Origin of the sequence: Kitasatospora sp. NPDC058444 (assembly GCF_042721415.1) — a bacterium.
Lineage (GTDB): Bacteria > Actinomycetota > Actinomycetes > Streptomycetales > Streptomycetaceae > Kitasatospora.
The window spans coordinates 57,672-172,228 of record NZ_JBHXLL010000003.1 but is presented as its reverse complement, the minus strand read 5'-3'; the positions used below and the strand labels follow the sequence as shown (position 1 = coordinate 172,228).

Here is a 114,557-nt window from a genome sequence, read left to right as displayed (position 1 = left end):
GTCGTCCTCTTCGTCTTCTTCATCTTCCCCGTCTACTGGATGTTCTCGACGGCGTTCAAGCAGAACAAGGACATCGTCAGCCGGGACCCCGTCTTCCTGCCGCTGGACGGCACCTTCGAGCACTTCGACCGGGCCGTGCACGTCCCGCACTTCTGGACGTACGTCACCAACAGCCTGATCGTCACCGTGGGCGCGGTGCTCGGCTCGCTGGTGATCGCCACCCTGGCCGCCTTCGCGATCGCCCGGATGCGCTTCCGCGGCCGCAAGGGCTTCGTCCTGGTGGTGATGGCCGCCCAGATGGCGCCCTGGGAGGTCATGGTCATCGCGGCCTACCTGATCGTCCGCGACAACGACATGCTCAACAGCCTGGTGCCGCTGACCGCCTTCTACCTGATGATGGTGCTGCCCTTCACGATCTGGACGCTGCGCGGCTTCATCGCCGCCGTGCCCAAGGAGCTGGAGGAGTCGGCCATGGTGGACGGCTGCACCCGCACCCAGGCCTTCGTGAAGGTGATCTTCCCGCTGCTCGCCCCCGGCCTGATGTCGACCTCGCTGTTCGGCTTCATCACCGCGTGGAACGAGTTCCCGTTGGTCAACATGCTGAACAAGAAGGAGATGGCGCAGACGCTCCCGCTCTGGCTCTCCTCGTTCCAGACCGCGTTCGGCACCGACTGGGGCGCGACCATGGCCGCGTCCACCCTCTTCGCCGTGCCGATCCTGATCCTGTTCATCTTCCTGCAGCGCAAGGCGGTCAGCGGAATGACCGACGGCGCCGTGAAGGGCTGAGTCAACGTGAGCATCCTCGTTCCCACCATCGCGGACAGCGACCAGCTGCACCGTGACGCCCTGACCGTCCTCCAGCCCGGCTTCGTCGGCACCGAGCCGCCGGAGTGGCTGCGCCGCCACCTGGCCGCGGGCCTCGGCTCGGTCGCGCTGTTCGACCGCAACGTGGTCGACCTCGACCAGTTGTCCGCGCTCACCGGGGCGCTGCGCGCCGAGAACCCCGACCTGCTGATCGCCATCGACGAGGAGAGCGGCGACGTCACCCGGCTGGAGGCGGGCTCCGGCTCGTCCTGGCCCGGCAACCTCGCGCTCGGCGCGATCGACGACCCGGCGCTGACCAGGGACGTCGCCCGCGAGCTGGGCCGGGCGCTGGCCGCGGCCGGCGTCAACTACAACTGGGCGCCCACCGCGGACGTCAACTCCAACCCGCGCAACCCGGTGATCGGCGTCCGCTCCTTCGGCGCCGACCCCGAGCTGTGCGCCCGGCACACCGCCGCCTGGGTCGAGGGCCTGCAGTCGGCCGGCGTGGCCGCCTGCTCCAAGCACTTCCCCGGCCACGGCGACACCGCGGTGGACTCGCACCACGGCCTGCCCGTCATCGACGTCGACCTGGACGTGCTGCGGGCCCGCGACCTGATCCCGTTCCAGGCGGCGATCGCGGCCGGCACCAAGGCCGTGATGACCGCCCACATCATGATCCCGGCGCTGGACCCGAAGCTGCCCGCCACCCTGAGCCCGACCGTGCTGCGCGACCTGCTGCGCGCCGCCCCGGCCGACGGCGGCCTCGGCTACCAGGGCCTGATCGTCAGCGACGCGATCGAGATGGGCGCCATCGCCGACACCTTCGGGATGGGCGAGGGCACCGTGCTGGCCCTGGCGGCCGGCGCGGACGCGATCTGCGTCGGCGGCGGGCTCGCCGACGAGGAGACCGTGCTGATGCTGCGCGACGCCATCGTGGCGGGCGTGCGCTCCGGCCGGCTGGCCGAGGAGCGGCTGGCGGACGCCGCCGACCGGGTCCGGGCGCTGGGCAGCTGGGGCCGGATCGCGGCCCAGGGCGAGCGGGTCGAGCCGGACCTCGCGGTCGGCCTGCGGGCCGCCCGCCGGGCGCTGCGGGTGGTCCGGGCGCCGGGCCTGGCGGTGGCGCCGGTGACCGAGCGCCCGTACGTGGCCTCGTTCTCGGACGAGCCGAACATCGCCGTCGGCGACGTCACCCCGTGGGGCGTGGCCGGGATGCTGGCCGACCGCTTCCCCGGCACCCGCACCCGCGAGGTGTCGGCGGCCGACGCCGCGCCGGAGCTGCTGGACGCGCTGGTCGAGGAGCTGCTGGCCGGCGCCGAGGGCCGCCGCCTGGTGCTGGTGGTCCGGGACGCGCACCGGCACGCCTGGATGGCCGCCGCGCTGGGCCGTCTGGTGGCGGCCCGGCCGGACGCCGCCGTGGTCGAGATGGGCCTGCCCCAGTCCGGGCCGGTCGGCGCGCTCCACATCGCCACCCACGGCGCCGCCCGGGTCTGCGGACTGGCGGCCGTGGAGGTCCTCACCGGGCAGCCGGGAGCGGTCGGCTGAACCGTTCGACGAGGCGTCACCGGCCGTGTCCGGTGGGCGTCGGCCGACGGGCCCGTCATGCGCATGTCGCATGGCGGGCCCGTTCCGTTTTCCCGGCGTTGACCTGCGGATCCTCCGGATGACGGTGTTCCCTCAAGTGGGCCTTAAATCCACCTTAAGTCCTACTTAGGGTGACGGAACGGCGACGGCCCGCCACGCGGTACAACAGCTCTGCAACGGCCGCCCCGAGTAAGGCTTTTGGTCGTTGACACCACCTATGGTCTAGGCCAGAGTCCAGTCATCCGGTTCGAGATTCAACCTCGCCGGATGTGGTATCGGCCCTCCCCCAAGCTCTTCGCCGCCCCCTGTCCGGACTCTCCGCCGCGGGCGCCAATCACGCTGCCGGCGGGCAACACGGCTCTACACCCCTCGGAGGATGGCGTGAAGAAGCGTCAGCTCATGTCGACGCTCGGGACCCTGGCACTGGCGGTCGGTCTGACGGCCTGTTCCTCGACCGCGAAGCCCGCGGGCGACGGCGGTGCGGGCGGTTCCGCGGACCCGAAGGCCGCCGGCGGCACCGTCACCGTCTGGCTGATGGACGACGCCCAGAAGAACTGGCCGGACCTGGTCCAGCGGGTCAACGACGAGTTCGCCGCGAGGTACCCGAACGTCAGCCTCAAGCTGGTCTACCAGGGCTGGGCCGACAAGGTGGGCAAGCTCGACAAGGCCATCGCCGACGGCAACGCCCCCGACGTCGTCGAGCTCGGCAACACCGAGACCATGAAGTACGTGCTCTCCGGCGCGCTGGCCCCGGTGGACCGCAGCACCTTCGACAACTCCGACAGCTGGATCAAGGCGCTCGCCAACACCTGCACCTACCAGGACAAGCTCTGGTGCGTGCCCTACTACGCCGGCTCCCGGGTCGCCATCTACAACTCCACCGCCTTCCAGCAGGCCACCGGCAGCGCCGACTTCCCGAAGACCGAGGCGGACCTGCTGGCCGCGCTCGACAGGATCGCGGACCGCAACAAGGCCGACCGGACCTACTCCCCGCTCTACCTGCCCGGCCCGTACTGGTACGCCGCGATGAGCTACGTGGCCGCGTACGGCGGCAGCATCGCCAAGTTCGACAGCTCCGGCAACTGGCACGGCACCCTGCACGACGCCAAGTCCCAGCAGGGCGTCAGCCACTTCGTCGACCTGGTGCGCAAGTACAACAAGGGCGACCTGGCGGTGAACGAGCAGAACCAGTACGAGGCGATGGCCCGCGGGCACGCCGCGTCCTTCTACGGCAACGGCTACGAGGCGGCCAGCGTCACCGCCCCGGTCACCGGCGACCCGAGCATCAAGGACGCCGTCAAGGTGGCCACCATGCCCGGCCCCGACGGCAAGCCGCTGCCGACCTTCATCGGCGGCTCCGACCTCGCCGTCACCGCCAAGTCCCAGCAGGTGGCGCTCGCCACCGACTGGATCCGGATGTTCACCAGCACCAAGTCCGAGCAGGCGCTGGCCGACAAGGACATCCTGCCGAACAACCTGACCCAGCTGAACCCGCTGAAGAACAAGCCGACCACCGCCGCCGCGGCCAACGCCGTCCCGGACGCCTGGTTCACCCCGCTGGCACCCGGCTGGGGCGCGGTCGAGAAGCAGAAGGTCATCCCGGACATGCTGACCGCGATCCTCAAGGGCAAGTCGGTGGACCAGGCCACCAAGGAGGCCGACGCCGCGATCGACCAGCTGATCAACAAGGCGTCCTGACACCGGCCGTGGTACGCCCCTCCCGACCCCGGGAGGGGCGTACGGGTGCCACGCCGCGGGCCCGCTCGTACGATGGCGGCAGAACCGCAGCGAGTGTGCGGACTCGCCGCCGTGGAGGTTCCCGCCGGGCAGCCGCCCGGCGGGGTCGAACCGTCTCATCGGAGGCAGACCCAGATGTCCGACCCGCAGACCGTTCCCGTGCCCGGCCGGATCATGGCGGCGGAGATGGCCGAGCAGCCGGCCGTCCTCCGGCGCATCCTCGACGAGGGTGCCCCGAAGATCCGTGAGGTCGCCGCGCAGATCGCCGCCCGCGGCCCGCGTTTCGTCCTGCTCACCGCGCGCGGCACGTCCGACAACGCCGCGCTGTACGCCAAGTACCTGATCGAGATCCTGCTCGGCAAGCCGGCCGGCCTGACCTCGATGTCCACCACCACCGCGTACGGCGCCAAGCCGGACCTCACCGACGTCCTGGTCGTCACCGTCAGCCAGTCCGGGGGCTCGCCCGACCTGGTGGCCTCCACCAAGGCCGCCCGCGAGGCCGGCGCCGTCACCCTCGCGGTGACCAACAACGCCGCCTCGCCGCTGGCCGAGGTCTCCGAGTTCCACATCGACGTGCTGGCCGGCCCGGAGAAGGCGCTGCCGGCCACCAAGACCTACACCGCCGAGCTGCTGGCGCTCTACCTGCTGGTCGAGGGCCTGCGGGGCGGTGACGGATCGGCCGCCGAGGAGCTGCCGGGCCTGGCCGCCGGGGTGCTGGCCCGCAAGGCCGAGGTGAAGGCGCTGGCCGAGCGCTACCGCTTCGCCCAGCGCCTGGTCATCACCTCGCGCGGCTACGGCTACCCGACCGCCCGCGAGGCGGCGCTCAAGCTGATGGAGACCACCTACATCCCGGCCACCCCGTTCTCCGGCGCCGACCTGCTGCACGGCCCGCTGGCCATGGTGGACAACGTCTCGCCGGTCATCGCGATCGTGCCGGACGGCAGGGGCGGCGAGGCCCTCCAGCCGGTGCTGGACCGGCTGCGCGGGCGCGGCGCGGACCTGGTGGTGGTCGGCCAGCAGGCGCAGGTGGAGGCCGCCTCGGCGGGCTTCGCGCTGCCGGCCGGCGTGCCCGAGGAGGTGCAGCCGATCCTGGAGATCCTGCCGCTGCAACTGCTGGCCCACGAGGTCACCATCGCCCGCGGCCAGGACCCGGACGCCCCGCGTGCCCTGGCGAAGGTCACCGAGACCAGGTAGGCCGCCCCGGACGCGATCCGGCCCCCGGTCCACAGGCGGTGGACCGGGGGCCGGATCGCTGAGCGGCCGGACGTGGTTCGGGGGGCCGAAAACACTACGGGCCACGGCGCCGACACGGGACCCTCAACCCATGCGGCACCGCAGCCCGGAGCTGTCGTCGGGCACCGGAGTCGACCGAGGACTGTGCGGGGTCCTCGCTCGTCGGCGTCCGACCGAGGAGGGGCCGCGCGCGGTCAGGGCAGTTGCGCGGGGGCCTCTCCTTGGTGCTCTTTCATTGTGGACTAGACCAATCTCGCTTGTCCAGGCCCCTCGGAAAATTGGTCTAAACAACTCAGGGGGCAGGCGGCCCGCGGCGCCCGCCCGCCGGTCCGCCGCGCTCCGTCCACCGGTCCGCCGCGCCCCGCCCGGACCGGCGGCGCTACCCTCGCCATGTGCCCTCGCTGAACGAACTCGTCCGCCGCCACACCACCCTCACCGGGGCCGACGTGGAATGGCTCCACAACCTGGTCTCGGAGTGGCAGCTGCTCTCCGACCTCTCCTTCGCCGACCTGGTGCTGTGGATCCCCACCTGGGACGGCATCCGCTACGTGTCCGTGGCGCAGATGCGGCCCAACACCGGGCCCACCTCCTACCAGGACGACATGGTCGGCCACCTCGTCCCGCGCGGCCGCCGTCCGCTGCTGGACGCCGCCTTCGACGAGGGCCGGATCGTGCGCGAGGGCGACCCGGAGTGGCGCGAGGAGGTCCCGGTCCGGGTCGAGTCGATCCCGGTCCGACGGGAGGGCAAGGTGCTGGGCGTGATCGCGCGCAACACCAACCTGCTGACCGTGCGCACCCCGAGCCGGCTGGAGCTCACCTACCTCCAGAGCGCCTCCGACCTGGCCCAGATGATCGCGGCCGGCTCCTTCCCCTTCCCCGGCGTCGAGCAGGCCGACATGGACGCGGCCCCCCGGGTCGGCGACGGCCTGATCCGGGTGGACGCGGACGGCGTCGTCACCTACGCCAGCCCCAACGCCCTCTCCGCCTACCACCGCCTCGGCCTCACCACCGACCTGGTCGGCAGCCACCTCGGCCGGGCCACCGCCGACCTCGCCCCGCCGTCCCGTTCGGCCGTCCACGAGGCGCTGGTGAAGCTGGCGAGCGGCTGGGCGCCCCGGCAGACCGAGGTGGAGGCCCAGGGGGGAGTGGTGACCCTGCGGGCGATCCCGCTCAAGCCCAAGGGCACCCTGACCGGTTCGCTGGTGCTCTGCCGGGACGTGACCGAGCTGCGCCGCCGCGACCGGGAGCTGATGACCAAGGACGCCACCATCCGGGAGATCCACCACCGGGTGAAGAACAACCTCCAGACCGTCGCCGCCCTGCTGCGGCTGCAGTCCCGCCGGATGGACTCGGAGTCCGGCCGGGCCGCGCTGGACGAGGCGGTGCGCCGGGTCGGCTCGATCGCGATCGTGCACGAGACGCTCTCCCAGGCGCTGGACGAGCAGGTGGCCTTCGACGAGATCGCCGACCGGGTGCTGGCGATGGTGATGGAGCTGTCCCAGGACGGCCGGGTGGCGACCCGCCGCACCGGCAGCTTCGGCATCCTCTCCGCCGAGGTGGCCACCCCGCTGTCGATGGTGCTGACCGAACTGCTCCAGAACGCCCTGGAGCACGCGTTCGGACCGACCGCCTCCGGGAACCTGGAGGTCAGCGCCCTGCGCGGGCGGGCGCCGGCGACCGGCAAGGGCTGGTCGGACAGCTGGACCGGCGGCGCCCGGCCGGAGGAGTACCTGCTGATCACGGTGCAGGACGACGGCCGCGGCATGCCGGAGGGGTTCGACCCGAAGACGGCGGGCAACCTCGGGCTGCAGATCGTCCGGACGCTGGCCACCGGTGAGCTGGGCGGCACCTTCGACATGGTGGCCGGCCCGAACGGCGGGACCAAGGTGATCCTGGAGATCCCGGTCCGCTGAGGTCCGCTGAGGTCCGGTCGGTCGGGATCCCATCGGGATCCGGTGCGCGGTCGGGTGTGAAGCGGTCGGGTGTGAAGGTGTGCGGCAGGGCGCGTGTCCGGCGGAAGCGCCGGGTTCGCGCCGCACGCGCCGGAGTGCGGAAGCGGAGCGCGCGCCGGAGTGCAGTGTCGGAGTGCGCAGCCGGAGCGCCCAGCCAGAGCGCCGAGTCCGAGCGCCGGGTCGGCGCGCGGAAACAGAAACGAGGCCCTGTCGACCGGGGGGGGTGGGTCGACAGGGCCTCTCAACCCGTTCCGGCCGTCGGGGGGAGTCGGCCGGAGCGGGGGCTCAGGGTGGTGCGACACCTCGCCGGTGCGTTGCACACGGTGAGCGCCACAGCTCCACGATATTGCTCTCTGTGAACAGTATCAAGTGTCCGGGCGGGTCCGGTGTCGCAGGACCCGGCTGGGCAAGGTCCTTTGTGCGGAAGGCTTCACCAGGAGGTGCAGGGAAGCCTTTGATCATGTGTCGATCGGTACTGCGGTCACTGCTGGTGCTACGGCGTGTGATCGCCGGGCGATCAGGCGGTGCGGGCGCGGTTGCGGGCGGCGCGGCGCTTCATCGCGCGACGCTCGTCCTCGCTCATGCCGCCCCAGACGCCGGCGTCCTGGCCGGTCTCGAGCGCCCACTGGAGGCACTGCTCCATCACCGGACAGCGGCGGCACACGGCCTTGGCTTCCTCGATCTGCAGCAGAGCAGGACCGGTGTTCCCGATCGGGAAGAACAGCTCCGGGTCCTCTTCGCGGCAGACAGCGCGGTGGCGCCAGTCCATGGTCGTCCAACTCCTCCTGCCGCGGGGGGTGGCCCGATCGGCATAATCGAATGGCTTGTGAATGTGAACGCTTTCACGAATCCCGCAACAGCAAAAGAGACCAAAGGCCCGTCGGGCCCGGGTGGTCTGTGCTGGGGGGGATTCGGCGATTCGAGGGACACCCCGCGGTCGGTGCTCCTGTGGTTCCGGAGTCGCCGTCGCTGCGATGTGTCCCGATCGCCATGTAGAGGTTCGCAAACCTCGGGCTCGGATACAACCCCCTTCGGGGAGGAATTTTGGATTCTTCGGTGTCGCCTAGCTCACAGCCAGTACTTCTATGGAGTGAAGGGGGCTTGTGCGTTCGAGAAGAAGGGGGAACCCCCCTTCCAGTCACACAATCACACGCAGTGCCCGCCGTACGCCTGTGAAACTGACGCGACTCCTGTCTCCAAGATGGTCCCCGTCGACCTGGAACGGCGCCGGTTCCTCCGAAACCAAGGTGAAGTGTCTGACGTCGTGATAGGAGACGACGTGCTTCCCGGAGGGGCCCTTCGGAGGGGTGCCGTCACTCGAAGGCGCGTACGACCGCAGGATCTGACGGACCGTTCGAGCCGTGCCGAACGCCGTCATCCGGGTGATGCCGAAGACGTCCAGGTCCGTGTCGAAGGAGGCGAGCGGTGAGGGGTAGACCGGACGGTTGCCGAGGAAGGTCCAGGGCGAGGTGTTGCTGACTATCGACAGGACCAGGCCCGGGACCCGCGCGTGGCCCGGAAGTTCCAGGGAGACCGGGCCGGAACGGCGCTGCTCACGCTGGGTGAAGTAGTGCCGCAGGGCCTGGCCGACGTACAGGGCGTGGGTGGACTTGCGCCCGGCCCGGCGCTGCTCCTCGACCCGGCCGACCACCCCGGCGTCGAAGCCGAGGCCGGCGGTGAAGGTGAACCAGCGGTCCGGCAGCCCGTCGGTCATCGCCTTGCCCAGCCCGATCGGCCGCTCCCGGCCGTGCTCCAGCGCGTCCAGCAGGACGCCGGTGGCCTCGACCGGGTCGTTGGGCAGGCCCAGCGCGCGGGCGAACACATTGGTCGAACCGCCCGGCACCACGGCCAGTCGCGGGACCTTCTCGCCCGGGCCGTGCGCCAGCAGCCCGTTCACCACCTCGTTGACGGTGCCGTCCCCGCCCAGCGCCACCACCAGGTCGACGGTGCCGTCCTCCGCCGCCTCGCGGGCCAGGTCGCGCGCGTGGCCCCGGTACTGGGTCTCGGCGACGTCCAGCTTGAGATCGCTGCGCAGGGCGTGGATCAGGACGTCCCTGGTCCGGCCACTGGTGGTGGTGGCCTTGTGGTTCACGACCAGGAGAGCGCGCATGGGGAAAGCCTACGGGTCGGTACGGACCGACCGGCGGCTACCCTGCTGGAGTGACCGCAGAAACCTCCGCACCCGCACCCTCGGCCGGCGCCGGCCGCCCGGCCTCCCTGACCCTGGGCGCCGCCATCACGGCCCTGGAGGGCGCCGCGCTCGCCGTCGTCGGCCTCTCGGACATGGTGGCCGCGCTGTCCGGCCAGGCCAAGCAGCTGGCCCTGAACGAGTTCGGCGGAGCGGTCATCGTGCTGCTCGGCGTGCTGCCGGTGCTGGCCGCCCTCGCGCTGCTCAAGAAGCGCCGCTGGGGCCGCAGCCCGGCGGTGCTGACCAACTCGATCTGCCTGCCGGTCGCCTACTACATGGTCGAGAGCGGCGGCGCGATGATCGCGGTCGGCGCGCTGATCGGCGTGCTCGGCCTGGTGGGCATCGGCTGCCTGCTGAACCCGAAGTCGACGGCGGCCCTGTACGCCCCGTCCGAGGACTAGGGGCACACAGGGCCGAAGGTCGCGAGGAACCGGTGTGCGACCGGACGGCCGCCGGCCGGAGCTGAGCGGCCGTCAGTCCTACTCCTCCACCAGGAGCTTCTCCCGCAGCTGGGCCAGGGTCCGGGCGAGCAGCCGGGACACGTGCATCTGGGAGATCCCCACCTCGGCGGCGATCTGCGACTGGGTCATGTTCCGGAAGAACCGCAGCACCAGGATCTTCTGCTCCCGGGGCGGCAGTTGGGCCAGCAGCGGCTTGAGCGACTCGCGGTACTCGACGCCCTCCAGCGCCTCGTCGGTCGCGCCCAGGGTGTCCGCGACGGCCGGCGACTCGTCGTCGCTGTCCGGCACGTCCAGGGACAGCGTGGAGTACGCGTTGGCGGACTCCAGGCCCTCCAGGACGTCCTCCTCGGAGATCCCCAGGTGCTCGGCCAGCTCGTGCACCGTGGGGGAGCGGCCGTGCCGCTGGGAGAGCTCGCTGGTCGCCGTGGTGAGCGACAGCCGCAGCTCCTGGAGCCGGCGCGGGACGCGCACCGCCCAGCCCTTGTCGCGGAAGTGCCGCTTGATCTCCCCGACGATGGTCGGCGTCGCGTAGGTGGAGAACTCGACGCCGCGCTCGTGGTCGAAGCGGTCCACCGACTTGATCAGGCCGATGGTGGCGACCTGGGTCAGGTCGTCCAGCGGCTCTCCCCGGTTGCGGAAGCGCCGGGCCAGGTGCTCGACCAGCGGGATGTGCATCCGCACCAGCTGGTTGCGCAGTTCGACCCGCTCCGGGGAGCCCTCGGGCAGTGCGGACAGCCGGACGAACAGCGCGCGGGCGGCCTCCCGGTCCGGGGCGCCGGTGCGGTGCGTGCCCTGGGTGGGCACGGCGCCGTGTACCTCGGCCCCGACCGCCGGGTCCGTCCCGTCCGCCGGGTCCGGCGGGGGCACGGAGGCAGGCGTCGGCTCGGACGTCGGCTCGGTGGGGTGGCTCATCCGCTGGGCGTCCTTCGGGTGCGCTTCGTCGTTGGCGGCGAGGCCGGGAACGCTCGCCTGGGTCGGTACGGCAGGTCCCGCCGTCGCGAGGCCGGTACGGTCCAGATCACTCACGGCCATTCCCCCGTTCCGTTCCGGGAGCACCGGGGCCGGCGGCCCCGGAATCGTCTCGTTGGTCGTACCGCGTGGGTGGCGGTACCGGGAGCCGTCCGTCGGACCCCGGGTCGGGGAGCGGCGGACGGCCCTTGCGCGGGTGGTGCTCGGTGCTGCTCGGGTCGTGCGGTTCGGTCCGGCGCCCGGCTAGTGGGCGGGGGAGCCGCCGCGCTTCTTGTTCAGGCTGATCGACACGGTGTTGTCCTCGCCGACCGAGGAGTCGACCTCGCCGGCCAGGGCGGAGAGCACCGTCCAGGCGAAGGTGTCCCGCTCGGGGGCCTTGCCGTCGGTGGTCGGGGCGGCGACGGTGACCTTCAACGAGTCGCCGACCAGCCGGAACTCGCAGGACAGCACGGAGCCGGGCACCGCCTGCTGGAGCAGGATGGCGCAGGCCTCGTCGACCGCGATCCGCAGGTCCTCGATCTCGTCGAGCGTGAAGTCCAGCCGGGCCGCGAGCCCGGCCGTCGCCGTTCGCAGGACGGAGAGGTAGGCCCCCGCTGCGGGCAGCCGGACCTCCACGAAGTCCTGAACACCGAGATCGCCGTCGATCTGGGACACCCTTGCCTCCTGGGTGGCGCGCTGTGCTTTCTTGGTACCCCGCTTGTTACCGCTTGCTACCCCCGAAGGGGGCCCGGCGTCACGGATCCGCCAACGCTCTGCCTTCCGCACCCCGGTTCGGGAGTTACTCATGGTAAGGCATTGCGACGCAGGGTGGCAGACCCTTTCCCCGGTCTCCGAACGGCCGTTCAGCGCCGGCCGGCCTCGGCCAGCGCGCCGTCGGTGAGCCGGTAGACCGTCCACTCGTCCATCGGCACCGCGCCGATCGACTTGTAGAAGTCGATCGAGGGCTGGTTCCAGTCCAGGACCGACCACTCGACCCGGGAGTAGCCGCGCTCGACGGCGATCCGGGCGAGCTCCAGCAGCAGCGCCTTGCCGTGGCCGCCGCCGCGCGCCTGCGGACGGACGTACAGGTCCTCCAGGTAGATCCCGTGGGTGCCGCGCCAGGTCGAGAAGTTGCGGAACCAGACCGCGAAGCCGACCGGCTCGCCGGTGGCGTCGTCCTCGGCGATCAGCCCGAACAGGGCCGGGTTCTCGCCGAACAGGGCGTCGCGCAGCTGCTCCTCGGTGGCCTCCGCCTCGTGCAGGGCCTTCTCGTACTCCGCGAGTTCGCGGACCATGGCGTGGATGACGGGAACGTCGGTGGTGACGGCGTTGCGGATCATGCCAGTGAGCCTACTGCTCGGGACCGGTCTCGTCCCAGGCCTGGACGGAGGTCTGGTCGACGATCCGGCCGTCCCGCAGGACGGCCATCGAGGACATCAGCACCCGGACGCCGTCCGGGTACCGGCAGGACTCCAGGAACGCGGCGTGGTCGCCCTGCACCACGACCTGTTCCAGCTTGTGGGTCATCTCGCGGCCGTAGATGTCGTCCAGCATGGCGCCGATCTCCTCCCGCCCGTGCATCACCAGGGGGTGGCTGGGCTGGGTCTTGCGATCGACCATGCGCAGTTCGGCGTCCTCCGCGTAGAGCGCCAGGAGGGTCTCGGCGTCGCAGCGCTCGATGCCCTCGCGCAGTGCGCGGGTGTCGAAGGCGGCGGGGGCCGCCATGGTGGTCATGATCTCGCTCCTCCGGTCGGGTTCCGTCGGCTCGTACCTTGAGCGTACGCCCGCGGCCTGCGGCCCGGAGGAGCGCGATCGGGGCGGTCGGGGCCGGTCAGCGGGGCGGCACGGTGCGCAGGTACGCGGCCAGCGCGCCGATCGCGGCCGGGTTGCGCGGGCTCTCCACCAGGTCGACGTAGTCCATGACGAAGATCCGGTCGTTCCTGATCGCGGAGACGCCGGCCAGCGGCGGGAAGGACGTGAGGAACTTCCGCTTCTCCTCGGCGCCGGTGTCGCCGTAGTTGTTGATCACGATCACCTCGGGGTCGCGCCGCACCACGGCCTCCCAGCCGGCCGTGACCCAGCTGTCGGCGAGGTCGCCCATGATGTTGGTCCCGCCGGCCTTGGCGATGATCTCGTCGGCGGCGGCGAACTTCCCGGCGGTGTACGGCTTGTCCTGCCCGCTGTCGTACAGGAAGACGGACGGGCGGCGCTCGACCGGGGGGACGGCGGCGATCTGCGCCTTGAAGTCCGCGATCAGCCGGTCGGAGCGGTCCTTGACGTCGAAGATCTCGCCGAGGTTGGCCAGGTCGGTGTAGAGCGCCTCCAGCGGGTCCATCACGCCGCGCTCGGTGCCCTTGCCGCTGCGGCAGGACTCGGTGAGCACGTACGAGTCGATGCCGAGCGCCCTGAACGCCTGCGGGGTGACGCCGGCGCTCTCGTCGAAGCCGTAGTGCCAGCCGGCGAAGACCAGGTCGGCCTTGGCGTCCAGCACGATCTCCTTGGTGATCCGCTGCTTGGAGAGCCACTTCGTCTGCTGGTAGCCGTCCTTCCAGGCGACCTGGTCGATCTTCCCCTTGTCGTCGGGCATCACGTAGCCGGCCATCCGGTCGGCGAGGCCGAGGGAGAGCATCAGCTCGGTGATGCCCACGTCGTAGGTCACCGCGCGGGCGGGCTTCCGCGCGAAGGTGAGCTTCTGCCCGCAGTTCTCCACCGTCACCGGGTAGTGGGCGGAGGCGCCGGCGGCCTCCTTCGGGGCGATCTCGGCGCCGCAGGAGGTGAGTCCGAGGACGAGCAGGGCGGCGGTGGCAACGGCCTTGGTGCGCACGGGGGTTCCTTCGTGGTCGAGCGAGGTCGTTCGTGGTCGAGTGGGGTCGTCGGGGTCGTCGGGGTCGTTCGAGGTCAGGGGAGCCGGTCGAACAGCAGCTGGAGGGCGCCGGTCTCCGGGTGCCGCACCGGGGTGGCGCGGACGCCGAACACCTCGGCCAGCAGGGCGGGGCGGAGCACCTCGTGGGGCGGGCCGGAGGCGACGATCCGGCCGTCCCGCAGCACGTAGAGCAGGTCGCAGTGGCCGGCCGCCAGGTTGAGGTCGTGCAGCGCGGTGAGCACCGTCGGTCCGGCCTCGCGGGCGAGCGCCAGCACCTCCAACTGGTGGGCGATGTCGAGGTGGTTGGTGGGTTCGTCCAGCACCAGCAGGCGCGGCTCCTGGACCAGCGCGCGGGCGAACAGCACCCGCTGCTTCTCGCCCCCGGACAGGCTCAGGAAGCCGCGTTCGGCGAGGTGCCCGGCCCGGACCTTGCGCAGCGCCTCGGCGCAGCGCTCCTCGTCCCCGGCGGACGGGGCGCCGAACCCGCGGCGGTGCGGCAGCCGGCCCATGGCGACCACCTCGGCCACGGTGAAGTCGAACCCGGCGGAGTGCTCCTGGGTCAGCGCGGCCACCCGGCGGGCGGTGTCGCGGGCGGTGAGGGCGTGCAGGTCGTCGCCGGCCAGCCGCACCACGCCGCCGGCCGGCCTGAGCACCCGGTAGACGCAGCGCAGCAGGGTCGACTTGCCGCTGCCGTTCGGGCCGATCAGGCCGACCACCTGACCGGCGGCGGCCGCCAGGCTCACCTCGTGGACCAGCCGGGTGCCGGCCAGCTCCACCGAGACGGCGTCGACCGCGAGGTCCTCGGCCCGCTCCGGGGCCGGTCCGGTCGGTCCGGTCGGTCCGGTCGGTCCGGTCGGTCCGGTCGGGTCGGTCAGATCGGTCGGGTCGGTCGGGTCGGTCAGGTCGGTCGGGTCGGTCATCGGGCACCTCCGAAGGACTGGCCGCGGCGGCGCATCATCAGCAGGAAGGCGGGCACACCGAGCACCGCGGTGAACACCCCGACGGGCAGTTCGGCCGGCGCCAGCAGGGTGCGCGAGGCGATGTCCACCCAGACCAGCAGCAGCGCCCCGGCGAGCGGCGCGATCACCAGCACCCGGCGGTGCCCGGCGCCGACCAGCATCCGCGCCACGTGCGGCACCAGCAGCCCGACGAAGCCGATCGCCCCGCTGACCGCGACCACGGTGCCGGTGACGGCGGCGGTCACCACGAACAGCTCTCGGCGCAGCCGGCCCGGGTCCACGCCGAGCGAGGCGGAGGTCTCGTCGCCCATGGCGAGCGCGTCCAGCCGTCCGGCGGCGCAGGCCAGGTGGACGAGGCCGGCCAGCACCGTGACGGCGGCGATCGGCACCGAGCCCCAGGTCGCGCCGCCGAGGCTGCCGAGCAGCCACATCATGGCGTCCCGGGCGGCCTCGCCGCGGTCGGCGGCGAAGACCATCAGGGTGGTGGTGGCGGAGAAGCCGTAGGACAGGGCGGTGCCGGTGAGCACCAGGCGCAGCGGGGTGAGCCCGTACGCGGTGCGGGCGGCGAGGTAGACGAGCGTCATGGCGGCCAGGGCGGAGCCGAAGGCGGAGACGGAGATCGCCCACACCCCGAGCGCGGCGAAGGCGCCGAACAGCAGGACGGCGTTGGCGCCGACGGCCGCGCCGGAGGAGATGCCGAGCACGAAGGGGTCGGCCAGCGGGTTGCGCACCAGGGCCTGGACGGCGACCCCGCAGGCGGCCAGCCCGGCGCCGACCACGGCGGCCAGCACGGTGCGCGGCAGCCGGATCTCCCAGACGATCGCGTACGCGGAGGCCTCGTCGGCGTCCAGCCGGCCGCCCGTCAGGCCGGCGCCCAGCAGCCGCAGGACGCGGGGCAGGCCGAGCCCGGAGGAGCCGAGGGCGACCCCGCAGACCAGCGACAGCAGCAGGGCGGCGCCGAGGCCGACGGCGAGCGGGACGACGGGTATGCGACGAGCGGGCGGGCCGACTGCGCGGTCGACGGTGCGGGTCACGGGTGCGCCTTGCCTCGGGCCGCGGGTGCGCCGGGGCGGGCGCGGGCCGCGGGCGTGGCGGGGCGCCGTTCCCCTCGCAGTCCACGGCGAGTTGTCGGGAGTTCGGCGGCCGAGGGCGATCGGGCTGGCGCGGCCGTACGGGGTGGTACGGGCCGTGCTCACCGTTGCGGGTCAGCGCCGGATTCACACCGGACTTCCCCCTCGGACGCCCTGGCAGCATAACAGCCACTCAGGGTAGGCAACCCTTACCGGGGTCGGGGCGGGGCGGGCCGCGGGCCGTGAACGCGCGACCGCCCCCGGCCGGCGGTGCGGACGGGGGCGGTCGGGTGGCGACGCGTCAGGCTCAGGCCTGCTTGGTCTCCCAGAAGATCTTGTCGACCTCGGCGATCAGGTCCAGCAGGGCCTGGCCGGTGGCCGGGTCGGTGGACGCCTTGGCGGCCGAGGCGGCCTTCAGGGTGTCGTTGATCAGCTGGTGCAGCTGCGGGTACTTCTCGAAGTGCGGGGCCTTGAAGTAGTCGCTCCACAGCACCGAGATGTGGTGCTTGACGGCCTCGGCGCGCTGCTCCTTGATGATGATGGCGCGGGCGCGGAAGTGCGGGTCCTCGTTGGCCTGGTACTTCTCCTGGGTGGCCTTGACCGACTCGGCCTCGAGCTTGGCCTGCGCCGGGTCGTACACGCCGCAGGGCAGGTCGCAGTGGGCGTGGGCGGTGGCGCGCGGTGCAAACAGACGAGAGAACATGGGAGTCCTTCCTTAGATCGTCTTCCCGCGCCCGAGATTACCCTTCCGGTCTTCCGGTTTCGCGATCGGGCGGTGGGCCTAGGGCAAAAGGCGGACCAGGAACCGGGGTAATCCGGACATCGGACCGGTGACGGTCCGTACGGCAGACTGGGGGGCGGACGGAGCGGGAGGAGGAGCCGTGGCGCGGAGCACGCGACCGGAGGGCGCCGGAGCCGGGGGGCGCGAGCGGGGCGGTGCGCTGCCGTTCGGGCTGGTCGACGTGGCGGGGCCGTCGATGGTCCCGACCCTGCGCGAGGGCGACCAGCTGCTGGTCCGCTACGGCGCGCCGATCCGGCCGGGCGCGGTGGTGGTCTTCCGGCACCCCTTCCAGCAGGACCTGCTGGTGGTGAAGCGGGCCGCCGAGCGCCGGGCCACGGGCTGGTGGCTGCTCTCCGACAACCGGCCGGTGGACAGCGACAGCCGCAGCTACGGCGCCGTGCCGGACGAGCTGGTGCTCGGCCGGGTGCTGCTGCGGCTGCGCCCGAGCCCGGTCTGGCTGGCGCCGGGGCGCCGGCTGGAGCGGCTGCTGCTCACCCCGCGGCTGGCCCGGGTGCCGGGCCTCTCCCGACGGCTCGGCGTCTGGGTCGAGGAGGTCTAGGCCCTGCGCCCGGGGTCCTGCACCCCGGCCCTGACCCCGGCCCTGACCCCGGCCCTGACCCCGGCCCTGACCCCGGCCCTGCGCCCGGCCCTGCGCCCGGGGTCAGTCCCGGGCCGCCGCCTCCGCCTCCTGGCGCTTGCGGGCCCGGTAGGCGGCCACGTTGGCGCGGGTCGCGCAGCGGTCCGAGCAGTAGCGGCGGGAGCGGTTGGTCGAGGTGTCCAGGTAGGCGTTGCGGCAGGGCGCGGCCTGGCAGATGCCGAGCCGGTCGGCGCCCAGCTCGGTGAGGTGGACGGCCAGGCCCATGCAGGCGACCGCGGTGAAGTGCGCGGTGGCGGTGGGGGAGTTGTCGGCCAGGTGCAGGTGCCAGCGCGGCCGCCCGGCGTCGTCCAGGTAGTCGTGCCCGGAGACCAGCGGGCTGACGGGGTACTCCATCAGCAGGCTGTTCAGCAGGTCGACGCCGCGGGTCTCGTCCCCCTCGGCGGCGGCCTCGAAGACGCCGCGCAGCCGGGTCCGCACCGCCCGCAGTCGGGGCAGGTCGGACTCGTCGGCGAGCGCGGCGGCCCGGGCGGAGTCCGAGAACAGGCCGCGCACGGCCTCCACGGAGGTCAGCGTGTCGGTGCCGCGCTCGGGCTCCTCGGTGTTCACCAGCCGAACGGCGAGATCGGCGTAGGCGGCGAGCTCCACAGGGGTCCTTCCAGATTCGGTAACGGGCTGACTGCATCCAGCCTATTACCTGGGCGGGGCAAACGTCGGCGCCCGGCAGGAGCGGCCTGCCGGGCGCCGACGGTTCGGGCTCAGAGCACCTTGGACAGGAAGGCCCTGGTGCGCTCGTGCTGCGGGTTGGTGAGCACCTCGCGGGGGTTGCCGGACTCGACCACCACACCGCCGTCCATGAACACCAGCGCGTCGCCGACCTCGCGGGCGAAGCCCATCTCGTGGGTGACGACCACCATGGTCATGCCCTCCTCGGCGAGGCCGCGCATGACGTCGAGGACGTCGCCGACCAGCTCCGGGTCGAGCGCGGAGGTCGGCTCGTCGAAGAGCATCAGCTTGGGCTTCATGGCCAGCGCGCGGGCGATCGCCACGCGCTGCTGCTGGCCGCCGGAGAGCTGCGAGGGGTAGTTCCTCGCCTTGTCGGCGAGGCCGACCCGCTCCAGCAGGACCATTCCGCGCTCGCGGGCCGCGGCCTTGCTCTCGCCCTTGACCTGGACCGGCGCCTCCATGACGTTCTCGATGGCGGTCATGTGCGGGAACAGGTTGAAGCGCTGGAAGACCATGCCGATGTCGCGCCGCTTGAGGGCGACCTCGCGGTCCTTGAGCTCGTGGAGCCGGTCGCCCTTCTGGCGGTAGCCGACCAGCTCGCCGTCCACCCAGAGGCGGCCGCCGTTGATCTGCTCCAGGTGGTTGATGCACCGCAGGAAGGTCGACTTGCCGGAGCCGGAGGGGCCGATCAGGCAGAACACCTCGCCCTGCTTGACCTCCAGGTCGATGCCCTTGAGCACCTCGACCGGGCCGTAGGACTTGTGCACGTTCTCGGCGCGGACCATGGGCTCGGCGGAGGCCGCGGCGCCGGCGGGGGTCTTGGTCAGATCGGTCATACGTGACCACCTCCCTCGAGCCCCGGGACGACGTCGGCGGTCGTCTTCGGGGCGGGCTTCCCGGCGAACAGGCCCCGCAGTCGCTGCAGCGGGGTGGGCGGGAGGGTGCGGTTGGAACCTCGGGCGTAGTGGCGCTCGACGTAGTACTGACCGATGGTCAGCACCGAGGTGAAGAACAGGTACCAGAGGCTGACCACGATCAGCAGCGGGATGTTCTGGTAGTTCCGGGAGTAGATCACCTGGCCGGCCCGGAAGATCTCCTCCAGGGAGATCACGGAGACCAGCGAGGTGGTCTTCAGCATCGAGATGGTCTCGTTGCCGGTCGGCGGGATGATCACCCGCATGGCCTGCGGCAGGACGATCCGGCGCATGGTCTGGAACCGGCTCATGCCGAGCGCGTGCGCGGCCTCGCTCTGGCCCTCGTCCACCGACTGGATGCCGCCGCGGACGATCTCCGCCATGTAGGCGGCCTCGTTGAGGCCGAGGCCCAGCAGCGCGGCGACGAAGGTCGGGATCAGCACGTTGGTCTGCTCGGACCAGAACTCCGGCCCCCACGGCACGCCGATCGACAGCTTGGCCCAGATCAGGCCGAGGAAGTTCCAGAACACCAGCTGCACCAGCACCGGGGTGCCGCGGAAGATCCAGATGTAGACCCAGGCGACGCCGGCCAGCAGCGGGTTCGGGGACAGCCGCATCACCGCCAGGACGATGCCGCCGACCACACCCATGAGCATGGCGAGCACGGTCAGTTCCAGCGTCACCAGCAGGCCGTGCATGATGCTGTCGTGGAACAGGTACTGACCGACGATGTCCCACTTGAAAGCGGGGTTGGTGAAGAGGGCGCTCAGCAGCATCGCCGCGAGTACGGCGATGACGACGGCGCCCGCCCAGCGTCCGGGGTGGCGGACGGGAACGGCCTTGATGGTCTCAGGCCGCCCCTTCTCCGCCGTCCCCTTGTCCAAAGAGTTCACGGTGTGGCCTCGGGGGAGAAGATGGAGCGGACGAGGGATCAGGCGGCGCCGTTGACGACCGACTTGTCGATGGCGCCGGCCTCGACGCCCCACTTGGTCAGGATCTGCTTGTAGGTGCCGTCGTCGATCAGCGACTGGACGGCGCCCTGGATGGCCGGGGCGAGCTTGGAGCCCTTGGCCAGGGCGACACCGTAGGGGGCCGTGCCGTAGGTCTCGCCGACCTTCTCCAGCTGGCCGCCGGACTGCTTGATCGCGTAGTCGACGACCTGGGAGTCGGCCATCATCGCCTGGTCGCGCCCGGAGACGACGGCGTTGGTGACGTCCGTCTGGAGGTCGAACTTGTCGCCCCCGTTCTGGATGCCCGGCTTGCCGGCCTTGGCGCAGTCCGGGTCGCGGGTGTCCTTGATCTCGTCGGCCTGGGTGGTGCCGGTCTGGACGGCGACCTTCTTGCCGCAGAGGTCCTTGGGGTCGATCTTCTCCGGGTTGCCCTTCTTCACCGCGACGGCGCTGCCGGAGTTGAAGTAGGTGACCATGTCGACGATCTGCTCGCGCTCCTTGTTGTCCGTGAAGGACGACATGCCGAGCTGGAACTTGTTCGACTGGATGCCGGGGATGATCGCGGTGAAGCCGGAGTCCTGGACCTCGGCCTTCAGCCCGAGCTTGGCGGCGATGGCGTTGGCCAGGTCGACGTCCATGCCGATGATCTTGCCGCTGTCGTCCTTGAACTCGTCCGGGGCGTACGACGCGTCCGCGCCCACCACGAGCTTGCCGGCGGACTTGACGTCGTCCGGGACGAGCGCGGCCAGCTTGGCGTCGGCCTTGACCTCGTTGACGGTGGCGGAGGCGTTGGGGGCGCCGCCGTTGTCGCTCTTGCTGCTGCTGCAACCGGTCAGCACCAGGGAGACCGAGGCGGCGACCACACCGGCTGCGAGGAGCCGGCTGCGCTGGGTACGGGTGGTCATGAGGGGGATCTCCATCCTGGGGGAGAGAGGTCGGGCGGAGCGCGCCGCGGGAGCGGCGCACCGGAACGGCGAGCCGCGCGGCTCGGTACGGGTGCGTGTCGCCGTACGTCGTCGTACGTGCGGGCCGGGTCGTGCAGTTGCCCGGGCGCGGGGGGAGCCGCCCGGGGTTGTACGAGGTACTGCTTCCGCCACCCTCCGCCGAGGTGGACGTTGACCGGACGGCCTCGGCCGGCGGCCGACTCGATCCGAGATGGGGGGAATCCTGCCATCTGATGACAGTCAGGTGGCCCTCATCCAGATCAAAATCGGATAACGAGGGGTCGCACTGTCCGCTATTCGGACTTATTTCGTGCCCCTGTCACTCTGCGCATAGGTATGCGGACCGGTCCGTGCCGTACCCGGCGCCCGCCCCCGACCGCTCAGATGCCCCCGTTGACCACCGCGTTCTGCGCCGCGCCCGCGCTCACGTTCCACTTGGCCAGGATCTTGTCGTACTCGCCGCTGCGGATCAGCTGGTCGATCGCCTTGGCCAGTACGTCGCGCAGCTGGTCGTCGTCCCTGCGCAGCGCGATCCCGTACGGGTTGGAGGTGGACTGCCCGCCGGTCACCTCGAAGCGGCCGCCGCCGTCGGTGGTCTTCGCCGCGTAGGCGGCCACCGGGAAGTCGTTCAGGCCGGCCGCGGCGGCGCCGGAGGCGACCTCGGCCAGCGCCTTGGCGTCGGTGTCCACCTTGTGGGGGGTCAGCGGGCGGCCGGCCCGGGTGCAGACGGACACCTGACGGGTGACGATCTCGTCCTGGGTGGTGCCCTGCTGGAGCGCGACGGTCTTGCCGCACAGGTCGTCCAGGGTCTTGATCCCCTTGGGGTTGCCCTTCGGGACGACGATCGAGGTGCCGGCGATGAAGTAGTCCACGAAGTCCACGCCCGGGCCGGCCTGCTTGCCGTTCTCGTCCAGGGCGTCGCGGCGCCGGCGGGTGTCGCTGAGCGCCGACATCGCCACGTCGTACTGCTTGGCCTGGAGGTTCGGCATCAGCTTGTCGAACGGGGTGTCGACGAACTCGACCCGCACGTCGAGGATCCGGCCCAGGGCGGCGGCGAGCTCCGGGTCCAGGCCGGTCGGCACGCCGTCCGGGCCGCGGAACTCCACCGGGGCGTAGTTGATGTCCATGCCGACCCGCAGCGCCCCGGCCGACCGCTGGGCCTTCGGCAGCTTGCCGCGGAGGTCCTTGACCGGGTCGTCCTGGGCGGCCTGGCCGCCGCCGCAGCCGCTCAGCAGCAGGGCTCCGGCGGTGGCCAGGGCGGCGGCGGCCGGGATCGGACGACGGGCATGGCGGACGTGAGGCATGAGGGAGGCTCCTGTGCGAGGGACGAGCGGCCGCCACTGTGACGCGCGGGTGTACGCGAAATGGCGGACAAGCGATCCTGCCATCCCGGCCTGCCGGGCCCGGCAGCGGGTGTGTCAGAATTCGTTACCGGGTGACCCCCGAACGCTCGAACCAGACCGGCGAGCCCCGACAGGCTCGGGGTGCTCGGGAACGGAAGTCCTCACGTGGCTCCGTATCCGGGGCACCGAATCCCCTCGGCTCTGCGTTCACTCCTACGGGTGCGCGTGCGCTCATGCCGTTGCCGCCGCCGGAGTCCGGTGCTTGTGACGCCCGGGCCCTGAGGCGACAGCGCGGCGATGAACCGTACGTGACGAGGACGAAAAGGCATAGGTGCGATGCCTCCGTCCGACCTACGCTCGGCCCGGAAGCACAAACGGACAACACAAGCCCCATAAAAACCCTCATCCGAGGGCGCCGCCCGACGGCAGCGCCCCGACCCTGACCCCGGGTCCGCTTCGGCGTACCCGGTTTCCGGTTTCCGGCCGGGTCGTCCTGCCCGTCGGCCGCGCGTCCTCGCCAGATCAATGACGAAGAGGTCATCGTGGCAGCGGAGATCATCAGCAGCACCCAGGACACCGACGATCCGGTCGACGCGGTTTTCGCGCTCCACCGCGGCGGCAAGATGGAGATCCGGGCGACCGTCCCGGTGCGCGACGCGGACGACCTGTCCCTCGCCTACACTCCCGGTGTCGCCCGGGTCTGCACGGCCATCGCCGAGCAGCCGGAGCTCGTCAACGACTACACCTGGAAGTCCAACACCGTCGCGGTGGTCACCGACGGCACCGCGGTGCTGGGCCTCGGCGACATCGGCCCGCAGGCCTCACTGCCCGTGATGGAGGGCAAGGCGATCCTGTTCAAGCAGTTCGGCGGCGTGGACGCGGTGCCGATCGCGCTCGCCTGCACCGGCGTCGACGAGATCGTCGAGACCGTGGTCCGGCTGGCGCCCTCCTTCGGCGGCGTCAACCTGGAGGACATCTCCGCGCCCCGCTGCTTCGAGATCGAGCGCCGGCTCCAGGAGGCCCTGGACATCCCGGTCTTCCACGACGACCAGCACGGCACCGCGATCGTCACCACCGCCGCCCTGTGGAACGCCGCCAAGGTGACCGGCCGTGAGATCGGCTCGCTGCGGGCCGTCATCTCCGGCGCGGGCGCGGCCGGCATCGCCATCGCCAAGATGCTGGTCGCGGCCGGCATCGGCGACGTGGCCGTCTGCGACCGCAAGGGCGTGGTGTACGAGGGCCGCGGCGACCTCACCGACGTCAAGGCCGAGATCGCCGCGCGGACCAACCGCACCGGTCTCAAGGGCTCGCTGGCCGACGCGCTGGCCGGCGCCGACGTGTTCATCGGCGTCTCCGGCGGCACCGTGCCGGAGGAGGTCGTCGCGACCATGGCCGAGGGCGCGTTCGTCTTCGCGATGGCCAACCCCACCCCGGAGATCCACCCCGAGGTCGCGCACAAGTACGCCGCGGTGGTCGCCACCGGCCGCAGCGACTTCCCGAACCAGATCAACAACGTGCTGGCCTTCCCGGGCATCTTCGCGGGCGCCCTCCAGGTCCGCGCCTCCCGGATCACCGAGGGCATGAAGCTGGCCGCCGCCAAGGCGCTGGCCGGCGTCGTGGCCGACGAGCTGACGCCGCAGAAGGTCATCCCCTCCCCGTTCGACGAGCGGGTCGCGCCGGCGGTCACCAAGGCCGTCGCCGAGGCCGCCCGGGCCGAGGGCGTGGCGCGGATCTGACGATCCGGCCGGGAATCCGCCGAACGGCCCGGGGCCGGGACACGCGTCACACCCGCGCGTGGTCCCGGCCCCGGCCGTCCGACGACAAAACGGCCCGGGGCCGGGACACGCGTCACACCTCCGCGTGGTTCCCGGCCCCGGCCGTCGCGGCTATCGTCCGGGGCATGTTCGCTGCCTACGCCGCACGTATCGACGCCGCCGACCCGCTGAGCGGGCTGGAGCTGGGCGACCTCCCCGAGCCGCAGGCCCGTCCCGGGTGGAGCGTGGTGACGGTCCGGGCCGCCAGCCTCAACCACCACGACCTGTGGTCGCTGCGCGGGGTCGGCCTGCCCGCCGAGAAGCTGCCGATGATCCTCGGCTGCGACGCCGCGGGCGTCGACGAGCACGGCAACGAGGTGGTCCTGCACTCGGTGATCGGCCAGAGCGGCCACGGGGTCGGCCCGGACGAGCCGCGCTCCATCCTGACCGAGCGCTACCAGGGCACCTTCGCCCAGCGGGTCGCGGTCCCCACCTGGAACCTGCTGCCCAAGCCCGCCGAGCTGAGCTTCGAGCAGGCCGCCTGCCTGCCCACCGCCTGGCTGACGGCCTACCGGATGCTGTTCACCAACGCCGGGGTCAAGCCCGGGGACACCGTCCTGGTGCAGGGCGCGGGCGGCGGGGTGGCGACCGCGCTGATCGTCCTCGGCAAGGCGGCCGGCCTGCGGGTCTGGGTCACCGGACGGGACGAGGCCAAGCGCGCCCGGGCGGTGGAGCTCGGCGCCGACGCGGCCTTCGAGAGCGGCGCCCGGCTGCCCGAGCGGGTGGACGCGGTGCTGGAGACGGTCGGCGCCGCGACCTGGTCGCACTCGGTGAAGTCGCTGCGCCCGGGCGGCACCATCGTCATCTCCGGGGCCACCTCCGGCCCCAACCCGAGCTCCACCGAGCTGAACCGCATCTTCTTCCTGGAGCTCAAGGTGGTCGGCTCGACCATGGGCACCAAGGAGGAGCTGGCCGGGCTGCTCGCGTTCTGCGCCAACACCGGCGTCCGGCCCGTGATCGACTCGGTGCTGCCGCTGGCCGAGGCCCGGGAGGGCTTCGCCCGGCTCGCCGAGGGCGACGTCTTCGGGAAGATCGTCCTCACCCCCTGACGGCCCGGCAGCCCGGGGCCCGGACCCCCCGGCGCCACGGCGCGCCGACGCCCCCTGACGCGCGGCGGCCCGGTGCCCCCCGAACGGGGCACCGGGCCGTCACCTTCCGGACCGTCGGCTCAGCCGAGCAGTCGCTTCAGCCGCTCGCCCGCGGCGCCCAGCACCGCACGGGCCTCGGCCAGCCCGTCCGCGCTGACCCCGCCGTCCCGGGCCGCGTCGCGGACCTGGTCGCGGAAGCGGTCGAGCAGCCGCTCCAGCTCGCGGGCCGGGTCCCCGGCCGGGTCGGTGCGGGTCCACGGCGGCAGGTCGGCCGGGGCGTCGGCCTCGGCCTTGTCCTTGTCCTTGTCCTTGTCCTTGTCCAGGTCGATCCTGGTCACGGTGATCCGCTCGGCGGACCCGGCGGGCGGCTCCTCCGCGCCGTGGCCCCAGCGGGCCGCGTCGGCCAGCCCGGCCAGGCCCTTGGTCAGCTCGGAGAGGCCCTCGGCCAGCCCGGTCGGCCAGTCGCCCTTCGCGGCGTGCTCGCGCACCTGCTGCTCTACCCGGCGCTTGATCCGCAGCGCCTCCTGCTGCGCGGCGGTGCGGGAGGCCTTGGCCTGCTCGCGCAGCCGGCGGGCCTCCGCCTCGGCGGCCTTCGCCTTGGCCTTGGCGGCCTGCTCCTGTTCCCGGGCGCGCTTGGCCTGCTCCTTGGCCTGCCGCTTGAACTGGGCGAACTCCTCCTTGGCGCGCTGCCAGGACTCGTTGTCGCCCCAGGGCCCGGCCCACGGGTCGCCGCCCTCGGCGCGCTCCGGCCGGGGCGCCTGCTTCGCGGCGTTCCACAGTTCCTCGCGCAGGTCCTTGGCGCTGTCCCGGACGTCCTCGCGGATCGCCCCGGCGAGCTGGGCCACGGAGTCGCGGATCTCCACCTCCAGCTCGTCCAACTCGCCCTGGCGGGCTTCGAGTTCGGCGCGTCCGGCGTCGGTCAGCCGGTACACCTTGCGGCCGCCCTCGGTGCTGTGGGCGACCAGGCCCTCCTGCTCCAGCTTGGCCAGCCGCGGGTAGACCGTCCCGGCCGAGGGGGCGTACAGGCCCTGGAACCGCTCCTCCAGCAGCCGGATGACCTCGTAGCCGTGCCGCGGGGCCTCGTCCAGCAGCTTCAGCAGGTAGAGGCGGAGCCGGCCGTGGCCGAACACCGGGGTCATCTCAGGCCTCCTTGGTGAGGTTCGGGGTGCCGGGGCCGGCCGGGAGTTCCTTGACCACCACCGGGCCCTCCTCCTCCGAGTCGGGGCGGCGCAGCACGGTGACCGCGCCGGAGACGGTGGTGACGTTGAGGCTGCCGCGGCCCTCGCCGAGCCGGCCGGAGATCTTCTTGGCGCCCCAGGTGCTGCTCATCTGGAGTTCCTCGAAGGTGCTGGAGACGTCGCCGCTGGTGGAGCCGGCCTCGACGGTGGCGTCGGCCAGCGAGGGGATCCGGACCACGACCGCGCCGCTGACGGTGTTGACCTTGACGTCGGTCTCGCCGGCCACGTCGAGGTCCAGGGTGACGGCGCCGGTGACGGTGTTGGCCTGGATCCGGTCGGCGGTGCCGGCGATCACGGTGAGCTGCCCGGAGACGGTGTTGACCTTCAGCCGGCCGCCGACGGCCTGGGCGTCCACGTCGCCGGTGACGGTGCTGGCCTCGATCCGGCCGGTCACCCCGGCGAGGGTGGTGTCGCCGTTGGCGCTCTGCACCGAGACGTGCCCGTCGACGCCGCTGACGGTGGCGTGGGCCGAGACGGTGCCGACCTTGACCTCGACCCCGGCCGGGACGGCCACGGTGACGCCCGCGATCCGCTTGCGCTTGAAGGAGCCGAAGAAGTTCTTCACCGAGCCGACCGACTTGAGCCAGTCGCCGAACTCGCCCCAGCTGTTGATGTCCTTGTAGGTGACCGTCAGGACGCCGTCCACCAGGGTCACGTGCAGGGGGTCGCCGACCAGTTCGGTGACCTCCAGGCGGGCCGGGCCCTCGGCCGCGACCACGTTCACGGTGCCCTCGATGGTCCGCACGTGCAGCGCGCGCACCGGCTCGTCGAAGGTGATCCTCTCGGTGCCCTCGACCGTCCACTGGCTCATCTCTGCCGCCTCCCGTTGCCGATCGCGATGTATCGCGTTCTCTTTTAAAGACGATATATCGCGTGCTGGCAGAGTCAAGCGTGCCGACCCGGATCCCGACCCCGATCCGTCCCCGATCCCTCCCCGAGTCCTCCCCTACGGGGACGGCCGGGCTCCGTGCCCGAACACGCGTGGGGCCCGGGAGGCGATCGCCTCCCGGGCCCCACGGCGCCGTCACCGGGTCACTCGTCGTCCTCGTCGTCGAGTCGCGCCAGCCAGGTGGCCAGCCGCTCGACCGGGACCTCGAAGTCCGGGTTGAGGTCGACGAACGTGCGCAGCTGCTCGGCCAGCCACCCCAGGGTGACCTCCTCCTCGCCGCGCCGGTTCTCCAGTTCCTCGATGCCTCGGTCGGTGAAGTACACGGTTCGCTCCGGTCCGATGGGGATTGACCTGGTCAGGATAGTCCGGTCAGCTGGCGCGCCAGGTGCTGACGGTGACCTTGGCGGCCCCGGTGGTCGAGTCCGCCTGCTCGATCGCCGCGATGGCGATGTTGCGGGTGACCCGGTCGCGGACGCACAGCAGCCGGCCCGGCGCGACCCGGTTGTACGAGAGGTCGGTGTCCGGCCGGGAGTCGATCGCGGCGGCGCACTGTTCGGCGGTGACGGACGGCTCGGTGATCACCGCGAAGTCCGACTTGTCGTCGCCGTAGCTGGTGAAGGAGTTGGCCCGGCTGCCGCCGGTGCCGCCGGCGTTGACCACGCCCAGGCCCCACTTGATGTCGTTGGAGCGGGGCACCACGGTGCCCGCGTCCAGGTCGATCCGGTAGGCGTCGGAGGAGTACTCGGCGCCGGGGATCGCCAGCGACTTCTTGTCCAGCATCGGGGAGTAGCCGGTCGGCCGGGCCGGGGCCGAGACGGTGCTCTGGCCGGGCTTCGGGGTCGAGGCCGTCACCGGACCGGTGGTGGCGGACGCGGAGGCGCTCGGGCCGGCCGACGTCGGGGCCGGGGCGGGCGCCGGCCCGCCGGTCGGCCCGGGGTTCTGCTGCGCGGAGGAGTTGGTGTCCGACTTCTTGTCGTCGCCCAGCTTCTTCATCAGCACCACGCCGCCCGCGGTGCCGCCGACCGCCATCACCAGGGCGACGGTGAGCAGCACCTTCCAGGACACCCCGCCCTTGCGGCCGGGCTCGGGCTCCGGCGCGGGCGCCGGGGCGGCCGTCACCACCGGGCCGGGCGGCGGGGTGTCGTAGGACGGGGGCTCCGGCTGGAGCCGGGCGGTCGGCGGGGCGGGCAGCACCGGTGCGGTCGGCGACTCGGTGGGCGGCTGCGGGGCGCCGTACGAGCCGACCGGCGGCGGGGTGAAGCCGGCCGGGGGCGTGGCCGGCTGCTGCGGCGGGTGCGCCGCGGTGGCCGGGTGGGTCGGGGCGCCGGCCGGCGGCGGGGGAGCGGCCGGCATCGCGGGCGGCTGGGTCGGCGGGGCGGCGGGCGCGGCCGGCAGCGGGGTGGGCGGCGTCTGGAGGAACTGCTGCTGCGGAAGGTCCGAGCGGCGGGTGATCTCGGTGTTGACCTCGCGCGGCAGCCAGTCGTCGCCGAACCGCAGCTGTCCGCCGACCTCCGGGTGGTTGCGGGCGACCTGGATGATCTCGGCGGGCGTGGGGCGGTCCTCGGGGGACTTCGCCAGGCAGCGCTGGACCAGCTCGCGCAGGTCCGCCGGGACGGCGGTGAGGTCCGCCTCCTCGTGCACCACCCGGTAGAGCACCGCGGTGTCCGGGCCGTCGCCGAACGGCGCGGTGCCGCCGGCCACGTACGCGGCCAGCGCGCCGAGCGCGAAGACGTCGGTGGCCGGGGTGACCGGGCGGCCCTGGGCCTGCTCGGGGGACATGAAGGCGGGGGAGCCGATCCGGTAGCCGGTGCCGGTCAGCGCGGTGGCGTCGGCGGCCCGGGCGATGCCGAAGTCGATCACCCGCGGGCCGTCCCCGGCGACCAGCACGTTGGCGGGCTTGAGGTCGCGGTGGACCACCTCGACGCTGTGGATCGCCTGGAGGGCCTCGGCGATGCCGCCCATCAGCAGCAGCACGGTGCGCACCGGCAGCGCGCCGTTCTCGCGCACCACCTGCTGGAGGGACGGGCCCGGGACGTACGCGGTGACCAGCCACGGGGCGTCGCCGTCCAGGCCGCCGGAGTCGATCACCTGCGCGGTGTAGAGCCCGTGGATGCGCTGGGCGCTGCTGACCTCCTGGGCGAAGCGGCGGCGGAACTCGCCGTCCTCGGCGAACTCCGGGCGCACCACCTTGAGCGCGACCGGGCGCCCGCCCGGGGTGTAGGAGAGGTAGACGCGGCCCATGCCGCCGGCGCCGAGGCGGGCGAACAGCCGGTAGCCGCCGACCTCCCGGGGGTCGTCCGGGAGGAGGGGCTGGAAGACCGGCGGGAGCTGGCCGGCGTCCCGAGGCGTGTCGGCGGTCATGTGGTGGATCCCCCTGGGAGAGCGGTGAGGCGGTACGGCCGTGGCGGCCGGGCGCGTCGACGGGCGCCGGGGCTGCCGACCGGCGAGCCATAACCTATCGATCTGTCAGGAGTGCGCGCACCGCGGTCCCGGATTGGTTGCAGAGCTGGAACCAAACGGGCGGCGGGCACGAACGCCCGCGGCCCCGCACGAACGCCCGTGGCCCCGCCCTCCCGGTGGGGAGGACGGGGCCACGGGCGTGGAGACCGCGGGGCTTCAGCGCGTCAGAGCGCGAAGACCTCCTCGACCAGCGCCTGCTGCTCGGCGGCGTGCCGCTTGGCCGAGCCGACCGCCGGGGACGAGGCGGAGGTGCGGGCGACGCGGCGCAGACGGGCGTCGCCGCCGGTCCGGCCGATGACGACCTGGAGGTGGTCCACCAGGTTCATCGCGATGAACGGCCAGGCACCCTGGTTGGCCGGCTCCTCCTGCGCCCAGACGAACTGGACGTTGTCGCCGTAGCGGGCCAGCTCCTCCTGGAGCTCGGCCACCGGCAGCGGGTAGAGCCGCTCGACCCGGACGATCGCGGTGTCGGTGACGCCGCGCTCGGTGCGGGCCGCCGCCAGGTCGTAGTAGAACTTGCCGGCGGTGATGACCACCTTGCGGACCTGCGCCGGGTCGACGGTGGTGTCGCCGATGACCGGGCGGAACGAGCCGGACAGGAACTCCTCGGTCGCACTCGCCGCGGCCTTCAGACGCAGCATCGACTTCGGGGTGAAGACGACCAGCGGCTTGTGGTGCGGGTTGTGCGCCTGCCAGCGCAGCAGGTGGAAGTAGTTCGACGGCAGGGTCGGCATGGCGACCGTCATGTTGTTCTGCGCGCACAGCTGGAGGAAGCGCTCCGGGCGGGCGGACGAGTGGTCCGGGCCCTGGCCCTCGTAGCCGTGCGGCAGCAGCAGGGTGACGCCGGAGTGCTGGCCCCACTTCTGCTCGGCGGAGGCGATGTACTCGTCCACCATGGTCTGCGCGCCGTTGACGAAGTCGCCGAACTGCGCCTCCCACATGACCAGCGCGTTCGGGCGGGTCAGCGAGTAGCCGTACTCGAAGCCCATGGCCGCGTACTCCGACAGCAGGCTGTCGTAGACGGTGTAGCGGGCCTGGTCCTCGGTGAGGTACTGCAGCGGGGTGTAGTCCTCGCCGGTCTTGCGGTCGATCAGGACGGCGTGCCGCTGGCCGAAGGTGCCGCGGCGGCTGTCCTGGCCGGCCAGGCGGACCGGGTGGCCCTCCATGAGCAGCGAGCCGATGGCGAGGGTCTCGCCCATCGCCCAGTCGATGGTGTTGTCCTCGACCGAGGCGGCGCGGCGCTGGAGCTGCGGCATCAGGCGCGGGTGGACGGTCAGCCAGTCCGGGTGGTTGACCTGCGAGGCGGCGATCCGCTTGACCATCTCCTGGGAGATGCCGGTCCGGATGGAGACCGGGAAGTCGGCGACCGGCTTGCCGGCGGTGGCGTCGGCCGGCGCCTGGGCCGCGTCGCGGACCTCGGCGAAGACCTTCTCCAGCTGTCCCTGGAAGTCCTGGAGCGCCTGCTCCGCCTCTTCCATGGTGATGTCGCCGCGACCGATCAGGCCCTCGGTGTACAGCTTGCGCACCGAGCGCTTCTTGTCGATCAGGTCGTACATCAGCGGCTGGGTGAACGACGGGTTGTCGGCCTCGTTGTGACCGCGGCGGCGGTAGCAGATGAGGTCGATCACGACGTCCTTGTGGAACGCCTGGCGGAACTCGAAGGCGAGCCGCGCGACGCGGACCACGGCCTCCGGGTCGTCGCCGTTCACGTGGAAGATCGGGGCCTCGATCATCCGGGCCACGTCGGTGCAGTACATCGAGGAGCGCGAGGACGCCGGGGCGGCGGTGAAGCCGACCTGGTTGTTCACCACGACGTGCACGGTGCCGCCGGTGCGGTAGCCGCGCAGCTGCGACATGTTCAGGGTCTCCGCGACGACGCCCTGGCCGGCGAAGGCCGCGTCACCGTGGATCTGGATCGGCAGCACCGGGAAGGTGGTGCCGCCCTGGTCCAGGATGTCCTGCTTGGCGCGGGCGATGCCCTCGACGACCGGGTCGACCGTCTCCAGGTGGGAGGGGTTCGCGGCGAGCGAGACCTTGATGGTCTCGCCGTCCAGGCCGGTGAAGGTGCCCTCGGAGCCGAGGTGGTACTTGACGTCGCCGGAGCCGTGCATCGACTTCGGGTCGAGGTTGCCCTCGAACTCGCCGAAGATCTTGCCGTACGGCTTGCCGACGATGTTGGCCAGCACGTTCAGGCGGCCGCGGTGGGCCATGCCGATGACGGCCTCGTCGAGGCGGTGCTCGGCGGCGGCGTCGATGGTCGCGTCCAGCAGCGCGATCAGCGACTCACCGCCCTCCAGCGAGAAGCGCTTCTGGCCGACGTACTTGGTCTGCAGGAAGGTTTCGAAGGCCTCGGCCGAGTTCAGGCGGCGGAGGATCCGCAGCTGCTCCTCGCGCTCGGGCTTCGCGTACGGCTTCTCCAGGCGCTCCTGCAGCCACTTGCGCTGCTTCGGGTCCTGGATGTGCATGTACTCGACGCCGACGGTGCGGCAGTAGGTGTTGCGCAGCAGGCCGAGGATGTCGCGGAGCTTCATCATCTTCTGGCCGCCGAAGCCGCCGACCGCGAACTCGCGCTCCAGGTCCCACAGGGTGAGGCCGTGGGTGGTGACGTCCAGGTCGGGGTGCTTGCGCTGCTTGTACTCCAGCGGGTCGGTGTCGGCCATCAGGTGACCGCGGACCCGGTAGGAGTGGATCAGCTCCATGACGCGCGCGGTCTTGTTGACCTCGTCGTCGTGGGTGGTGGCGACGTCGGTGGCCCAGCGGACCGGCTCGTACGGGATCCGCAGCGACTCGAAGATCTCGTCGTAGAAGCCGTTCTCGCCGAGCAGCAGGCGGTGGATCTCGCGCAGGAACTCGCCGGACGCCGCGCCCTGGATGACGCGGTGGTCGTAGGTCGAGGTCAGCGTCATGATCTTGGAGACGCCCAGGCGGGACAGGGTCTCCGGGGCGGAGCCCTGGAACTCGGCCGGGTACTCCATGGCGCCGACGCCGACGATGGTGCCCTGGTTCTGCATCAGGCGCGGCACGGAGTGCACGGTGCCGATGCCGCCGGGGTTGGTCAGCGAGACCGTGACGCCGGTGAAGTCGTCCATGGTCAGCTTGTTGGCGCGGGCCCGGCGGACGATGTCCTCGTAGGCCTGCCAGAAGCCGAAGAAGTCGAGCGTCTCGGCCTTCTTGATGGCCGCGACGACCAGCTGGCGGTCACCGTTCGGCTTGACCAGGTCGATGGCCAGGCCCAGGTTGACGTGCTCCGGCTTGACCAGGAAGGCCTTGCCGTCCTCCACCTTGTAGCTGTGGTTCATGCCCGGGGCGGCCTTGATGGCCTGGACCAGGGCGTAACCGATCAGGTGGGTGAAGGAGACCTTGCCGCCGCGGGCGCGCTGCAGGTGGTTGTTGATGACGATGCGGTTGTCGATCAACAGCTTCGCCGGCACGGCGCGGACCGAGGTCGCGGTCGGCACCTCCAGCGAGGCGTCCATGTTGGTGGCGACGGCCTTCGCCGGGCCGCGCAGCTGGACCAGCTCGGGGCCGGCGGCGGCGGCCGGTGCGGCCGGCGCCGGGGCGGCGGCCTTGGGGGCCGGGGGCGCGGCGGGCGCGGCGGCGAGCGGGGCCGGAGCGGCGGCCGGGGCCGGGGCCGGAGCGGCCGGGGCGGCGGCGGGCGCGGCCGGAGCAGCGGCGGCCGGGGCCGGAGCAGCAGCGGCGGCGGGGGCAGCGGCAGGGGTCGGCGTGGGGCCGGCCTGGGTCGCGGCCTGGGTCACTGGGGTCACCTCGGTACCGGGCTTGTAGTCGGCGAAAAAGTCCCACCAGGCTCGGTCGACCGAGTTCGGGTCCTGGAGGTACTGCTGGTAGATCTCGTCGACGAGCCACTCATTGGGGCCGAAGCCAGTGGAACTTGCCGAGCTGTTGGGGGTTTCAGGGGACTGTGGCGACACGGCGGCAACCGCCCTCTTCCGCTTCCTTTTGGGATGTTTGGACAGCGGGGATTAAGGCTACGCCCCTGACCGGTGATCGCGCAGTCCCCGGGGCCCAGGCGTCGCCCAGATCACAGTGCTGACCTGCACTTTGGCTGAAAAAGTGCGTTAGAAAGCCGCATCTGAGGGGAACCGATCAGCGTCGATCACGGTACATACCAGGACCAAAGCGGACAAAACTTCGGTCGAATCCTCTAACGATCTTCGTATGCCTCTGTGTCGGATCTGTGACAAATGTCCTGACCGTCGCCCTGGCGCTGTCCGGGCAGCCGGACCTCGATCCGGCAGCCGCGCGGGGACTCGGCCACCGCGATCCGTCCGCCGTGCAGGTCCACCGCCCAGCGGGCGATGGCCAGGCCCAGTCCGGTGCCGCCGTCCGCGCCCGGTCCGGCGGCGGTCGCGGTGCCGCTGCGGCCGAACCGCTCGAAGACCCGGGTGCGGTCGGCCGGCGGGATGCCGGGGCCCTCGTCCTCGACCTCCAGCAGCAGGCCGCCCGCCCCGCCCTCCGGTCTCGCCCGCACCGTCACGGTGCCACCGGGCGGGGAGTGCTTGCAGGCGTTGTCGACCAGGTTGGCGACCACCTGGTGGAGCCGTTCCGGGTCCGCCACGCCGGTCAGGCCGGTGGGGCTGACCTCCAGCGCCAGCCGGACGTCCCCGCGCCGGGAGAAGGCGCCGCCGGCCGTCGCGCCGTCCACGGTGACCCCGCGCAGCACGCCGTCCAGGAACTCGCGCACCTCGAACGGGCGGGCGTCCAGGTCGACCACGCCGTCGTCGATCTTGGAGAGGTCGAGCAGGTGGGTGACCAGCCGGCCGAGCCGCTCGGTCTGCTCCAGCGCCGCTCCCAGGGTGGCCGGGTTGGGCTGGACGACGCCGTCCACCACGTTCTCCAGCACGGCGCGCAGCGCCGCGATCGGCGTGCGCAGCTCGTGCGAGACGTTGGCGACCAGTTCGCGGCGGTGCCGGTCGGCGGCCTGGAGGTCGGCGGCCATGGCGTTGAAGGCGGCCGCCAGCTCGCCGATCTCGTCGCGCGAGCTCACCTCGACCCGGCGGCTGTAGTCCCCGGAGGCCATCGCGCGGGCGGCGGCCGTCATCTCGCGCAGCGGGGCGGTGAGCCCGTGCGCGAGGAACTGCATGAAGAGCAGCGAGGCGATCATGGAGAAGACCACGATGATCCGGATCTGGGTCTCGGACCGGATCGCCACGACCACCATCCCGGTGGCCAGGAACACGGAGACGATCACGAGCAGGGCGAGTTTGCCCTTGATCGAGCGGACCGGGTCGAGCGGCCGGATGTCGGCCCAGACCCGGCGGGCGGCGCGGGCGGCCAGGTTCTGCTGCCGCGTGCCGTCGGATTCCCCGTTGCGTTGCTGTGGAAAGGTCATGGTCCCCTGTGGTCCCCGCGTTGTCCCCCCGCGTGGTGGCACGGCGTCGTCCGGACACGGGCCCCCCGGTGGCCCGTCGCCCGCTCGGCGCCGTCAGGAGAGCGGGGCCTCCAGCGCGTAGCCGACGCCGTGGACGGTGCGGATCCAGCTGGCGCCGATCTTCCGGCGCAGCGCCTTGACGTGGCTGTCCACCGTGCGGGTGCCGGACGCGTCGGTCCAGTCCCAGACCTCGGCCAGCAGCTGCTCGCGGGTGAGCACGGCGCGCGGCTGGGCGGCCAGGCAGGCGAGCAGGTCGAACTCGGTCGGCGTCAGGTGGACGTCGCCCGAGGCCAGCCGGACCCGGCGCTGCACGTGGTCGATCTCCAGCTCGCCGAACCGCAGGCTGCCCAGCGCGGGCGTGCGGGCGGCCTGCTGGGCGCGCTCGACGCGGCGCAGCAGCACGTTGACGCGGGCGGCCAGCTCGCGCATCGAGAACGGCTTGGTCATGTAGTCGTCGGCGCCCACGCCGAGGCCGACCAGCAGGTCCGTCTCGTCGTCGCGGGCGGTGAGCATCAGCACCGGCACCGGGCGCTGGGCCTGGATCCGGCGGCACACCTCCAGGCCGTCGAAGCCGGGCAGCATGATGTCGAGGACCACCAGGTCCGGCTGCCAGGTGTGGAAGCCGTCGACCGCGCCGGGGCCGTCGTGGGCCACGGCGACCTTGAATCCCTCGGCGCCCAGCCGGGCGGCGATCGACTCGGCGATCGTGGGCTCGTCCTCCACCACCAGGACTCTGCGTTGGCTGCTCACAGTGCCACCGGTGTTGTGGTTGTCCTGCTGGATTTCTGTCACGGTCACGCCACCGCCCCCAGGGCTGCGGGCCGGCCACCTGTGGGGATGGCGGGGCTCCGCTCGTAGTCTTGTTCCGTCGTGGACTGTGCCGGGTCCGCCGTCCCGCCGCGCGATCGGGAGCCGAGGACGGATGGTCGGCCGCCCACTTCTCCCGCGCACTTCGCAGCGTACGGACAGCGGATGCTTCCCGGCAGGTGGACCGGACGTTTCCGGCCCGTGGGCCGGCTTTCGGGCCGCCCTCGGACCCACTGCACGAGTGGGCACGGGCCGATACCTTACCCGGCGAATTTTCACTGCGTAACGGTACGTATGCAGTTCAGTTGACGCCAAGTCGCCGGTCAGAGGCCCTACTGAGGGGTCAACCGGGAGAAGGTCTGGACCAATGTCGGGAATCCGGCGGTCCGCTACGGCGACGGTCTTCACGGGCTTTTCCCAGGTGCCTCTCAGAACCTCGACGTACCGTGGCCACGACAACATCCGACCGGGCGGAATCCGCGGTGCGCGCCCGTGCGTTGGGCACCTGGTGAGGAGCCGGCGGGCGTGGCGTGGAGCGGAGGCGGCATGGCGGGACTCGGGCGGGGCGCCGACGGGCGCGGAGCCGCGGGAGCGCCGTACGGAATGCTCCGCCTCGGGCTGCGCACCGGCGTCGTGGAGTGGCTGCTGGGACGGGTGCCGACACCCCGGACGACGCCTTTCACGCTCGGATACCTCGCCGTCGTGGGAGCCACCACGACCTTCGCGAAACTCGCCGATCCGGAACTCGTCCAGCGGTTGCAGGAGGCTTCCAGTTCGGACGGGCACAACCTGCTCCAGCACCCTTTGCGCGCTCTTGTGCTGAGCGGGTTCTGGGTGGCCGGCGAGGTGTGGATGCCCTACCTGTGGGGATTCGCCCTCACCCTCGCGCCGCTGGAGCGCAGGGTCGGACCGGCCCGGGCGGCGGCGGTGTTCGCGGTCGGGCACGTCGCGGCCACGCTGCTCTCCCAGGGGGTGGTGATCACCGCGGTGGAGACCGGGCGGATGGCGCCCGAGGCGATGGACTACCTGGACATCGGGGTCAGCTACGGCGTGCTCGCCTGCCTGGGCGCGGTGGCCGGGCTGCTCTCCTGGCGCGGGCGGCTGCTCGCGCTGGGCGGCGCCGGGCTGATGATCGCCCAGCAGATCGCCGCCGACAAGGACGTGATCACCGGGGTGGGGCACCCGGCGGCGGTGCTCACCGGGGTCGCGCTGTGGCGCTGGCTGCGCCGGATCGAGCGGCGCCCGCCGAGGCCGCGCCCGGCCGCCGCGACGGCCGCCGGCGGTGCGCCCGCGCGGGTGCGCACGGCGCGTTGACATCGTCGCCCGGCCGGAACCGTACGGACCCGGGGCCTCTTCCCAGGATTCTCCGAGGCGCGCCCGGGCCCGTTTGACGGAGCCGGGTGCGACGCGGTGGGGGCCGATCGGCGTTCGCTCACGGCGAACAGGGGGTCGGGAACATCCGGCCGCCGCCAGGCCTTAGTCAGGTCGACTCAAGTTCGCTGACTGGGGAGAGATCATGGCATCGACGTCCACTCCGCTCACCCTGCCCGTGCTGCCGCTCGACGACGAGGTCGTCCTGCCGGGCATGGTCGTCCCGCTGGACCTGAAGGACACCGAGGTGCGCGCCGCGGTCGAGGCCGCCCGGGCCGCCGCCACCGGCACCGGCAAGCCGCAGGTCCTGCTGGTGCCGCGGGTGGACGGCTCGTACGCGGCGGCCGGCACGCTGGCCACCGTGGAGCAGGTCGGCCGGCTGGCCGACGGAGACCCGGCCGCGCTGGTGCGCGCCGTGCGCCGGGTCCGGATCGGCGTCGGCACCACCGGCCCCGGCGCCGCCCTCTGGGTGGAGACCACGCCGTTCCGGGAGTCCTCGGTGGGCACCCCGGTGGCCGGCCGGGCCGCCGATCTGGTCAAGGAGTACAAGGCGCTGTCCACCCAGTGGCTGCGCAGGCGCGGCGCCTGGCAGATCGTCGACCGGGTGGCGCAGATCGAGGGCGTCGGCGAGCTCGCCGACAACATCGGCTACGCGCCCTTCGCCACCGCCGAGCAGAAGCTCAAGGTGCTGCTGGAGGCCGACCAGGTCGCCCGACTGGAGTACGCGCTCACCCTGCTGCGCGACCACCTCGCCGAGGAGGAGGTCAACGACACCATCCGCAAGGACGTCGAGGAGGGCGTGGCCAAGCAGCAGAAGGAGTTCCTGCTCCGCCGCCAGCTGGAGGCCGTCCGCAAGGAGCTGGCCGAACTCAACGGCGAGGCCGCAGACGAGGAGGGCGACTACCGCGCCCGGGTCGAGGCCGCCGACCTGCCCGAGAAGGTCCGCGAGGCCGCGCTCAAGGAGGTCGACAAGCTGGAGCGCTCCTCCGACCAGTCGCCCGAGGGCTCCTGGATCCGCACCTGGCTGGACACCGTCCTGGAGCTGCCCTGGAACGAGCGCACCGAGGACGCGTACGACATCGCCGGCGCCCGCGCGGTGCTGGACGCCGACCACGCCGGCCTGGCCGACGTGAAGGAGCGGATCGTCGAGTACCTGGCCGTCCGCAAGCGCCGCTCGGACCAGGGGCTCGGGCTGGTCGGCGGCCGTCGAGGGGGCGCGGTGCTGGCCCTGGTCGGCCCGCCCGGCGTGGGCAAGACCTCGCTCGGCGAGTCGGTGGCCCACGCCATGGGCCGTAAGTTCGTCCGGGTCGCGCTCGGCGGCGTCCGGGACGAAGCGGAGATCCGCGGCCACCGGCGCACCTACGTCGGCGCGCTGCCCGGCCGGCTGGTGCGGGCGATCAAGGAGGCCGGCTCGATGAACCCGGTCGTCCTGCTCGACGAGATCGACAAGGTCGGCTCCGACTACCGGGGCGACCCGGCCGCCGCCCTGCTGGAGGTGCTGGACCCGGCGCAGAACCACACCTTCCGGGACCACTACCTGGAGGTCGAGCTCGACCTCTCCGACGTCGTCTTCCTCGCCACCGCCAACGTGCTGGAGGCCATCCCCGAGCCGCTGCTCGACCGGATGGAGCTGGTCCGGCTGGACGGCTACACCGAGGACGAGAAGGTCGTCATCGCCCGCGACCACCTGCTCCCGCGCCAGCTGGAGCGGGCCGGCCTCGGCGGCGAGCAGGTCACCGTGGACGAGTCGGCGCTGCGCAGCCTCGCCGGGGAGTACACCCGGGAGGCGGGCGTCCGCACCCTGGAGCGCTCGATCGCCCGGGTGCTGCGGAAGATCGCCGCACAGGCCGAGCTGGGCGAGCGCGAACTGCCCGCCGCCGTCGGCGCGGAGCACCTGCGCGCCCTGATCGGCCGGCCGCACCACGTGCCGGAGTCCGCCCAGGAGCCGGCCGAGCGCCGTACCGCCGTCCCCGGCGTGGCCACCGGCCTCGCGGTGACGGGCGCCGGCGGCGACGTCCTCTACATCGAGGCCTCGCTGGCCGACGCCGAGACCGGCGGCACCGGGCTGACCCTCACGGGCCAGCTGGGCGACGTGATGAAGGAGTCCGCGCACATCGCGCTCTCCTACCTGCGCTCGCGCGGCGCCGAGCTGGAGCTGCCGGTCACCTCGCTGCGGGACCGCGGTGTGCACCTGCACATCCCGGCCGGGGCCATCCCCAAGGACGGGCCGAGCGCCGGCATCACCATGACCACGGCGCTGGCCTCGCTGCTCTCGGGCCGCAAGGTGCGCACCGACGTGGCGATGACCGGCGAGGTGTCGCTGACCGGGCGGGTGCTGCCGATCGGCGGGGTGAAGCAGAAGCTGCTCGCCGCCGACCGGGCCGGGGTCACCACGGTGATCATCCCCAAGCGCAACGAGGCCGACCTGGACGACGTCCCGGCCGAGGTGCTGGAACGGCTCACCGTCCACCCGGTGGCGGACGTGCGGGAGGTGCTGGAGCTGGCGCTGGAGCCGGCCGGGGCCACGGTGCTGGTGGCCGCCTGACCGGTCGCCCGGGCCGCCCGGAGCGGCGGCCCGGGCGGCGCACCGCGCACCGCGGAACCGTCGGCCTTTCGGGTCGCCGGCGCCCCGAAAGGGCCGTCGGCGGTCCGCAGGGCCGGCGGCACGCCCGCGTGCGAGACTGCGGAGATGCCGTCCCCCACGCAGCGCGCGCTGGCCCGGGTGCCCGACCGGCTGCGCCCCTTCCTGGTACGGCACCGCCGGCTGGTGAAGTTCCTGCTGGTCGGCAGCGGCTGCTTCGTGCTCACCACGGTGGTCGACGTCGAGCTCAAGTTCACCGTGCTGGAGCACAAACCGGTGGTCGCGCTGACCGTCGCCACCGTGATCGGCACCGTCGTCTCGTACGTGCTGAACCGCCGCTGGGCCTTCCGGGCCGCCGGCCGGCAGCGCGAGGTGCTGATGTTCGTCCTGGTCAGCGCCGTGGCGATCGCCGTCAACGACGTCCCCCTGGTGGTCTCCCGCTACCTGCTCGACCTGCGCGAGCCGTACGTCGAGCCCTTCCGGCAGGAGGTCGCGGACTTCCTCAGCGGAATGGTCGTCGGAACCTTCGCGGCGATGCTGTTCCGCTACTGGGCGATGCGGCGGTGGGTCTTCGCCCCGCCCGCCGGGCGGACCCCGGCCGAGCCCGCCCCGGCGCCGACGACGGCGCCGCCGGAACCCGGCTACGCTGCACCCGAGATGCCACGGGATGTGCCGTAAAGGGGCGAGGTGAGCCTTATGCACGAGCCGGACCCCGTCCGGACCGGGCCCGCCAGCCAGCAGGGGATGCGCCGGGCCAACCTGGCCCTGGTGCTCGGGACGATCGCGAGCGGACCGCGCTCGCGCGCCGAGGTGGCCGCCGGGACCGGCCTGACCAGGGCCGCCGTCTCCTCGCTCGCCGAACAGCTGATCGCCGTCGGCCTGGTGGTCGAGGAGGGCCCCGCCGCGCCCAGCGGCAAGGTCGGCCGCCCCGGCACCGCGCTCGGCCTCAACCCGGACGGGCCCGGCGGCCTCGGCGCCGAGATCGGGGTGCGCCACCTGGGCGCCTGCGTGGTCGACCTGCGGGGAGAGGTCCGCGCCTGGCGGCGCCGGGAGGTCTCCAACCACGGGCGCCGGCCCGCCGCCGTGATGGCCGACCTCGCCGACCTGCTGCGCGAGGCCGTCACCGAGTCGGGGCTGCGCCCGGCCGGGCTCACCCTGGCCGTGCCCGGGCTGGTCGGCGGCTCGGGCGGGGTGCTCCAGCGGGCCGCCAACCTGGACTGGGAGGACGTCCCGCTGGCCGCCGTACTGCGCCCGGCGCTGCGGGCGGCCGGCGGCGGACTGGCCGAGCTGCCGATCGAGGCGGACAACGAGGCCAACCTCGGCGGACTGGCCGAGCGCTGGCTGGGCGAGGGCCCGGAGGACTTCCTGTACGTCTCCGCCGAGGCCGGGGTCGGCGCGGCGATCGTGGTCGGCGGCCGGCTGCTGCGCGGGGCCGGCGGCTTCGCCGGCGAGTTCGGCCACGTGCCGGTCCACCCCGAGGGGCCGCGCTGCGCCTGCGGGGCGCACGGCTGCCTGGAGCAGTACGCGGGCGAGGCGGCGGTGCTGCGGGCGGCCGGTCTGACCGGTGCCCGGGGCGACTGGGTGACGCTGCTCGCCGACCGTGCCGGGGCCCGGGAGGAGGCGGCCCTCGCGGCGCTCGCCGGGGCCGGTGCCGCGCTCGGCACCGCGGCCGCCGGCGCGGTCAACCTGCTGGACCCGGCCGAGGTGCTGCTGGGCGGCGGCTACGCCCGGCTGGCGCCCTGGCTGCTGCCCGCGATGCGGGCCGAACTGGCCGCCCGGGTGACGGTGCGGCCGTGGTCCGAGGACCGGCTGACGGTCTCCCGGCTGGGCCGCCGGGGCCCGCTGCTGGGCGCGGCGGTGCGGGTCGTCCGGGCCATCGTGGCCGACCCGGGGCCGCTCCCGGCGGGGTGAGCGGGAACGGGCCCGGGAACGCGCCGAGCCCCCGGCCGTGGTGGCCGGGGGCTCGGTGACGAGTGGTGAAGAGGGGGCTCAGGCCTCGACGGAGGCCGGCTCGCGGTCCTCGGCGCGCGGGCCGCGCAGGACGGCCAGCAGGGCGACGCCGATGCCGAGCAGCGCCCAGATCACCAGGACCAGGATCGGCAGCCCCAGGTTGGTGGAGCCGAAGTAGGCGACCGACTTGGTGGCGCTGGTGCCGGCGCCGTTCGGGATCCAGGAGCCGATCGCCCGCCAGAACGGCGGCATCATCGGCGCCGCGTGGACCCCGCCCGCGCTGGGGTTGCCGAGCACCACGAAGATCACTACCGCGATGCCGATGCCGATGATGCCGAACAGGCACTGGAGCGCCATGGTGAAGGCGCCGACCGTGAACACCACCAGCGCGCCGACGGCGCTCAGGCCGAGGATCGAGCCCGGCAGGGCGTCCAGCACCGGCCCGGCGATCAGCGTGCCGAGCAGGCCGGCGCCGATCGAGTAGACCGCGAGCACGCCGAGGCGGATCAGCAGGCGGTGGACGTTGGCCGGCTTGGAGCCCGCGCTGATGCCCAGGATGGAGGCGACCAGGTAGCCGCCGACGCACCAGCCGATGACCAGGTAGAAGCCGGAGAGGCCGTTGGCGTCGCCCTTGTCGAGCGGCACCACGTCCTGGACCTTGACCGTACGGCCCTGGGTCTGGTCGATCGCGGTGGTGATGGACTCGGCGGCCTTGGCGGCCGAGGCGCCGCGGGCGCCGCCGACCAGCAGGGTGTCCTGGGTGGAGGTCGGGTCCACGACCAGCGCGGCGTAGAGCTTCTGGTCCTTGATCTGCTGGGTCGCCGTCTCGGCGTCCGGCGCGGTGACGGCCCGGACGGCGTCGTTCGGCACCGACTCCAGCGCGGCGACCAGCTTGGGGGTGACCTGCGGCGGGGCGACCACCGCGATGGAGAGGTTCTGCGGGGCGGGCTTGTGCAGCGCCCCGATGTAGGAGGTGATGAAGCCGAGCTGGAGCAGCAGCACGCCGATCACGAGCAGTGCCGCGCGCGGGGTGACCGCACTCTTCAGTTCGGCGACGAAACCCTGCCCCGGGGCTGCCATCCACATCTCCTTGCGTAACGGGGAAAAACGGTACTTCCAGAACCGATACTTCATACCATGAAGTAGTTGGCTTGTCGCACCTCCGCGCCGGACCGCGGCCGGGGCGGCTGCGCGATACTGGCGCGGTGAGTGACGAGGATGCCCTGGTGGCGGTGGAGCGCGAGGTCGCGCTGATGTTCCGGCGGGGCCGGGCCAGAGTGGCGGAACTCTCACGGCGGGTGCACCCCGGACTGGAGGGGATGGCGTACAGCCTGCTCGGCTACATCGAGCAGGCCGGGCCGGTGCGGGTGACGGACGCCGGCGCGCACTTCTCGATCGGCAAGGCGACGGTGAGCCGGCAGATCCGGACGCTGGAGGAGCTCGGCCTGGTGGCCCGGGAGACGGACCCGCTGGACCGCCGGTCCGCGCTGGTCTCGCTCACCGAGGACGGGCGGCGGCGCTACCTGGCCGCGCGCGACGCCCGGATGCGGCGGGTGCGCGAGGTGATGGGCGGCTGGTCGCCGCAGGACGTGGACCGCTTCGCGGAGCTGCTGCACCGCTTCAACGAGGTGCTGGAGGAGCCGACCGCCGAGTGATCCGGCGGTCGCCGGCGAGGCGATCGGGGTCGTGGGCGAGGCTTTACTTTCCCTTGAAGAAAGTTGCCTAATTCAACCATCTCGGCTTATGGTTGCTTACGGCAACGAACTTTCATGATCCGTGTGTCCCGCGCGCCCGCGCGCCGCCTCGCCGAAGGACCCAGATGACCGTGACCACCGAGGCCGCGAGCGGAACCGCCGCGGCCGACAGTCAGCAGATGACCCACCGGCAGGTGATGGAGGCGCTCTCCGGCCTGCTGCTCGGCCTCTTCGTGGCCGTGCTCTCCTCGACCGTCGTCTCCAACGCCCTGCCGCACATCCTCGCCGACCTGCACGGCGGCCAGTCCGCGTACACCTGGGTGATCACCGCGGCCCTGCTCACCCTCACCGCCTCCACCCCGATCTGGGGCAAGCTCTCCGACCTCGTCAGCAAGAAGCTGCTGCTCCAGATCGCCCTGCTGATCTACATCGGCACCTCGGCGCTGGCCGGCCTCTCCCAGAACACCGGCGAGCTGATCGCCTGCCGCGCGCTCCAGGGCATCGGCGCCGGCGGTGTGGTGGCGCTCGGCCAGATCTGCCTGGCCGCGATGGTCCCGGCCCGCGAGCGCGGCCGCTACAGCGGCTACTTCGGCGCGGTCTTCGCGCTCGCCACCATCGGCGGACCGCTGATCGGCGGCGTCATCGTGGACACCTCCTGGCTCGGCTGGCGCTGGTGCTTCTACGTCGGCATCCCGTTCGCGCTGGTCGCGATCCTGGTGGTGCAGCGCACCCTCAAGCTGCCGGTGGTCAAGCGCCGGGCGAAGATCGACTACCTGGGCGCGCTGGTCATCACCGGCTCGGTCAGCCTGCTGATGATCTGGATCACCCTGGCCGGCAAGAACTACGCCTGGCTGTCCTGGCAGACCGCGGCCATGGTCGGCGGCGGCCTGCTGCTGGGCGCCCTGGCCGTCGTGATCGAGCGCCGCGCCGCCGAGCCGATCATCCCGCCGAGCCTCTTCCGGTACCGCACCGTCGTCCTGGCCGCGCTCGCCAGCGTGCTGGTCGGCGTCGGGATGTACGGCGCGACCACCTTCCTCAGCCAGTACTTCCAGCTGGCCCGCGCCAAGTCCCCGACCATGGCCGGCCTGATGACGCTGCCGATGATCCTCGGCCTGGCGGTCTCCTCCGCGGTGGCCGGCCGGCTGATCACCAAGTACGGGAAGTGGAAGGCCTACCTGGTCTCCGGCACCGCGCTGCTCGCCATCGGCTTCGGGCTGCTCGGCACCGCCCGGGCCGACACCGACTACGGGCTGCTCTCCGTCTACATGGCGATCACCGGCATCGGCCTCGGCCTGACCAGCCAGAACCTGGTCCTCGCCGTGCAGAACACGGTGCCCCGGAACGAGCTCGGCGCGGCCAGCTCGGTGGTCACCTTCTTCCGCACCATGGGCGGCGCGATGGGCGTCTCCGCGCTCGGCGCGCTGATGACCGACAAGGTCGGCCACTACCTGGCCGAGAACCTGGCCGCGGCGCACGTCCCGGCCTCGCCCGCGGCCTCCGGCAGCGGCATCCCCGACCTCGCCAAGCTGCCCGCCCCGCTGGTGCCGCTGGTGACGGACGCCTTCGGCCACGGCGTCGGCACCGTCTTCCTGTGGGCCGCCCCGTTCGCGGCGCTGGCCTTCGTCACCGTGCTCTTCATCCGGGAGACGGTGCTGAAGACCACCACCCAGGAGGGCTGACCGGCCGTCGGGACACGCGAACGGGCCGGGGAGTGCGCAGGCACTCCCCGGCCCGTCGGCCTGTGTACGGCTACGGCTACGGCTCCGGCTACTTGCCGGCGATCAGCGACAGCCCGTAGAGGACGGCCCCGCCGCACAGCGCGAAGCAGACGCACGCGCCGGCCAGGGCGAGCCTGCCGCCGCCCGCGGCCCCGGCGCCCTCGCCGCCCTCACGGACGGCGGCCACCGCGGCCTCGCGGCGGGACAGCGCCAGGATGCCGAGCGCGAAGACGCAGACCACGGCGACGGTGATGCCGAAGCTGAACCCGGCGGTCTGGGCCAGGGCGTTCCACTTGATGTGCATGGTGAGTGCTCCTCAGTCGACGGCGCTCAGGCCGCGACCGTGGTCGAGGCGGGGGTGGGGGCGTTCGCGGCGGTGCCGGCCGGTGCGACCTCGACCGGGGTGACGTCGACGTCGTTGACGTTGTCCGCGCCGACCGGCTGGCGGCGGGAGATCAGCCACATCGCTCCCGCGCCGGCCACCAGCACGGCGCCGACCAGGGCGACGCCCCAGCTGCCCTGCTCGGCCAGCAGGGCCGCACCGCCGGAGACCACGGCGGCGGCCGGCAGGGTCAGGCCCCAGGTGTAGACCATGCGGCGGACCAGGCTCCAGCGCAGCTCGCCCTTCGGGCCGCCGAGGCCGGCGCCCATGATGCCGCCGGAGCAGACCTGGGTGGTGGAGAGGCCGAAGCCCATGTGCGAGGAGGTCAGGATGACGGTCGCGGCGGCCGACTCGGAGGCGAAGCCCTGCGGCGGGCGGATGTCCGCCAGGCCCTTGCCCATCGAGCGGATGATGCGCCAGCCACCCATGTAGGTGCCGAGCGCGATCGCGGCGCCGGCGGAGACGATCACCCAGGTGGGGGGCAGCGCGCCGTGCGGCAGGGCGCCGACCGAGACCAGGGTCAGGGTGATGATGCCCATCGTCTTCTGGGCGTCGTTGGTTCCGTGCGCGAGCGAGATCAGGGAGGAGGAGAAGACCTGGCCGGTCTTGAAGCCCTTCTCGGTGGTCGCGGCGTTGCCCTTGCGGGTGATCACGTACGCCAGCTTGGTGGCGCCCCAGGAGGCCAGACCGGCGACGAACGGGGAGGCGACCGCCGGGATGAGGATCTTGGTGACCACGGTGTCGAAGTTGACGCCGTTCATGCCGACACCGACGATCGTGGCGCCGATCAGGCCGCCGTACAGGGCGTGCGACGAGCTGGACGGCAGACCGCGCAGCCAGGTCAGCAGGTTCCAGAGGATCGCGCCCGCCAGGGCGGCGAAGATGATCTCCGGGTGGACGCCGGCCTTCTCGTTGACGATGCCGCCGGAGATGGTGGTGGCGACCTTCACGGACAGGAACGCACCCGCGAAGTTGAGCAGGGCCGCGATGGTGACCGCGACCTTCGGACGAAGGGCTCCGGTCGCGATCGCGGTGGCGGCCGCGTTGGCGGTGTCGTGGAACCCGTTGGTGAAGTCGAAGGCGAGCGCCGTGATGATCACAACGGCTACCAGGAACGAGATGTGTTCCATACCCAAACAATCGTCGTAGTTGTCGCACGGACGTTGGTGACGTCGTGACCGTAGGTCTGCTTGGTAAACAGAAGGTTAACTGGGCCGGGAATCGTGGTTCCGATGGTTGACTCGGGGTGACCACTTGCTTTCATCGAGGTGACGTGGGCCGCGCTGAGCTGGACATTAGCGGAGAACATCCCGGTTCCGCCCGGTTTGTTGAGAGCTGTCTCACAGATCAATCGAGAATTAACCTCCCAGTCCGCATGCGCCCTGTTTCCGGCGAGTAACCCGTGGGAGGATCTGCGGGATCCGGGAAGCCGGGACAGGGGCAGTGCGCGGCGGGGAGGGCCAGACCATGGGCGGGGCGGGACAGAGAGCCGAGACGGCACACGTACGGCCCTGGGTCCGGGCGGCACTGCGCTGCGGAGCCGTCCTCGCGGCCGCGGCGCTCGCGCTGCCGGTGGGCGCCCAGGCCGCCTGGGCCGCGCCCGACCCCGGGGCCGGCCAGGCCGTCACCGACGCCGACCCGCTCGCCGCCGCCAAGGCCACCCTCGGCCCGCTGCTCGACCGGCTGCACGCGCTCTACCAGAGCGCCGAGGCCGCCACCGAGCAGTACAACGGCGCCGTCGCCAAGGCGGCCGAGCAGCAGACCGCGCTCACCGACCTCCAGGGCCGGCTGGACCGCCAGCAGAAGCAGGTCGACGCCGGCACCGACATCGCCTCGCAGCTCGCCGCCGCGCAGTACCGCAACGGCGCCGCGTCGGCCTACGCCGAGCTGCTGCTCTCCAAGGACCCGTACGAGGCGGTCGTCATCGCCGAGCTGCTCGCCTCGGCCAGCCGCTCGCAGTCCGAGTTCCTGGACAAGCTGAAGAGCGACCGGGACGCGCTGGACGGGCTGAAGAAGCAGACCGAGGAGGCGCTGACGACCTCCCGGACGCTGGTCGCCCAGCAGGACGCGGCCAAGGCCAAGGCGACCGCCGACCTCGCCGCGGTCGAGCAGGTGGTCTCCTCGCTGACCGGCGCCCAGCGCACCGAGCTGGAGCAGCTGGAGAAGGCCAAGGCGGACGAGGCGCAGCTCGCGTTCCTCGCCTCCGGGGCGCTCGGCAAGGGCGAGCGCACGCCCTCCCTCCAGGGGCGCGCGGCCATCACCTTCGCGCTGGCACAGGTGGGCAAGCCGTACCTGTGGGGCGGCACCGGTCCGGACGCCTACGACTGCTCGGGCCTCACCTCGCAGGCCTGGCTGCACGCCGGCAAGCCGATCCCGCGCACCAGCCAGGAGCAGTGGGCGCAGCTGCCGCACGTGGCGCTCAACCAGCTGCGGCCCGGCGACCTGGTGGTCTACTTCCAGGACGCCTCGCACATCGGGATGTACATCGGCGGCGGGCTGATCGTGCAGGCGCCGCGGCCCGGTGCGTTCATCAAGATCTCGCCGATCGGCTCGATGCCGATCCTCGGGGCCGTCCGCCCCGACCCGTCCGGCACGGCCGACGACGCCGGCGGCGCCTGGAAGGTGCCCGACCTCCCGGCCGGCTGGGACTCCGTCACGCCGATCGCGCCGAGCCCGGTCCACCAGGTGCCGGCCCAGCCGGCCCCGGGCGGCGCGGTGACGCCGCCGGCCGTGCCGGAGACGCCCGCCACCCCGGGCGGCAGCGGTACCCCGACCGACCCGGGGACGCCGTCCGGCGGCACGCCGACCTCGACCCCGACCGGCACGCCGACCGGTCCGGGCACGCCGACCCCGACCGGGACGCCGGGCACCCCGAGCGGGACGGGCACGCCCACCCCGACCGGGACGGGCACCCCGACGCAGGGTCCGAGCGGCACCGGCTCGGCGACCGCCTCGGCCCCGGGCAGCGCGACGGCCACGCTGCCGCTGGGCACGCCGACGCACTGACGCCGCGGCACCGGCCGCCGTAGCACGGGGACTGAAACCCGGAGGCCGAAACCCGGAGGCCGCCCCACGTCACCGGACGTGGGGCGGCCTCCGTGCTGCCCGGGGCGGCCGGCCGCTACTCGCCGCTGTCGGCGGCGAAGCGGATCACGACGGCCTTGGAGGTGGGGGTGTTGCTGATGTCGGCGGTGGAGTCGAGCGGCACCAGGACGTTGGTCTCGGGGTAGTAGGCCGCCGCGCCGCCGCGGGCGACGGGGTAGTGGACGACCCGGAAGTGCGGGGCGCGGCGCTCCACGCCGTCGCTCCACTCGCCGACCAGGTCGACGTACCCTCCGTCGGTGAGCCCGAGCTCGTCGGCGTCCGCGGGGTTGACCAGGACCACCCGGCGGCCGCCCTTGATGCCGCGGTAGCGGTCGTCGAGGCCGTAGATCGTGGTGTTGTACTGGTCGTGCGAGCGCAGGGTCTGGAGCAGCAGCCGGCCCGGCGGGACCTCGGGGGCGGTCAGCGGGTTGACGGAGAAGTTGGCCTTCCCGGTCGCGGTCGGGAAGGTGCGGGTGTCCCGGGGGCCGTGCGGCAGGGTGAAGCCGCCGGGGCGGCGGACCTTCTCGTTGTAGTCCTCGAACCCCGGCACCACACGGGCGATCCGGTCCCGCAGGGTGTCGTAGTCGGCGGCGAAGTCCTCCCACGGCACGGTGTCCCGCGGCCCGAGCACGGCGCGGGCGAGCCGGCAGACGATCGCGGTCTCGGAGAGCAGCCCGGGCGCGGGCGGGCGCAGGCCGCCGCGCGAGGCGTGCACCTGGCCCATCGAGTCCTCGACGCTGACGAACTGGGCGCCGCGCGCGGTGACGTCCCGGTCGGTGCGGCCCAGGGTGGGCAGGATCAGGGCGCGGGCGCCGGTGACCACGTGCGAGCGGTTGAGCTTGGTGGAGACGTGGACGGTCAGCCGGCAGCGGCGCATCGCGGCCTCGGTGACCTCGGTGTCCGGGGTGGCCGCGACGAAGTTGCCGCCCATCGCGAAGAAGACCCCGACCCTGCCGTCCCGCATCGCGCGGATGGTGTCCACCGAGTCGAGGCCGTGCTCGCGCGGCGGCTCGAAGCCGAACTCCTCGCCCAGCGCGTCCAGGAAGGCGCTGGTGGGGCGTTCGAAGATGCCCATCGTCCGGTCGCCCTGGACGTTGCTGTGCCCGCGCACCGGGCAGACCCCGGCGCCGGGGCGGCCGACGTTGCCGCGCAGCAGCAGGAAGTTGACCACCTCGCGGATGGTCGGCACGGCGTGCTTGTGCTGGGTGAGGCCCATCGCCCAGCAGACGATGATCTTCTCGGACTTCAGCACCAGCCGGCCGAGCTCCTCGATCTGCTCCCAGGGCAGGCCGGTCGCGGCGAGCACCTCGGCGCGGTCGGTGGTCCGCGCCTGGGCCTCGAACTCCTCGAAGCCGTAGCAGTGTTCGGCGACGAAGTCGCGGTCGACGCCGTCCTGCTCCAGGACGATCCGGTTCAGCGCGCGGAACAGCGCGAGGTCGCCGCCGAGGCGGATCTGCAGGAAGAGGTCGGTCAGCTTGGTGCCGTGGCCGACCAGGCCGCGCGCGTGCTGGGGGTTCTTGAACCGCTCCAGTCCCGCCTCCGGCAGCGGGTTGACGCTGACGACGGTGGCGCCGGCCCGCTTGGCGCGCTCCAGCGCGGAGAGCATCCGGGGGTGGTTGGTGCCCGGGTTCTGGCCGGCCACGATGATCAGGTCGGCCTGGTAGAGGTCCTTCAGGCTGACGCTGCCCTTGCCGACGCCGAGCGTCTCGGTGAGTGCCGAACCCGAGGACTCGTGGCACATGTTGGAGCAGTCCGGCAGGTTGTTGGTGCCGAGCCGGCGGGCGAACAGCTGGTACGCGAAGGCGGCCTCGTTGCTGGTCCGGCCGGAGGTGTAGAACGCGGCGCCGTCCGGGGTGTCCAGGGCCTTCAGCTCCTCGGCGATCAGCGCGAAGGCGTCGTCCCAGGAGATCGGCGTGTAGTGGGTGGCGCCCTCGTCGAGCAGCATCGGCCGGGTGAGCCGGCCCTGCTGGCCCAGCCAGTAGCCGGAGCGCTCGGCGAGGTCGGCGACCGGGTGGGCGGCGAAGAACTCGGCGTGGACGCGGCGCTCGGTGGCCTCCTCGGCGACGGCCTTGGCGCCGTTCTCGCAGAACTCGGCGGTGTGCGGCTTGTCCGGCTCCGGCCAGGCGCAGCCGGGGCAGTCGAAGCCGTTCTGCTGGTTGACCTTGAGCAGGGTGGCCAGGGTGCGGCGGGCGCCCATCTGCTCGGCGGCCATCCGCAGGCTGTGGCCGACGGCGGGCAGCCCGGCGGCCGCGTGCTGGGGCGCGGACACCTGGGGGGCGTCCTGCGCCGGGTCGCTCTGCGGGGCCTGCTTGGCCATGGCCGCTCTCCTCGGGCTCTGCTGGTTCGCGCCGCCGCGTTCGTGCGGAGGTTCGATTCCATCCTTCCACCTGGCCGGGGGCCGGGGGGAGGGGGAGGAAGGGAGGGACGACGGCGGGGGAAGTCCGGTGGACGGCGCCGGTGGGGTCCGGGCGTCTTGGCGGGAGGGGGCGGCGTGCGAGTCGGGGACGTCCCGGACGGCCGGTACGAGCTGCTGCCCGGCCCGCACGCCGCCCGGGGCCCGACCTTGTGGAGGAGGTCTTGGGCCCCTGAACGGCGTCGCCACGGCGCTCACTGCGGTCACTGCCCTCAGGCCGCCAGTACCGGGGTCGCCGGGAGCGCGGCCAGGGCGTGGAGCAGGGCGCGGGCGGCGGCGTCGTTCTGCCGGAAGCCCGGGGCGTCGGTGCGCGGGCGGGCGAAGGCGGCGGCCGCGCGCAGGCTGGTGTGCGGGCCGAGGGCGGTGCGGCGGGGGTGCGGGGCGCCGCCGAGGGCCGGGTCGAGCAGCCGGCTGTCCGCGGGGGTGATGGTGACCAGGCCGGAGCGGTGGGTGTAGTCCGGGTCGGTGACCACCTCCTCGACGATCCGGCCGGTGCGGTGCAGCTCGCGCAGCACCGGGTCCAGGGTGCGGGCCAGCGCGTGCTTGGGCAGGTACGCCTCGATCAGCGCGGTCGCGGTGACGTGGTGGCCGGGCACGGTGGCGCCGCGGGCCCGCCAGGTGCCGCTCGCCTCGTCCCGTTCGACCCGGACGTCCGGGCCGAGGAAGCGCACCACCCCGGCCTCGGAGAGGGCGAGCAGCTGGCGCAGCCGGAAGCCGGGCGGCCCGGAGGCGAGGAAGCTGAAGTAGCCGAAGAACCACTCGTCCACCTCCTCGGCGAGCGACCGGGCGGTGAGCCGGCCGCTCGCCATCACCCGGGGGAGCTGGCCGAACAGCGAGAGCAGGGCGAGGAAGGCGCCGAGGTCGGCGCTGTGCGCGGGGTCGGCGCGGCGGTCGACGTCGGCGGTGACGTACCCGCGCAGATGCGCCTGGAGCTCCTCGTCGGTGCCGAGTTCGAGCCCGGCCAGCGGGTGGTCGAGCCGTTCGAAGTCGAGCCGGTCGGCCGGGTCGGGGACGGCCTCGGCGACCAGGGCGGCGAGTTCGGGGCTGTACCAGCCGTGCCGGTCGTAGCGGTCGAGGAACTCCGGCCAGGGCAGGGCGGTGCGCTCGGGGTGGGCGTGGAACAGCTCGTGGTAGTGCCCGAAGCCGACCTCCTTGGCCATCGACGGCCAGAAGTCGCGCCGTAGTTCGAGCTGCCCGCCGGTGGCGAGCACGGCGTCCACGGCGGCCGCGTCGAAGTACCGGGGGAGCGGGGCGGGCGGCCCCTGGAGCCGGTAGTCGGTCTTGGCGTGGTACGGGACGCCGCGCCGGGAGCCGAGGTGGAGCACCGGCTCGCGGCCGGACGGGAGGTAGCGCAGGGCGGGCCCGTCCCCGGTGGCCTCGAAGCGGCCGCCGCGGCCCTCGGTGAGCAGCGCGACCAGGTCCACCGCGGCGAGGCCGAGGCCGCGCAGCACCACCTGTTCGCCGGGGGCGAGGCCGGCGAGTTCGGCGGCCACGTCGGCGGAGTAGGCGGGCGGGAGGTGGAAGCGGCCGTGCCGGGCGGCGAATTCGGCGTCGGCGGCGTGGCGCGGGTGCGGGGCCGAGTCGAGGTGGCCGAGGGTGAGCGCGACGTGGTCGGCGGTGAGCGTCCGGTCGGTGAGGTGGACGGTCTGCGGGCCGTCGGCGGGGCCCTCGATCCGCCGGACGGTGTCGCGGTGGACGGTGACCGTGACGTGCGCCGGCAGGTCGGCGACGGCGCGGCGGAACACCCAGTCCAGGTAGGCGCTCTGGGCCCGGCGGGTGGGGAAGTCGGTGGGCGCGAGGGTGCGCAGCTCGGCCCGTACGCCCGGGTCGGCGACCTCCCGGTAGGGCGCGAACTCCTCCTGCCGCGGGGCCCATTCGGCCAGCGAGGGGCCGGGGCGGACGGGCCCCGCGAGGGTGGAGCGCTCGTCGGTGAACATGGTGACGTCCTCGGCCATGGAGTTCATCCGCAGCAGCGGGGACTGGTCGTGGCGCCAGATTCGGCCCGCGCCCGGCGGGTACGGGTCGACCAGGTGGATCGCCAACGGCCGGTCGGCGGGCAGGAGTTCGGCGGCGTTGGCGGCGATCCGCTCCAGCAGTCCGGTGCCGCGCGGGCCGGCGCCGACGATGACGAGCGTCGAGGTCATGCCTTCGCCACCTTCACGAAGGCGGCGCGGGCCCGCTGCAGCGGGGTGGGCGGCAGGCCGTCGCGGGTGGCACCCCGGGCGAAGCGCCGCTCCACGTAGTACTGGCCGATGGACAGCAGGGTGGTGACCACCAGGTACCAGAGGGTGGCGACCATCAGCATCGGGATGACCTGGTACGACTGGAGGTAGACCAGCTGCACCGAGTAGAGCAGGTCGGAGACGGCCAGCACGCTGACGATGCTGGTGCCCTTGAGCGCGCCGATCAGCATGTTCCCGGCGCTCGGCACGATCGCCCGCATTGCCTGCGGCACCACGATCCGGCGCAGCACCCGCCACCGGCCGAGCCCGAGCGCGGACGCCGCCTCCAGCTGGCCGCGGTCGACGGAGAGGATGCCGCCGCGGATCACCTCGGCGGCGTAGGCGGTCTCCAGCAGGGTGAGGCCGATGACGGCGGTCAGGGTGGGGCCCATCAGGTTGACGGTCCTGACCGTGACGAACTCGGGGCCGAAGGGGATGCCGAGGCCGAGGGTCGGGTAGAGCGCGCCGATGTTGAAGAAGAACAGCAGCTGCACCAGGGGCGGGGTGGAGCGGAACACCCAGATGTAGGCCCAACTCAGCGTGCGCAGCACCGGGTTGGCGGACAGCCGCATGGTGGCGAGGAGGGTGCCGAGCAGGAAGCCGAGGGCGAGGGTGACGGCCGTCAGCCAGAGGGTCAGGGCGAGCCCGTCGAGCACGGACCGGGCGGTGAACCAGTCGGCGACCAGGCTCCACTGGAAGGCCTTGTTGCGGATCACCGAGTTGACGGCCATCGCGGCCAGCAGCAGGGCGACGGCGGCGGCGGCCCACTGGCCGGGCTTGCGGCGGGCGACGATCCGGGCCTCGGCGGAGGGCGGCGCGGTGGGGCCGTCGAGGGCGGTGGGGGCGGGGGCGGGCAGGACGTCCTGCGGGGTGGCCATGGCGGCGGCTCCTGGGCGGAGTGCGGGCGGGGAGGGGTACGGCGGTGGTCACGTACGCGGGCGCGGCCCGCGTCCCTCAACACGGCCGGCGCATTGCACTGCACTCCGCGCCGATCGTACGCATGCGCGATCGACGGCTGTCAAGGGTGATCGGGGGTGGGGGAGGGCCCGGTGGAAGCGTGTCGGAGAAGTGACAGGAGATCGCAACAGTGCGGCAATGATGGACGGTTGACGGACCGATCGGCCGACTGCTCAACTTGAGGCCATGTACGCCGAGCAGCCCCTGGTCAGCCGCGACCACATCGACTTCGGTCGGGTGTGGTCCGCGGCGTGTCGCGGCTGACCCGGCAGCGGGCCGTCCGTCCGGCCTGATCTCCCGGCGGGGAGCCCTCCCTCGGTTCACCCCGTCGCGGCCCGGATCCGTCGTCGACGACCGGCGCCGCGTCAGGCCTTCGCTGCCACCGACTTCGCACTGCGCTCCGGCCCTCCCGTACTCCGGCTCTCCCCGCACTCCGGCTCTCCCGTACTCCGGCTCTCCCGTACTCCGGCAGTCCTCCCGCACTCCTGCGTCACCGTCACCCGTTCGACGGCCGCCCCGCCGCGGCCGCCTCCGGGCTGCCCACCCGCGGCCCACCGGAGTCCCGCCCACCCGAAAGGTTCCGTCATGCCCGTCGAATTCCTCGGCATCGCCGCCACCGGCGATGGCTCGGAGACCACCGCCCGCACCACCGCCGCCTTCGACCGCGACTACACCCTGCGGCTGGCCCGGGCGCACGAGGACCACGGCTGGGACCGGGTGCTCTTCGCCTACGCGGCCGGTGCCCCGGAGCCCGCGGCGGCGGCGGCCTTCCTCGCCTCGCACCTGGACCGCCTCCAGATCCTGCTGGCGCACCGGCCGAACGTCTCCTACCCGACCTTCGCGGCCAAGACCTTCGCGACCCTCGACCGGATCAGCGACGGCCGGCTGACCGTGCACTTCATCACCGGCGGCAACGACCACGAGCAGCAGCGCGAGGGCGACTTCCTGACCAAGGACCAGCGCTACGAGCGCACCCGGGAGTACATCGGCATCGTCAAGAAGGCCTGGACCAGCCGGGAGCCCTTCGACCACGAGGGCCCGCACTACCGCTTCAACGACTTCGTCTCGGACGTCTTCCCCGTCCAGCAGCCGCGCCCGGCGGTCTCCTTCGGCGGCTCCTCGGACGCGGCCTACGCGGCCGGCGGCGCCGAGGCGGACATCTACTGCCTGTGGGGCGAGCCGCTGGCCCGCACCGCCGAGCAGATCGAGCGGGTGAAGGAGGCGGCCCGGGCCGCCGGGCGCACCGACGTGCCGCGGATCCAGGTGGCGTTCCGGCCGATCATCGCGCCGACCGAGGAGCTGGCCTGGGAGAAGGCGCACCGGACGGTGGCCGCGATCCGGGCCCGCCGGGGTGCCGAACGGCCGGGCGCGGGCCCCGGGGCGGTGGCACCCGGGGCGGCACCCGAGAACACCGGCTCCCAGCGGCTGCTGGAGATCGCCGAGGCGGGCGAGCGCTACGACCGCGCCCTGTGGACCCCGACCGCCGCGGCCACCGGCGCGGCGGGCAACTCCAACGCGCTGGTCGGCACCCCGGAGACGGTCGCCCAGGCGCTGCTCGACTACTACGACCTCGGCGTGGACATCCTCTCCGCGCGCGGCTACCACCTGCTGGACGACGCGATCGACTTCGGCCGGTACGTCATCCCGATCGTCCGCGAGGAGGTGGCCAAGCGGGACGCCGCCAAGGCCGGGGCGAGCGCCAAGGCGTCGCAGGCGGAGCGCGACCGCCACCAGCTGATCGCGGTGCAGGCGTGAGCCCGTCGCCGGCGGCCGTCTTCCGCTCGGTCGCCATCGACGATCCGCTGGTCGAACCGCTGCTGCGCGAGCTCACCCACGAGTACGTCACCCGGTACGGCCCCGAGGCGCACCAGGAGATGACCCGCTACCCGGCCGAGGACTTCGCCGAGCCGCACGGGGTGCTGCTGCTCCTGCTGGAGGACGGCGAACCGGTGGCCGGCGGCGCCTACAAGCGCTACGACGAGCGCACCGCCGAGGTGAAGCGGATGTGGACGCACTCCGCGCACCGGCGCCGGGGCCTGGCCCGCCGGGTGCTGGCCGAGCTGGAGCGGACGGCGGCCGCGGCCGGCTACACCCGGCTCTACCTGACCACCGGCCCGCTCCAGCCCGAGGCCAGGAACCTCTACCTGGCGGCCGGCTACACCGCGCTGTTCGACGTCTCGGCCGACCCCCTGACCATCGGCCCGCTCCCCTTCGAGAAGCACCTGGCCGTCCTGGCCCCGACCTCCTGAAAGGCCCCCCGTGAGAACCAGCACCGTCCGCCGCCGCCTGCTCGCGACCACCGCCCTGCTGCCGGTCCTGGCCCTGGCGGCCTGCGGCTCGGACCCGAAGATCGCGGGCGCGGCGGTGGCGGGCGGTCCGGCCGCCACCGCCACCGAGGACCTCGTCTCCGGCCTCACCCGGTCGGAGGCCGCCGCCGCGCTGCTGCCCGAGGAGGTCCGCAAGGCCGGCACGCTGAAGTTCGGCTCGGCCTTCGGCTCGCCGCCCACCGCGTTCTACGTCGACCAGGTCGCCAAGAAGCCCGCCGGGATCGACGTGGACTTCACCGACGCGGTGGCCAAGCTGCTCGGCCTGGGCGTCCAGCGCGAGGAGGCCGCCTTCGAGACCATCCTGCCCGCCCTGGACAGCGGGAAGTACGACGTCGGCACCGGCAACTTCGGGGTCACCGCGACCCGGCTGAAGACCATCGACTTCGTCACCTACATCGACGACGGCCAGGGTTTCGCGGTGAAGAAGGACAACACCGCGGTCCAGCCGGTCACCGACCTGGTCCAGCTGTGCGGACTGACCGTCGGCACCGGCGCCGGCACCACCTTCGAGACCACCCTCAACAGCCGGAAGGGCGTCTGCGCCGACGCCGGGAAGAAGCCGTACGAGGTCAAGGCGTTCAGCGAGAGCGGCGCCCTGCTGACCAGCCTCCAGCAGGGCCGGGTGGACGTCGTGATGTCCACCATCAACGGCCTGCGCCACCAGGCCGCGCAGGAGGCCTCCGGGACCCGCTTCCTCGGAGAGTTCCACCGCCTCGACGTCGGCTTCGCCCTGAAGAAGGGCTCGAAGCTCGCCCCGGCCCTCCAGGCGGCGGTCAACCAGCTGATCAAGGACGGGACGTACGAGCGGATCCTGCGCAAGTGGGGGGTCGCCGAGTCGGCGATCAAGGAGTCGCAGATCAGCCCGCCCGAGCACACCTGAGCCCGAGCACACCTGAGCCCGAGCACACCTGAGCCCGAGCCCCCGCCCGAGCCCGCGCCCGCCCGCGCCCCCGACCGTCCCCCGACCGTCCCCCGAGCCCAGGGCCCGTCGAAGGAGTCCCGATGACCGTCAGCACCGAAGCACCACCCGCCCCGTCGAGACCGGCGGCCGCCGCCCTCGACCTCGACGCCCTGGCCGGCCTGCGGACCGTCCCCGCCCGGCACCCCTGGCGCTGGGCCGCCGGGATCGCCGCGCTGGTCGTGCTCGCCCAGTTCGCCCACGGCCTGGCCACCAACCCCGGCTGGGACTGGGCCACGTTCCGGCTCTACTTCACCGCCGACACCATCCTCCGGGCGATCGGCCGGACCCTCGAACTCACCGCCTACGGCACCGTGCTGGGCTTCGTCCTGGGCACCGCGGTGGCCGCGATGCGGCTGTCCCGCAGCGCGATCCTGCGCTCCATCGCCTGGGCCTACGTCTGGGTGTTCCGCTCGATCCCGCTGATCGTCCAGCTGGTGTTCTGGTTCAACCTCTCCTACCTCTACAAGCGGTTCGGGTTCGGCATCCCGTTCGGCCCGACCTTCGGCGACGTCGAGACGGTCGGGGTGCTCGGCGCGCTCGGTGCGGCGGTGCTCGGCCTCGGGCTGCACCAGGCCGCGTTCGCCGCCGAGATCATCCGCGGCGGCATCATCGCGGTGGACGCCGGCCAGCGGGAGGCCGCCGCCGCGCTCGGCATCCCGCGGTGGCGCCAGGGCTGGCGGATCGTGCTGCCGCAGGCGATGCGCGGCATCCTGCCGGCCGCCGCCAACGAGGTGATCTCCCTGCTCAAGGGCACCTCGGTGGTCTACGTGATGGCCATCGGCGAGCTCTTCTACCAGGCCCAGGTCATCTACGGCCGCACCGGCCGGGTGGTGCCGCTGCTGATGGTCGCCACCGTCTGGTACGTGCTGCTGACCACCGTGCTCTCGATCGGCCAGTACTACGTCGAGCGCCACTTCGCCCGCGGTGCCGAGCGCACCCCGCCGCCCACCCCGTGGCAGCGCGTCCGGGCCCTCGCCCGGAACCTGCCGGCCCGCACCCGGCCCGCCGCCGCCCGCACCTCCGGAGGACAGTCGTGACCACCCTGACCAAGCCCGGGCCGAACCCCGCCGGCCCGGCCCCGGCCGCCCCGATGGTGCAGGTCCGCGGCCTGCACAAGAGCTTCGGCCGGCTGGAGGTGCTGCGCGGGGTCGACCTGGACGTCCCGGCCGGCTCGGTGACCGTGGTGCTCGGTCCGTCCGGCTCCGGCAAGTCCACCCTGCTGCGCGCGATCAACCACCTGGAGAAGCTGGACCGCGGCCACGTCGCGATCGACGGCGAGCTGATCGGCTACCGCCGCTCCGGGGACCGGCTGTACGAGCTCAGGGAGCGCGAGGTGCTGCGCCAGCGCACCGGCATCGGCTTCGTGTTCCAGAACTTCAACCTGTTCCCGCACCTCACCGTGCTGGAGAACCTGGTCGAGGCGCCGCTGGCCGCGCTGCGCCGCCCGAAGGCCGAGGCCAGGGCGACGGCGCTGGCGCTGCTGGAGCGGGTCGGGCTGGCCGACAAGGCCGCCGCCTACCCCCGGCAGCTGTCCGGCGGGCAGCAGCAGCGGGTGGCGATCGCCCGGGCGCTGGCGCTGGAGCCCAAGGTGCTGCTGTTCGACGAGCCCACCTCGGCGCTCGACCCGGAGCTGGTCGGCGAGGTGCTGGACGTCATCAAGGACCTCGCCCGCAGCGGCACCACGATGATCGTGGTCACCCACGAGATCGGCTTCGCCCGCGAGGTCGCCGACACCGTGGTCTTCATGGACGGCGGCGTCGTGGTCGAGCAGGGCCCGCCCGCCGAGGTCCTGGACCAGCCGCGGCACGAGCGCACCCGGGCCTTCCTGGCCAAGGTCCTCTGACCGTCCCCTCTCCCCACCCCCTCTCCCCACCCCCCTTTCACCGAGCAGGAGTTCCGCCATGTCCCTACCCCGTCGCGCCCTCGTGACCGCCGCCGGCGCGCTCGCCGCCGCCCTCGCCCTGGCCGGCTGCGGCAGCACCGCGGGCGCGGCGGCGGACCTCGCCCCGGCCAAGGGCACCACCGCGCCCGACGGCACGGTGGTGAACCTCTCGCCGGACCAGAAGCGGGTCACCACGCCCAAGGTCGACGCGATCGCCGCGCTGGTCCCGGAGGAGATCCGGAAGAAGGGGACGCTGACCGTGGTCGACTCCATCGGCACCACCCCGCCGCTGGACTTCTACGCCAACGACGACAAGACCATCATCGGCGTCGAGCCGGACCTCGCCGCGCTGATCGGCAACGTGCTGGGCCTCAGGGTCGAGTACAACCCGGTGTCCTGGGAGAACATCTTCGTCGGCCTGGACAGCGGAAAGTACGACGTCGGCATCTCCAACATCACCGTCACCGAGGCGCGCAAGGAGAAGTACGACTTCGCCACCTACCGGCTGGACGTCCTGGGCTTCGAGACGAAGAAGGGCAGCGGCCTCAAGGTCGCCGGCCCGAAGGACCTCGCCGGGAAGTCCGTCGGCGTCGCCACCGGCACCAACCAGGAGAAGCTGCTGGTCTCCTGGAGCGAGGAGAACGTCAGGAACGGTCTCAAGCCGATCGACATCAAGTACTTCCAGGGCACCGAGTACTACCTGGCGCTCGCCTCCGGCCGGATCGACGTCTACACCGGCCCCAACCCCAGCCTGGCCTTCCACGCCGTGCAGACCGGCGAGACCGAGGTCGTCGGCACCTACTCGGGCGGCGGCGCGGACGTCCTCGGCAAGATCGCGGCGACCACCCGGAAGGACAACGGTCTGGTCAAGGCGCTGAACGGGGCGATCGACGAGGTGATCCGCAACGGCACGTACGGGCAGGTGCTCAAGCGCTGGGGCCTGGACAACGAGGCCGTGAAGAGCTCGGAGATCAACCCGCCCGGGCTGCCCAAGCCCAAGCCGTAGTCGGGCCGGCCCCGGGTCGTTCACCCGTTCGTCCCCGCCCGCCGCTATGGTGACCCCTCCCGGCGGCGAACGCCGGGCGGGCGCGGTCGAGTTGGGGGAGGGCATGGAGAAGGGCGAGGTGCTCGGCGGTCGCTTCCGGCTGGAGCAGAAGCTGGGCAGGGGCGGGTTCGGCGTGGTCTGGCGGGCGACCGACACGACCATCGACCGGGAGGTCGCGGTCAAGGTGCTGCTCGCCGAGCACGCCACCGACCGGGAGGCGGTCAGCCGGTTCGTCCGGGAGGCCCGGACGGCCGGCGGCCTCAACAATCCGCACATCGTGACCGTGTACGACTACGGGTGGACGGAGACCGCCTCCGGGAAGATCCCGTACCTGGTGATGGAGCTGGTCCGCGGCCGGGCGCTGTCCGAGGTACTCAAGGACGGCCGGCCGGATCACAAGCAGGCGCTGCGCTGGATGCGGCACGTCTGCAAGGCGCTGGACGCCGCGCACCGCTCGGGGATCGTCCACCGGGACATCAAGCCCGAGAACGTGATGATCGCGCAGGAGGGGGAGCGGGCCAAGGTCCTGGACTTCGGCATCGCCCGGCTGGTCACCCAGACCGTCCGGCTCACCTCCACCGGCAACGTGGTCGGCACCGTCCCGTACCTGGCGCCCGAGTGCTGGTCCGGCGGCGCGGTGGACGGCCGGGCCGACCTCTACGCGCTCGGCGTCATGCTGTACGAGGTCTGCACCGGCGTGCGCCCGTTCCGCGCCGCCTCGGCCGCCGAGTACATGTACCGGCACCTGGAGGAGGTCCCGTCCCGGGTGCGCAGCAAGGACCCGGCGCTGGCCGCGCTGATCGCCGAGCTGCTCGCCAAGCGGCCCGAACAGCGGCCCGCCGGAGCCGCCGAGGTGCTGGAGCGGCTGCGCGGCGTCCAGCCCGGGATGCTGCGCCCGGACGACCCCAGCCCGGAGCAGCTGCGCCGGCGGGCCGACCGGGCCTGGCGGCACGGCGAGGCCGGGGAGGCGGCGGAGGCGGTGGAGATCCTCACCGCGCTCGTGCCCGACTTCGCCCGGATCTGCGGCCCGGACGACCCGCGCACCCTGCGCACCTGCCACGACCTGGCCCTCTGGCTGGCCCTGGACGGCAGCCCGGGCGCCGCCGTCGCCCTGTTGGACGAGCTGGCCCAGGCGCCCGGCGCCACCCCGGAGGCCCGGGCGGACGCCCGGCGCGACCTCGCGCACTGGCAGCGGGAGGCCGCCCGGCTCGGCCCGGGGCGGGCGCGGGCGGTGGCGCTGGGGGTGCTGCTCGGCGGCGCGCAGGGCGACTGAGGCGTGCCGCGGGGCCGGGCGCCCGCCGGGTGTCACGGGCGCCCGCCGGGTGTCAACCGTGCGGGCCGCCGAGCCCGGGGCGCGGTCCGGGCGGCAACCGGGAGGATCCCGCCCATCGGGACGGTCTGGTCCGCCGCCCCGGCGCGTTGGTATACCTCGTTGCCGGACTCGGGAGCGGCGTCCGCGCCGCCCCGGTGAGCTGCGACGAAAGGCTGGTGACGGATCGATGAAGCTCCTGCGCGTCGGACCGGTGGGCGCCGAGCGCCCGGTCGTCCTGGGCGAGGACGGCACCGCGTACGACCTCTCGGGACGGGCCCGCGACCTCGACGGGGCCTTCCTGGCCGGGCTGGACCCGGCCGCGCTGGCCCGGGACGCGGCCGCCGGCGTCCTGCCGGTGGTGGACCTCGACGGCCTGCGGGTGGGCGCACCGGTGGCCCGGCCGGGCAAGGTGGTCGGCATCGGGCTCAACTACCGCGACCACGCGGCCGAGGCCGGGGCCGCGATCCCGGCCGAGCCGGTGATCTTCCTCAAGCCGAGCTCCACCGTGGTCGGCCCGTACGACGAGGTGCTGGTGCCGCGCGGCGGCGAGAAGACCGACTACGAGGCCGAGCTGGCGGTCGTGATCGGCCGCACCGCCCGCTACCTGGACTCGCACGCCGAGGCGGCCGGGGTGATCGCCGGCTACACGATCGCCAACGACGTCACCGAGCGGGCCTTCCAGTTCGAGCGCGGCGGCCAGTGGGACAAGGGCAAGTCGGCGGAGACCTTCACCCCGCTCGGGCCCTGGCTGGTCACCGCCGACGAGGTGGCCGACCCGCAGGCGCTGACCCTGCGGCTCTGGGTCAACGGCGAGCGGCGGCAGCACGGCAGCACCGCCGAGATGGTCTTCCCGGTGCTCGAACTGGTCCGCTACACGAGCTGGTTCACGGTGCTGGAACCCGGCGACGTGATCATCACCGGCACCCCGGCCGGGGTCACCCTGGGCCGCCCCGGCACCCCGTACCTCGCCCCGGGCGACGTGGTCGAGATCGAGATCGACGGCCTCGGCCGCCAGCGCCAGGTGCTCGGCAAGGCGTGAGCCGGATGCCCGCCCCGACCCTTGGCACGGGGGTCGGGAGGGCCGTCGCGACGCACGGCCACGGCGCCGCGGAAGCCACCCGGCCGGAGGCCGCGCCACGACGCGACCGGTAGCCGCGCGACGACGCGACCGGAAGCAACGCGGCCACCCGGCCGGAGGCCGCGCCACGACGCGACCGGTAGCCGCGCGACGACGCGACCGGAAGCGACGCGGCCACCCGGCCGGAAGCCGCACGGCTACGAAGCGCCGCCCAGTACCGCCCGCAGCCGCTCCGCCCGCTGCGGCCGCGGCCCCTCCAGCGCGAGCACCCCCGCCAGCACCTCGGCCGTCTGCGGGTCGTGCAGCGCCGTCGCCGCGGCCATCGCGGTGAACTGGTCCACCAGCCAGTCGCGCAGCTCCGTCACCGGCAGCGCGCGCCCCTCGTCCAGCCAGCTCAGCGACGCGCCCTCGACCACCGCGATCCACGAGCGCACCAGCAGCGTCAGCCGCGGCCCGGCCTCCCGCACGCCCAGGTGGCGCAGCGTCCGCCGCAGCGCCGCCCGCCGGACGTCGTCCACGATCGCCGAGGTGCGGGCCGTCTCCACCACCGAACCGCCGCGCAGCAGCGCCGAGTAGCCCGCGTCGTGCTCGGCGACGAAGGCGAAGTAGCCGTCCAGCACCGTCGACAGCTGCTCGGACGGCGTCCCGCGCACCGGCACCGCGAAGCGGCCGGTCAGCTCGTCCGCGGCGGTGCGCAGCGCGGCCTCGTACAGCTGCTGCTTGCCGCCCGCGAAGTAGCGGTACACCAGCGGGCGGGAGGCCCCGGCGGCCTCGGCGACGTCGTCCAGGCTCACCTCCTCGGGCGGCCGGGAGGCGAACAGCTCCAGGGCGACCGCGATCAGCTGCTCGCGTCGCTGCTGGACCGGCAGCCGTCGGTAGCCGGAGCGGCGCGGACGCGGCTCGGACGCGGCCGGGACGGGCGCCTGACCTGCCGGGGTGGGGCTGGCTTCCATGGCGGCCAAGCGTAATGGGCGCCGGGCCGATCCGGTCCTGTCGCGCCGAACGGATTTTCGCAGGCGAACCCCGGTCGCCAAGGGGTTGCAAAGCCGCCGCGCCGCGAAATGATGTCGGAATGCGTGAAGAACTGATCACCGCCGACGGCGCCACCCCTCGCCGCATCGCCGACGACCACGTCCGCGAACTGGCCGAGCTCGACCCGCTGACCGCGGTGTACCTCGGTCTCAACCTCGATGACGACCGGTTGCCCGACCTCTCCCCGGCCGGCCCCGAGGCCCATGCCGACCTCGCCCGCCGCACCCTGGCGAAGCTCGACGAGGCCGAGCGGTCCGGCGCCGCCGAGGACGAGGCGGAGCGCCGCTGCGCCCGGCTGCTGCGCGAGCGGCTGACCGCCGAACTCGCCGTCCACGAGGCGGGGGAGAACTTCCGCTCGCTGCGCAACCTCGGCTCCCCGGTGCACGACCTGCGGGAGTCCTTCACCCTGATGGGCACCGACACCGAGGCCGAGTGGGAGGTGATCGGCCGCCGCATGGCGAGGATCCCGGTGGCGTTCGAGCAGTACCGGCGGACGCTGGCCGAGGGCGTCGAGCGCGGGCTGCTGTCCGGGCCGCGCCAGGTGGCCACGGTGCTCGGACAGTTCGCCGAGTGGCTGGGCGAGGACGCGCCGGCCGGCGAGCGGGTGCCGGAAGGAGGTGCGCCGCGTAGCGGCTCGGGCGAGGGTGGTGGTGGGCGACGGGCGGGATGGTTCGGCCAGTTCGTCCAGGACGCGCCGGAGTCCCTGCACCCCGAACTGTCGAAGCACGCGGTGGCCGCCGCGGAGGCGCTGGCCGAGCTGCGCGACTGGCTGCGCGACGTGTACGGCCCGGCCGCGGCCGGTGCTCCGGACACCGCGGGCCGGGAGCGCTACGTCCGCTGGGTGCGCTACTGGACGGGTGCCGACCTGGACCTGGACGAGGCCTACGCCTGGGCGTGGAGCGAGTTCCACGACCTGCTGGCGCAGATGGAGGTCGAGGCCGAGAAGGTCCGGCCGGGCGCGGGCCCGCTGGCGGCCATGCACTGGCTGGAGACCGACGGCCCGGCCATCGAGGGCGCCGAGGCCGCCCGGGAGTACCTCCAGGGCCTGATGGACCGGGCCGTCCGGGACCTCCAGGGCACCCACTTCGACCTGGCCGAGCCGGTCACCCGGGTCGAGTCGAGGATCGCCCCGGCCGGCAGCGCCGCCGCGCCGTACTACACCGCGCCCTCGCTGGACTTCAGCCGCCCCGGGCGGACCTGGCTGCCGCTGGTCGGCCGGGACAGCTTCCCGGTCTGGGACCTGGTCTCCACCTGGTACCACGAGGGCGTGCCGGGCCACCACCTCCAGCTCGCGCAGTGGAACTACGTCGCCGACCGGCTCTCCACCTACCAGGTGAGCCTCGGCGGGGTGAGCGCCAACCTGGAGGGCTGGGCGCTGTACGCCGAGCGCCTGATGGACGAGCTCGGCTACCTCACCGACCCGGGCCACCGCCTGGGCTACCTCAACGCGCAGATGATGCGCGCGCTGCGGGTCATCGTCGACATCGGCATGCACGTGGGCCTGGACTTCCCGGCGGACTCCCCGTACAAGCCGGGCGAGCCGGTCGGCCCGGAGAACGCCCGGGAGTTCTTCGGCCTGTACTGCGGCCTGTCCGCCGAGTTCCTGGACAGCGAGCTGGTCCGCTACCTGGGCATGCCCGGCCAGGCGATCGGCTACAAGCTCGGTGAGCGCGCCTGGCTGCGCGGACGGGCGGCGGCGAAGGCGGCGCACGAGGCGCGCGGCGAGGAGTTCGACCTCAAGGCCTGGCACATGGCGGCGCTCTCGCAGGGCTCGCTGGGCCTGGACGACCTGGTCGAGGAGCTCTCGGCGCTCTGATCCACGACGCGGCGAAGGCCGCGGCGGCGGGCCGTGGAACCAGGCCCCCGGGACTCGGTCCGGAGTCCCGGGGGCCTGGTTCTTTTGTCCCGAAGGTCGGATTTGGTGAGATTTTTCCTTGCCATCCGTCCGGAGCGGAGTTTCGCTGGAAGGCGACTGCGTGACCTCTCCGCCCCACACCGGAAGGCTCGACCAGTGACTGCGCACACCGCCACCGGTCACGGTCATGAGAACGCGGACCGTCGCCGCTGGTGGGCGCTGGCCGTCATCGCCACCGCCCAGCTCATGATCGTGCTCGACATCACCATCGTGAACATCGCCCTGCCGTCCGCCCAGCGGGACCTGGGCATCTCGGACGCCGACCGGCAGTGGGTGATCACCGCCTACACGCTCGCCTTCGGCGGTCTGCTGCTGCTCGGCGGCCGGCTGGGCGACCTCTTCGGCCGCAAGCGCGTCTTCACCGTCGGCCTGCTGGGCTTCGCCCTGGCCTCCGCGCTCGGCGGCGCGGCGGTCGGCCCGGCCATGCTGTTCGGCGCCCGTGCCCTCCAGGGCGCGTTCGGCGCCCTGCTCGCCCCCTCCGCGCTGGGGCTGCTCTCCACCACCTTCTCCGATCCACGGGAACGCAGTACGGCCTTCGGCATCTTCGGCGCGATCGCCGCCGGCGGCTCCGCGATCGGCTTCATCGCCGGCGGTCTGCTGACCGAGTACCTGAACTGGCGCTGGTGCCTGTTCGTCAACGTGCCGATCGCCATCGGCACCGCCTTCGCGGCGTTCAGCGTGCTGCAGCGCGACCACGTCGGGAAGGGCCGCCGGATGCCGCTGGACCTGCCCGGGGCGCTGCTCGGCTGCGGCGGCCTGCTGGCGATCGTCTACGGCACCTCCGAGGCCGTGACCAGGGGCTGGAGCGACGGTCTGGTGATCGGCTCGCTGGTCCTGGGCGTGGCACTGCTCGCGGGGTTCGTCCTGGTCGAACGGCACACCGCGCACCCGCTGCTGCCGCTGCACATCGTCACGGACCGCAACCGGGGCGGCGGCGCGCTCTCGATCGGCCTGGCGATGGTCGGCATGTTCGGCACGTTCCTGTTCCTGACGTACTACCTCCAGGTCATCAAGCACTTCTCGCCGATCATGTCCGGCCTGTCCTTCCTGCCCATGACGGTCGCCATCATCCTGAGTTCGACGGGCTTCGCGGCCCGGCTGATGACCAGGGTGCCGTCCCGGAACCTGATCGGCCCGGGGCTGGTGATCGCCGCGGGCGGCCTGGCCTGGCTGACCCAGATGCGGGTGGACAGCGCGTGGGCCGCCATGGTGCTGCCCGCCGAGCTGCTGATCGGCTTCGGCATGGGCATGGTGTTCATGCCGGCCATGAGCCTGGCCACCCTCGGGGTCGCCCCGCACGAGACCGGCGCGGCTTCGGCCACCATCAACTCGGCCCAGCAGGTGGGTGGTTCGGTCGGTACCGCGCTGCTGAACACGGTCGCCGCGAGTGCCACCGCGGGCTTCCTGGCGACCCGGGTCGCCTCCGACCCGGCGGTGCAGGCGCAGGGCGCGGTGCACGGCTACGTCGTCGCGACCTGGGTGGCGACGGGCGTCCTGCTGGTGGCCGCGCTGGTCGCGGTGCTGATGGTCGACCACCGGCCGGCGCCCGGTGAGGCCACCGCCGTCGAGGGCGGCGCCGCCGCCGGAGCGGAAGCGGCGGCCGAGGCCGAGGCCGTGCCCGCCGCGGACGGCCGCCCGACGGACCTGCGGGCGGCGGCCGCGGCCGACGTCAGGGCCAACGTCCGGCCCGCGAGCGAGGTCCGGGCGCGGGCGCGGGGGGAGCGGCCACCGGCTGATTGAAAATTGCAGCAAGGTCTTGCAGTCAACCTCCGGCGCCTGCTTGACTCCTGGCCACCGTCCAGGGATCAAGGAGGCGCCGCCGTGCTGTCCGAGAACGAGACCACGCCGCCCGAGTTCGACCTGCTCGTCGTCGGCGGCGCCGGCGTGGACACCATCGTCCGGGTCGAGCGCCTGGAGATCCCGCCGGGCGACTCGCAACTCGTCGAACCGGTGCGGGACTACGTCGGCCACACCGGCAACGGCGTCGCCCTCGGCGCCCACCACCTCGGCCTGCGCACCGCGTTCGTCGACTTCCTCGGCGACGACGCCCAGGGCGACCTGGTCCGCGCCCACTACGCGCGCCACGGCCTGCACTTCGCGCACCTGGTGAGCCCGCACGGCACCCCGCGCGGGGTCAACCTGGTGGACGCGGCCGGCCGCCGGTTCTCCTTCTTCGACGCCCGCCACCCCGCCGACCTGCGGCTGCCGCGCGAGCTCTACCTGCCGTACGCCGAGCGCAGCCGGCACGTCCACCTGTCCATCACCGGCGTCAACCGGGACATGTACGGCGACCTGCACCGGCTCGGCCGCACCACCTCCACCGACCTGCACGACTGGGACGGCGCCGACCCGTACCACCGCGACTACGCGCTCGGCTCCGACCTGGTCTTCCTCTCGGTGGCCGGCTGCCGCGGCCGGCACGAGGAGGTGATGCGCGCGATCCTCGCCGAGGGGCGCGCGCGGGTGGTCGTCGCCACCGCCGGCGCCGAGGGCTGCCACCTGCTCACCCGGGACGATCCCGCGCCGCGCCACCTGCCGGCCGTCGACCCGGGCCTCCCGGTGGTGGACAGCAACGGCGCCGGGGACGCCTTCGTCACGGGCTTCCTGTACGCCTGGTTCCAGGGCCGTTCACCACTGGACTGCGCCCGGGCCGGTACGGTGGCCGGGGCCCACGCCTGCACCGCCGCCGGGACGCACACCGCCTTCGTCGGAGCCGCCGACCTGGATGCGGTGCTCGCCGGCCCGTGATGCCGCGGGGCGCGGTCGGAGGACGGGTTTCTCATCGAGCTCCAAGGAGCCCGTCACGTCCTTACCAGGCTGAGGCGTCACAGTCGTCGACCGAACGCCGCCCCCGATCGCCCCGGCAGGAGAAACAGGCATGGGCAAGCACCGCCGCCAGAGGTCGCGCCGCCGCGGACTCCTGGCCCCGTCCCTGCTCACCGCGCTGTCCGCGGTGGCGGTCGCCGCCGTCCTGACCGGGACGCACGGGCTGGACCTGTCCGACGCGACGGCCGCCGGGAAGGCGGCCCGCAGCACCAGGACCGCCGCCGCGCCCGCCCCGCCCACCGGCCCGGCCACCGACCCGGCGGCGGCCACCCAGGTCGCGGCCCCCGCGCCCTCCGCGTCCGTGACCCCGACCGCGTCCGCGACCGCCGCCCCCGCGACGGCCGACCCGTCCACCGCGACGCCCACCCCCGCCCGCGGCGTCGACCTCGGCACCACCGGCCCGGCCCCGGCCGAGGACCGCGAAACCGGGACGGTCGGCGCACTGTTCAGCGGTGCCCTGGCGGCCGGCAACCACTTCTGCACCGCCAGCGTGCTGCACAGCGCCACCGGCAACCTGCTGCTGACCGCCGCGCACTGCCTCAGCAGCACCGACGGCGTCACCTTCGCCCCGGGCTACCGCGACGGCTCCGCCCCGTACGGCACCTGGCAGGTGACCGCGATCCACACCACCGCCGGCTGGTCCCAGAAGGGCGACGTGGACGAGGACTTCGCGATCCTGGAGACCGCGCCCAGCAACGGACGCAACGTCGAGGACGTGGTCGGCGGCAACCGGCTGGGCGCCGACGAGCCGTTCGGCGCCACCGTCCGGCTCTACGGCTACCCCGCCGACTCCGAGACGCCCCTGCTGTGCACCAACACCACCGGTCAGCAGAGCGCCTACCAGCGGGTCGTGCACTGCCCGGCCTACCCGTCCGGCACCAGCGGCGGCCCCTGGATCAACACCGCCACCGGCGACGTGATCGGCGCGATCGGCGGCTACCAGCAGGGCGGCGACACCGACGACGTCTCCTACAGCGCCTACTTCGACCACACCGTCGCGGAGCTGTACGCCCAGGCCGAGACCGGCGCGGCCTGAGCCCGTCGGGCCCGGTTCCGCACCGGGCCCGACGGCCCGGGGGGCGCACGACGGCCCGGAAAACGACGAAGACCCAGATCCGTGGATCAACTCCACTGATCTGGGCCCTGGTGACGCTCTTGCAGCTACACTCTCGCAATCGCTGCGTGAGTGCCCCCGGTAGGATTCGAACCTACGCACCCGCCTCCGGAGGGCGGTGCTCTATCCCCTGAGCTACGGGGGCCTGTCGGCCTGTCGGTCGCTCGCGCTTCCGACGTGGAGAACACTACCAGGCTTCGGAGCCGGTCTGTGCACGGGTTTCCCCGAAGGCCGTCCGGCGGCGCCGGCGGGCGGGGGAGCGGAAGTGTCCAAAGGCCGGACGGGGCGGCGGGGCCGCCGATACCCTCGGTGAGGTGTCGGGAGTGTCCGGGCGGGTCCTCGTGGTGGACGACAGCGAGGCGATCCGCCAGCTGATCAGGGTCAACCTGGAGCTCGAAGGCTTCGAGGTGGTGACCGCCGCCGACGGCGCCGAGTGCCTGGAGGTCATCCGCCGGGTGCGGCCCGACGTGGTGACGCTGGACGTGATGATGCCGCGGCTGGACGGGTTGCGGACGGCGGCCCGGCTGCGCGCGACCCCGGACACCAGCCGGCTGCCGATCGCGATCGTGAGCGCCTGCACCCCGGCGGACCTCGACCTGGGGGAGGCGGTCGGGGTGGACGGCTACCTCGGCAAGCCCTTCGACCCGGCCGACCTGGTGGCCCTGGTGCGGCGCCTGATGCGGCCGCCCGGGCCGCCCGGGGCGCCCAGGCCGCCCGGGGCGCAGGTCCGTGAACGGGCCGCTGAACGGGCCGGTCGTCCGCCCGGTGAACGGTCCGACAGCGTTCGCCCTGAGCGAACAGAGCGCACCGATCGCGGCTGAGGCCCCCGTAACGACGGCGCACCCGGCGTCTCAACCGGTAAACCGAGTGGCGGGCGGGCACCCCGTCTCGCCTACGCTTGGCGTCGTGACCCCCGCAGACCTTTCCCAGGCAATCCAGGCCGCCGTGAGTTCCGCCGTCGAGGCGGGCGAGCTGGCCGTCGCCGTGCCCGAGCACGTGACGGTCGACCGGCCCAAGAACAGGGACCACGGCGACTACGCGACCAACGTGGCCCTCCAGCTCGCCAAGGCGGCCGGCAAGCCGCCGCGAGCCGTTGCCGAACTGCTGGTCGAGCGCCTGCGAGGGATCACCGGCGTCGCCAAGGTCGACATCGCCGGTCCGGGCTTCCTGAACATCACCCTGGACACCGCCACCGCCGGTGCGCTGGCACGCACCATCGTCGAGGCGGGCGAGGCCTACGGCCGCAACGACGCCCTCCAGGGCCTGAAGATCAACCTGGAGTTCGTCTCCGCCAACCCGACCGGCCCGATCCACATCGGCGGCGTCCGCTGGGCCGCCGTCGGCGACTCGATGGCGCGCGTGCTGCGGGCCTCCGGCGCCGACGTCACCACCGAGTACTACCTCAACGACGCCGGTGTGCAGATCTCCAAGTTCGCCGCCTCGCTGCAGGCCGCCGCGAACGGCCGCGAGGTGCCCGAGGGCGGGTACGTCGGCGAGTACATCGTCGACATCGCCAAGGCGCTCACCGAGGCCGTCCCGGGCGTGCTCGACCTGCCCGAGGCCGAGCAGCTCCAGGTCTTCCGCACCGAGGGCCTCAAGCTCATGGTCGCCGAGATCCAGCGCTCGATGGACGAGTTCGGCACCCACTTCGACGTGTGGTTCTCGGAGAAGACGCTGCACGACTCCGGCGCGGTCGAGCAGGCCATCGACCGGCTGCGCGAGCAGGGCCACGTCTTCGAGCAGGACGGCGCGGTCTTCCTGCGCACCACCGAGTTCGGCGACGACAAGGACCGCGTCCTGATCAAGGCCGACGGCGACAAGACCTACTTCGCCGCCGACGCCGCGTACTACCTGTCCAAGCGGGACCGCGGCGCCGAGGTCGCGCTCTACATGCTGGGCGCCGACCACCACGGCTACGTCAACCGCCTCAAGGCCATCTCGGCCTGCGCGGGCGACGACATGAACCACAACATCGAGGTGAAGATCGGCCAGTTCGTGAAGATGCTTCGCGACGGCGAAGAGGTCCGCATGTCCAAGCGGGCCGGCAACATCATCACGATCGACGACGTGGTCGAGTGGATCGGCGTGGACGCCGCCCGCTACACCCTGGCGCGCTCCTCCACGGACTCGACGATCACGCTGGACATCAACCTGCTGACCAGCCAGACCAACGAGAACCCGGTCTTCTACGTCCAGTACGCGCACACCCGGATGTGCGGCGTGGCGCGCAAGGCCGCCGAGCTGGGCGTGGACAAGGGCACGGCCGAGCAGTTCAAACCCGAACTGCTCGCCACCGAGTGGGAGTCCGACGTGCTCGGCCACCTCGCCGAGTTCCCGCGCATGCTGGCCACGGCCGGCGAGCTGCGCGAGCCGCACCGGGTCGCGCGCTACCTGGAGGAGCTCGCGGGCAAGTACCACCGCCTGTACGAGAACTGCATGTTCCTGCCCAAGGGCGACGAGGAGCTCACCGACACGCACCGCGCCCGCCTCTGGCTGGTCGAGGCGACGCGCACCGTGCTCGCCAACGGCCTCACGCTCCTGGGCGTGACGGCGCCCGAGCGGATGTAGGCACCACCCCCAAGCGCACAGCGGGGGCGGCTGACGGTCAACGGGGACCGTCGCCGCCCCTCGCCATAGGTTTCGAAGGACAGGTCCCATGAGTCGCTCCGCACACCCGGCAGGCCCCCGTCACGGCGACGTCCTGCCCGAGGGCCACTACCAGGCCCCGCCGGCCGACCTGAACGCGCTCGATCCCAAGGTCTGGTCCCGCACCGTCGCCCGGAACGCCGAGGGCGTGGCCACCGTCGGCGGCGTCGACGTCCAGCGGCTGGCCGCCGAGTTCGGCACCCCCGCCTACGTGCTGGACGAGGAGGACTTCCGCTCCCGGGCGCGCGCCTGGCGGGACGCCTTCGGCACCGAGGCCGACGTCTACTACGCCGGGAAGGCGTTCCTCTCCAAGGCCGTCGTGCGCTGGCTGCACGAGGAGGGCCTCAACCTCGACGTGTGCAGCTCGGGCGAGCTGGCGGTCGCGCTGGCCGCCGGGATGCCGCCGCGGCGGATCGCGCTGCACGGCAACAACAAGTCGGTGGACGAGCTCGAGCACGCGGTGAAGACCGGCGTCGGGCACATCGTGGTCGACTCCTACGAGGAGATCGAGCGCCTGGCCGCGATCGCCGCCCGCCAGGGCGTGCGCCAGCCGGTGCTGATCCGGATCACCGTCGGCGTCGAGGCGCACACCCACGAGTTCATCGCCACCGCGCACGAGGACCAGAAGTTCGGGCTGTCACTGACCGGGGGCGCGGCCGCCGAGGCGGTGCGCCGGGTGCTCGCGCACGGCGACAGCCTGGAGCTGCGCGGCATCCACTCGCACATCGGCTCGCAGATCTTCGACATGGCCGGCTTCGAGGTGGCCGCCCGCCGGGTGGTCGGCCTGCTGGCCGGGATCCGCGACGAGCACGGCGTCCAGCTGCCCGAGATCGACCTCGGCGGCGGCCTCGGCATCGCGTACACCAGCGAGGACGACCCGCGCGAGCCGGCCGAGATCGCGGCCGCGCTGGCCGACATCGTCCGCCGCGAGTGCGCCGCCGCGAACCTGGACACCCCCCGGCTGAGCGTGGAGCCGGGCCGGGCGATCGTCGGCCCGACGGCGTTCACGCTGTACGAGGTCGGCACCGTCAAGCCGCTGGACGGCCTGCGCACCTACGTCAGCGTGGACGGCGGGATGTCCGACAACATCCGCACCGCGCTGTACGACGCCGAGTACTCGGTGGCCCTGGTGTCGCGCACCAGCGACGCGGAACCGATGCTCGTGCGGGTGGTCGGCAAGCACTGCGAGTCCGGCGACATCGTCGTCCGGGACGCCTTCCTGCCGGCCGACCTGACCGCGGGCGACCTGATCGCGGTGCCCGCCACCGGCGCCTACTGCCGTTCGATGGCGAGCAATTACAACCACGCCCTCAAGCCCCCCGTGCTCGCCGTCAAGGACGGTGCGGCCCGGGTGATCGTCCGGCGCGAGACGGAGGAGGATCTCCTGCGTCTGGATATCGGATGACGAAATCCTCGTCTCAGATCATGGAACGACCGTAGATCCGTACGGAAAGTCCCGGAGACTGGGAGAGACCGAAGTTCCCGGCGGTCCAGGAAAACCCGCCGGAAATTACCGAAGCAGAAGAATGCAGAGCGGAGTCGGATGATGCGTACGCGCCCGCTGAAGGTGGCGTTGCTGGGTTGTGGTGTGGTGGGCTCCGAGGTGGCGCGCATCATGACGACGACGGCCGACGACCTCGCCGCTCGCATCGGTGCTCCGGTCGAGCTGGCCGGGATCGCGGTCCGCCGCGCCGGGCGGACCCGCCCGGGCGTCCCCGAGCACCTGATCACCACCGACGCGGAGGCCCTGGTCAACCGGGGCGACATCGACGTGGTGGTCGAGGTGGTGGGCGGCATCGAGCCGTCCAAATCGCTGATCCTGTCCGCCTTCGAGCGGGGCGCCTCGGTGGTCAGCGCCAACAAGGCGCTGCTCGCCAAGGACGGCACCGAACTGCACGCCGCGGCCGCCGAGGCCGGCGTGGACCTGTACTACGAGGCCGCGGTGGCGGGCGCGATCCCGCTGCTGCGCCCGCTGCGCGAGTCCCTCGCGGGCGACAAGGTCAACCGGGTGCTGGGCATCGTCAACGGCACCACCAACTTCATCCTCGACAAGATGGACACCACCGGCGCCGGCTACTCGGAGGCGCTGGAGGAGGCCACCGCGCTGGGCTACGCCGAGGCCGACCCGACGGCCGACGTCGAGGGCTTCGACGCCGCCGCCAAGGCCGCGATCCTGGCCGGCATCGCCTTCCACACCAAGGTCACCGCGGCGGACGTCTACCGCGAGGGCATCACCGAGGTGACCGCGGCCGACATCGCCTCCGCCAAGGAGATGGGCTGCGTGGTCAAGCTGCTCGCGATCTGCGAGCGGGCCGCCGACGGCGAGTCCGTCACCGCGCGCGTCCACCCGGCGATGATCCCGCTGTCGCACCCGCTGGCCTCCGTCCGCGAGGCGTACAACGCGGTGTTCGTCGAGGCCGAGGCGGCCGGCCGGCTGATGTTCTACGGCCCCGGCGCGGGCGGCTCGCCGACCGCCTCCGCGGTGCTCGGCGACCTGGTCGCGGTCTGCCGCAACAAGCTGGCCGGCGCGACCGGTCCCGGTGACTCGGTGTACACGCGGCTGCCGGCCAAGCCGATGGACGAGGTCGTCACCCGCTACCACGTCAGCCTGGACGTGGACGACCGCGCGGGCGTGCTCGCGCAGGTCGCGTCCGTCTTCGCCGAGCACGGCGTGTCCATCGACACCGTGCGCCAGCAGGGCCGCGACGGCGATGCCTCGCTCGTCGTGGTCACCCACCGTGCCACCGACGCCGCGCTGTCGGCGACGGTCGACAAGCTCCGCGCGCTGGACAGCGTGCGGGACGTGGCCAGCATCATGCGGGTCGAAGGGGAATAAGGAACCAGCCATGAACGCCGTTGCCGAGAACGTCGTCCGAGGCGCGCACACCCACCAGTGGCGCGGCCTGATCGAGGAGTACCGGGACCGCCTGCCGGTCACCGCGGCCACCCCGGTGGTCACCCTGTTGGAGGGCGGCACGCCCCTGGTCCCCGCCCAGGTGCTCTCCGAGCGCACGGGCTGCGAGGTCTACCTCAAGGTCGAGGGCGCCAACCCGACCGGCTCCTTCAAGGACCGCGGGATGACGATGGCCATCTCCAAGGCCAAGGAGGAGGGCGCGCAGGCGGTCATCTGCGCGTCCACCGGCAACACCTCGGCCTCCGCCGCCGCGTACGCGGTGCGGGCCGGGATGGTCTCCGCGGTGCTCGTCCCGCAGGGCAAGATCGCCCTCGGCAAGATGGGCCAGGCGCTGGTGCACGGCGCCAGGATCCTGCAGGTCGACGGGAACTTCGACGACTGCCTCACCCTCGCGCGCGAACTGTCCGAGAAGTACCCGGTGGCGCTGGTCAACTCGGTCAACCCGGTGCGGATCGAGGGCCAGAAGACCGCGGCCTTCGAGATCGTCGACATGCTCGGCGACGCCCCGGACATCCACGTCCTGCCGGTCGGCAACGCGGGCAACATCACCGCGTACTGGAAGGGCTACCGCGAGTATGCCGCGGACGGCCTCGCCACCCGCACCCCGCGGATGTGGGGCTTCCAGGCCTCCGGCTCCGCCCCGATCGTGGACGGCGCGCCGGTGCTCAAGCCGCAGACCATCGCCACCGCGATCCGGATCGGCAACCCGGCCTCCTGGGACTTCGCGCTCGCCGCGCGGGACGAGTCCGGCGGCCTCATCGACAAGGTGACGGATCGTCAGATCCTGTCCGCCTACCGGCTGTTGGCCTCGCAGGAGGGCGTCTTCGTGGAGCCCGCCTCGGCCGCCTCGGTGGCCGGTCTGCTGGCCAAGGCGGAGGCCGGCCTGGTCGACCCGGGCCAGCGGATCGTCTGCACCGTGACCGGCAACGGCCTGAAGGACCCGGACTGGGCGGTGGCCGGCGCGCCGCAGCCGCAGATCGTCCCGATCGACCCGGAGGCGGCCGCCCGCAGCCTCGGACTGCTCGACCGGTAACGGATCCTGACACCTCGACGGGCCGACCCTTTCGGGGGTCGGCCCGTCGGAGTTCCCCGCTGACACTTTCGTGCCGACCGGGCCGCGCACCGCGATCCGTTTCCGCCGCTCCCCCCGGCGGAGGGGGGTGCGCATTCCGGCCAGAACCGGCAACACACCAGATCGAAGGCCCACGGGGTGTACCGCTCGGGAACCTCTCTTCGATACTCTGGCTTCGGCCGTGTGGCACATGCCCCGGGCCCGGCGGGTCCGGGCCGCACCGACCGCCGCGACCGACCGCCCCCGAGGGGCCGCGGTCCGTTCCCCGCCCTCGCACCGACGACGCGCTCCGCGCCGCCCGATTTCCCCAGGAGAGTCCACCGCATGGCCGGTCCTGCGTTCCGTGCCGCCGCCGTCCGGGTCAGGGTTCCCGCGACCAGCGCCAACCTCGGCCCGGGCTTCGACGCCTTCGGGCTCGCGCTGGGTCTGTACGACGACGTCGTCGTCCGGGTCGCCGACTCCGGGCTCTCCGTCGACATCGCCGGCGAGGGTGCCGAGACGCTGCCGCGCGACGAGCGCCACCTGCTGGTCCGCTCGATGCGCGCCGCCTTCGACCGGCTCGGCGGCCAGCCGCGCGGCCTCGAAGTGGTCTGCGCCAACCGGATACCGCACGGCCGCGGCCTCGGCTCCTCCTCGGCCGCCATCTGCGCCGGCATCGTGGCCGCCCGCGCGGTGACCATCGGCGGCCCGTCCGCGCTGGACGACGACGCGCTGCTGGCCCTCGCCTCCGAGCTGGAGGGCCACCCGGACAACGTCGCGGCCTGCCTGCGCGGCAACTTCACCATCGCCTGGACCGACGAGGAGTCGGCCAAGGCGGTCGCGCTGGAGCCGTCCGAGCAGGTCGTCCCGGTGGTGTTCGTGCCGGCCGGCGAGGTGCTCACCGAGACCGCGCGCGGGCTGCTGCCGAGGACCGTCCCGCTGGCCGACGCGGCCGTCAACGCCAGCCGCTCCGCACTGCTGGTGGAGGCGCTGACCAGGCGCCCCGAGCTGCTCCTCGCCGCCACCGAGGACCGGCTGCACCAGGACTACCGCGCCTCCGCCATGCCGGACAGCGCCGCCCTGGTCGGCGCGCTGCGCGCCGAGGGCGTCCCCGCGGTCATCTCCGGGGCCGGACCGACCGTCCTGGCGCTCACCGACGAGGCGGGCGCCGACCGGGTGCTCTCCTTCGCCGGGCACCACGGCCACGGCGGCGACCCGGCGTTCGCCGCGCACCGGCTGGACGTCGACCGCACCGGGGCCGTCGTGCTCCCGCTGGACGTCTGAGCAGCCCGAACGGGCCGTTCGGGACCCGGCGCCGGCACCCTGCCGAGCCGGGTCCGGCGGACACGATTGGCAAGCGCAAGGCTGGGGAATGTCTGAGGGGGTCGGTAGTGTTAACCTCATTGCTGCACCAGGTGCCCTCCGGGGCTAGGTGCGCCGCGTCCCGATCCCAGCACTCCACGGCAGTGGAGTCCCGGCGATGCACGGGGCGACGATTCTCCGGGAGCCCACCGCAGCGCGTACGCAGCCTGCCTGCGCGACATGCGGCCGCATCCCGAAGCCGTGACGGCACCTGACTCCCACCCGCGGCCTCCCACCTAGAGGCCAGGACGGGCGGAGCGCGGGCCACCGTCACGCGACGGGGGCCCGGGATTCGCAGGGAGCGTGGGGGTTACGCCCTCAGGGGAGGTCGACACACGACCGGCCCACGCGCCACTCAGCACCACCGTGCTTCAAGCACCGCACCTCGTACGTAGCTCTCCCTCGACGGGCTCCCGCCATTCGAGGGACCACCGCCTCGGACCGACGCAGTCGAGCGTTGGTCAGGACAGCACAACCGGTCGCCGAGCCAGACAGGCCGACGTCCGCTCCAGGGAAGGACCCTTAGTGAGCGACTCCACCGATCTGATGGGCGCGCGCCCGGACGCCGAGGCGTCGGACGCAGCCGCCGCCCCCGCCGCTCCGGCGCGCCGCCGCCGCAGCGCCGCCGCGGGCCTGGACGGCATGGTCCTGGCCGAGCTGCAGAAGCTCGCCGCGGACCTTGGCATCACCGGTACCGGACGCATGCGCAAGAGCCAGCTGATCGAGACCATCAAGGAGAAGAGCGGCGGGGACCCGCTGCTCGCCGCCGGTGGCACCGCCCCGGCCGCCAAGCGCACCGCCGCCAAGGCGGACGCCGAGGCCCCGGCCGAGAAGCCGGCCCGCCGCACCAAGGCCGCCGCCAAGACGGCCGAGGCCCCGGCCGCCGCCGCCGAGCCGCAGGCCCAGATCGAGATCCCGGTCCAGGCCGCCGCGGAGACCGCCGCGCCCGCCCGTACCGAGCGCACCCGCCGCCGGGCCACCTCGGCCGCCGGCGCGCCCACCACCCCGGCCGCCGAGGCCGAGGCCGCCACCGTCGCGGTCGCCGAGCCGAAGCAGGCCGAGGCCCGCCCGGCCGAGACCCGCGGCTTCGAGGGCCGTGAGGACGGCCGCGAGAGCCGTCGCGACCGCCGTGAGCGGCGTGAGCGCGGCGAGCGCACCGAGCGCACCGAGCGCACCGAGCGTCAGGACGCCGGCGAGGCCCAGGACGGCGACGGCCGCGAGTCGCGCCGCGACCGCCGCAACCGCCGCGAGCGCACCGACCGCCAGTCCCAGCAGGGCGGCGGCCAGCAGCAGGGCGGCCAGGCCGACCAGCAGGGCCGCCAGGCCCCGCAGGCCCAGGCCCCGCAGGCCCAGCAGGGCGGCTACGACGACGACGAGTTCGGCGAGGGCCGCCGGGGCCGGCGCGGGCGCTACCGCGACCGCCGTGGCCGTCGCGGCCGCGAGGGCTTCGAGGTCGGCACCGTCGAGCCGCAGGTCGGCGAGGACGACGTCCTGATCCCGGTCGCGGGCATCCTCGACATCCTCGACAACTACGCGTTCGTGCGCACCTCCGGCTACCTGCCGGGCCAGAACGACGTCTACGTCTCGCTCGCCCAGGTCCGCAAGAACGGCCTGCGCAAGGGTGACGCCATCACCGGTGCGGTGCGCCAGCCGCGCGAGGGCGAGCGCCGCGAGAAGTTCAACGCCATGGTGCGGCTGGACTCCGTCAACGGCATGGACCCGGAGAGCGGCCGCGGCCGTCCCGAGTTCAACAAGCTCACCCCGCTGTACCCGCAGGAGCGGCTGCGCCTGGAGACCGACCCGGGCGTGCTGACCACCCGGATCATCGACCTGGTGTCGCCGATCGGCAAGGGCCAGCGCGGTCTGATCGTCGCGCCGCCGAAGACCGGCAAGACCATGGTGCTCCAGGCGGTCGCCAACGCGATCACCCACAACAACCCCGAGTGCCACCTGATGGTCGTCCTGGTCGACGAGCGTCCGGAAGAGGTCACCGACATGCAGCGGTCGGTGAAGGGCGAGGTCATCTCCTCGACCTTCGACCGCCCGGCCGAGGACCACACCACCGTCGCCGAGCTGGCCATCGAGCGCGCCAAGCGCCTGGTCGAGCTGGGCCACGACGTGGTCATCCTGCTGGACTCGATCACCCGCCTCGGCCGCGCCTACAACCTGGCCGCGCCGGCCTCCGGCCGCATCCTGTCCGGTGGTGTCGACTCGACCGCGCTGTACCCGCCGAAGAAGTTCTTCGGTGCCGCGCGCAACATCGAGAACGGCGGCTCGCTGACCATCCTGGCCACCGCGCTGGTCGAGACCGGCTCGCGCATGGACGAGGTGATCTTCGAGGAGTTCAAGGGCACCGGCAACATGGAGCTCAAGCTCGACCGGAAGCTCTCGGACAAGCGCATCTTCCCGGCCGTCGACGTGGACGCCTCCAGCACCCGCAAGGAGGAGATCCTGCTCGGCAACGAGGAGTTGGCCATCGTCTGGAAGCTGCGCCGGGTGCTGCACGCGCTCGACTCGCAGCAGGCGATCGAGCTGCTCCTGGACAAGATGAAGCAGACCAAGAGCAACGCCGAGTTCCTGATGCAGATCGCCAAGACCACCCCCGGCTCCGGCGACTGACCGTAGCCGCAGGGCCGTCGAAGCACGGAACCCCGGATCGCGCGAGCGGTCCGGGGTTCCGTGCGTCCGGCCCGTTCTGTTCCAGAGTCGGGACAACTTGGGGGCGTTTGGATCATGTTGTCCGATTTACTCTGGACCGTATGGCCGCACACAAGAGGGTTCCAGGGCGCCGCCGCAGAGTCCTGCGCACGGCCGCCTGCGCGTTCGCCGCGCTCGTCGTCCTCGGCGCCGGAGCGGCCCTCTACGGCTACTTCAGGCTCAACGGCAACCTCAGGAGCGTCGACATCGACGCCCGGCTCGGCGACGCCCGGCCGCCGGCGGCCACCGACGGCTCCTTCAACATCCTGGTGCTCGGCTCCGACTCGCGCAGCGGCGACAACGGCTCGATGGCGGGCGGGAACACCGGCGACACGGCCCGCTCGGACACCGCGATGGTGGTGCACGTCAACCAGGACCACTCCGGCGCCCAGATCGTCTCGATCCCGCGCGACACCCTGGTCGCCCGCCCCGACTGCACCGACGCGAGCGGCAGGACCGTGCCCGGCGCCAAGCGCGCGATGTACAACAGCGCCTTCGAGAGCGGCGGCGCGGTCTGCGCGGTCAAGACCACCGAGCAGCTCACCGGGCTGCGGATGGACCACTACCTGCAGATCGACTTCGCCGGCTTCGCCCGGGTCGTGGACGCGATAGGCGGGGCCACCGTGACCACCACGGTGGCCATCCACGACAAGGACAGCGGGCTCGACCTGCCGCCCGGCGAGCACCACCTGGACGGGCAGCAGGCGCTGGCCTTCGTGCGCACCCGGCACGGCGTCGGCGACGGCAGCGACCTCGGCCGGATCGAACTCCAGAAGCAGATGGTGAAGTCCCTGCTGCGGCAGGTCGGGGGGAGCGGGATGCTCACCGACCCGGTCAAACTGTGGTCCGTCGGCGACACCGTGACCAGGAGCATCACCACCGACTCCGCGCTCGGCTCGGTGAACTCGCTGGTGGGGCTCGCCCAGGAGCTCAAGGGGATAGGCCCGGACCGGCTGAGCATGGTCACCCTGCCGGTCGAGACGGCCCCCGGCGACCCGAACCGGGTGGTTCCGCAGCAGCCGCAGGCCGGGCAGGTCTGGACGGCGCTCAAGGCCGACCAGCCGTTCCCGCCGGCGGTCGTCTCCGCGCAGCCGGAGAACCCCGCCCAGGCGGCCCCCACGGCCGCCCCCTCGACGGCCGCGCGGGGCGCCGGGAAGGCCACCGGGACGGCCACCCCGAAGGCCACTCCGAAGGCCGGCGCGGCGCACTGAACGGCGCCCGGAATATCCCGGAACGCGACCCGGTTTGGGAAGATGCGGCCGGTCCTGGCAGACTGGTCCGTCGGTCCCGGTTCACGTGCGGCACTCCAGTCGCCGACCCGGTGCCCTCCCGAAACCTAGGAGAACCCCTTGAAGCCCAACGTTCACCCCGAGTACGTGGTCACCCGCGTGACCTGCACCTGCGGCGCCGAGTTCACCACCCGCTCGACCGAGACCAGTGGCGAGATCCGCGCCGAGGTCTGCTCGCAGTGCCACCCGTTCTACACCGGCAAGCAGAAGATCCTCGACACCGGTGGCCGCGTGGCCCGCTTCGAGGCCCGCTTCGGCAAGCAGCACAGCGCGAAGGCCTAGCGCTCCCTCGGCGCCGGTTCCCGGTGCCCCCGTACTCGTTGTCGGGGGCGCTGGGGGCCGGCGCCGTTCGCGTCCCCCCGCGAGTTCCCCACCCCCCACACGTTTCCGAGTCACCGGGAAGAAGGCCACCCCATGTTCGAGGCAGTCGAAGAGCTCCTCGTCGAGCACGCCGACCTCGAGACGAGGCTGGCCGACCCGTCCGTCCACGCCGACCAGGCCAACGCCCGCAAGCTGGCCAAGCGGTACGCCGAGCTGACCCCGATCACCCGGGTCTACCGGCAGTGGCGGCAGGCCGGCGAGGACATCGAGGCCGCGCGTGAACTCGCCGCGGAGGACCCTGAGTTCATCGCCGAGGTGAAGGACTCCGAGGCGCGCCGGGACGAGCTCACCGAGGAGCTGCGTCTGCTGCTGGTGCCGCGTGACCCGAGCGACGACAAGGACGTCATCCTGGAGATCAAGGCGGGCGAGGGCGGCGAGGAGTCCGCCCTGTTCGCCGGCGACCTGCTCCGGATGTACCTGCGCTTCGCGGAGCGGATCGGCTGGAAGACCGAGATCATCGACTCCAACGAGTCCGACCTCGGCGGCTACAAGGACGTCTCGGTGGCCGTGAAGACCAAGGGCAACGCCGAGCCCGGCCAGGGCGTCTGGGCCCGGCTGAAGTACGAGGGCGGCGTGCACCGCGTGCAGCGCGTCCCCGCCACCGAGTCGCAGGGCCGCATCCACACCTCCGCGGCGGGCGTGCTGGTCACCCCCGAGGCGGAGGAGGTCGAGGTCGAGATCGTCGCCAACGACCTGCGGATCGACGTCTACCGCTCCTCCGGCCCCGGCGGCCAGTCGGTCAACACCACCGACTCCGCGGTCCGGATCACCCACCTGCCGACCGGTATCGTGGCGTCCTGCCAGAACGAGAAGAGCCAGCTCCAGAACAAGGAGCAGGCGATGCGCATCCTGCGTTCGCGGCTGCTGGCCGCCGCGCAGGAGGAGGCCGAGCGGGAGGCCTCGGACGCGCGCCGCAGCCAGGTCCGTACGGTCGACCGCTCCGAGCGGATCCGCACGTACAACTACCCCGAGAACCGCATCTCGGACCACCGCACCGGATTCAAGGCGTACAACCTGGACCAGGTCCTGGACGGCGAACTGAACGCGGTGATCCAGTCCTGCGTCGACAAGGACGCGGCGGCCAAGCTCGCCGCGGCCCAAGAGAACTGAGACCGGCGCGCCCCAGCCCGCGTTTCGCCCGGAGCCGGAGAAACAAGAGGTCGTACGGATGAACCTGCTGCTCGCCGAGGTGGCCCAGGCCACCCAGCGGTTGGCCGCGGCCGGCGTGCCGTCGCCGCGCTTCGACGCGGAGGAGCTCGCCGCCTACGTCCACAACGTCAAGCGCAGCCAGCTGCACACGGTGAAGGACGCCGACTTCGACGCCCGCTACTGGGAGGCCGTCTCCCGCCGCGAGGCGCGCGAGCCGCTCCAGCACATCACCGGGCGGGCGTTCTTCCGCTACCTCGAACTGGAGGTCGGCCCCGGGGTGTTCGTGCCCCGGCCGGAGACCGAGACGGTCGTCGAGTGGGCGATAGACGCGGTGCGCGACATGGACGTGGCGGAGCCGCTGGTGGTGGACCTGTGCTCCGGCTCCGGCGCGATCGCCCTCGCCCTGGCCCAGGAGCTGCCGCGCTCGACCGTGCACGCCTTCGAACTGGACGAGGGCGCGCTGGAGTACACCCGGCGCAACATCGAGGCGAGCCCGGACCGCGCCCGGGTCACCCTGCACGCCGGTGACGCCACCAAGGCCTTCGAGGACGACCGCTCCTGGGACGGCCGCTTCGACCTGGTCATCTCCAACCCGCCGTACATCCCGCTCACCGAGTGGGAGTACGTCGCACCGGAGGCGCGCGACCACGACCCGCAGATGTCGCTGTTCTCCGGCGAGGACGGCCTGGACACCATCCGCGGTATCGAGCGGGTCGCGGCCCGACTGCTGCGCCCGGGCGGCGCGGTGGTGATCGAGCACGCCGACCAGCAGGGCGGCCAGGTGCCGTGGATCTTCAACGAGGAACACGGCTGGACGGACACCGCCGACCACCGGGACCTGAACAACCGGCCTCGCTTCACCACCGCGCGCAAGGCCGCGCTGTGACCGCAGTGACGGCCGTAGTGACTGCCATGAGCCACTCCGGAAGGGGACCGCACCGATGAGCCGCCGCTACGACTGTGCCGATGCCGGGGACCGCGCCACCGGTCTGCGCGAGGCCGCCTCGGCCGTCCGCCGCGGCGAACTCGTCGTGCTGCCCACCGACACCCTGTACGGGGTCGGTGCGGACGCCTTCTCGCCGGAGGCCGTCGCCGAGCTGATGGCCGCCCGCGGCCGCGGCCGCAACACGCCCTCGCCGGTGCTGGTCGGCTCGCCGACCACCCTGCACGGTCTGGTCACCGACTTCTCCGAGCAGGCCTGGGAGCTGGTCGACGCCTTCTGGCCCGGTGGGCTCACCCTGGTCGCCCGGCACCAGCCCTCGCTGCGCTGGGACCTCGGCGACACCCGCGGCACCGTCGCGGTCCGGATGCCGCTGCACCCGGTCGCCATCGAGCTGCTGAACGCCACCGGCCCGCTGGCCGTCTCCAGCGCCAACCGGATCGGCGGGGCGCCCCCGCTGACCTGCGACGAGGCCCAGGCCCAGCTCGGCGACGCGATCTCGGTCTACCTCGACGGCGGGGCGGCCGAGGATTCCGCCACCTCGTCGATCGTCGACGTCACCGGCAAGGTCCCGGTCCTGCTGCGGGCCGGCGCGATCAGCGTCGAGCAGCTGAGGGAGGTCGTCCCCGACCTGGAGGCCGGCAGTTGACGCCCATCGCCTCGCTCCACGCCGGGCCGGGCATAGCGCCGTACCTGAGCGTGGGCCCCAGGCCGCTGGACCACTTCCGGATCCTCTTCGTCTGCACCGGGAACATCTGCCGCTCGCCGATCGCCGAGCGGCTGACCCGGCGTGAGCTGGACACCCGGCTGAGCCCCCGGGTGGCCGGGCGGATCCTGGTCGAGAGCGCCGGCACCTGGGGCCACGAGGGTGCGCCGATGGAGGACCACGCCGTGACCGTGCTCGACGAGTACGGCGCCGACAGCGGCGGCTTCACCGGCCGCGAGCTGCTGGACGAGCACGTGGTCGAGGCCGACCTGGTGCTCACCGCGACGCTGGACCACCGCGCCCAGGTGATCTCGATGGGCCACGAGGCGGGGCTGCGCACCTTCACGCTGAAGGAGTTCACCCGCCTGGTGCGGACGATAGACCCGGGCACCCTGCCGGACCCCCGGCGCGGCGCCGACGTCACCGAGCGGGCCCGCGCGCTGGTCCGGGCGGCCGCCGCGCTGCGCGGCTGGCTGCTGGCCGCCACCCCGGAGTCGGACGAGCTGGACGACCCGTACGGGGCGCCGATCGGCATGTTCCGCAACTGCGGCGAGGAGATATTCCACGCGGTCGACCCGGTGGTCACCGCGCTCACCGGCGTCCCCGCACCGCGCTGACCGGCGCGGACGGCCGCGAACAGCCGTCGACGGGAGCCGGACGCGCGCCGCGGCGCCGAACGGGGCCGTCGGACCGCGGTTCGGCGGGCCGGGCGGCGGCAGCGGTCCTACGCTGGGTGACACAGTCCCCGCAGCGCCCGGGAGCCCCGCCATGACCGTCACCGATGCCGCGACCGGCCCCACCGCGACGACCGGGCGCCCCTGGGTGTCCGAGGCGCTGCACCGGGCCGATCCGCTGCTGGCCGACCTGCTGGCCGCGGAGGCCGAGCGGCGTGCCGAAACGATCCAGCTGCTGGCGGGGGAGAACCTGACCACCCCCGCCGTCCTGGCGGCGCTCACCGGCCCGCTGATCGACAAGTACGCCGAGGGCTACCCGGGCCGCCGGCACCACACCGGCTGCGCGCTGGCGGACGCCGCCGAGCTGCTGGCGATCGACCGGGCCCGCGAGCTGTTCGCCGCCCCGCACGCCAACGTCCAGCCGCGGTCCGCGACGTCGGCGATGCTGGCGGCGTACGCGGCGCTGCTGCGGCCCGGCGACGGGGTGCTGGCGATGTCGCTGGAGCACGGCGGCCACCTCAGCTGCGGCTCGCGCGCCAACTTCTCCGGGCGCTGGTTCGCCTTCACCGGCTACGGCGTGCGCGAGGGCGACGGGCTGATCGACCTCGACCAGGTCCGCGACCTGGCCCGGCAGCACCGCCCCAAGGCGATCGTGGCGGGCTCGATCTCGTACCCCCGGCACCCGGACTGGGCGGCGTTCCGGGAGATCGCCGACGAGGTGGACGCCTACCTGATCGCCTCCGCCGCGCAGACCACCGGGCTGATCGCGGCCGGGGTGGCGCCCTCCCCGGTGCCGTACGCGGACGTCACCGTGGCGGCCACCCACAAGCTGCTGCGTGGTCCGCGCGGCGGGCTGCTGCTGTGCACCGCGGAGCTGGCCGATCGGATCGACCGGGCGGTGTTCCCGTTCAGTCAGGGCGGCGCGGCGATGAACGAGGTGGCCGGCAAGGCGGTGGCCCTCGCGCAGGCCTCCGGGCCCGCGTACCGGGCGTACGCGCAGCGGACGGTGTCCGGCGCGCGGGCGCTCGCCGAGGGGCTCGCAGAGGCTGGCATGCGCCCGCTGACGGGCGGCACCGACACCCACCTGGTGACCGCCGACGTGAGCCCGCTCGGCGTGAGCGGCGCGGAGGCCGAGCGGCGCTGCGCGGCGGCCGGGCTGCTGCTCGGCAAGTGCGCGCTGCCCTACGACCCGGCGCCGGCCGCCGAGGCCTCCGGCATCCGGCTGGGCACGGGCACGGTGACCAGCCAGGGGATGGGGGAGCCCGAGCTGGCGGAGATCGCCGGGCTGATCGCGCGGGTGCTCTCCGGGGGCGCGCCCGCCCCCGCCGCGGCGCGGGTCCGGGAGCTGGCGCTGGCCTTCGCCGACCGTGCCTGACGGAGGTTCCTCGCGGGTATCGGGATCTCCTACCCGGGAGGGCGAACCGCGATGCACGGTCCCGGCGTCCGACTCAATAAGGTGTGTGCCGTGGCGACGCACCTCGAACCCCGGGAAGGCAGGGGAGTACCTTCGGTACTTCCCCGTTCGACAGTGATGCAGGAGGCCAGTGGTGCGTGAGTATCTGCTGGTGCTGTTCTGCACGGCCGCCGTCACCTACCTGCTGACCGGCCCGGTCCGGAAGTTCGCCATCGCGGCCGGGGCCATGCCTCCGGTGCGCGCCCGCGACGTGCACCGCGAGCCCACGCCGCGGCTCGGCGGCATCGCGATGTTCGGCGGACTGTGCGCGGGCATCCTGGTCGCCTCGCAGCTCGACAACCTGAGCAAGGTGTTCTCCCAGGGCACCGACATCCGCGCGCTGCTGTCCGGCGCCGGGATCATGTTCCTGCTCGGGGTGCTCGACGACAAGTGGGGCGTGGACGCGCTGGTGAAGCTCGGCGGCCAGATGATCGCCGCCGGCGTGATGGTCTGGCAGGGCGTCACGGTGATCACCCTCCCGGTGCCCGGCGTCGGCCCGGTCGCGGTGAGCCCGACCCAGGGCATGGTCATCTCGGTCACCCTGGTCGTCGTCATGGTCAACGCGGTGAACTTCATCGACGGCCTGGACGGCCTGGCCGGCGGCATGGTCTGCATCGCCGCGATGGCCTTCTTCCTGTACAGCTACCGGCTCTGGTACGGCTACACGATCTCCGACGCGGCCCCCGCCGTGCTGTTCAGCGTGCTGCTGATCGGCATGTGCCTGGGCTTCCTGGCGCACAACATGCACCCCGCGCGGATCTTCATGGGCGACTCCGGCTCGATGATGCTGGGCCTGATGCTGGCCGTCGCCGCGATCTCCATCACCGGCCGGGTCGACCCGGACCTGATCAGCAACGAGACCGGTTCGCAGACCGCCGCCGTGCACGCCCTGGTGCCGATCTACATCCCGCTGCTGCTGCCGCTGACGGTCATCGCGCTGCCGCTGGCCGACCTGCTGCTCGCGGTGGTGCGCCGCACCTGGGCCGGCCAGTCCCCGTTCGCCGCGGACAAGCGCCACCTGCACCACCGACTGCTCCAGGTCGGCCACTCGCACAGCCGCGCCGTACTGATCATGTACTTCTGGGCCGCGCTGATCGCCTTCGGTTCGGTGGCCTTCTCGGTGACCAACACCGGCCGCACGGTCGTCCTGACCCTCGCCGGGCTCTGCCTGGTCGGCCTGGTGGTGCTGCTCATCCCGCGGTTCCGGCCGCGCGCCCCGCGGGCGGTGCAGTCCTTCGTCCCCCCGCGCTACCGGCGGCAGCAGAACGGTCCGATGGCCGAACTGTCGGCGAAGGACAAGCAACTCCTCGGTGAAGCCGGCCGGGACTCCGGCATGGGCTCCACCGCGGTCGGCCATCGGGGGGAGGCCACCGGCCGCCGCTGACATGAGAGTTGATGTGCCGTCAAAGCGCCTTCACCCGAACGGCGGACACCTTGCGCCGTTGGTGTGACAGGTGCCACACATTCATGGTAAAGCTCTCATCAAATAGTTTGTGATACCGTTCACGAGTACCGGGAACACGCCGAAAGACCTACAGGTGGATGACTTCCGTCCCTGTCGGTCTCCCTCACCGGGCCCGCCGTTCCGACGAGCGGCCCGCGGCGACTGCCCGGTCCGGTGTCACCCGCCACCGCTGTGCCCGTCCCCCGCCACATCGACATGCCGCCGGAGCTGCCGACATGCCGTCCACCGACGCCCGGATCCTCCGAGGCGCCGCGATTCCCACTGCGGCCGCCGGGATCATCGCCATGGCGATCTCCTTCGCCGTCGCCGGCGGGAAGGGCCTGCTCGGTGCCCTCTTCGGCGCACTGCTCGTGATGGCCTTCTTCAGCTTCGGCCAGGTCGCGCTCGACCGGCTGACCAGGTCGAACCCGCACATCATGATGGCCGCCGGACTGCTGGTGTACACCACCCAGATCCTGCTGGTCGGCATCGTGCTCGCGGTCTTCAAGAACACCGAGCTCTTCAACCGGCAGGCTTTCGCCTTCACCCTGCTGGGCTGCGCCCTGATCTGGACGGGCTTCCAGGTGCGCGGCGCACTCAAGGCCAAGACCTTCTACGTCGACACCGACGCCTCCGAAAAGAAGGGCGACAAGCCCTCCGACTCGGGACGTCAACAGTGACGAGGCCCGACTGTCCCCCCAACGAGGGGGGCGGTGTTTATGCCGCACTGACGGCCTGCTATCGTCCGTCGCAACAACGGAGTACGGGAAGAGGCCTGGTCTGTCCGGACAGCGGACCGATCGCCCCCCGGACCCGCGCAGTCTTCGATGATCCCGCAGTCGCGCAGTGCGCCGTCGCGCGGGGTCGGCGAGAAACCCATCAAGTTCCAGTGCCGCTCCGTGGTCGCAGGCCACGCCGACACACCGAGGTTGCCGTAACCATGCGTCACGACGAAGGAGTCCGCGGTGAGTGCTGAACTCACGTCCCTCGCCTCAGGCAGTTGCCACTTCGGGGACGCTGGCTGTGGCTTCCCGGCCCCGGGCCTGAACGAGTTCCAGTTCAAGCCGATCTTCACGATCGGCAGCGTCGAGTTCAACAAGCCGATGCTGCTGTCGATCATCGTCGCGCTCCTGGTCGTCGTGTTCTTCTGGGCCGCGTTCGCCAAGCCGCGCCTCGTTCCCGGCAAGCTGCAGCTGGTCGGTGAGATCGGCTACGACTTCGTCAAGCGCTCCATCGTGCTGGAGACGATCGGCAAAAAGGGCGAGAAGTACGTCCCGATGCTGGTCTCGATGTTCTTCTTCGTGTGGCTGCTGAACATCATGTCGATCATCCCGTTCGCACAGTTCCCCGTGACGGCGGCGATCGCGTTCCCGGCCGGCCTCGCGGCGGTCGTGTGGGTCACCTACATGACGCTGACCTTCAAGAAGCACGGCTTCGTCGGCGGTCTGAAGAACCTCTGCTGGCCGTCGGGCATCCCCGGCTGGGTCATGTTCATCCTGGTGCCGATCGAGTTCTTCTCGAACATCTTCGTGCGCCCCTTCACGCTCGCGGTCCGAGCCTTCGCGAACATGTTCGCCGGCCACCTGCTGATCGTGATGTTCTCCATCGCCTCCTGGTACCTGCTCAGCCCGTCCCTGGGCGCGCTCTACGGCTCGGCCTCGTTCATCGTCGCCGTCGGCCTGACCGCCTTCGAGCTGCTGGTCCAGTTCCTGCAGGCCTACATCTTCGTGATGCTGGCCAGCAGCTACATCGCCGGTGCCCTGGAAGAGGCGCACTGAGCCTGAGGCCCTGGCCTCCCATGAACCACCCCCTGGATCGCCCGGTGGCCAATCACCACCGGTTCACCACCCCTGCAAAGGACAATCGCAATGAGCATGCTCGCTGAGGGCGTCGTCGGTTCCATCGCTTCCGTCGGTTACGGCCTCGCTGCCATCGGCCCCGGCATCGGCGTTGGTCTGATCTTCGGCAACGGCGTTCAGGCCATGGCCCGTCAGCCCGAGGCTGCCGGTCTGATCCGCTCGAACATGTTCATCGGCTTCGCGCTGACCGAGGCGCTCGCGCTCATCGGCATCGTCATGCCGTTCGTGTTCGGCACCGGCAAGTAATTCCGGCACACCGGTAGTCCCACCAGACGAAAGGTTCAGATATGAACCCCGTGGTCTTCCTTGCGGAAGAGGAGAAGATGAACCCTCTTCTCCCCGCTTGGCCCGAGGTCATCATCGGCCTGCTCTGCTTCTTCATCGTCTTCGGTCTGCTCGGCAAGAAGCTCCTCCCCAGCATCGAGAAGGTGCTGTCGGAGCGCCGGGATGCCATCGAGGGCGGCATGGAGCGCGCCGAGGCCGCTCAGGCCGAGGCCCAGGCCGTGCTTGAGCAGTACCGCGCCGAGCTCGCCGAGGCGCGCCACGAGGCCGCTCGCATCGTCGAGCAGGCCCGTGAGCAGGGCGCCGCCCAGCTCGCCGAGATGCGCGAGGAGGGCCAGCGTCAGCGCGAGGCCATCGTCGCGGCCGGTCACGCCCAGATCGAGGCGGACAAGAAGCAGGCGACTGCCGCCCTGCGCCAGGACGTGGGCTCGCTGGCCACCCAGCTGGCGTCCCGCATCGTGGGTGAGTCCCTCGAGGACCACACCCGCCAGAGCGGTGTCATCGACCGCTTCCTGGACGAGCTGGAGGCCAAGGCCGCCGTTGCTCAGGGTGCGGCCAAGTGATCGGCGCCAGCCGCGAGGCCCTCGCCGCCGGTCGGCAGAACCTGGAGAGCCTGACCGACTCCACCTCGGTGGACGCGGCCAAGCTGGCCGAGGAGCTCACCGCCGTCACGGCCGTGCTCGACCGTGAGGTGTCGCTGCGCCGCGTCCTGACCGACCCCTCGCGGTCGGGCCAGGACAAGGCCCAGCTGGTCACCTCGCTGCTGACCGGCCAGGTCTCCGGCGAGGCCGTCGACCTGGTCTCCGGCCTGGTCCGCTCCCGCTGGTCGGGCTCGCGCGACCTGGTGGACGCGACCGAGGAGCTCGCCGCCTACGCCGAGATCATCGCCGCGGACAAGGCCGGCTCCCTGGACGACGTCGAGGACGAGCTCTTCCGCTTCGGCCGGGTGGTGAGCGGCTCGCACGAGCTGCGCGCCGCGCTGACCGAGCCGAAGGCCGGTGCCGTCGCGAAGGCCGAGCTGATCGAGAAGCTGCTCGGCGGCCGCGCCAACGCCGGCACCGTCCGGCTGGTCACCGCCCTCGTCAACGCGCCGCGTGGCCGTAGCCTGGAGCAGGGCCTGGAGTCCTACTCGAAGCTCGCCGCCGCGCGCCGTGGCCGCGTGGTGGCCCTGGTCACCACCGCGGTGCCGCTGTCGGACACCCAGAAGGAGCGCCTGTCCGGTGCTCTGGGCCGGATGTACGGCCGCCAGGTCCACCTGAACATCGACGTCGACCCCGAGGTCGTCGGCGGCGTCCGGGTGCAGATCGGCGACGAGATCATCAACGGCACCGTGTCGAGCCGCCTCGAGGGCGCTCGCCAGTCGCTCGAAGGCTGAGCACCGAAGCAGCACATCCGACCCTCGGTCGGGAAACCGGCTCCCCAAGGAGCCGGCACATCGTACGGCCGGTTCGGAAGACCCGGCCGAGAGTCGAATACTTGCGGCCCTCAATGGCGGGCCGAGGATCGCAAACTAGGAGAGCAGGGAAGCCTGATGGCGGAGCTTACGATCCGTCCGGAGGAGATCCGGGACGCGCTGGCCGACTTTGTCCAGTCGTACCAGCCGGACGCCGCTTCTGTGGAAGAGGTCGGCACGGTCACTGACGCGGCGGACGGCATCGCGCATGTCGAGGGTCTGCCCTCGGTCATGGCGAACGAGCTGCTGAAGTTCGAGGACGGCACGCTCGGCCTCGCGCTGAACCTCGACACCCGCGAGATCGGTGTCGTCGTCCTGGGTGAGTTCGGCGGCATCGAAGAGGGCCAGACCGTGCGCCGCACCGGCGAGGTCCTCTCGGTTCCGGTCGGCGACGGCTACCTCGGCCGCGTCGTGGACCCGCTGGGCAACCCGATCGACGGCCTCGGCGAGATCGCCGCCACCGGTCGCCGCGCCCTGGAGCTGCAGGCCCCCGGCGTCATGGCCCGCAAGTCGGTCAAGCAGCCGCTGCAGACCGGCATCAAGGCCATCGACGCGATGACCCCGATCGGCCGCGGCCAGCGCCAGCTGATCATCGGTGACCGCCAGACCGGCAAGACCGCGGTGGCCGTCGACACGATCATCAACCAGCGCGACAACTGGCGCTCGGGCGACCCGGAGAAGCAGGTCCGCTGCATCTACGTCGCCGTGGGCCAGAAGGGCTCCACCATCGCGTCCGTCCGTGGCGCCCTGGAGGAGGCCGGCGCGCTGGAGTACACCACCATCGTGGCCGCTCCCGCCTCCGACCCGGCCGGCTTCAAGTACCTCGCCCCGTACACCGGTTCGGCCATCGGCCAGGAGTGGATGTACGACGGCAAGCACGTCCTGATCATCTTCGACGACCTGTCGAAGCAGGCCGAGGCCTACCGCTCCGTCTCCCTGCTGCTGCGCCGCCCGCCGGGCCGCGAGGCCTACCCGGGTGACGTCTTCTACCTGCACTCCCGCCTGCTGGAGCGCTGCGCCAAGCTGAACGACGCCCTGGGCGGCGGCTCGATGACCGGTCTTCCGATCATCGAGACCAAGGCCAACGACGTCTCGGCGTACATCCCGACCAACGTCATCTCCATCACCGACGGCCAGTGCTTCCTGGAGTCCGACCTGTTCAACGCCGGCATCCGCCCGGCCGTGAACGTCGGTATCTCGGTCTCCCGCGTCGGTGGCTCCGCCCAGATCAAGGCCATGCGCTCGGTCGCCGGCCGCCTGCGTCTGGACCTCGCCCAGTACCGCGAGCTGGAGGCCTTCGCCGCCTTCGGTTCCGACCTGGACGCGGCCTCCAAGGCCCAGCTGGAGCGCGGTGCGCGCATGGTCGAGCTGCTGAAGCAGGGCCAGTACCAGCCGTTCCCGGTCGAGGAGCAGGTCGTCTCCATCTGGGCCGGCACCAACGGCAAGCTGGACGACGTCCCGGTCGCCGAGATCCGCCGCTTCGAGCGCGAGTTCCTGGACCACGTCCGCCTGCAGCACAAGGACCTGCTCGCCGGCATCGTCGAGACCGGTCTGCTGGCCGACGGCACCATCGACGCGCTGACCACCGCGATCGAGGCCTTCAAGCAGGGTTACCAGACCGCTGACGGCAAGCTGCTCTCCGAGCAGGCCTGAGTCCGGTAGCGAGGGAAAGGACGTAACGACCCATGGGAGCACAGCTTCGGGTCTACAAGCGCCGGATCCGCTCTGTCACCGCGACGAAGAAGATCACCAAGGCGATGGAGATGATCTCCGCGTCGCGCATCGTCAAGGCGCAGCGCGCGGTGGCCGCCTCCACTCCGTACGCCGATGAGCTCACCCGGGCGGTGACGGCGGTGGCCACCCGGTCCAACGCCAAGCACCCGCTCACCACCGAGAACCCGAGCGCCAAGCGCGCGGCGGTCCTGCTGATCACGGCGGACCGCGGCCTGGCCGGCGGCTACTCGACCAACGCCATCAAGGCCTCGCAGGTGCTCGCCGAGCGTCTGCGGTCCGAGGGCAAGGACGTGGTGACGTACATCATCGGCCGCAAGGGCGTCTCGTACTACACGTTCCGCGGTCTGACGATCGCGGGCTCGTGGACGGGATTCTCGGACAAGCCGACGTACGGTGACGCGAAGACCGTGGCGGCCGACCTGATCGAGGCCTTCACGGCCGAGACGGGCGGCGTGGACGAGCTCCACCTGGTCTCGACCGAGTTCGTGTCCATGCTGACGCAGAACGCGGTCGAGGCGCGGCTGCTGCCGCTGAAGCTGGACGAGGTCCAGCTCAGCGACCAGACGCCGGCCAAGTCGGAGATCTTCCCGCTGTACGACTTCGAGCCGTCGGCGGAGGGCGTCCTGGACGCGCTGCTGCCGCGGTACGTCGAGAGCCGGATCTACAACGCGCTGCTGCAGTCGGCCGCTTCCGAGCACGCCGCCCGCCGCCGCGCGATGAAGAGCGCGACGGACAACGCCGGCGAGCTCATCAAGTCGCTCACGCGGCTTGCCAACTCGGCCCGTCAGGCCGAGATCACCCAGGAAATCAGCGAGATCGTCGGCGGCGCCAACGCCCTCGCCGACGCTAGCCGCGGGAGCGAATGAGTATGACCACCACTGTTGAGCCGACCACGGCGACGGGCCGCGTCGCGCGGGTCATCGGCCCGGTCGTCGACGTGGAGTTCCCCGTCGACGCGATTCCGGACATGTACAACGCCCTGCACGTCGAGGTGGACAACCCCGACGGCACGGGCAAGAAGACCCTGACCCTCGAGGTCGCCCAGCACCTCGGCGACGGCATGGTCCGCGGCATCTCGATGCAGCCGACCGACGGCCTGGTCCGTGGCTCGCAGGTCACCGACACCGGTGCGGCGATCTCCGTCCCGGTCGGCCAGATCACCAAGGGCAAGGTCTTCAACGCCCTCGGCGACGTGCTGAACGTGGACCCGGCGGAGTTCGACAAGCAGGTCGAGGTCCGCTGGCCGATCCACCGCAAGGCCCCCGAGTTCAAGGACCTCGAGTCCAAGACCGAGATGTTCGAGACCGGCATCAAGGTCATCGACCTGCTCACCCCGTACGTCACGGGTGGCAAGATCGGTCTGTTCGGTGGTGCCGGTGTCGGCAAGACCGTTCTGATCCAGGAGATGATCTACCGCGTCGCCGAGAACTTCGGTGGTGTGTCGGTGTTCGCCGGTGTCGGCGAGCGCACCCGTGAGGGCAACGACCTCATCGACGAGATGGTCGACTCGGGCGTTCTGGACAAGACCGCGCTGGTCTTCGGCCAGATGGACGAGCCGCCGGGCACCCGTCTGCGCGTCGCGCTGTCCGCGCTGACCATGGCGGAGTACTTCCGTGACGTCGAGAAGCAGGACGTGCTCCTCTTCATCGACAACATCTTCCGGTTCACCCAGGCCGGTTCCGAGGTGTCGACCCTGCTCGGCCGCATGCCCTCCGCGGTGGGTTACCAGCCGAACCTGGCCGACGAGATGGGCCTCCTGCAGGAGCGCATCACCTCGACCCGCGGTCACTCGATCACCTCGATGCAGGCGATCTACGTCCCCGCGGACGACCTGACCGACCCGGCGCCGGCCACCACCTTCGCCCACCTGGACGCGACCACCGTTCTGTCGCGTCCGATCTCGGAGAAGGGCATCTACCCGGCCGTCGACCCGCTGGACTCCACGTCCCGCATCCTCGACCCGCGGTACATCGCGCAGACCCACTACGACACGGCCATCCGTATCAAGGGGATCCTGCAGAAGTACAAGGACCTCCAGGACATCATCGCGATCCTCGGTATCGACGAGCTGTCCGAGGAGGACAAGGTCACGGTTCACCGTGCCCGCCGCATCGAGCGCTTCCTCTCGCAGAACACCTACGTGGCGAAGCAGTTCACCGGTGTCGAGGGTTCGACCGTGCCGCTGTCGGAGACCATCGAGGCCTTCAACTCGATCGCGGACGGCAAGTACGACTCCGTCCCGGAGCAGGCCTTCTTCATGTGCGGTGGCATCGAGGACCTCGAGAAGAACGCCGCCGAGCTGGCGAAGAAGTAATCGCGGCCGGTAGCAGCTGTACGTGACCGTGAGGGGTGGGCCCCAGCCCTGGGACCCACCCCTCGCGTCGCATCGGCTGTGATTCCGGTCAAATCCGTGCCGCCGGTTTCATGCCGGAGGCGCGGGGCCGTTATTCTTACCGAAACTCCCGAGTAATCGGGCGTTGCATGAGCCTAGGAGCCCACGTTGGCTGAGCTGCACGTCGAGCTGGTCGCAGCCGACCGCAAGGTGTGGTCCGGTGCGGCCACCATCGTCGTCGCCCGTACGGCCTCCGGTGACACCGGCATCATGCCGGGCCACACCCCGGTGCTGAGCGTGCTGGAGACCGGTCCCGTCACCATCCGCACGGTGGACGGCGGCACCGTGGTCGCCGCGGTGCACGGCGGCTTCATCTCCTTCGCCGACAACAAGCTGTCTCTGCTCGCGGAGATCGCCGAGCTGGCGGACGAGATCGACGTCGCGCGTGCCGAGCGCGCGCTGGAGAAGGCCAAGTCGGGCCTGGACGAGCACGCGGAGCGGCGCGCCGAGGTCCGTCTGTTCGCGGCGCGCGGCCTCAAGGCCCACGCCTGAGTGCGCCGGACCCCGGCTTAGCGGGGTCGACCGACGGTCCCGGGGACGCGTGAGCGTGACCCCGGGACTGTCGTCGTAGTTGGTAGGTCAGCGCGGTCGCTTGATACGACCGCTACGGGGAACGCGGGTAGCGAGGAGGTGGGTGAGCATGGTCCTCGCGCTTGTGGTGTGTGCGGCGGTCGTGGCCCTGGGTGTGATCGGGCTGATGGCCTTCGCCGTCCGGCGCCGCCTGATCCAGCGGGTCGGCGGCACCTTCGACTGCAGTTACCGGCTCAAAATGCCGGCCGACGCCTCGACGCAGCCCGACCTCGACGAGAACGGCAAACCCACCTCCGCCCCGGTCCCCCCGACCGACGGCAAGGGGTGGGTTTTTGGTATCGGCCGCTACAGCGGTGACTCGATCGAGTGGTTCCGGGTCTTCTCGTACGCCCCGCGGCCGCGCAAGGTGCTGCCGCGCCGGGAGATCGAGGTGCTCGGCCGGCGCTACCCGGAGGGCCAGGAGGAGCTGGCGCTGCTGTCCGGCTCGGTGGTGCTGCGCTGCCTGCACAACGGGGCCCCGCTGGAGCTGGCGATGAGCGAGGACGCGCTGACCGGCTTCCTGGCCTGGCTGGAGGCGGCCCCGCCGGGGCAGAGGGTCAACGTCGCGTAGCGACGAGTCCCTCGGGACGGGGGTCCCCCGGCCGGAGGCTGGGGGAGGGTCAACGTCGCGTAGCGGTGTTGTGCAGCGCGCCCCGGAAGTGCTCCGAAGCGCTCCGCGGTGTTCCGGGGCGGGGTTAACGGCGCCTAACACGGCGGCTACGCTGGCCGCATGGTCAATCTGACGCGCATCTACACCCGTACCGGCGATGACGGCACCACCGCGCTCGGCGACATGAGCCGGACCAGCAAGACCGACCCGAGGCTGATCGCCTACGCGGACGCCAACGAGGCCAACGCCGCGATCGGCGTGGCCCTGGCCGTCGGTGAGCTGCCGGAGGACATCGCGGCGGTGCTCGTCCGGGTCCAGAACGACCTGTTCGACGTCGGCGCCGACCTGTCCACCCCGGTGGTGGAGGACCCGAAGTACCCGCCGCTGCGGGTGCTGCAGTCCTACGTCGACCGGCTGGAGGCGGACTGCGACGAGTACCTGGCGCGGGTGGAGAAGCTGCGCAGCTTCATCCTGCCCGGCGGCACGCCCGGGGCGGCCCACCTGCACCTGGCCTGCACGGTGGTGCGGCGGGCCGAGCGCTCGACCTGGTCGGCGATCGCGGAGCACGGCGACAGCGTCAACCCGCTGACCGCGAAGTACCTCAACCGGCTGTCCGACCTGCTGTTCATCCTGGCCCGGGTGGCCAACAAGGAGCGCGGGGACGTGCTCTGGGTGCCGGGCGAGAACCGCTAGGCGCCGACGTCATCGGGCAGGCCGAGGGCCCGTCCTCGGACCCTCCCCCGCGGGAGTCCGAGGACGGGCCCTCGACGTCCGGGGCCGTCCGGCGGGTCAGGGCCGTCCGGCCGGTGTGTGGGTGTGGGCGGTCTTCTCGGTGACCACCCGGCCGTTCTCGACCGGCACGCCGGCCGGCGGCTCCTTGGGCCAGAGCGAGTAGCAGCCGGCCACGATCACGTTGACCACGGCCGCGATGCCCAGCTTGAGGTACCACTGGGCGAAGGTGCCGAAGTGCGCGGAGCCCGCGGAGAGCGGGACGAGCAGGGTGATCAGGCTCAGCGTGATCGCCGCCGACACGACCGTCCGGCCGGCGATCTGCCACTCGTACCTGGTCCGCTCCGGCCCGTACTTGGGCGAGGGCAGCGGCTTGGGACCGCCGGCGAAGCGGTGCAGGAAGTGCCGGTCGGCCCAGCGGACCAGCGAGGGGCCGTAGCCGATCGAGAAGCCCGCGTAGCTCGCGGCCAGGGCGTGGGTCCAGCTCGCGGTGGCTCCGCCGCGCAGGTCGAGGACGGTCAGGGCGTAGAGGGTGAGGTCCACCACCGGCAGGCCGACCAGCAGCGCGGTGCTGGTGCGGCGCCACCGGAAGAGGTAGCGGCTGGCGAGGCCGAGGCCGAGCAGGATCCAGAAGGAGATCTCGGCCGCGACGATGAGGGTGACGATCACGTTCTGCTCCCGGATGTCGCGGTGGTGCCTCCAGCCTGGTGCGCGGGCCCGCCGGTGTCGTCGTCGCGGGGTGCCGTCCGGGACTGCATCCTTCGATGTAGCGGGCTCCTCCGTGGACCGGAGCCGGACGGCCGCCGGGGATGGTGAGATGGGAACGTGCCCCTCCCGTTCCCCGCCCTCCCCCCGCGCCGCCAGGACCAGCTGATCGCCCTCTCCGGGCTGCTCGGCGGCGCGGTGCTGATCGTCTTCGGGGCGTACGACCAGGCCGACCGGGTGCGGCCGTGGGCGGTGCTGCCGCCGCTGCTGGTGATGGCGGGGCTGGAGCTGGTCCGGCGGACCAGGCCGGTGCTGGCGGTGTCGGTCGGCGGGCTGGTCTTCGCGGGGAGCGTGTTCGCCGGCAATCTGGTCGCCACGCTGATCATGTACACCGACCTGCTGTACGCGGCGGTGGTCTACGGCAGCCCGCGGATGTCCCGAGTGCTGCACCTGTCCGGCGGGGCCACGGTGCTGGCGCTGTCCACCCTGGCGGCGATCTACGGCGGCACCTCGGTCGCGCTGCTGATCGTGGTGGTCAGCACCCTGGTCTTCCTGGGCCCGGTGTGGACCGGCGACGTGGTGCGCAAGCACCGGCAGGAGGCCGAGACCGAGCGGCTGCGGGCGGAACAGACCGCGCTGCTCTCGGAGCTGGACCGGCGCGAGGCGATCGGAGCCGAACGGGCCCGGATGGCACGGGAGTTGCACGACGTGGTGGCCAACCACCTGTCGGCGATCGCGATCCACGCCACCGGCGCCCAGTCGGTGGCCAGACGCCGGAAACTGCCCGAGGACGATCCGCTGGTGGAGGTGCTGGCGGTGATCCGGGAGAACAGCGTCCAGGGATTGGCCGAAATGCGACGCATGATCGGACTGCTCAGGGACAGTGGCGGGGGAGAGGCGGACGAGTCCTACGCGGCGCCCGACCTGGCCGCGGTGGACGCCCTGTTGGCCAAGGCCCGCGCGGCCGGCCAGGACGTCGGGCTGGACTTCGAGCTGGACGAGTGCGGCGAGCGCGGGGAGGTGCCGGTGCCGGTCGGGCTGGCCGCGTACCGGATCGTCCAGGAGTCGCTGACCAACGCCCTCAAGCACGCCGCGCCCGGACTGGTCAGCCTGCGGCTGGAGTTCGCGCCGCAGGAGCTGCGGATCGCCGTCGACAGCCCGTACCGCGGCGGGCCGGGCCGTGAACTGCCCGGCGCCCGGGCCGGACTGGTGGGCATGGCGGAGCGGGCCGGGCTGCTCGGCGGCAGCTTCGAGGCCGGGCCGAAGGACGGGTGCTGGAGCGTGCGCGCGGTGCTGCCGCGCGCCCAGGGGAACGAGGGACGGGCATGACGATCCGGGTGCTGGTGGCCGAGGACCAGGCGGCGGTACGGGCGGCGCTGGTGATGATCCTGCGCGCCGAGCCGGAGTTCGAGGTGGTCGGGCAGGCCGCCGACGGCGAGGAGGCCGTCCGGCTGGCCCGGGAGCTGCGGCCGGACGTGGTGCTGATGGACGTCCAGATGCCCCGGCTGGACGGCGTCTCGGCGACCCGGGAGGTGGTCGCCGCGGGGGCCGGCCAGGTGCTCGTGCTGACCACCTTCGACCTGGACGAGTACGTCTACGGCGCACTGCGGGCCGGCGCGTCCGGGTTCCTGCTCAAGGACCTGGAGGCGGACACCCTGATCGAGGGCATCCGCACGGTGGCGCGCGGGGACGGGATGCTGGCGCCCTCGGTGACCAAGCGGCTGATCGGGGCCTTCACCCGCCCCGAGCGGCCGGTCGGCCCGGAGGCACGGGCGGCGGTGGGGGCGCTGACCGGCCGCGAGCGGGAGGTGCTGGCCTGCCTCGGCGCCGGGATGTCCAACGGGGAGATCGCGGCCCGGCTGGAGATGGCGGAGGCGACCACCAAGACGCACGTCAGCCGGATCCTGGCGAAGCTGCGGCTGCGCAGCCGGGTGCAGGCGGCGATCCTGGCGCAGGACCTCGGGCTGACCGTCTGACGGTCCGACCGGCCGTACAGTCGCACGACTGTCTGATCACCTGACCAGGTCGGTTGCAGATCACACTCTCGATTGCTATTGCGCGGAGGATTTGGGCATTAGAGTCCCGGCAACGAGCGACGCGGCTCATATGGCGGTGACCCCTGCCCTGAGCCGCTTTCAGGGTCCGCCCGCGGGGCGGCGACGGCATCGGGAGACCCAGCCATGAGCAATGCGTCCAGCAAGCAGATCGCCGTGATCGGTGCCGGTCTGATGGGCGCCGGCATCGCCCAGGTGTCCGCGCAGGCCGGTCACCCGGTGGTGCTGCGGGACGTCACCGAGGAGGCGCTCCAGCGGGGCCTGGCCGGCATCCGCGCCTCCTACGGGAAGTTCGTCGCCAAGGGCCGGCTGAGCGCCGAGGACGCCGAGGCCGCGCTGGGCCGGATCACCACCACCACCGACCTGGGCGCCGTCGCCGAGGCCGACATCGTGGTCGAGGCCGTGTTCGAGAACCTGGAGGTCAAGGAGGGCGTCTTCCGCGAGCTGGACAAGCTCGCCAAGGACGGCGCCGTCCTGGCCTCCAACACCTCCGCCATCCCGATCACCCGGATCGCCGCCGTCACCCGGCGCCCGGAGTCGGTCGTCGGCGTCCACTTCTTCTCGCCCGTCCCGATGATGAAGCTGGTCGAGCTGGTCCGCGGCTACAAGACCAGCGACGAGACGCTGGCCGCCGCCCGCGCCTACGCCGAGGGCGTCGGCAAGGAGGTCGTGGTCGTCAACCGCGACGTGGCCGGCTTCATCACCACCCGCCTGATCACCGCCCTGGTCGTCGAGGCCGCCAAGCTGTACGAGTCGGGCGTGGCCACCGCCGAGGACATCGACACCGCCTGCCGGCTCGGTTTCGGCCACGCGATGGGCCCGCTGCAGACCGCCGACCTGACCGGCGTGGACATCCTGCTGCACGCCGCCCAGAACATCTACACCGAGACCAAGGACGAGAAGTTCGCGGCGCCGGAGATCATGGCCCGCATGGTCACCGCCGGTGACCTGGGCCGCAAGAGCGGCCGCGGCTTCTACCCGTACGAGGGCAAGTGATCCGGCGGGGCTGAAACGACCGGCGGGCCGTGCGATCGGAGCATCGTACGGCCCGCTCCGCCGGGGCGGGTGAGTTTCCTCACGCCGGGTGCCGCAGACGGGTGATTTGGGCGGTAATCGAGCGTAGGTCTGGGGGCGACCTGCGTATATTCCCTCGGACGGGTGAAGTTGCTTCAGATCTGGCCGGAACCAGCAACCTGCGGAGCCGGTTCACCGTCAGATGAAGGAACCCGGCATTCCGCCCGGGTCCGGGCGTGGGGCTGCGGCCCGCCCGGATGCACCCCCCGCTCCCGCACCCGGCACGACCGGGGCGGACCCGCCCCGCACCAGGCCGTCCAGGCGAAGGAGGAGAGCATGCGCATCACCGGCGACCACAGGGCGCTGGCCATCGAAGGCCGCCTCGACGTGCGCACCGCCGCCGACGCGCGGGCCCGGCTGCACCAGGCCGTGGACGGCGGCCTCGGCGACCTCGTGCTCGACCTCGGCCGGCTGGAGTTCTGGGACGCCACCGGGCTCGGCGTGATCATGGGCACCCACCGCCGGGCCGGCCGGATCGGCCGCCGGCTGGTGCTGCGCTCCGTCCCGGCCCAGCTCCAGCGACTGCTGGTGGCCACCAAGCTGCACCGCATCCTGGCCGTCGATGGTGCCGCCGAGGCGCACGGGATGGCTCTGTAACCCCCGCGGCGCCAACCCCCGCCGCGCCAACCCCCGTTGCGCCGCGCGCCGTGAGCGCGCGCCTGCGCACCCCGGCCCCGTCCGCGCAACGTTCCTGGTCAGCGCCGCGGACCGGCCCCGCACCGCGGACCGCTCTGCACGGGCGGGGCCGAATGTGCGAGAGTCTGCCCGTCAGAAGACGGCCGCCGGGGCTGCCTCCAGCCCGGCCGCGGCCGCTACCGGGACGTCAGCCGGGCGGCGCGGGGCGCCGACGGCCGAGCACGATGCGGAGCAGAACGTGGCACAGCCATCCGGGGAGTTCCGGCAGGAGGCCGTCCGCACCCGTGGCGGCGAACTGGTCTCCGGCGGCCTGCTGGTGGGCGTCGGCGCGCCGGACGGCTCCGAGGCCGGACCCTGTCCCGAGGAGTGGCGGCCGCGGCCGCGCCGGATCGAACGCAGCGAGCCCGCCCGCGGCCCGGTCGGCGGCGTCGGCCGCGCGGTAGGCCCGCTCGCGCTCGGCGCCGGGCCCGCCGACCTGCCGCTGCTGGACCGCGAGGCCGACACCGCCGAACTGCTCGCCCTGCTCGCCGAGGGCCGCTCCATACGCCTGGTCGGCCAGGCCGGCTCGGGCCGCAGCGCACTGCTGTCGGCCGTCGCCGAGGCCGCCGCCGACCTCGCCCCCGGCGGCGTGGTGCAGCTCTGCGGCCACCGCCGGACCGTCGCCGACCTGCTCCAGGACCTCTTCGCGGCCACCCACCACGCCCCCGGCTACCGCCCCGACCCCGGGCAGCTGGCCGCCCACCTCGCCGACGTCGGCGCGATCGTGGTGATCGACGCCGCCGAGCCCTCCGGGGCCGAGCTGGAGGACCTGCTCGCCGCCGCCCCCGGCTGCGCCTTCCTGATCTCCGCCGCCCCGGACGGCCCGCCGCTGCCCCCCGGCTCCCGGCTCCAGGACCACCTGGTGGCCGGGCTCTCCCGCTCCGCCTGCCTCGCCCTCACCGCCCGGCTCGCCGGCCGGCCGCTGGACGTCGCCGAGAAGGCCTGGGCGGTGGACCTCTGGTTCGAGTCCGAGGGCCTGCCGCTGCGCTTCGTCCAGGCCGCCGCACTGCTGCGCCAGCGGGACGTCTCGGTGGACGCGCTGGTCGCCGCCGAGGACGACCGGATGGACGTCTTCGGGGCCGTCGACGAGCCCGTCCACGACGCGGACCCGGCGGTCCGGGAGAACGCGCTGCGCGGCACCGTCCCGCTGCCCTCGGTGGCGGAGACCGCCTCGCCCGCGGTCCGGCTCGCCGAGGGGCTGAGCGAGCCCGCGCAGGCCGTGCTGCGGCTCGCCGTCGCGCTCGGCGGCGAGTGCCCCACCGCGCCGCACCTGCCGGCGCTGATCGACGTCGGGCAGGGCGAGGCCGCCCTCGCCGAACTCGCCGACGCCGGACTGGCGGTGTCCATCGGCGGGCACCACCGGCTGACCGCCGGCGCGCTCGACCTGCTCGTCCCGCACTGGCCGGCCCGCGGCTGTGTCGACGGAGCCGCCCAGCACTTCTCCTGGTGGGTGGGGCACAGCTCGGTGACGCTGGAGCAGATCGCCGCCGAGGCCGAGGTGATGATCGGCGTGCTGCTCGCCGACCGCACCGCCGGGCGGCACGACGCGGTGGTCCGGCTCGCCCGGGCGGCGGCGCCCGCGCTGGCGCTGTCGCTGCGCTGGGGCGCCTGGGAACGGGTGCTCCAGCTCGGCCTGGAGGCGGCCCGGCGCACCGGTTCGGCGGTCGACCAGGCCTGGTTCCACCACGAGGCGGGCGTGCACGCGATCTGCGTCCAGCAGCCCTCCCGGGCCATCGCCGAACTGGAGACCGCGCTCACCCTGCGGACCACCGCGGGCGAGCAGCGCGGGACGGCCGCGGCACGCCGGATGCTCGACCTGCTGCGGGCCGAGGGCCGCCGGCTGCCGGCCGCCGCGCCCGCCGTGGCGGCACCCGGCCGCGCCCCGGTGATCCGCAAGATCGCGGCCCGGGTGCCGGCCGGACTGAAGTCCAGCAGGCGGCGGCGGGCGGCCGTGGTCACCACGGCGGTGCTGACCCTGGGGGTCCTCGGCACGGCGGTGGCGATGAGCTTCAGCGGGCCGGACGAGGCCAGGGGGAAGGACCCGCACAACGGCCGGCTGGACGGCGGCGGCACCGAGGACCCGCCGTTCCCGCAGCCCTCCGGCAGCGCCGCGCCGGGGACGGCCGGTGCCGGGCCGGGCGCCGCGGCGACGCAGGGCGGCAGCCCGGAGCCGTCCGCGAGCGGCAGTGCCTCGCACTCGCCGAGCGCCTCACCGACGAGGAAGCCGAGCTCCTCGCCGGGGGCGGGCGAGTCGCAGACCCCGCAGCAGCCGCAACCGCCCGCACCGGGCCAGCCGCAGCCGCCGGGGCAGCAGACGGTGCAGCCGCCTCAGACGACCGGTCAGCCCCCGAAGCCGACGGAGCCGAGCCACAGCCCGTCGTCCCCGGTCTCCACCCCGACCTCGCCGTCGGCCACGTCCGGGTCGCCGACGGTACCGAGCGGGACGGCCGGTCCGAGCACCCCGGGGCCGTCCTGAGCGATCAGAACAGCTTGAGCTTGTCGTCGTCGATGCCGCGCAGCTCGTCGTAGTCCAGCACCACGCAGCCGATGCCGCGGTCGGTGGCCAGGACGCGGGCCTGCGGCTTGATCTCCTGCGCGGCGAAGATGCCCTTGACCGGGGCCAACAGCGGGTCCCGGTTGAGGAGTTCGAGGTAGCGGGTGAGCTGCTCGACGCCGTCGATCTCACCGCGGCGCTTGATCTCGACGGCCACCGTGGTGCCGTCGGCGTCGCGGCAGAGGATGTCGACCGGGCCGATCGCGGTGGGGTACTCGCGGCGGATCAGCGACCAGCCGGCACCGAGCACCTCCATCCGGTCCGCGAGCAGCTCCTGGAGGTGTGCCTCCACGCCGTCCTTGATCAGGCCCGGGTCGACCCCGAGCTCGTGGGACGAGTCGTGCAGCACCTCCTCCAGCGTGATGATGAGCTTCTCGCCGGCCTTGTTCTCCACCGTCCAGACCCCGTCGGCCTCCTTGAGGACGCACGGCGGGGACATCCAGTTGAGCGGCTTGTAGGCGCGGTCGTCGGCGTGGATGCTGACGCTGCCGTCGGCCTTGACCAGGATCAGCCTGGTGGCGGAGGGCAGATGGGCGGAGAGCCGACCGGCATAGTCGACTGAGCAGCGGGCAATTACGAGACGCACGGTCGACCACGCTAGCCCACCAGGGCCAGTTGATGCGATTCCGCGACGGCGGGGTGAAGAAAGCGCGAACCCGGCCAACATGGAGGTCCCGCGGTCCCGCCCCCGCCCCGTCGAGGTCTGGCGCCCCTCCCATCGAGTCGCTACGGTGTGTGACGGCACGCTCGCGGGATCGCTGTCAACGGGGATGGAGACTTCAGATGAACGATCCGACGGGATCCGGCCAATCTGGTGCACCGCAACATATTTCCGAAGCAATCCCCAGGAATGACCGGCCTGCCCCGCCGTTGACTGCCACGCTGTCCTGAGCGCGTTCGGTGTCCAGGGCGTCACGTCCCGTGGTGCCGCCGCTGTCGCGAAGGCGCCGGAAACCCCTGTCCCTCGGTCGTTCCGGACGCCCCATGCGAATCAGCCACCCTCACTGTGAGCTTGACCTACGCACGACCACCCGGGCGCCGCGCGGGTGGACCGCGAGAGGAGAATCCATGTCGCTCGACGTCTCACCGGCCCTGCTGGAAAAGGCCGAGCGGGGCGAGGTCGACGAGCGGGAATTCGTCGACTGCGTCCGCGTCTCGCTGCCGTACGCCTGGGACCTGATCAGCTCGCTGGTCGCCCAGGCGAAGGTCGACGGCACCGACTTCGCCGACAACCGGGTACCACCGCCCAGCGAGCAGGCCCGCGGCCAGCTGCTGCGCGCGCTCGCCAGCGACGCCATCCGGGGCGCACTCCAGCGCCACTTCGGGGTGCGGCTGGCCTTCCAGAACTGCCACCGGGTCGCGGTGTTCCTGCCGTCGGACGCCAACGAGGCACGGTACGACCGCTTCACCTCGGTCCGTGAGCAGCTGCTCAACCAGTCCGAGGAACTGCGGGACTGCTGACCCCGCCGTACCCCGGCCGTACCCCGCCGCGGCGCCGGCCGCCCCGTCCCCCGGAGCGGGGGGAGGGGCGGCGGCCCGGGCCCGACCCCTCGCCGAGCCGCTAACCCAGCTGCGGCAGCACCTCGGAGCCGAGCCGGGCGATGTTGTGCAGGGTCGCCTCCTGGTCGCCGCTGCCCTCGGCGAGCAGGGCGAAGCGCCGGATGCCGGTGCGCTCGGCGGTGGCCAGCAGCCGGTCGGCGCACTGCCGCGGGGTGCCCACCGCGTGCAGGTCGCAGAGCAGCTCGGTGTACTGGCGCGGATCGCGCATCCTGCGCTCGCGGCCGTCCACGGTGCGGTGGGCGCCGAGCCCGTACTCGAACCAGCCGGGCATCGCGTCCAGCAGGGTGGACCGGGCCGCCGCGGCGCGGTCGTCGACCTGGGCCACCCCGGCCGCGACGTGCTGACGGCCGATCCGGCGCAGCTGCTCCTCGCCGCGCCCGGCGGCCAGCCAGGCGGTCCGGTACAGCTCCAGCATCCGCAGCTTGTCGTCGTCCCCGGAGTGCATGCCGAGCAGCATCGGCAGGCCGCGCTCGGCGGCCAGCCGCACGCCGCCCGGCGAGGTGCAGGCGACCACCACGGGCGGCCCGGCCACCGGCCGTCCGGCGGCGGTGAGCGCCTCGCCGAGGCTCTCGTCGTCCCGGCGCTGGCGCGGGAAGCGCACCGGGCCGGACTTCCCGCCGAGGCCCAGCCAGCTGCTCAGGGCCGGCCGCCGCACCGGCTCGGTGGCCCGCGGCACCACGGCGACCTCGGGGAAGGCGAACTGCGGGCCGTCCGCGCCCACCCGGGAGCCGCGCAGCCAGCGCAGCAGTAGGTCGAGGCGCTCCGGGAAGCCCTTCTCGAAGGCGTCCACGCCACCGCCGAACACGTCCAGGTCGATCCACGGCCCACCGCGGCCCACCCCGAGCGTGAACCGTCCGCCGGAGGTGAGGTGCAGCAGCGCGGCCTGCTCGCCGAGCCCCACCGGGTGGCGGGTGGAGAGCACGCTGACCGCCGTGCCGACGCCGATCCGGCGGGTGCGGCCGAGCAGCATCGCGGCCAGCGTGGCGGCGTCCGGGCACACCCCGTACGGCACGAAGTGGTGCTCGGCCAGCCAGACGCTGTCCAGCCCGGCGCGCTCGGCCTCGACGGCGGACGCGACGGTCCGCTCCAGCGCCTCGCCGTGGCTCTGCCCGGGGAACTGCGCGGACAGCAGGAACAGGCCGACCCGCACCGGGCCGGTGGACGGCGGCAGTGCGCCCGCCCGCTGGGACGCCGGCAGCGGCTCGCCCGCGACGGCCGTGACGGCCGCGACCGGGGGGACGGAGGTCAGCGTCGGACCGGCGGCGGCCGGCCGGACCCCGACGGGGCGGCCGCTCTCGGCGCGGGCGCTGGTCTTGCTCATCGTTGGTCCTCCTCGGGTGCGCGCAGGGTCTGCGGGCCCCGCCTTCTCCCCTTGTGGGTATCCGATGTCATGTGCCAATGGCACGCGGAACCCTCGATTTCCCCGATGATCGGGTGGATCTCGGCAAAAACGCCGAAGTGCCGGACGGACCCGTGGTAGTGGCCGTGGGGGAGTCCGCCCGGCCGTAGGCTGGAACGACCCAGAACCCAGGAGGAGAGGGAGTCCGCCGTGTCGCCGCGCCGCAACCGGATCAAGAGCGCCGCCCCCCGCGAGAGCGCGGAGCCGGCGGCCGCCCCGCTCGGCGGTTCGCTGCGCCGCACCGAGAGCTACCAGGGCGACGACTGGATCGTCCAGACCGTCGCCGGGACGGCGGGCCGGTTCTACCGCTGCCCGGGCTGCGATCAGGAGATCCCGCCGGGGGTGGGCCACGTGGTGGCCTGGCCGATGCACGGCGCGGGGGTGGACGACCGGCGGCACTGGCACCGCGCCTGCTGGGGAGCGCGGGAGCGCCGGGCCTCCAACGTCCTGCGAGGCCGCGGCGCTCCGCGGTACTGACGGTCCGGCCGGTACTGACGGTCCGGGCGGGCCGGCCGGTCCGGGCGGTAGACGCTAGGCGTCGCGCTTCTTGAGCACCAGCGCGCCGCCGGCCAGCGCCGCGGCCGTCCAGGCGAGGCAGATGAGGAAACCGGTCCACGGCCCGTACGGCTGGCCGTGCTGCTCGTACACCAGCAGCATCCGCGAGCCCGCGTAGTCGGGGAAGTAGTGGGCCAGGGTCTTGACCTTCGGCACCGCCGAGAGGATCGGCGAGAGCAGGAAGAAGAACGGCACCAGGACGCCGAGCGCGAGCGTCTGGTTGTGCAGCATCGTGGTGACGCCCGCCGAGAACAGGCAGAGCATCGTCAGGTACAGCGCTGCCCCGAACACCGCCCGCAGCACGTTGGGCTCGCCGATCGTGGTGGAGTGCGGGCCGAGCAGCGACTGGCCGACGAAGAACGTGACGAAGGCCGTCACCAGCGAGACCACGAGGGCCAGCGCGCCGAGCACCACCGCCTTGCCGGTGAGCAGGGTGGCGCGCTGCGGGACGGCGGCCAGGGTGACCCGGATCATGCCGCTGCTGTACTCGTTGCCGATCGCCAGCACGCCGAAGACGATGATCGCCAGCTCGCCGAGCACGATGCCGGCGAAGGACGTCCCGGTGGCGTCGAACGGGGACTGATCGTTTCGGCGGAACTCGGTGAAGTTGTTGTTGGTGAGCAGGGACAGCAGCGCGCCGATGCCGACCGTGACGACGAAGGTCAGCGCGAGCGTCCAGACCGTCGAGCGGACGCTGCGGATCTTCGTCCACTCGGAGCGCAGGATCGCCGGGAAGGACGCCATCTCAGTTCTCCTCCTGCCGTGCGGTGGTGGTCTCTTGGGCGCCGCCCGCCTTCCAGCCGGCGCCCCATTCGCCGGCCGCGCCGGCCGCGTCCAGGCCCGGTCCGTCGCCCGCGTGGTACTCCACCGAGTCGGCCGTCATCTGCATGAAGGCCTCCTCCAGCGAGGCCTGCTGCGGGCTGAGCTCGTGCAGCACCACGCCGTGCCCGGCGAACAGCTCGCCGAGCCGCGCGATGTCCCCGCCGACCACCTCGTAGGAGCCGTCCGGGCCCGGCTCGTGCCGCAGGCCGGCCTCGGCCAGCACGTCGAGCAGCCGCTCGGGCTCCGGGGTGCGCAGCCGTACGGCGGAGCGGGAGTTGCGCCGGATGAACTCCGGCATCGGCAGGTCGGCGAGCAGCCGGCCCCGGCCGATGACCACCAGGTGGTCCGCGGTGACGGCCATCTCGCTCATCAGGTGGGAGGAGACGAAGACCGTCCGGCCCTCGGCGGCGAGGCGCTTCATCAGGTTGCGGATCCAGAGGATGCCCTCCGGGTCCAGGCCGTTGACCGGCTCGTCGAACATGACGATCTCCGGGTCGCCGAGCAGGGCGGAGGCGATGCCCAGGCGCTGGCCCATGCCGAGCGAGAAGCCGCGGGCCCGCTTGCGGGCGACCGGGGTGAGGCCGACCAGGGCGAGCACCTCGTCCACCCGGCGCTCGGGGATGCGGTTGCTCTGGGCGAGCCAGAGCAGGTGGTCGCGGGCGGTGCGGCCGGGGTGGACGGCCTTGGCCTCCAGGAGCGCGCCGATGTACTTGAGCGGCTCGCTGAGCTGGCCGTACCGCTTGCCGTCGATGGTGACCCGGCCGGCGGTCGGGCGGTCGAGGTCGAGGATCATGCGCATGGTGGTGGACTTGCCGGCGCCGTTCGGGCCGAGGAAGCCGGTCACCACGCCCCGGGGGACCTGGAAGCTGAGCCGGTCCACCGCGAGCGTCTTGCCGTAACGTTTTGTCAGGTCGTGCAACTCGATCATTCGCGCTCCCTCAGGTCCTTGCCAGGCTAGGACAAAGGGGGTATCGCGGCCTGCTGAGTGGGCCCGCCGGGCGCACCGGAATAGGTTGGGGACATGACCCAGCTCCCCTCCGCAGTGTCGGTCCGCGAGAGCGGTACCGGAACACCACTCGTGCTGCTGCACGCCTTTCCGTTGAACGCCTCGATGTGGTCGTCCCAACTGGACACGCTGCCCGGTCTGACCGGGGACGACGCGCGCGTGCTCGCCCCCGACCAGCGGGGGTTCGGCGGCACCGGGCTGGGCGCCGACGAGCCCTCGCTGGACCTGGTCGCGGACGACCTCGCCCTGCTGCTGGACGCGGCCGGGATCGAGCGCGCGGTGGTCGGCGGGCTCTCCATGGGCGGCTACGTGGCGCTGGCCTTCGCCCGCCGCCACCCCGACCGGCTGTCCGGCCTGCTGCTGGCCAACACCCGGGCCACCGCCGACACCGACGCCGCCCGGGCCAACCGGGAGCGGGTGGCCGCCGCCGTCACCGCGCGGGACAGCGTGCGGCTGCTGCTGGACGAGAAGGTCGCGGCCGGGCAGCTCGGGCCCGACTCGCAGCACCTGGTGGAGCGGGTGGAGGCGATGGTCGCCGCCGCGCCGCCGGCCGCCGTCGCCTGGGCCCAGCGGGCGATGGCGGCCCGCCCGGACGCCATGGACGTGCTGGCCGCCCTGCGGGTGCCGACCGCGATCGTGGCGGGCGCCCTGGACGCCCTGGTGGCGCCCGAGGAGGCCGAGCTGATGCTGCGGGCCCGGCCGGACGCCGAGCTGACCGTCCTGCCCGGGGTGGGCCACCTGAGCGCCCTGGAGGCGCCCGAGGCCTTCGACGCCGTCGTGCGCGCCCTGCTCGCCCGGGTGGCCGCCGGATGAGCCAGGAGAGCCAGGACGCGGCGGCCTGGGACTTCTCGGCCCTGGAGGTGACCGGCCGGATGCCCGTGACCAACCGGGGTGAGGGGCTGGTCGAGCTCACCCTGGAACCGCTCGGCGAGGACTACTGGATGCGCCCGGGGGAGACCTTCATCGTCACCTCGTACGGCGACTACGGGCCGGGGCACCCCTTCGAGGTGCAGTACTGGCCGGACTCGGTGTCGGTCTGGTGCACCTCCTGGTTCGGCACCGTCTCCGACGACGAGGGCAACCAGCTCAGCAGCGGGTACCAGCGGCCGGACGGCGCCTACCCCAGGTAGCGGCCAGGTCCGACGGGCCGCAGAAGCGCCCGAGGTGATGACGGTGCGAAAGCCGACAGGCCCTCACCCGAGAGGGTGAGGGCCTGTGGTGCATCAGAGCCCGCGTGCACCAGGGTCTGTGGCGCATCAGGGCCTTCGGCGCCCATCGGGTCCGGCGGTGCCGCCGGACCCGGCCCGCGTCAGCGCGACTGCTGGGCGGGCACGCCCAGGGTGTCGTCGGTCGGCAGCGAGGCGGCGGCCACGGCCGCGCCGGTCAGCGTCGCCAGCATCTCGCGGACGTTGGTCAGCTGGGCGTTGATGCTGTCGCGGCGGTTGGTGAGGGCCGCCAGCTCGCGCTCGGATTCGCTGCGGATGCGGTCCGCCTTGGCGTTGGCGTCGGCCACGATGTCCTCGGACTGGCGCTGGGCCGTCTCGACGGTCTGGCGGGCGCGGCGCTCGGCGTCGGTGCGCAGCTTCTCGGCCTCCAGGCGCAGCTGCTCGGCCCGGTGCTCGATCTCGGCCAGGCGCTTCTCGGCCTTGGCCTGACGGGCGGCCAGGTCCCGCTCGGACTGCTCGCGGCGCTTGGCCAGGTTGGTCTCGAACTCCAGCGCGGCCTGGGCGGCCTTGGTGCGGGTGTCCTCGAAGAGGGCGTCCGCCTCCTCGCGCTTGTTCTGGGCGTCCTTGTTGGCCTCGGCGCGCAGCTGGGCGGCGTCGCTCTTGGACTTGTCGACGATCCGCAGCCCCTCGTCCTCCGCCTTGGCCTTGCGGTCCTTGGCGTAGTTCTCGGCCTCGGAGCGGACCTGCTGGGCGGCGGCCTCGGCGAGCTCGCGGTGCTGCTCGGCGGCGCGGTGCGCCTCGTCGCGCAGGTCCTTGGCCTCCTCCTCGGCGAGTCGCAGGATCTTCTCGACCCGGGCGCCGAGACCGGCGTAGGAGGGCTCCTGCTCCACGACCGCCGCCTGGGCGGACTGGGTCTCCAGGTGGAGCTCCTCGATGCGCTTCTCCAGCGCGCTGATCCGGGTCAAGGCACTGTCACGGTCGGCCACCAGCTTGGTGATCCGCTCGTCGACCTGGGCGCGCTCGTACCCACGGCGCACCAGGTCGAAGCCGTGAGGGGAGTGACTGTCGCTCATGGGGTTCTGGGCTTCCTGTCGTCAAACCGCTGAGGTGGTTGAGGGAATCCTGACACGGTACCGGAGTGTCGACGGCGATATGCCGTTCTCTCACGGACAATGACCGCCAATGTCCGCTCAATCGGGTGGTGAGCTCTTGGAGCGATTGCCACCCGACCGGGGGGAGCCAACTCCGGCACCGGCCTTGGCGCCCCCGTCCTTCTTGGTGCTGCTTCCCCCGTTGGTCTGGGCGACCGGCGCCGGCGCCTCGAACGCCTCCAGGGCGGACAGCACGTCCTGGACCCTGGAGATCTCGGTGTTGATGTCCTTGCGGCGGCGCACCAGTTCGTCCAGCTCGCGCCGGCCCTCGTCGGTGACCCGCTTCGCCTCCGCCTTCGCCTCGGCGAGCAGCCGCTCCGCCTCCGCCTTCGCCAGCTCGATCTGCTCGTCCGCGGCCTCGTCGGCGTCCCGCAGCCGCTTCTCCGCCTCGGCGGAGGCCCGGTCCAGCCGCTCCTCGGCCTCGGCCTCGGAGGACCGCAGCTTCGCCTCGGACTTCTCGATCAGCGACTCGGCGCGGTCGGTGGAGTTGGCGAGCTTGGTCTCCGCCTCCTTCAGCAGGCCCTCCGCCTTGCGGACGGCCGACAGGCGGACCTTGCTGGCCTCCGCGGAGGCCTCCGAGGTGAGCTCGCTCGCGCGGTCCTCGGCCGCCGCGACCAGCGCCGCCGCGCGGTCCTCGGCCTCGGCGACGGTGGACACCGCCTGCTCCTCGGCCTCCGTCAGCTGCTCCTGGGCGGCCGTCACCAGCGCGTCCACCCGCTCGCCGGCCGACTTCATGGCCGCCGCGTTCTCCTTGCGGGCGCGCTCGTGCAGGGCCTCGACCTCGGCGTCGGTGCGCTCGCGCAGCTCCTCGGCGCGCTCGCGGATCGCGGTCGCGTCCCGGCGGGCCTCGGCGAGCAGGGCGTCCGCGTCGGAACGGCCCTTCTCGACCTCGGCCTGACCGGCCGCCTCGCCGGCGGCGACCAGCCGGTCCGCCTCCTTGCGGGCGGCGGCGACCATCGCGTCCGCCTGCTCCTCCGCGGCGGCGGTGGTCGCCAGCGCGGTGGTCTGGGCGTCCTCGCCGAGCGCCTCGGCGTCCGCGAAGGCCTTCTCCAGGACCGACTTGGCCTGCTCGCGGGTGGCCTTGTCGAACTGCTCGGCGGCCTCCCGGGTCTCCGCGTCGTAGGCGTCGGCGCGGGAGCGGGTGGCGGAGTCGTACTCGTCGGCCAGGGTGCGGGTGGCGAGGGCGTACTCCTCGGCCTCGGCGCGCAGGCCGGCGGCCAGCTCCTCGGCGTCCGCGATGCTCCGGGCGCCCTGGGCGTCGGCCTCGGCCACCGTACGGGCGGCCTGCGCCTCGGCGTCGGCGCGCAACTGCTCGGCGGCCTCCTGGGCGGCGCGCAGTTCGGCCTCGGCGTCCGTGCGCAGCTGCTCGTCGTAGGCCAGGGCCTCGGCGCGCTGCCGGCCGAGCTCGTTCTCGGTGGCCTCCCGCTCGGCGGCCAGCTCCAGCTCGGTCTGCTCGCGCAGCGCGGTGGTCTCGGCCTCGGTGCGGGCCCGCAGGTCGGCGGTCTCGCGGTCGACGAGCTCGCGCTGCTCGGCGCTCTCCCGCTCGACCAGGGCGCGCAGCTCGGCGGCGTACGCGTCGGCGGACTCGCGCTGCTCGGTGCTCTCGCGGTCGGCCAGCTCCCGCTGCTCGGTGGTCTCCTGCTCGGCGAGGACGCGCAGCTCGGTGGCGTGCTGCTCGGCGGCCTCGCGGACCTCGGCGGCCTCCTGCTCGGCGGTGGCCTTGAGCGCGGCGATCTGCTCGGCGGCGGCCTCGTGCATGCCGGCCACCGACTGGCGGACCTCGGCGGCCTCCTCCTCGGCGGTGGCCACCAGCTCGGCGCCCTCGGCCTTGGCGGCGGCGATCAGCTCGGCGCGGTCGGCCTTGGCCTGCTCCAGCTCGGCGGTGGCCTCGGCCCGGATGCCG

General features: G+C 72.7%; 99 protein-coding genes, 1 tRNA gene and 1 riboswitch (2 of these 101 cut by a window edge). Of the genes, 63 read left to right on the top strand and 37 right to left on the bottom strand.

What is annotated here, in order from left to right; genetic code table 11:
• The 5 genes from ACFWP2_RS05320 to ACFWP2_RS05300 all read left to right on the top strand — a co-directional run.
• Window positions 1–786, top strand: the 3' portion of a protein-coding gene (locus tag ACFWP2_RS05320; protein ID WP_360345193.1) for a carbohydrate ABC transporter permease. The gene continues 45 nt to the left of window position 1, outside the view; the window shows 786 of its 831 coding nt (coding positions 46–831); its start codon lies off the left edge, out of view; the stop codon is at window positions 784–786.
• A 6-nt stretch (window positions 787–792) separates the two neighbouring features.
• Complete coding sequence (locus tag ACFWP2_RS05315) at window positions 793–2,346, top strand: glycoside hydrolase family 3 protein (RefSeq protein ID WP_380448477.1); 1,554 nt, start codon at window positions 793–795, stop codon at window positions 2,344–2,346.
• Window positions 2,347–2,784: 438 nt separating this feature from the next.
• Window positions 2,785–4,083, top strand: coding sequence for an extracellular solute-binding protein (locus ACFWP2_RS05310; protein WP_380448935.1), 1,299 nt, complete (start codon window positions 2,785–2,787; stop codon window positions 4,081–4,083).
• A 174-nt stretch (window positions 4,084–4,257) separates the two neighbouring features.
• Window positions 4,258–5,316, top strand: coding sequence for an SIS domain-containing protein (locus ACFWP2_RS05305; protein WP_380448475.1), 1,059 nt, complete (start codon window positions 4,258–4,260; stop codon window positions 5,314–5,316).
• Window positions 5,317–5,747: 431 nt separating this feature from the next.
• Complete coding sequence (locus ACFWP2_RS05300; protein WP_380448473.1) at window positions 5,748–7,268, top strand: sensor histidine kinase; 1,521 nt, start codon at window positions 5,748–5,750, stop codon at window positions 7,266–7,268.
• A gap of 556 nt (window positions 7,269–7,824) precedes the next feature.
• Here the strand turns inward: ACFWP2_RS05300 and ACFWP2_RS05295 are convergent.
• Window positions 7,825–8,076, bottom strand: coding sequence for a WhiB family transcriptional regulator (locus tag ACFWP2_RS05295; protein ID WP_014138019.1), 252 nt, complete (start codon window positions 8,074–8,076; stop codon window positions 7,825–7,827).
• A 369-nt stretch (window positions 8,077–8,445) separates the two neighbouring features.
• A complete protein-coding gene (locus ACFWP2_RS05290) occupies window positions 8,446–9,417 on the bottom strand; it encodes a diacylglycerol/lipid kinase family protein (protein ID WP_380448471.1) in 972 nt (323 codons plus the stop codon).
• A gap of 50 nt (window positions 9,418–9,467) precedes the next feature.
• Between ACFWP2_RS05290 and ACFWP2_RS05285 the strand changes: the two genes are divergently transcribed.
• Window positions 9,468–9,896, top strand: a complete 429-nt coding sequence (locus tag ACFWP2_RS05285; protein ID WP_380448469.1) for a hypothetical protein — start codon at window positions 9,468–9,470, stop codon at window positions 9,894–9,896.
• 78 nt (window positions 9,897–9,974) lie between these two features.
• Here ACFWP2_RS05285 and ACFWP2_RS05280 read toward each other — a convergent pair whose 3' ends face one another.
• From ACFWP2_RS05280 to sodN, 8 genes are all read right to left on the bottom strand, one after another.
• Entirely contained in the window at window positions 9,975–10,868 is an 894-nt protein-coding gene (locus ACFWP2_RS05280; RefSeq protein WP_380448933.1) for an RNA polymerase sigma factor SigF, read from the bottom strand.
• Between the two features lie 300 nt (window positions 10,869–11,168).
• The gene (locus ACFWP2_RS05275; protein WP_380448467.1) at window positions 11,169–11,579 is read right to left on the bottom strand and encodes an anti-sigma regulatory factor; all 411 of its coding nucleotides are present in this window, start codon (window positions 11,577–11,579) and stop codon (window positions 11,169–11,171) included.
• 188 nt (window positions 11,580–11,767) lie between these two features.
• Window positions 11,768–12,244 carry a GNAT family N-acetyltransferase gene (locus ACFWP2_RS05270; protein WP_380448465.1) on the bottom strand — a complete coding sequence of 159 codons (477 nt, stop codon included), beginning with the start codon at window positions 12,242–12,244 and terminating at the stop codon, window positions 11,768–11,770.
• Window positions 12,245–12,254: 10 nt separating this feature from the next.
• Window positions 12,255–12,638, bottom strand: a complete 384-nt coding sequence (locus ACFWP2_RS05265; RefSeq protein ID WP_380448463.1) for a nuclear transport factor 2 family protein — start codon at window positions 12,636–12,638, stop codon at window positions 12,255–12,257.
• A 97-nt stretch (window positions 12,639–12,735) separates the two neighbouring features.
• Window positions 12,736–13,728: an ABC transporter substrate-binding protein gene (locus tag ACFWP2_RS05260; protein ID WP_380448461.1), complete on the bottom strand. Its 993-nt coding sequence runs from the start codon at window positions 13,726–13,728 to the stop codon at window positions 12,736–12,738.
• Between the two features lie 74 nt (window positions 13,729–13,802).
• Window positions 13,803–14,687 (bottom strand): ABC transporter ATP-binding protein, encoded by an 885-nt coding sequence (locus ACFWP2_RS05255; protein WP_380448459.1) that lies wholly within the window; start codon window positions 14,685–14,687, stop codon window positions 13,803–13,805.
• On the bottom strand, window positions 14,684–15,760 hold the full coding sequence (locus ACFWP2_RS05250) for a FecCD family ABC transporter permease (RefSeq protein WP_380448457.1): 1,077 nt from the start codon (window positions 15,758–15,760) through the stop codon (window positions 14,684–14,686). Before ACFWP2_RS05250 ends, ACFWP2_RS05255 begins: the two co-directional genes overlap by 4 nt.
• Window positions 15,761–15,852: 92 nt before the next feature.
• A riboswitch (cobalamin riboswitch) is annotated at window positions 15,853–16,002 on the bottom strand.
• Window positions 16,003–16,103: 101 nt separating this feature from the next.
• Entirely contained in the window at window positions 16,104–16,499 is a 396-nt protein-coding gene (gene sodN, locus ACFWP2_RS05245) for a superoxide dismutase, Ni (RefSeq protein WP_045699892.1), read from the bottom strand.
• 178 nt (window positions 16,500–16,677) lie between these two features.
• Between sodN and sodX the strand changes: the two genes are divergently transcribed.
• A complete protein-coding gene (gene sodX, locus ACFWP2_RS05240) occupies window positions 16,678–17,136 on the top strand; it encodes a nickel-type superoxide dismutase maturation protease (protein ID WP_380448454.1) in 459 nt (152 codons plus the stop codon).
• A 102-nt stretch (window positions 17,137–17,238) separates the two neighbouring features.
• Here sodX and ACFWP2_RS05235 read toward each other — a convergent pair whose 3' ends face one another.
• From ACFWP2_RS05235 to ACFWP2_RS05215, 5 genes are all read right to left on the bottom strand, one after another.
• The gene (locus tag ACFWP2_RS05235) at window positions 17,239–17,820 is read right to left on the bottom strand and encodes a CGNR zinc finger domain-containing protein (RefSeq protein WP_380448452.1); all 582 of its coding nucleotides are present in this window, start codon (window positions 17,818–17,820) and stop codon (window positions 17,239–17,241) included.
• 110 nt (window positions 17,821–17,930) lie between these two features.
• A complete protein-coding gene (locus ACFWP2_RS05230; RefSeq protein WP_380448931.1) occupies window positions 17,931–18,683 on the bottom strand; it encodes an amino acid ABC transporter ATP-binding protein in 753 nt (250 codons plus the stop codon).
• A 47-nt stretch (window positions 18,684–18,730) separates the two neighbouring features.
• A complete protein-coding gene (locus tag ACFWP2_RS05225; RefSeq protein ID WP_380448450.1) occupies window positions 18,731–19,705 on the bottom strand; it encodes an amino acid ABC transporter permease in 975 nt (324 codons plus the stop codon).
• A 38-nt stretch (window positions 19,706–19,743) separates the two neighbouring features.
• The gene (locus ACFWP2_RS05220) at window positions 19,744–20,667 is read right to left on the bottom strand and encodes an ABC transporter substrate-binding protein (protein ID WP_380448448.1); all 924 of its coding nucleotides are present in this window, start codon (window positions 20,665–20,667) and stop codon (window positions 19,744–19,746) included.
• 419 nt (window positions 20,668–21,086) lie between these two features.
• Complete coding sequence (locus ACFWP2_RS05215; RefSeq protein ID WP_380448446.1) at window positions 21,087–22,010, bottom strand: ABC transporter substrate-binding protein; 924 nt, start codon at window positions 22,008–22,010, stop codon at window positions 21,087–21,089.
• Window positions 22,011–22,591: 581 nt separating this feature from the next.
• On the opposite strand from ACFWP2_RS05215, the gene ACFWP2_RS05210 reads away from it, so the two are divergent.
• Both ACFWP2_RS05210 and ACFWP2_RS05205 read left to right on the top strand, forming a co-directional pair.
• Window positions 22,592–23,785, top strand: a complete 1,194-nt coding sequence (locus ACFWP2_RS05210) for an NADP-dependent malic enzyme (RefSeq protein ID WP_380448444.1) — start codon at window positions 22,592–22,594, stop codon at window positions 23,783–23,785.
• Window positions 23,786–23,949: 164 nt separating this feature from the next.
• Window positions 23,950–24,912: a zinc-binding dehydrogenase gene (locus tag ACFWP2_RS05205; RefSeq protein ID WP_380448442.1), complete on the top strand. Its 963-nt coding sequence runs from the start codon at window positions 23,950–23,952 to the stop codon at window positions 24,910–24,912.
• A gap of 119 nt (window positions 24,913–25,031) precedes the next feature.
• Here ACFWP2_RS05205 and ACFWP2_RS05200 read toward each other — a convergent pair whose 3' ends face one another.
• The 7 genes from ACFWP2_RS05200 to ACFWP2_RS05170 form a co-directional block, all read right to left on the bottom strand.
• Window positions 25,032–26,090, bottom strand: a complete 1,059-nt coding sequence (locus ACFWP2_RS05200; protein WP_380448440.1) for a PadR family transcriptional regulator — start codon at window positions 26,088–26,090, stop codon at window positions 25,032–25,034.
• Between the two features lies 1 nt (window position 26,091).
• On the bottom strand, window positions 26,092–27,000 hold the full coding sequence (locus ACFWP2_RS05195) for a DUF4097 domain-containing protein (protein ID WP_380448438.1): 909 nt from the start codon (window positions 26,998–27,000) through the stop codon (window positions 26,092–26,094).
• 221 nt (window positions 27,001–27,221) lie between these two features.
• On the bottom strand, window positions 27,222–27,401 hold the full coding sequence (locus tag ACFWP2_RS05190; protein ID WP_049649445.1) for a DUF6104 family protein: 180 nt from the start codon (window positions 27,399–27,401) through the stop codon (window positions 27,222–27,224).
• Between the two features lie 46 nt (window positions 27,402–27,447).
• Complete coding sequence (locus ACFWP2_RS05185; protein WP_380448436.1) at window positions 27,448–29,439, bottom strand: protein kinase; 1,992 nt, start codon at window positions 29,437–29,439, stop codon at window positions 27,448–27,450.
• A gap of 263 nt (window positions 29,440–29,702) precedes the next feature.
• The gene (locus ACFWP2_RS05180) at window positions 29,703–33,467 is read right to left on the bottom strand and encodes a multifunctional oxoglutarate decarboxylase/oxoglutarate dehydrogenase thiamine pyrophosphate-binding subunit/dihydrolipoyllysine-residue succinyltransferase subunit (protein WP_380448434.1); all 3,765 of its coding nucleotides are present in this window, start codon (window positions 33,465–33,467) and stop codon (window positions 29,703–29,705) included.
• A 233-nt stretch (window positions 33,468–33,700) separates the two neighbouring features.
• Window positions 33,701–34,888: a sensor histidine kinase gene (locus ACFWP2_RS05175; RefSeq protein ID WP_380448432.1), complete on the bottom strand. Its 1,188-nt coding sequence runs from the start codon at window positions 34,886–34,888 to the stop codon at window positions 33,701–33,703.
• 93 nt (window positions 34,889–34,981) lie between these two features.
• Window positions 34,982–35,719: a response regulator transcription factor gene (locus ACFWP2_RS05170; RefSeq protein WP_030057574.1), complete on the bottom strand. Its 738-nt coding sequence runs from the start codon at window positions 35,717–35,719 to the stop codon at window positions 34,982–34,984.
• Between the two features lie 540 nt (window positions 35,720–36,259).
• On the opposite strand from ACFWP2_RS05170, the gene ACFWP2_RS05165 reads away from it, so the two are divergent.
• From ACFWP2_RS05165 to ACFWP2_RS05150, 4 genes are all read left to right on the top strand, one after another.
• Complete coding sequence (locus tag ACFWP2_RS05165; protein ID WP_380448430.1) at window positions 36,260–37,048, top strand: rhomboid-like protein; 789 nt, start codon at window positions 36,260–36,262, stop codon at window positions 37,046–37,048.
• Window positions 37,049–37,250: 202 nt separating this feature from the next.
• A complete protein-coding gene (gene lon / locus ACFWP2_RS05160; protein ID WP_380448428.1) occupies window positions 37,251–39,650 on the top strand; it encodes an endopeptidase La in 2,400 nt (799 codons plus the stop codon).
• Between the two features lie 144 nt (window positions 39,651–39,794).
• Window positions 39,795–40,364, top strand: coding sequence for a GtrA family protein (locus ACFWP2_RS05155; protein ID WP_380448426.1), 570 nt, complete (start codon window positions 39,795–39,797; stop codon window positions 40,362–40,364).
• 18 nt (window positions 40,365–40,382) lie between these two features.
• Window positions 40,383–41,597 (top strand): ROK family protein, encoded by a 1,215-nt coding sequence (locus tag ACFWP2_RS05150; protein ID WP_380448423.1) that lies wholly within the window; start codon window positions 40,383–40,385, stop codon window positions 41,595–41,597.
• A 78-nt stretch (window positions 41,598–41,675) separates the two neighbouring features.
• Here the strand turns inward: ACFWP2_RS05150 and ACFWP2_RS05145 are convergent, their stop codons facing one another.
• Window positions 41,676–42,716, bottom strand: coding sequence for a DUF3533 domain-containing protein (locus ACFWP2_RS05145; RefSeq protein WP_380448421.1), 1,041 nt, complete (start codon window positions 42,714–42,716; stop codon window positions 41,676–41,678).
• 125 nt (window positions 42,717–42,841) lie between these two features.
• On the opposite strand from ACFWP2_RS05145, the gene ACFWP2_RS05140 reads away from it, so the two are divergent.
• Together ACFWP2_RS05140 and ACFWP2_RS05135 are read left to right on the top strand one after the other, a co-directional pair.
• Window positions 42,842–43,291 (top strand): MarR family winged helix-turn-helix transcriptional regulator, encoded by a 450-nt coding sequence (locus ACFWP2_RS05140; protein ID WP_380448419.1) that lies wholly within the window; start codon window positions 42,842–42,844, stop codon window positions 43,289–43,291.
• 164 nt (window positions 43,292–43,455) lie between these two features.
• The gene (locus ACFWP2_RS05135) at window positions 43,456–45,009 is read left to right on the top strand and encodes an MDR family MFS transporter (protein ID WP_380448417.1); all 1,554 of its coding nucleotides are present in this window, start codon (window positions 43,456–43,458) and stop codon (window positions 45,007–45,009) included.
• Window positions 45,010–45,097: 88 nt separating this feature from the next.
• Here the strand turns inward: ACFWP2_RS05135 and ACFWP2_RS05130 are convergent, their stop codons facing one another.
• On the bottom strand, window positions 45,098–45,352 hold the full coding sequence (locus ACFWP2_RS05130; protein ID WP_380448415.1) for a hypothetical protein: 255 nt from the start codon (window positions 45,350–45,352) through the stop codon (window positions 45,098–45,100).
• Window positions 45,353–45,378: 26 nt separating this feature from the next.
• Entirely contained in the window at window positions 45,379–46,560 is a 1,182-nt protein-coding gene (locus ACFWP2_RS05125) for an anion permease (protein WP_380448413.1), read from the bottom strand.
• Window positions 46,561–46,897: 337 nt separating this feature from the next.
• Between ACFWP2_RS05125 and ACFWP2_RS05120 the strand changes: the two genes are divergently transcribed.
• Entirely contained in the window at window positions 46,898–48,436 is a 1,539-nt protein-coding gene (locus tag ACFWP2_RS05120) for an NlpC/P60 family protein (RefSeq protein WP_380448411.1), read from the top strand.
• 115 nt (window positions 48,437–48,551) lie between these two features.
• On the opposite strand, the gene ACFWP2_RS05115 is transcribed toward ACFWP2_RS05120, so the two are convergent.
• From ACFWP2_RS05115 to ACFWP2_RS05105, 3 genes are all read right to left on the bottom strand, one after another.
• Window positions 48,552–50,831: an FdhF/YdeP family oxidoreductase gene (locus ACFWP2_RS05115; protein ID WP_380448409.1), complete on the bottom strand. Its 2,280-nt coding sequence runs from the start codon at window positions 50,829–50,831 to the stop codon at window positions 48,552–48,554.
• A 308-nt stretch (window positions 50,832–51,139) separates the two neighbouring features.
• Window positions 51,140–53,071: an FAD/NAD(P)-binding protein gene (locus tag ACFWP2_RS05110; protein WP_380448407.1), complete on the bottom strand. Its 1,932-nt coding sequence runs from the start codon at window positions 53,069–53,071 to the stop codon at window positions 51,140–51,142.
• Complete coding sequence (locus ACFWP2_RS05105) at window positions 53,068–54,027, bottom strand: amino acid ABC transporter permease (protein WP_380448405.1); 960 nt, start codon at window positions 54,025–54,027, stop codon at window positions 53,068–53,070. Before ACFWP2_RS05105 ends, ACFWP2_RS05110 begins: the two co-directional genes overlap by 4 nt.
• Before the next feature lie 664 nt (window positions 54,028–54,691).
• Between ACFWP2_RS05105 and ACFWP2_RS05100 the strand changes: the two genes are divergently transcribed.
• The 8 genes from ACFWP2_RS05100 to ACFWP2_RS05065 all read left to right on the top strand — a co-directional run bounded on the left by ACFWP2_RS05100 (window position 54,692) and on the right by ACFWP2_RS05065 (window position 62,672).
• Complete coding sequence (locus ACFWP2_RS05100; RefSeq protein WP_380448402.1) at window positions 54,692–55,861, top strand: LLM class flavin-dependent oxidoreductase; 1,170 nt, start codon at window positions 54,692–54,694, stop codon at window positions 55,859–55,861.
• A complete protein-coding gene (locus tag ACFWP2_RS05095; RefSeq protein ID WP_380448400.1) occupies window positions 55,858–56,355 on the top strand; it encodes a GNAT family N-acetyltransferase in 498 nt (165 codons plus the stop codon). The genes ACFWP2_RS05100 and ACFWP2_RS05095 overlap by 4 nt, the downstream gene beginning before the upstream one ends.
• A gap of 10 nt (window positions 56,356–56,365) precedes the next feature.
• On the top strand, window positions 56,366–57,313 hold the full coding sequence (locus tag ACFWP2_RS05090) for an ABC transporter substrate-binding protein (RefSeq protein ID WP_380448397.1): 948 nt from the start codon (window positions 56,366–56,368) through the stop codon (window positions 57,311–57,313).
• A 122-nt stretch (window positions 57,314–57,435) separates the two neighbouring features.
• Window positions 57,436–58,431: an amino acid ABC transporter permease gene (locus tag ACFWP2_RS05085; RefSeq protein WP_380448395.1), complete on the top strand. Its 996-nt coding sequence runs from the start codon at window positions 57,436–57,438 to the stop codon at window positions 58,429–58,431.
• Window positions 58,432–58,484: 53 nt separating this feature from the next.
• On the top strand, window positions 58,485–59,237 hold the full coding sequence (locus ACFWP2_RS05080) for an amino acid ABC transporter ATP-binding protein (protein WP_380448928.1): 753 nt from the start codon (window positions 58,485–58,487) through the stop codon (window positions 59,235–59,237).
• Window positions 59,238–59,295: 58 nt separating this feature from the next.
• Complete coding sequence (locus ACFWP2_RS05075) at window positions 59,296–60,282, top strand: ABC transporter substrate-binding protein (RefSeq protein ID WP_380448393.1); 987 nt, start codon at window positions 59,296–59,298, stop codon at window positions 60,280–60,282.
• Window positions 60,283–60,328: 46 nt separating this feature from the next.
• Entirely contained in the window at window positions 60,329–61,594 is a 1,266-nt protein-coding gene (locus ACFWP2_RS05070) for a serine/threonine-protein kinase (RefSeq protein WP_380448391.1), read from the top strand.
• 226 nt (window positions 61,595–61,820) lie between these two features.
• Window positions 61,821–62,672 (top strand): fumarylacetoacetate hydrolase family protein, encoded by an 852-nt coding sequence (locus ACFWP2_RS05065; protein ID WP_380448389.1) that lies wholly within the window; start codon window positions 61,821–61,823, stop codon window positions 62,670–62,672.
• 236 nt (window positions 62,673–62,908) lie between these two features.
• Here ACFWP2_RS05065 and ACFWP2_RS05060 read toward each other — a convergent pair whose 3' ends face one another.
• Window positions 62,909–63,664, bottom strand: a complete 756-nt coding sequence (locus ACFWP2_RS05060; RefSeq protein ID WP_380448387.1) for a TetR/AcrR family transcriptional regulator — start codon at window positions 63,662–63,664, stop codon at window positions 62,909–62,911.
• A gap of 119 nt (window positions 63,665–63,783) precedes the next feature.
• Between ACFWP2_RS05060 and ACFWP2_RS05055 the strand changes: the two genes are divergently transcribed.
• From ACFWP2_RS05055 to ACFWP2_RS05040, 4 genes are all read left to right on the top strand, one after another.
• Window positions 63,784–65,559, top strand: coding sequence for a DUF885 domain-containing protein (locus ACFWP2_RS05055; protein ID WP_380448385.1), 1,776 nt, complete (start codon window positions 63,784–63,786; stop codon window positions 65,557–65,559).
• A gap of 195 nt (window positions 65,560–65,754) precedes the next feature.
• Window positions 65,755–67,398, top strand: a complete 1,644-nt coding sequence (locus ACFWP2_RS05050; protein ID WP_380448383.1) for an MFS transporter — start codon at window positions 65,755–65,757, stop codon at window positions 67,396–67,398.
• An 84-nt stretch (window positions 67,399–67,482) separates the two neighbouring features.
• Window positions 67,483–68,406 (top strand): carbohydrate kinase family protein, encoded by a 924-nt coding sequence (locus ACFWP2_RS05045; RefSeq protein ID WP_380448926.1) that lies wholly within the window; start codon window positions 67,483–67,485, stop codon window positions 68,404–68,406.
• 130 nt (window positions 68,407–68,536) lie between these two features.
• Window positions 68,537–69,520: a trypsin-like serine peptidase gene (locus ACFWP2_RS05040; protein WP_380448381.1), complete on the top strand. Its 984-nt coding sequence runs from the start codon at window positions 68,537–68,539 to the stop codon at window positions 69,518–69,520.
• A gap of 151 nt (window positions 69,521–69,671) precedes the next feature.
• Here ACFWP2_RS05040 and ACFWP2_RS05035 read toward each other — a convergent pair.
• A tRNA-Arg gene (locus tag ACFWP2_RS05035) sits at window positions 69,672–69,743 on the bottom strand.
• Between the two features lie 178 nt (window positions 69,744–69,921).
• Here ACFWP2_RS05035 and ACFWP2_RS05030 point away from each other — a divergent pair.
• The 26 genes from ACFWP2_RS05030 to ACFWP2_RS04905 all read left to right on the top strand — a co-directional run bounded on the left by ACFWP2_RS05030 (window position 69,922) and on the right by ACFWP2_RS04905 (window position 97,897).
• Complete coding sequence (locus tag ACFWP2_RS05030; protein WP_380448924.1) at window positions 69,922–70,419, top strand: response regulator; 498 nt, start codon at window positions 69,922–69,924, stop codon at window positions 70,417–70,419.
• Between the two features lie 46 nt (window positions 70,420–70,465).
• Window positions 70,466–72,166, top strand: a complete 1,701-nt coding sequence (gene argS, locus ACFWP2_RS05025; protein ID WP_380448379.1) for an arginine--tRNA ligase — start codon at window positions 70,466–70,468, stop codon at window positions 72,164–72,166.
• A gap of 88 nt (window positions 72,167–72,254) precedes the next feature.
• Window positions 72,255–73,649 (top strand): diaminopimelate decarboxylase, encoded by a 1,395-nt coding sequence (gene lysA / locus ACFWP2_RS05020; RefSeq protein ID WP_380448377.1) that lies wholly within the window; start codon window positions 72,255–72,257, stop codon window positions 73,647–73,649.
• 138 nt (window positions 73,650–73,787) lie between these two features.
• A complete protein-coding gene (locus tag ACFWP2_RS05015; protein WP_380448375.1) occupies window positions 73,788–75,080 on the top strand; it encodes a homoserine dehydrogenase in 1,293 nt (430 codons plus the stop codon).
• Window positions 75,081–75,090: 10 nt separating this feature from the next.
• Entirely contained in the window at window positions 75,091–76,191 is a 1,101-nt protein-coding gene (thrC, locus tag ACFWP2_RS05010) for a threonine synthase (RefSeq protein ID WP_049655889.1), read from the top strand.
• 363 nt (window positions 76,192–76,554) lie between these two features.
• Window positions 76,555–77,493, top strand: coding sequence for a homoserine kinase (gene thrB / locus ACFWP2_RS05005; protein WP_380448372.1), 939 nt, complete (start codon window positions 76,555–76,557; stop codon window positions 77,491–77,493).
• Window positions 77,494–78,096: 603 nt separating this feature from the next.
• On the top strand, window positions 78,097–80,190 hold the full coding sequence (rho, locus tag ACFWP2_RS05000; RefSeq protein WP_380448370.1) for a transcription termination factor Rho: 2,094 nt from the start codon (window positions 78,097–78,099) through the stop codon (window positions 80,188–80,190).
• Window positions 80,191–80,330: 140 nt separating this feature from the next.
• Window positions 80,331–81,479, top strand: a complete 1,149-nt coding sequence (locus ACFWP2_RS04995; RefSeq protein WP_380448368.1) for an LCP family protein — start codon at window positions 80,331–80,333, stop codon at window positions 81,477–81,479.
• Between the two features lie 138 nt (window positions 81,480–81,617).
• Window positions 81,618–81,839 (top strand): 50S ribosomal protein L31, encoded by a 222-nt coding sequence (gene rpmE, locus ACFWP2_RS04990; protein ID WP_030057539.1) that lies wholly within the window; start codon window positions 81,618–81,620, stop codon window positions 81,837–81,839.
• Window positions 81,840–81,971: 132 nt separating this feature from the next.
• The gene (gene prfA / locus ACFWP2_RS04985; RefSeq protein WP_380448366.1) at window positions 81,972–83,048 is read left to right on the top strand and encodes a peptide chain release factor 1; all 1,077 of its coding nucleotides are present in this window, start codon (window positions 81,972–81,974) and stop codon (window positions 83,046–83,048) included.
• A 58-nt stretch (window positions 83,049–83,106) separates the two neighbouring features.
• Window positions 83,107–83,973, top strand: coding sequence for a peptide chain release factor N(5)-glutamine methyltransferase (gene prmC / locus ACFWP2_RS04980; protein ID WP_355252765.1), 867 nt, complete (start codon window positions 83,107–83,109; stop codon window positions 83,971–83,973).
• Between the two features lie 55 nt (window positions 83,974–84,028).
• A complete protein-coding gene (locus ACFWP2_RS04975; protein ID WP_380448363.1) occupies window positions 84,029–84,676 on the top strand; it encodes an L-threonylcarbamoyladenylate synthase in 648 nt (215 codons plus the stop codon).
• A 32-nt stretch (window positions 84,677–84,708) separates the two neighbouring features.
• Window positions 84,709–85,350 (top strand): protein-tyrosine-phosphatase, encoded by a 642-nt coding sequence (locus ACFWP2_RS04970; RefSeq protein WP_380448922.1) that lies wholly within the window; start codon window positions 84,709–84,711, stop codon window positions 85,348–85,350.
• Between the two features lie 151 nt (window positions 85,351–85,501).
• Window positions 85,502–86,782 carry a serine hydroxymethyltransferase gene (glyA, locus tag ACFWP2_RS04965; RefSeq protein ID WP_380448360.1) on the top strand — a complete coding sequence of 427 codons (1,281 nt, stop codon included), beginning with the start codon at window positions 85,502–85,504 and terminating at the stop codon, window positions 86,780–86,782.
• Between the two features lie 172 nt (window positions 86,783–86,954).
• Window positions 86,955–88,244: an MraY family glycosyltransferase gene (locus tag ACFWP2_RS04960; RefSeq protein ID WP_380448358.1), complete on the top strand. Its 1,290-nt coding sequence runs from the start codon at window positions 86,955–86,957 to the stop codon at window positions 88,242–88,244.
• Between the two features lie 296 nt (window positions 88,245–88,540).
• Window positions 88,541–88,984, top strand: coding sequence for a hypothetical protein (locus tag ACFWP2_RS04955; RefSeq protein ID WP_380448356.1), 444 nt, complete (start codon window positions 88,541–88,543; stop codon window positions 88,982–88,984).
• A gap of 285 nt (window positions 88,985–89,269) precedes the next feature.
• Window positions 89,270–90,082: a F0F1 ATP synthase subunit A gene (gene atpB / locus ACFWP2_RS04950; protein ID WP_380448354.1), complete on the top strand. Its 813-nt coding sequence runs from the start codon at window positions 89,270–89,272 to the stop codon at window positions 90,080–90,082.
• 90 nt (window positions 90,083–90,172) lie between these two features.
• Window positions 90,173–90,409 carry an ATP synthase F0 subunit C gene (gene atpE, locus ACFWP2_RS04945; protein WP_030235786.1) on the top strand — a complete coding sequence of 79 codons (237 nt, stop codon included), beginning with the start codon at window positions 90,173–90,175 and terminating at the stop codon, window positions 90,407–90,409.
• A gap of 41 nt (window positions 90,410–90,450) precedes the next feature.
• Window positions 90,451–91,008: a F0F1 ATP synthase subunit B gene (locus ACFWP2_RS04940; RefSeq protein ID WP_189915731.1), complete on the top strand. Its 558-nt coding sequence runs from the start codon at window positions 90,451–90,453 to the stop codon at window positions 91,006–91,008.
• A complete protein-coding gene (locus ACFWP2_RS04935; RefSeq protein WP_380448351.1) occupies window positions 91,005–91,820 on the top strand; it encodes a F0F1 ATP synthase subunit delta in 816 nt (271 codons plus the stop codon). The genes ACFWP2_RS04940 and ACFWP2_RS04935 overlap by 4 nt, the downstream gene beginning before the upstream one ends.
• A gap of 156 nt (window positions 91,821–91,976) precedes the next feature.
• Window positions 91,977–93,551 carry a F0F1 ATP synthase subunit alpha gene (gene atpA / locus ACFWP2_RS04930; RefSeq protein WP_380448349.1) on the top strand — a complete coding sequence of 525 codons (1,575 nt, stop codon included), beginning with the start codon at window positions 91,977–91,979 and terminating at the stop codon, window positions 93,549–93,551.
• 32 nt (window positions 93,552–93,583) lie between these two features.
• On the top strand, window positions 93,584–94,498 hold the full coding sequence (locus tag ACFWP2_RS04925) for a F0F1 ATP synthase subunit gamma (RefSeq protein ID WP_380448347.1): 915 nt from the start codon (window positions 93,584–93,586) through the stop codon (window positions 94,496–94,498).
• Window positions 94,499–94,500: 2 nt separating this feature from the next.
• Window positions 94,501–95,946 carry a F0F1 ATP synthase subunit beta gene (gene atpD, locus ACFWP2_RS04920; protein ID WP_380448345.1) on the top strand — a complete coding sequence of 482 codons (1,446 nt, stop codon included), beginning with the start codon at window positions 94,501–94,503 and terminating at the stop codon, window positions 95,944–95,946.
• A 186-nt stretch (window positions 95,947–96,132) separates the two neighbouring features.
• On the top strand, window positions 96,133–96,516 hold the full coding sequence (locus tag ACFWP2_RS04915; protein WP_380448343.1) for a F0F1 ATP synthase subunit epsilon: 384 nt from the start codon (window positions 96,133–96,135) through the stop codon (window positions 96,514–96,516).
• Between the two features lie 148 nt (window positions 96,517–96,664).
• Entirely contained in the window at window positions 96,665–97,165 is a 501-nt protein-coding gene (locus ACFWP2_RS04910) for a DUF2550 domain-containing protein (protein ID WP_030057523.1), read from the top strand.
• A gap of 159 nt (window positions 97,166–97,324) precedes the next feature.
• Entirely contained in the window at window positions 97,325–97,897 is a 573-nt protein-coding gene (locus ACFWP2_RS04905; RefSeq protein WP_380448340.1) for a cob(I)yrinic acid a,c-diamide adenosyltransferase, read from the top strand.
• 96 nt (window positions 97,898–97,993) lie between these two features.
• Here ACFWP2_RS04905 and ACFWP2_RS04900 read toward each other — a convergent pair whose 3' ends face one another.
• A complete protein-coding gene (locus tag ACFWP2_RS04900) occupies window positions 97,994–98,602 on the bottom strand; it encodes a hypothetical protein (protein ID WP_380448338.1) in 609 nt (202 codons plus the stop codon).
• Between the two features lie 156 nt (window positions 98,603–98,758).
• Here ACFWP2_RS04900 and ACFWP2_RS04895 point away from each other — a divergent pair, with 156 nt between their 5' ends.
• From ACFWP2_RS04895 to ACFWP2_RS04875, 5 genes are all read left to right on the top strand, one after another.
• Window positions 98,759–99,967, top strand: coding sequence for a sensor histidine kinase (locus ACFWP2_RS04895; RefSeq protein ID WP_380448336.1), 1,209 nt, complete (start codon window positions 98,759–98,761; stop codon window positions 99,965–99,967).
• Window positions 99,964–100,614, top strand: a complete 651-nt coding sequence (locus ACFWP2_RS04890; protein WP_380448334.1) for a response regulator — start codon at window positions 99,964–99,966, stop codon at window positions 100,612–100,614. Before ACFWP2_RS04895 ends, ACFWP2_RS04890 begins: the two co-directional genes overlap by 4 nt.
• Window positions 100,615–100,818: 204 nt before the next feature.
• Window positions 100,819–101,688 carry a 3-hydroxyacyl-CoA dehydrogenase family protein gene (locus ACFWP2_RS04885; RefSeq protein ID WP_380448331.1) on the top strand — a complete coding sequence of 290 codons (870 nt, stop codon included), beginning with the start codon at window positions 100,819–100,821 and terminating at the stop codon, window positions 101,686–101,688.
• A 354-nt stretch (window positions 101,689–102,042) separates the two neighbouring features.
• A complete protein-coding gene (locus tag ACFWP2_RS04880; RefSeq protein ID WP_360346957.1) occupies window positions 102,043–102,363 on the top strand; it encodes an STAS domain-containing protein in 321 nt (106 codons plus the stop codon).
• 277 nt (window positions 102,364–102,640) lie between these two features.
• On the top strand, window positions 102,641–104,917 hold the full coding sequence (locus ACFWP2_RS04875; protein ID WP_380448328.1) for an ATP-binding protein: 2,277 nt from the start codon (window positions 102,641–102,643) through the stop codon (window positions 104,915–104,917).
• A 4-nt stretch (window positions 104,918–104,921) separates the two neighbouring features.
• Here ACFWP2_RS04875 and nucS read toward each other — a convergent pair whose 3' ends face one another.
• Complete coding sequence (gene nucS, locus ACFWP2_RS04870) at window positions 104,922–105,581, bottom strand: endonuclease NucS (protein ID WP_380448326.1); 660 nt, start codon at window positions 105,579–105,581, stop codon at window positions 104,922–104,924.
• Window positions 105,582–106,063: 482 nt separating this feature from the next.
• Here nucS and ACFWP2_RS04865 point away from each other — a divergent pair, with 482 nt between their 5' ends.
• Window positions 106,064–106,456 carry an SCO5389 family protein gene (locus tag ACFWP2_RS04865; protein ID WP_380448324.1) on the top strand — a complete coding sequence of 131 codons (393 nt, stop codon included), beginning with the start codon at window positions 106,064–106,066 and terminating at the stop codon, window positions 106,454–106,456.
• A gap of 100 nt (window positions 106,457–106,556) precedes the next feature.
• On the opposite strand, the gene ACFWP2_RS04860 is transcribed toward ACFWP2_RS04865, so the two are convergent.
• The gene (locus ACFWP2_RS04860; RefSeq protein ID WP_380448920.1) at window positions 106,557–107,705 is read right to left on the bottom strand and encodes an LLM class flavin-dependent oxidoreductase; all 1,149 of its coding nucleotides are present in this window, start codon (window positions 107,703–107,705) and stop codon (window positions 106,557–106,559) included.
• A 399-nt stretch (window positions 107,706–108,104) separates the two neighbouring features.
• On the opposite strand from ACFWP2_RS04860, the gene ACFWP2_RS04855 reads away from it, so the two are divergent.
• Window positions 108,105–108,431, top strand: coding sequence for an ATP/GTP-binding protein (locus tag ACFWP2_RS04855; protein ID WP_360346949.1), 327 nt, complete (start codon window positions 108,105–108,107; stop codon window positions 108,429–108,431).
• 54 nt (window positions 108,432–108,485) lie between these two features.
• On the opposite strand, the gene ACFWP2_RS04850 is transcribed toward ACFWP2_RS04855, so the two are convergent.
• Both ACFWP2_RS04850 and ACFWP2_RS04845 read right to left on the bottom strand, forming a co-directional pair.
• Window positions 108,486–109,253: an ABC transporter permease subunit gene (locus ACFWP2_RS04850; protein WP_380448321.1), complete on the bottom strand. Its 768-nt coding sequence runs from the start codon at window positions 109,251–109,253 to the stop codon at window positions 108,486–108,488.
• A gap of 1 nt (window position 109,254) precedes the next feature.
• Window positions 109,255–110,259, bottom strand: a complete 1,005-nt coding sequence (locus ACFWP2_RS04845) for an ABC transporter ATP-binding protein (RefSeq protein ID WP_380448319.1) — start codon at window positions 110,257–110,259, stop codon at window positions 109,255–109,257.
• A gap of 93 nt (window positions 110,260–110,352) precedes the next feature.
• Between ACFWP2_RS04845 and ACFWP2_RS04840 the strand changes: the two genes are divergently transcribed.
• Window positions 110,353–111,150, top strand: coding sequence for an alpha/beta fold hydrolase (locus ACFWP2_RS04840; protein ID WP_380448316.1), 798 nt, complete (start codon window positions 110,353–110,355; stop codon window positions 111,148–111,150).
• On the top strand, window positions 111,147–111,467 hold the full coding sequence (locus tag ACFWP2_RS04835) for a hypothetical protein (protein ID WP_224283203.1): 321 nt from the start codon (window positions 111,147–111,149) through the stop codon (window positions 111,465–111,467). The genes ACFWP2_RS04840 and ACFWP2_RS04835 overlap by 4 nt, the downstream gene beginning before the upstream one ends.
• A 179-nt stretch (window positions 111,468–111,646) precedes the next feature.
• Here ACFWP2_RS04835 and ACFWP2_RS04830 read toward each other — a convergent pair whose 3' ends face one another.
• Window positions 111,647–112,576, bottom strand: coding sequence for a cellulose-binding protein (locus tag ACFWP2_RS04830; protein ID WP_380448313.1), 930 nt, complete (start codon window positions 112,574–112,576; stop codon window positions 111,647–111,649).
• Between the two features lie 117 nt (window positions 112,577–112,693).
• On the bottom strand, window positions 112,694–114,557 hold the final stretch of the coding sequence (locus tag ACFWP2_RS04825) for a hypothetical protein (RefSeq protein ID WP_380448311.1). Its footprint extends 3,194 nt past the window's final position; the window shows 1,864 of its 5,058 coding nt (coding positions 3,195–5,058); its start codon lies beyond the right edge, outside the window; the stop codon is at window positions 112,694–112,696.

What these genes read in the sequence shown, in the direction of transcription:
- ACFWP2_RS05310 (WP_380448935.1), top strand. Translation starts at nt 2,785, where the DNA reads ATGTCGACGCTCGGGACCCTGGCACTGGCGGTCGGTCTGACGGCCTGT.
- ACFWP2_RS05305 (WP_380448475.1), top strand. Translation starts at nt 4,258, where the DNA reads ATGTCCGACCCGCAGACCGTTCCCGTGCCCGGCCGGATCATGGCGGCG.
- ACFWP2_RS05295 (WP_014138019.1), bottom strand. Translation starts at nt 8,076, where the DNA reads ATGGACTGGCGCCACCGCGCTGTCTGCCGCGAAGAGGACCCGGAGCTG.
- ACFWP2_RS05290 (WP_380448471.1), bottom strand. Translation starts at nt 9,417, where the DNA reads ATGCGCGCTCTCCTGGTCGTGAACCACAAGGCCACCACCACCAGTGGC.
- ACFWP2_RS05280 (WP_380448933.1), bottom strand. Translation starts at nt 10,868, where the DNA reads ATGAGCCACCCCACCGAGCCGACGTCCGAGCCGACGCCTGCCTCCGTG.
- ACFWP2_RS05270 (WP_380448465.1), bottom strand. Translation starts at nt 12,244, where the DNA reads ATGATCCGCAACGCCGTCACCACCGACGTTCCCGTCATCCACGCCATG.
- ACFWP2_RS05265 (WP_380448463.1), bottom strand. Translation starts at nt 12,638, where the DNA reads ATGACCACCATGGCGGCCCCCGCCGCCTTCGACACCCGCGCACTGCGC.
- ACFWP2_RS05255 (WP_380448459.1), bottom strand. Translation starts at nt 14,687, where the DNA reads ATGACCGACCCGACCGACCTGACCGACCCGACCGACCCGACCGATCTG.
- sodN (WP_045699892.1), bottom strand. Translation starts at nt 16,499, where the DNA reads ATGTTCTCTCGTCTGTTTGCACCGCGCGCCACCGCCCACGCCCACTGC.
- ACFWP2_RS05230 (WP_380448931.1), bottom strand. Translation starts at nt 18,683, where the DNA reads ATGGTCCGCGCCGAGAACGTGCACAAGTCCTACGGCCCGGTCGAGGTG.
- ACFWP2_RS05220 (WP_380448448.1), bottom strand. Translation starts at nt 20,667, where the DNA reads ATGACCACCCGTACCCAGCGCAGCCGGCTCCTCGCAGCCGGTGTGGTC.
- ACFWP2_RS05215 (WP_380448446.1), bottom strand. Translation starts at nt 22,010, where the DNA reads ATGCCTCACGTCCGCCATGCCCGTCGTCCGATCCCGGCCGCCGCCGCC.
- ACFWP2_RS05205 (WP_380448442.1), top strand. Translation starts at nt 23,950, where the DNA reads ATGTTCGCTGCCTACGCCGCACGTATCGACGCCGCCGACCCGCTGAGC.
- ACFWP2_RS05200 (WP_380448440.1), bottom strand. Translation starts at nt 26,090, where the DNA reads ATGACCCCGGTGTTCGGCCACGGCCGGCTCCGCCTCTACCTGCTGAAG.
- ACFWP2_RS05195 (WP_380448438.1), bottom strand. Translation starts at nt 27,000, where the DNA reads ATGAGCCAGTGGACGGTCGAGGGCACCGAGAGGATCACCTTCGACGAG.
- ACFWP2_RS05185 (WP_380448436.1), bottom strand. Translation starts at nt 29,439, where the DNA reads ATGACCGCCGACACGCCTCGGGACGCCGGCCAGCTCCCGCCGGTCTTC.
- ACFWP2_RS05175 (WP_380448432.1), bottom strand. Translation starts at nt 34,888, where the DNA reads ATGACCTTTCCACAGCAACGCAACGGGGAATCCGACGGCACGCGGCAG.
- lon (WP_380448428.1), top strand. Translation starts at nt 37,251, where the DNA reads ATGGCATCGACGTCCACTCCGCTCACCCTGCCCGTGCTGCCGCTCGAC.
- ACFWP2_RS05155 (WP_380448426.1), top strand. Translation starts at nt 39,795, where the DNA reads ATGCCGTCCCCCACGCAGCGCGCGCTGGCCCGGGTGCCCGACCGGCTG.
- ACFWP2_RS05150 (WP_380448423.1), top strand. Translation starts at nt 40,383, where the DNA reads ATGCACGAGCCGGACCCCGTCCGGACCGGGCCCGCCAGCCAGCAGGGG.
- ACFWP2_RS05145 (WP_380448421.1), bottom strand. Translation starts at nt 42,716, where the DNA reads ATGGCAGCCCCGGGGCAGGGTTTCGTCGCCGAACTGAAGAGTGCGGTC.
- ACFWP2_RS05135 (WP_380448417.1), top strand. Translation starts at nt 43,456, where the DNA reads ATGACCGTGACCACCGAGGCCGCGAGCGGAACCGCCGCGGCCGACAGT.
- ACFWP2_RS05130 (WP_380448415.1), bottom strand. Translation starts at nt 45,352, where the DNA reads ATGCACATCAAGTGGAACGCCCTGGCCCAGACCGCCGGGTTCAGCTTC.
- ACFWP2_RS05125 (WP_380448413.1), bottom strand. Translation starts at nt 46,560, where the DNA reads ATGGAACACATCTCGTTCCTGGTAGCCGTTGTGATCATCACGGCGCTC.
- ACFWP2_RS05120 (WP_380448411.1), top strand. Translation starts at nt 46,898, where the DNA reads ATGGGCGGGGCGGGACAGAGAGCCGAGACGGCACACGTACGGCCCTGG.
- ACFWP2_RS05115 (WP_380448409.1), bottom strand. Translation starts at nt 50,831, where the DNA reads ATGGCCAAGCAGGCCCCGCAGAGCGACCCGGCGCAGGACGCCCCCCAG.
- ACFWP2_RS05110 (WP_380448407.1), bottom strand. Translation starts at nt 53,071, where the DNA reads ATGACCTCGACGCTCGTCATCGTCGGCGCCGGCCCGCGCGGCACCGGA.
- ACFWP2_RS05105 (WP_380448405.1), bottom strand. Translation starts at nt 54,027, where the DNA reads ATGGCCACCCCGCAGGACGTCCTGCCCGCCCCCGCCCCCACCGCCCTC.
- ACFWP2_RS05100 (WP_380448402.1), top strand. Translation starts at nt 54,692, where the DNA reads ATGCCCGTCGAATTCCTCGGCATCGCCGCCACCGGCGATGGCTCGGAG.
- ACFWP2_RS05085 (WP_380448395.1), top strand. Translation starts at nt 57,436, where the DNA reads ATGACCGTCAGCACCGAAGCACCACCCGCCCCGTCGAGACCGGCGGCC.
- ACFWP2_RS05080 (WP_380448928.1), top strand. Translation starts at nt 58,485, where the DNA reads ATGGTGCAGGTCCGCGGCCTGCACAAGAGCTTCGGCCGGCTGGAGGTG.
- ACFWP2_RS05075 (WP_380448393.1), top strand. Translation starts at nt 59,296, where the DNA reads ATGTCCCTACCCCGTCGCGCCCTCGTGACCGCCGCCGGCGCGCTCGCC.
- ACFWP2_RS05070 (WP_380448391.1), top strand. Translation starts at nt 60,329, where the DNA reads ATGGTGACCCCTCCCGGCGGCGAACGCCGGGCGGGCGCGGTCGAGTTG.
- ACFWP2_RS05065 (WP_380448389.1), top strand. Translation starts at nt 61,821, where the DNA reads ATGAAGCTCCTGCGCGTCGGACCGGTGGGCGCCGAGCGCCCGGTCGTC.
- ACFWP2_RS05060 (WP_380448387.1), bottom strand. Translation starts at nt 63,664, where the DNA reads ATGGAAGCCAGCCCCACCCCGGCAGGTCAGGCGCCCGTCCCGGCCGCG.
- ACFWP2_RS05055 (WP_380448385.1), top strand. Translation starts at nt 63,784, where the DNA reads ATGCGTGAAGAACTGATCACCGCCGACGGCGCCACCCCTCGCCGCATC.
- ACFWP2_RS05040 (WP_380448381.1), top strand. Translation starts at nt 68,537, where the DNA reads ATGGGCAAGCACCGCCGCCAGAGGTCGCGCCGCCGCGGACTCCTGGCC.
- lysA (WP_380448377.1), top strand. Translation starts at nt 72,255, where the DNA reads ATGAGTCGCTCCGCACACCCGGCAGGCCCCCGTCACGGCGACGTCCTG.
- ACFWP2_RS05015 (WP_380448375.1), top strand. Translation starts at nt 73,788, where the DNA reads ATGATGCGTACGCGCCCGCTGAAGGTGGCGTTGCTGGGTTGTGGTGTG.
- thrC (WP_049655889.1), top strand. Translation starts at nt 75,091, where the DNA reads ATGAACGCCGTTGCCGAGAACGTCGTCCGAGGCGCGCACACCCACCAG.
- thrB (WP_380448372.1), top strand. Translation starts at nt 76,555, where the DNA reads ATGGCCGGTCCTGCGTTCCGTGCCGCCGCCGTCCGGGTCAGGGTTCCC.
- ACFWP2_RS04995 (WP_380448368.1), top strand. Translation starts at nt 80,331, where the DNA reads ATGGCCGCACACAAGAGGGTTCCAGGGCGCCGCCGCAGAGTCCTGCGC.
- prfA (WP_380448366.1), top strand. Translation starts at nt 81,972, where the DNA reads ATGTTCGAGGCAGTCGAAGAGCTCCTCGTCGAGCACGCCGACCTCGAG.
- prmC (WP_355252765.1), top strand. Translation starts at nt 83,107, where the DNA reads ATGAACCTGCTGCTCGCCGAGGTGGCCCAGGCCACCCAGCGGTTGGCC.
- ACFWP2_RS04975 (WP_380448363.1), top strand. Translation starts at nt 84,029, where the DNA reads ATGAGCCGCCGCTACGACTGTGCCGATGCCGGGGACCGCGCCACCGGT.
- glyA (WP_380448360.1), top strand. Translation starts at nt 85,502, where the DNA reads ATGACCGTCACCGATGCCGCGACCGGCCCCACCGCGACGACCGGGCGC.
- ACFWP2_RS04955 (WP_380448356.1), top strand. Translation starts at nt 88,541, where the DNA reads ATGCCGTCCACCGACGCCCGGATCCTCCGAGGCGCCGCGATTCCCACT.
- atpE (WP_030235786.1), top strand. Translation starts at nt 90,173, where the DNA reads ATGAGCATGCTCGCTGAGGGCGTCGTCGGTTCCATCGCTTCCGTCGGT.
- ACFWP2_RS04940 (WP_189915731.1), top strand. Translation starts at nt 90,451, where the DNA reads ATGAACCCCGTGGTCTTCCTTGCGGAAGAGGAGAAGATGAACCCTCTT.
- atpA (WP_380448349.1), top strand. Translation starts at nt 91,977, where the DNA reads ATGGCGGAGCTTACGATCCGTCCGGAGGAGATCCGGGACGCGCTGGCC.
- ACFWP2_RS04925 (WP_380448347.1), top strand. Translation starts at nt 93,584, where the DNA reads ATGGGAGCACAGCTTCGGGTCTACAAGCGCCGGATCCGCTCTGTCACC.
- atpD (WP_380448345.1), top strand. Translation starts at nt 94,501, where the DNA reads ATGACCACCACTGTTGAGCCGACCACGGCGACGGGCCGCGTCGCGCGG.
- ACFWP2_RS04910 (WP_030057523.1), top strand. Translation starts at nt 96,665, where the DNA reads ATGGTCCTCGCGCTTGTGGTGTGTGCGGCGGTCGTGGCCCTGGGTGTG.
- ACFWP2_RS04905 (WP_380448340.1), top strand. Translation starts at nt 97,325, where the DNA reads ATGGTCAATCTGACGCGCATCTACACCCGTACCGGCGATGACGGCACC.
- ACFWP2_RS04890 (WP_380448334.1), top strand. Translation starts at nt 99,964, where the DNA reads ATGACGATCCGGGTGCTGGTGGCCGAGGACCAGGCGGCGGTACGGGCG.
- ACFWP2_RS04885 (WP_380448331.1), top strand. Translation starts at nt 100,819, where the DNA reads ATGAGCAATGCGTCCAGCAAGCAGATCGCCGTGATCGGTGCCGGTCTG.
- ACFWP2_RS04880 (WP_360346957.1), top strand. Translation starts at nt 102,043, where the DNA reads ATGCGCATCACCGGCGACCACAGGGCGCTGGCCATCGAAGGCCGCCTC.
- ACFWP2_RS04865 (WP_380448324.1), top strand. Translation starts at nt 106,064, where the DNA reads ATGTCGCTCGACGTCTCACCGGCCCTGCTGGAAAAGGCCGAGCGGGGC.
- ACFWP2_RS04850 (WP_380448321.1), bottom strand. Translation starts at nt 109,253, where the DNA reads ATGGCGTCCTTCCCGGCGATCCTGCGCTCCGAGTGGACGAAGATCCGC.
- ACFWP2_RS04845 (WP_380448319.1), bottom strand. Translation starts at nt 110,259, where the DNA reads ATGATCGAGTTGCACGACCTGACAAAACGTTACGGCAAGACGCTCGCG.
- ACFWP2_RS04840 (WP_380448316.1), top strand. Translation starts at nt 110,353, where the DNA reads ATGACCCAGCTCCCCTCCGCAGTGTCGGTCCGCGAGAGCGGTACCGGA.
- ACFWP2_RS04835 (WP_224283203.1), top strand. Translation starts at nt 111,147, where the DNA reads ATGAGCCAGGAGAGCCAGGACGCGGCGGCCTGGGACTTCTCGGCCCTG.
- ACFWP2_RS04830 (WP_380448313.1), bottom strand. Translation starts at nt 112,576, where the DNA reads ATGAGCGACAGTCACTCCCCTCACGGCTTCGACCTGGTGCGCCGTGGG.